Origin of the sequence: Arthrobacter sp. NPDC092385 (genome assembly GCF_044755105.1) — a bacterium.
Classification (GTDB): domain Bacteria; phylum Actinomycetota; class Actinomycetes; order Actinomycetales; family Micrococcaceae; genus Arthrobacter_D.
In genome coordinates this window covers 1-112016 of record NZ_JBIVQL010000005.1, presented here as the reverse complement: position 1 = coordinate 112016, position 112016 = coordinate 1, and the positions used below count along the sequence as shown (strand labels likewise).

Below are 112016 nucleotides of genomic sequence, written 5' to 3'. Positions count from 1 at the left end.
AGGCCGTGGCGAGGCTGATGATGATCAGGGAGACGAACGCGTGGACGCGCAGTTTGATGATCAGGAACAGCAGGGCGAGGATGGCCGCTGCGGCGATCAGGAGGAGCGGACCGGCGGTGAGGCTCTGGGTCCATCCTTCGATTGTCATGTTTTCTCCGTTGAAAGGGGGGGGGGGTGGGGGGACTAGTTGCCGTGCAGGTCGAGCTGGTCGATGACGAGATCCGTGACCTGGTCGGGCGTGCCGGTGTTCTCGATCCTGACGCCCTGCTCGTCGGGCTCCAGCGGTTCGAGGGTGCTGATCTGGGACGGCAGGAGCGATTCCGGCATGAAGTGCCCGCTGCGGGTCTTCATGCGATCGAGGATGAGATCGGTATCGCCGAGCAGGTGGACGAACCGCACCCGACCCTCGGCCTGGGTGAGGAGGTCGCGGTACGAGCGCTTGAGGGCCGAACAGGTGACGACCGTGCTGCGGCCGGCCTGCGCCTGGGCCGTCATCCAGTCCCTCATGGACTCCAGCCACGGCCAGCGGTCCTGGTCCGTGAGCGGCGTCCCGGCGGTCATCTTGGCGATGTTGGCCGCAGGGTGGAAGTCGTCGGCCTCCGCGAACACCCAGCCGAGCCGCTCGGTGAGCCGCGTGGCGATGGTGGTCTTGCCGGATCCGGAGATACCCATGACGACCACATGGCGGGGCTGTGCATCCATGCTGACTCCCTTGTCGGTGCTGTGCGGCAGGTCACGATGATCCTGATGTCGAGTAAAGGTAACACCTTTGAGATAGCAAAGGTAGTACCTTTGCGGACCGGACGGATCGATCTATGGTTGGGTGACCGGCTCGACGGCCGGAAGCGCACCGAGGAGGACGATGGCGTCGCATCTGGTTCCGGCGGGAACACCCACCGAATCTGCAACCGTGTTCCACACGCGGATCATCGACGCGCTGGGCCAGGACATCGCGGACGGGGTACTGCCGGCCGGTACCCGCCTGACGATCGAGGGACTGCAGCAGCAGTTCGGCGTCTCGCGCACGGTCGTCCGCGACTGCATGCGCGTGCTGGAGGCCATGAACCTGATCGTCCCCAAGCGCCGGATCGGGCTCGTGGTGCAGGGGCCGGAGAGGTGGAACGTCTACGACGCGCGCGTGATCCGGTGGCGACTCAACGGGCCGGGACGAGCGGACCAGTTCCGTTCCCTGACACACCTGCGCCGCGCCGTCGAGCCCGTGGCCGCCGCGCTCGCGGCCCGTCACGCCTCGCCCGCCCAGCGGCTGCGGCTCCTGGAACTCGGGCAGGATCTGCGGCGCCTGGGTGAGGACGGCGCGCTCGAGCAGTTCCTGGGGGTGGACATCGAGTTCCACACGCTCATCCTCGAAGCCAGCGGCAACGAGATGTTCCTCGCCCTGCGCGGGGTGATCGCGGAGGTGCTGTCAGGCCGGACCTACCAGGGCCTCATGCCGCACAATCCGAAGGAACATGCGCTCCGTACGCACGAGCAGGTGGCCTCCGCGATCAGCGAGGGCGACCCCGTCACGGCCGAATCCTGCATGGGATCGCTCCTTGCCGAGGTCAGCAGCGCCATCGACTAGCGGTTCACCGCCACGCGGGCGTCACAGGTCGAAGTGCGTCTCGGGCTCGGCCTGGCCGATCGATGTCACGATGGAGGCGGCGATCTCCCGCACCTTCTGGTTGCGGCTGCTGGAGACGGACTTCAGGATGGTGAAGGCCTCCGTCTGGCTGCAGCGGTTCTGCGCCATGATGATGCCGATCGCGATGTCGATCGCGGTGCGGGACTGCATCGCGGTCTTGAGGTTGCCGATCGATTCGCTGTGCTGGGCCAGCCGGACGGCGAGCATCAGGGCCCTGGAGGTCTGGGCCACGAAGGTCTCGGCGGTGGCGATGTCCTCGGCGCCGAAGGCACCCGGCTGCGTCGAATAGACGTTGAGCGCGGCACGCGCACCGGCCTCGAGGGTGAAGGGGACCGCCAGGATGGAGCGGACACCGTGCTCGGCGGCGTTGGCGACGTAGCCGCTCCAGCGTTCGTCGGTCGTCGTGTCCGCGACGTGCACCGTACGCTGCTCCTCGCACGCGGTGAGGCACGGCCCCTCGGTGAAGAGGTACTGCAGTTCGTCGAGTTTCTTCGCGGCTTCGTTGCTGCTGGCGACCGTACCGGCGCGCCTGCTCCGCAGGAGGGTGATGCCGCAGAGGGTCTCCCCGGACTGCGGGAACAGTCGGAAGGCTGAGAAGCGGGCGAATTCCGTGAGGAACTCCTCGACTCCGTCGGTGTCGAGGAGGAGGTCCTGGAGGTAGTCGGTGGTGGAGTGCCCCGCAACCTGGTCGGCCATGTGTGCTGGTCCTGTTTCGTTCAGCCGCCGAGCCACGCGTGCATCACGCCGTTCGGGCGTCCGGACCGTGGTCCGTAACCGATGCACGAACCCAGGGAGTTCATGATCGGCCGTCTGCTAGACCGTTAGTCAGCCTACAGACTACAAGAGGCGATCCCGCAGGGCGTGCTCGACCGGTTCCCACCGGGAACCGGTCGAGCCGGGTACTGCTGGTCAGACCGTTGCGTGCTCGGTGCCGGCGGGGGTGACGACCTCGGCGGTCGGCTCCATGTTCTCGGCGTCCACCATCCAGGCGTACTGCTCGAGCTTGGCGATGAATCCGTGCAGCAGGTCGGCGGTGGTGGGGTCTTCCTCGTCGATCTGGTCGTGCACGTCGCGCATGGTCGTCACGGCGGCATTCAGCATCCGGACCACGAGGCCCACGGTGTCCTTGGTCGAGACCAGGCCTGCCGGGAACGGATCGATCTTGGTGCCCTCGGCGACGGCAACGCTGCGGCCGTCGGGAACGGCGTGCAGGGCACGCATGCGCTCTGCCATCTCGTCCGCGAACAGGCGGGCGTCGTCGATGATCTCGTCCAGCTGCAGGTGGAGGTCGCGGAAGTTCTTGCCGACCACGTTCCAGTGGGCCTGCTTGCCCTGCAGGTGCAGCTCGATGAGGTCGACCAGGACGGCCTGCATGTTGTCGGTGAGGGTGGGTGAAGCCTTCATGAGTCCTCCAGTGCTAGAGAAATGTGCTCCTTCCGGCAGGGCGCCGAGGCGCCGAATCCCGCCGGTGGACTCCTTTCACCCTAGACCTGCCCGTTGGCCAAATCCAGCCGATCTGCATACGCTAAGGGAACTTACGGTTTTGCCGTACCGACCCCCGAAAGGGGCTATGGGCGGCGCCGGAGTCTCTACGAAGGAGGAACCCTTTTGGCTTCAGTGCAGGAATCTATCGACGTAGCAGTACCGGTCAGCACGGCCTACAACCAGTGGACCCAATTCGAGAGCTTTCCCCAGTTCATGGGCGGCGTCGAGTCGATCACGCAGACCTCCGACACCCGCACCCACTGGGTGACGAGCATCGGTGGCGTCAGGCGGGAGTTCGATGCCGAGATCACCGAACAGCACCCCGACGAGAGGGTGGCCTGGAAGAGCACCGACGGCGAATCCCACGCCGGCGTGGTGACCTTCCACCGCCTCGACGAGAGCACCACGCGGCTCATGGTGCAGATCGACTGGCACCCGGAGACGTTCACCGAGAAGATCGGCGCCGTCGTGAACGCGGACGCCGCCCAGGTGAAGGGCGACCTCAAGAGGTTCAAGGAGTTCATCGAGAAGAGCGGAGGGGAGACCGGCGCCTGGCGCGGCAACGTCGATGCCCCGCCGACCGGCGGCACGTCCGACGCCGCCCCGGCCAACAGCACACTGCCCGATGCATCGACGAACGACCCCGATTCGGGTGGCCCCCGCATCAGCTGACGCGCGGCCCACAGGACGAGGCGGACCCCTTCAGGGTCCGCCTCGTCCTCTTTGGCCGGTGTCCTAGGGGATGTCGCCCACGGCGATCGTTCCGATCGCGTCGGTGGCCTGCCGGGAGAGCTCCGGCGAGATGGGTGAGCTCTTCGCGGCTTCGGCGGCTTCGGCCTGTCCTTCCGCGCTGACCGCGTAGGTGCCGAAGGCGCGCACGACGGCGGCCGTCGCCTCGTTCTCGTAGCGCGCGCAGTACACGTGGTAGGACACCAGGACCAGCGGGTAGACGCCGGGTTCGGTGGTGGTCCGATCGAGATCCAGGGCGATGTCGTAGTCCTCGCGGCCCGGGACGCGGGTCGCGAGGTCGACGGCGGCAGCGGCCGCCTCGGAACTCACCGGCACGTAGGCCTCGCCGACCTTGAGGGCCACGCGCCCGAGCGGATCACCGACGGCGGAGTCGTCGGCGTACGTCACCGCGCCCACGGTGCCGGCCACCGTGCTGACCACGCCCGCATTGCCCTTGGCGTTCTCGTTCTCGAGCTCCGACGGCCAGGTCCCGTCGGGCTCCTCCGCCCAGATGTCGGGGACCACGGCGTGGAGGTAGTCCGTGAAGTTCTCGGTGGTGCCGGAGTCGTCGGACCTGCTCACTGCCGAGATCGGCAGTGCGGGGAGGTCGACGTCGTTCTGCGCCGCGATGGCTGGATCGTTCCACGTGGTGATCTCACCGCGGAAGATGCGCGCCACGGTGGCGGCGTCGAGGTCCAGCCGGGAGATGCCGGGCAGGTTGAAGGCGACGCTGATCGGCGAGACGTAGGCAGGGATGTTGAAGGCGCCGCCCGGCCCGCAGGCCTCGGTGGATTCGGCGAGCTCCTCGTCGCTGAGATACGCGTCCGATCCGGCGAATCCCACGGCTCCCGCGAGCAGGGCGCCGCGGCCCGCTCCCGAGCCGTCGGGGGAATACTGCACCTGTGCGCGCGGGTACAGGGTTGCGAACCCCGAGCGCCAGGCGTCCATGGCCGGTCCCTGCGCGGATGACCCGGAGGCGGTCACGGCACCCTGCAGGCTCGTGTCCCCGCGCTGCGCCGCGGCTTCCTGCTCAGCGCCGAGGGGGTAGTCGGAGCCGCAGGCGGTCAGGCCGAGGGCGACGGCGAGGGACAGTGACAGGGTGGCTCGGGTTCTCACCGGAGCAACGTTACAGGTGGCTAAATGGTGAACCCAAGGTGGACAGCGGGTGGACCGGCGGGTGCGGCTACGGCCTACCCCCGGCGGAGGCGGTAGCCGTCGCCCCTGTGCACGAGGCGGCGGCCACCGCCGTCGTGCAGCTGGATCCACACCACGGAGGAGTCGTCGGTCCTCATGTCGAGGACACCGCGGAGCTGTGCACCGGCCACGTGCTGGAGGGTGACGTGCTCGCCGCGCTTGAAGCCCGACCAGTCCTGCGTCTGGGAATCGGTGGTCGGGGTGAGGGGAGTATCCATGGCGGGCCTTTCGGGAGGTTCCGGGCTTCCCACGCTAGCCACGGCTCCTGAACGCCGCATGAACGCCCGCTGAAGGTTGTCGCGTCCCTGCGGGGTCAGAGGGTGCGCCAGTCCCCGCTGGTGAGGTGGGAGCCTGCCTGCGGTCCCATGAGGAGCATGCCGCCGTCGACCACGAACGAGGCGCCGTTGACGTAGCTGGAGGCACCGGAGGCGAGGAAGGCGACGACGTCGGCGATCTCCTCCGGGGCGCCCGGCCGGCCCAGCGGGATTCCGGGCCTGTCCATGGTGTGCGGATCCTGCTCCTCGGAGTCGTTCATCGGGGTGTTGATCTCGCCGGGCAGGACGGCATTCGCGGTGATGCCGCGGTCTGCGAGTTCGAGGGCGATGGTCCGGATGAGGCCCCCGAGACCGTGCTTGGAGGCGTCGTAGGCGGCCGATCCCACGCGCGGCTGCTCCTGGTGGACGCTGGTGACGGCGATGATGCGCCCGCCCCTGCCGCCGTCGATCATGTGGCGGGCCGCGCGCTGCAGGCAGACGAAGGCGCCGTCGAGGTTGGCGCCCATGGTGCCGCGCCAGGTGTCCCAGTCCGTCTCCATGAACATGGTGCCGCCATTGACGCCCGCGTTGTTGACGAAGACATCGAGCCCGCCGAGCTCCTTCGCGAGCTGGTCGACGACGTCGCCGCACGCCGGCGCGTCCGTGGTGTCGAGCTGTGCGACGGCGGCGCGCACGCCCTTCTCCCGCACGAGGCGCGCGGTCTCCTCCGCGCCCTCCTGGTCGGAGTGCCAGGTGACGCCGACATCGCAGCCCGCTGCCGCGAGGGCGATGGCTGTGGCCCGGCCGATGCCGGAGTCGGAGCCGGTGACGATTGCCTTGCTCGGTGTGAAGTCCATGGCTCCATCCTTCGCACCCGGCCCGGCGGCCCGCAAGGAAAATCTGGGCGGAGACGAGCGGAGGCGTGCCTCGACGGCAGGACCCCCGGGCGGAAGCCCGGGGGTCCTGGAGGTGGCGAAGAGGGGCTACGCCTCGACGGCCCCCTGGCGTCCGGCGTCGGGGGCCTCGACAGTCGCCGACTGGACCGCAGCGGAGGATTCTCCGCTGACGATCTCGATCTTGCGGGGCTTGGCGCGCTCACTGACGGGGATCATCACGTTGAGGACCCCGTTCTCGTAGCGGGCCGAGATCCCCTCCGTGTCGATGCCCTGGCCCAGGTTGAGCTGGCGCAGGAACGAGCCGCTCTCACGTTCGCGGGTCAGCCACTTGACGCCCTCGGCGCCGCGGAGCGTGCGCTCGGCACGGATGGTGAGGAGCTGGCCGTCGACGTCGATGTCGACCGAGCCGGGATCGATGCCCGGGAGGTCCGCGGAGAGGATGTAGTGGTCCTTCTCGCGGTAGAGGTCCATCGGCATGAGACGGAGACCGGGACGGCTCTCCAGCAGGGCGCCGGCAACGCGGTCCAGCTCGCGGAACGGATCGAATTTCATGGCCATGGGAAACAACTCCTTCGCATGTGCCACCGGGTGGTGGTTCTTCTCCTGAGTTGAGCGCCCTCCGCTCAACTACGAAAAATGTTAGCACTCGGACCCTTCGAGTGCTAAGGGGAAGATGTTCGCCCTGAACGAACGCACAGAAGCAGAAGGCCCGTACCGACGAATCGGTACGGGCCTTCTGCTGTGCTGTCTCCAGCCGATCCTCGTGCCTGCGCGGGGCCTCGATCCCCGGGCCTTCCGCGTGTGAAGCGGATGCTCTACCAGACTGAGCTACACAGGCAATTGGTTCTCCCATAGCTTAGGCCATCCGGGCGCCGCGCCAAATTCAGGCGCCGCACGTCGCGCCGCCGTGCGCTGGTCATCGGTCCGTGGCCTCAGTAGCCTGAAGGAAAGCATGCTGATCATCCGCTCATGCCCGCACGGCAACGACGAAGGGACCGCACCATGGACAACCAGGACCTCCTGCAGCGCATCCAGGCACTCGTACAGGAGGAGCACGACCTCCGCGACCAGCCCCAGGACTCCGGAGCCGGCGCGGAGCACCAGGATCACGCGGCCCGGCTGAAGCGCGTCGAGGAGGATCTCGACCAGTGCTGGGACCTGCTCCGCCAGCGCCGTGCGAAGGCCGATGCCGGTGAGGATCCCGCCGATGCCGATGCCCGTCCCATCGGCCAGGTGGAGGGGTACCGCCAGTAATGGCGCTGCCCGTGGTGCTGTTCGACGTCAACGGCACCCTGTCGGACCTGGATCCCCTGTCCCAGCACTTCGAGGAGATCGGCGCGCCTCCGCAGCTGGCCGCGCTCTGGTTCGCCTCGGTGCTCCGGGATGGTTTCGCGCTCGCCGCCGTCGGGCAGAACCCTGCCTTCCGGGAGGTCGCCGAGGGTGCGTTGCGGGCGGTCCTCGCGGGCCAGATCCTCAACCGGGACCTCGACGACGCGGTCGCCCACATCATGTCGGCGCTGCAGGGGCTCGCCGTGCACCCGGATGTCGGAGAGGGCATCCGTGCCCTGGCTTCCGCGGGCTTCGGTGTCGCCGTGCTGACCAACGGCGCGACGGCGACGGCCGAGGCACTGCTGGAACGGGCCGGTGTCCGGGACCAGGTCCTCGCCGTCCTGTCGGTCGAGGACGCGCCGCGCTGGAAGCCCGCGCCCGAGTCCTACGCCTACGCCCTCGGTGCCCTGCACAGGGAGGCGGGCGACGTCGTGCTCGTCGCCGTCCACCCCTGGGACATCGACGGAGCTGCGCGGGCAGGGCTCCGGACAGCCTGGCTGAACCGGGACGGCTCGCCCTATCCTCCCGCGATGACGGCCCCCGATTCCGAGGTGCCCTCGATCACCGACCTGCCCCGCGCCCTCGGAGGGTGAGGACCGTCGGCCATCCATCGTCCGGGCGAGCGTCGCCGAACTCCCGTCAGCGGCTGCAACGCCTGCGCGCCCCGTCATGGCCGGCAAGGTGGCCGTAGTCGCCGTCGTGGGCAACGAGGACGGCGCCCACAAGGCGGTCGCGGGTGCCGTCCGCAACGCAGAGCACCTCGCGAAGCTGCTGCGCCGGGAGAACCTCCCCCTGGAGTAGCCGGCGGTAGCACGCAAGCCACTCTCCGTGCTGCTGATCCGGTACGGGAAGGGGCGGGATGGCGCCGGGGAGGCTAGGCTGGAAGCTCTGGTGAGCCGGGAAGTCTGGTCGGCGCTCCCATGAGCGCGCCCGACCGAAGGAATTCCATGACTCCCGATCCCACTCCCGCATCCTCGTCGCCGGCTCCACCCGGCAGCCATGTCTTCACCCGCAGCAGCTACCCCGAGCACCTGCGCATCACGAGCATCCTGCGCAAGGAGACCGTCGGCGGGGCGCTTCTCCTGGTCGCCACCGTCCTGGCCCTCATCCTGGCCAACTCCCCGGCGGCGGACGCCTACTTCGCGGTGAGGGACTTCCGGTTCGGCTACGAGCCCTGGCACCTCGAACTGAGTGTCGGTGCGTGGGCGGCGGACGGGCTGCTCGCCATCTTCTTCTTCCTCGCGGGTCTCGAACTGAAGCGTGAGTTCGTCGCGGGGGACCTCCGGAAGTTCGATCGCGCCATCGTGCCGATCGCCGCTGCGCTCGGCGGGGTCATCGTGCCGGCGCTGGTCTACGTGGCCATCACCCTCGGCGCGGGACCCGAGGCGCTGCGCGGCTGGGCCATCCCGACCGCGACGGACATCGCCTTCGCCGTGGCCGTCCTCGCCGTCGTCGGATCCCACCTGCCGAGTGCGCTGCGCATCTTCCTGCTGACGCTCGCCGTCGTCGACGACCTCCTGGCCATCAGCATCATCGCGTTCTTCTACTCGGAGGACATCGAGGTATCGCCCCTGCTGTTCGCGATCATCCCGCTGGCGCTCTACGCGTTCCTGGCGCAGCGGTTCCCCGCCTTCTTCCAGCGCCGCGCCTGGGCGCCCTGGGTCATCCTCCTCCCCCTCGGGTTCGTGGTGTGGGCGTTCGTGCACGAGTCCGGGGTCCATGCCACGGTCGCCGGGGTGCTGCTCGGCTTCGCGATCCCCGTGCTGCCCAAGGGCACGAAGCCCGCTGCGGGCGACGTCGGGATCACGCCGATCGGCGTCGAGGACGACCACGGGCCCACGCAGGCGCACGATGTCACTCCCGACGGGCTGGCCGACACCCTCGAACACGCCATCCGGCCGCTGTCGGCGGGATTCGCGGTGCCGGTCTTCGCCTTCTTCTCCGCAGGTGTCGCCATCGGCGGATTCGAAGGACTCGTCAGGGCGGTGACGGATCCGATCGCGATCGGCATCATGGTGGCCCTCGTTCTCGGCAAGCCCCTCGGGATCCTGCTGGCCACCCTCGCCGTCACGAAGACCACGAGGGCGAGCCTCGACCCGGACCTGGCCTGGATCGACATCCTCGGCGTGGCGATCCTCGCGGGGGTCGGCTTCACCGTGAGCCTGCTCATCAGCGAACTCGGCTTCGGGCAGGGAACGCCCGAGGACGATCACGCCAAGGTGGCCATTCTCAGCGGTTCCCTCATCGCGGCGCTCGCCGCCGCCGTCGTGCTCCGCCTCCGCAACAAGCGGTACCGGGAGATCGAGGAGCTGGAGCGCATCGACGCCGACCACGACGGCGTCCCGGACGCCTTCGAGCAGCGCTAGGGCCCCGGGCGGAGGGGCGTCAGCGCCTGCGCATGAGCCAGGACAGCGTCAGCGCCCCGGCGCTGCGCCGGAAACCGCTCCGCCCCGAGATGACCTCGAGTGCCGCCCAGACCGCCAGGCACACCGAGCTCGCGAGGCGCAGGCGCTCGCGGTTCCTGTGCTCGAGCGCCATGAAGGAGGCGGCCCCGAGCAGTGCCCACCCCAGGATCGGGGCGTTCGGCTTCTGCGCGACGGTCTGGCGGCCGAGGCTGTCGGTGAAGAATCCCATCATGCGCCCTTCTGCTTGGAGGTGGCGGCTGCCTTCTTGGTGCCCGCCTTCTTCTCCCGGTTCTTCTCCACGCTGCGGCGCAGTGCCTCCATGAGGTCCAGCACGTTGTCGCCGTCGTCCTCGTCCTTGTCCGCGCCGAAGGTCGCCTCGGTGTCGATGGTGTCGCCCTGCTCGATCTTCGCGTCGATCAGGGTGCGCAGCTGGACCTGGTAGTCGTCGGTGAAGTTCTCCGGATCGAAGTCGGTGGAGAAGGATTCGACGAGTGCCGCGGACATCTGCTTCTCCTTCGCGGAGATGCGCACCTTCTCCTCGAGGGAGGGAAACGACGCCTCCCGCACCTCGTCGTCCCACAGCAGCGTCTGGAGCATCAGGACGTCGCCGCGGACGCGCAGTGCGGCGAGGCGGCTCTTCTGGCGGAGGGAGAACTGCACGATCGCCGTGCGGTCCGTCTCCTCGAGGGTGCGCCGCAGCAGCACGTAGGCCTTGGTCGAGGTGCTGTCGGGCTCGAGGAAGTAGGCGCGGTCGAACATGATCGGGTCGATCTGGTCACTCGGTACGAACTCGACCACCTCGATCTCGCGGCTCCGCTCGACCGGCAGGGATGAGAGGTCCTCGTCCGTCAGGACCACCGTGTGCTCGCCGTCGTCGTACGCCTTGTCGATGTGCTTGAAATCCACGACCTCGTCGCAGATCTCGCAGCGCCGCTGGTAGCGGATGCGGCCGCCGTCCCTGTCGTGCACCTGGTGCAGGGAGATGTCGTGGTCCTCCGTGGCGCTGTAGACCTTGACCGGCACGTTGACCAGGCCGAACGCGACCGCACCCTTCCAGATGGCTCTCATGGGTCAAGTGAACACCAAGCAGGCTTACCGGGCCAGAGGATGCCCGCCGCCCACCCCTAGACTTGGGGGGTGACTTCCGAGACCGTAGAGCCCATCGTCAGCAAGACCACCAGCGACGACGGCGGCACCGTACTGCGCCTGGAGTTCCAGTTCGCATTCCCCCCGACCGTCCTGTGGAAGCACCTGACCGAGGCCGACAAGCTGAAGTACTGGTTCCCGTGCGAGATGGAGTTCGAGCCGCGCAAGGACGAGGAGATCCTCTTCCGCTATGTCGACCAGAAGCCTCTGCGCGGCACGGTGCTGGAGGCCGAGCGGCCCTCGGTGCTCGCCTACACCTGGGAGACGGACAGCCTGCGCTGGGAGCTGGCACGGACGGGCGACAACGGCACGCAGCTCGTACTCCTCCTGACTCCGGGCAGTCCGCGGCACTCCGCGACCATGGCCGCCGGCTGGCACCTGACGATCGCCGGGCTCGACGACTTCCTCAACAAGCGCAACCTCGGGCAGGATCCGGCGCTGTGGGACGTCTACGTGACGCGTTACCGGGAGCAGTTCGCCGACCAGGCCTAACCCCTGACGCCTCCGGCCGGGGGTGCTCCGCCGGAATCGGTACTGGACCGCCGCGGGCATCCGGTCAAGACTGGGGGAATGGCTCCCCCACCCTCGGCACGGCAGCAGACCGTCACGGTGGAGGGGCGTACGCTCCGGTTGTCCAACCTGGACAAGGTGCTGTATCCGGCGACGGGAACCACCAAGGGGGACGTGCTCGCGTACTACGCGGCGGTGGCCCCCCACCTCATCCGGCATGCGAGCCACCGCCCCGTCACGCGGAAGCGCTGGGTCCACGGCGTGGGCACCCCCCAGGAGCCGGGCCAGGTGTTCTTCCAGAAGAGCATCGACGACAACGCTCCTGCCTGGGTGCCGCGCAACGCCATCCAGCACAAGGACCACGTCAACGTCTACCCGATGGTCGACGACCTCGCCACGCTCACCTGGCTGGGGCAGATCGCCGCACTGGAGATCCATGTACCCCAGTGGCGTTTCGCCGCGGACGGCGCCAGGGGTGACCCGGACCGCCTGGTGCTGGACCTCGATCCCGGCAACGGAGCGGGACTCGCGGAATGCGCCGAGGTGGCACGGCTCGCCCGGCCCATCCTGCAGGACATGGGGCTCGAGCCGTTCCCCGTCACCAGCGGATCGAAGGGGATCCACCTGTACTGCGCCCTGGACGGCAGGCAGACCTCGGAGCAGGTGTCCGCCGTCACGCACGAACTGGCGCGGGCCCTCGAGGCCGACCACCCGGACCTCGCCGTCAGCGACATGAAGAAGGCGCTGCGCCCCGGCAAGGTGCTCGTCGACTGGAGCCAGAACAACGCCAACAAGACGACGGTGAGCCCCTATTCGCTCCGCGGCCGCTTCGAGCCGACCGTCGCCGCGCCGCGCTCCTGGGAGGAACTCGAGGAGGAGGGGCTCGGTCACCTCGACTACCGGGAGGTCCTGCAGCGGATCGATACCGTGGGGGACATCCTCGCTCCCGTGACGAGGCCCGTACCGGCCGGAGCGGATGGCGGAAGCGCCCCGTCGGACCGGTTGTCCACCTACCGGGCGATGCGCGATGCGTCGAAGACGCCCGAGCCGGTCCCCGAATCGGTGGGACCGCCGGGAGGCAACAGCTTCGTGATCCAGGAGCATCACGCCCGCCGCCTCCACTACGACTTCCGGCTGGAGCGTGAGGGCGTGCTCGTCTCGTGGGCCATCCCCAAGGGCCCGCCCCTGACGCCCAGCAAGAACCACCTCGCGGTGCAGACCGAGGACCACCCCCTCGACTACGGCTCGTTCGAAGGAAGTATTCCAAAGGGGGAATACGGCGCCGGGGAGGTTTCCATCTGGGACGCCGGGACCTATGAGCTGGAGAAGTGGCGGGACGGCAAGGAGGTCATCTGCACGCTTCACGGGAAGCCGGACGGAGGCCTCGCCCGGGGTGGCACCGCCGTCCGGCGTTACGCCCTGATCAACACCGGCGGCGGAGCGAACGGCAGGAGCAACTGGCTGATCCACCTCATGAAGGACCAGCCCGCCGGGGCGCGGCAGGAGACGGGCGGGGATCGTGGAGACACGGACGCTGCAGCGAGTCCGGCCGCCGCGAGTCCGGCCGCCGCGCGTCCGGCCGCCGCGCGTCCGGCCGGCGCGCGTCCGGCGCGGCAGGACGACGCAGCGGAAGCGCCCGCCCCATCGCCCCAGGCAGGAGCGGGCGCCCTCCGTCCCATGCTCGCCACCCTCGGATCCGAGCAGGGTATCCCTGATCCCGAGGCCTGGGCGTACGAGATGAAGTGGGACGGCGTGCGCTGCATCGCGACGGTCCGGGACGGCGAGGTCTCGCTCGCCAGCCGCAACGGGATCGACGCCACACCCACCTACCCCGAGCTCGCGGACCTCGGCGAGTTCCTCAGTGCCGACAGCGCCGTGCTCGACGGCGAGATCGTGGCGCTCAACGCGCGGGGCAGGCCCGACTTCAGCCTCCTGCAGACACGCATGAAGCTGACGCACCGCGCCGAGATCGAGGCTGCCCGCCGGAAGACCCCTGTCCGGTTCATGCTGTTCGACCTGCTGGAACTCGACGGCAACGACTTGACCGGGCTCGAGTACTGCCAGCGGCGGGAGCTGCTCGAGAAGGCGGTCGACGAGGCGGAGGACGGGCACATCCAGGTGCCCCCGGCCCTGGACGCGACCCTCGAGGAAGCCGTGGAGGCCAGCAGGCAGTTGGGCCTCGAGGGCATCATGGCCAAGCGCCTCGCAAGCGATTACCAGCCCGGCGCGCGGTCGTCGTCGTGGGTGAAGATCAAGCACCTGCGGACGCAGGAGGTCGTGGTGGTGGGTTGGCGGCCCGGCAAGGGCACCCGCGCCTCGAAGGTCGGCTCCCTGCTCGTGGCCGTTCCGGACGGCGTCGACCTGCGCTACGTGGGGCGGGTCGGTTCCGGGCTCACGGAGCGTGACCTCGCGGAGGTGGGCGCGCGCCTCAAGAAGCTGGCCAGGAAGACCGCACCGCTCGGCGACGTGCCCGGCCCGGATGCGTCCGACGCCCACTGGGTCCGGCCCTCGCTCGTGGGCGAGGTCCAGTACAGCGAGCACACGGGCACCGGCCGCCTGCGGCACCCCGTGTGGCGTGGGTGGCGGCCGGACAAGACACCGTCCGACGTCGTCGTCGAACTCTGATATCCCGGTTCCGTCCCGTTGCATCACCAAGGAGGCATATATGACCAGTCTTGATATCCCGGCGTTGGACGCGTGGTGGCGGGCTGCCAACTACATCTCGGTAGGCCAGATCTACCTGCGGGACAACGCGCTGCTGACGCGTCCGCTGGCGGGCGCGGACGTGAAGGCGCGGCTGCTCGGCCACTGGGGGACGACCCCGGGACTGAACTTCGTCTACACGCACCTCAACCGGGTCATCTCCGAGCGCCGCCAGGAGATGCTGTTCGTGACCGGGCCCGGACACGGCGGGCCGGCCAACGTGGCGAACGCCTGGCTCGAGGGCACCTACTCGGAGGTCTACAGCCATATCGGCAAGGACGGCGCCGGTCTCAACGCCCTGTTCAAGCAGTTCAGCTACCCCGGTGGCGTCCCGTCCCATGCGGCGCCCGAATCGCCCGGCTCCATCCATGAGGGTGGAGAACTCGGCTACACCCTCGCGCACGCCTACGGTGCCGTCTTCGACAACCCGACGCTCATCGCCGCGGCCGTGGTCGGCGACGGCGAGGCGGAGACCGGGCCGCTGGCCACGAGCTGGCATTCGACCAGCTTCGTGGACCCGGCGGTCGACGGTGCCGTGCTGCCGATCCTGCACCTCAACGGCTACAAGATCGCCAACCCCACGGTGCTGGCGCGGATGCCGGAGGAGCAGCTCCGCCAGCTGATGTACGGCTACGGGTACGATCCGCACTTCGTCACGGTGTCGGATCCCTCGGCCACGGAGGAAGCGCACCGGGACTTTGCCGCCGTCCTCGACGCCTGCATCGATGACATCCACGCCATCCAGGAGCAGGCGCGGACGTCCCCCACGGGTGCGGATGCCGCCGCTCCCAGGTGGCCCATGATCGTGCTGCGCTCACCCAAGGGCTGGACCGGCCCCGCCGTGGTGGACGGCAAGCAGGTGGAGGGGACCTGGCGGGCCCACCAGGTGCCGCTGTCGGAGATCCACACCGATGAGGCGCACCTGCACCAGCTCGAGGAGTGGATGCGCTCCTACGACCCGGTGTCCCTGTTCACGGAGAACGGGGAACTGAGGCCCGAGATCGCGGACCTCGCGCCCGACGGCGACCTGCGCATGAGTGCGACCCCCTACGCCAACGGCGGCCGGATCCTCCGGGACCTCGTGCTGCCCCCGTACGCGGATCACGCCGTGGAGGTCTCGCACCCGGGGTCGGAGAAGGTGAGCCCCATGATCACGGTGGGCGGCTACCTGCGGGACATCATCGAGCGCAATCCGCACAACTTCCGCTTGTTCGGGCCGGACGAGACGGCGTCGAACCGGCTGTCCGCGGTGTTCGAGGTGACGGACAAGGTCTGGGAGCCGCGCATCGAGGACGTCGATGAGCACCTCGCGCGCTCCGGGCGCGTCATGGAGGTCCTCAGCGAGCATCTCTGCCAGGGCTGGCTCGAGGGGTACCTGCTGACCGGCCGGCACGGCGTCTTCAATTGCTACGAGGCCTTCGTGCACATCGTCGACTCGATGTTCAACCAGTTCGCGAAGTGGCTCAAGGTGCACCGCGAGCTGTCCTGGCGCCGGCCCATCGCCTCGTTCAACTACATGCTCTCCAGCCACGTCTGGCAGCAGGACCACAACGGGTTCTCGCATCAGGACCCGGGGTTCATCGACCACGTGGTCAACAAGAAGGCGGACATCATCCGGGTCTACCTGCCACCGGACGCCAACACGATGCTCGCGGTCACCGAGCACTGCATGCAGACCCGCGACACCGTCAATGTGATCGTCACGGGCAAGCAACCGACCCCCACCTGGCTGGGACCCGAAGAAGCGCACCTGCACGTCAAGCGCGGGATCGGGATCTTCGACTTCGCGGGATCGGAGGAACCGGGCGTGGAGCCCGACGTCGTCCTCGGGTGCGCGGGCGACGTGCCGACCCTCGAGACCGTGGCGGCAGCGGGGCTGCTGAAGGCCGGCATCCCCGGGCTCAAGGTCCGCGTGGTGAACGTCGTGGACCTGATGCGCCTGCAGGACGAGACCGAGCACCCGCACGGACTGTCCGCGCGTGAGTTCGACACCCTGTTCACGACGTCGAAGCCGGTGGTCTTCGCCTATCACGGCTACCCATGGCTGATCCATCGGCTGACCTACCGGCGGAACAACCACGGGAACCTGCATGTTAGGGGTTACAAGGAGGAAGGCACGACGACGACGCCGTTCGACATGGCGATGCTGAACCAGATCGACCGGTTCCAGCTCGCCATCGACGTGATCGACCGCGTGCCGACCCTCGGAGCGACCCAGGCCCGGTTCCGGCAGGACCTGCAGGACCAGCGGCAGCGCGCCTGGCAGTACACGCGCGATGCCGGGAAGGACCTCGAGACCATCACCGGGTGGACGCTCGACGAATCTTCGCCGGACGACGCGAAGTAAAACCCGTCGTCCACGACCAGAAGGAGAACGCCGTATGACAGAGTTCCGCATTTCCTCGACCCGGACCATCGACGCACCCGCGGGTGCGATCTTCGACATCCTGTCCAATCCCGCCCACCACGCCGCGCTCGACGGCTCGGGCATGGTGCAGTCGGACAGCAAGTCCGACCGCATCACGGCGGTCGGACAGACGTTCACCATGAACCAGAACTGGGACAAGATGGGCGGTGATTACCAGACGGACAACCATGTGGTGGGCTACGACCCGAACAAGCTGCTCGCCTGGAAGACGGCTCCTGCCGGGGAGGTCCCGCCGGGATGGGAGTGGGTGTGGGAACTGCAGCCCTCGGGCCCGGACTCCACCGAGGTCTCCGTCACCTACGACTGGTCCGCCGTGACGGACAAGGAGCTGCTGAAGACGATCAGCTTCCCCGCCGTACCGCGGGAAGCCCTCGACTCGACGCTGGCGAACCTCGCGGCGCAGGTGTCCGAGTCCTGATCCATCGGATCTCCCGGCAGTAGTCGCGGCGGCGGCCGGCTCCCTGAGGGGCCGGCCGTCGCCGTATCCCGGCGCCGGTGCCGGCTACGAGGACGAACTGCGGCGGGCCCGGGAGAGGAACGGGGCGGACGAGTCCGTGCTGCTCGTGGCACCGGCCCGCCTGCCCCCGCCGCCCCGGGGATCAGGCGCCCGGGTGCTGCGCCCGGTAGATCTCCATCTGCCGGTACCGGCGCTGCAGGCTGTCCCGCCGCGGGGTGCTGTCCGCATCCCGTGGCTCGGCGGTGAGGTCGATGTGGCGCTCGCCGTAGTGCCAGAGCAGCATGTCGTCGAGGAGCCGGTCCGGGCCGGGGGAGTAGCGGTGGTCCAGCGCCTTGCGGACGGTGGTGATGGTGTCGGCCTGCAGCAGGGACACGAACTCGAGGGTCGTCTTCAGTCCGTGGGCGGCGAGGAGCTCGGCGGCCCAGCCCCAGTTGTCGTCCGCTTTCCGGTCCACGTGCGGCAGCAGGGTCTGCCACACGTCCCGGATGCGGTTGGGCGTCAGGGGCGCGCTGCCCTCGCCGTCCTCGTCCCAGAACCCCGTGACGGTCTCGTACCGCTCGTGCAGTTCGGCGAACGCGGATTCCACGGTCTCGAGCATGGCCGCGGTCCCGGTGAACTGGCGGTCGAAGTAGGGGCTCCAGGCTTTCGGGTTGGACGCCTTGAACCGGATGTCGTGCTCGATCTCGGACCACGCGTGGGCCAGGACCGTCCGCACCTGCACCTCGAACAGGTAGCTGCCGGCGGCCCTGGTGTCCGGGTCCACGGCCTGCTGGAACGCTCGGACGACGTCGTTGTGGATGGTCCGCATGATCAGGTGCCGGCTGGAGTAGCCGTACGTGCCCGACTCGATGGACCCGATGTCCTTCTCGCGGTCGCCGCGGCAGTCGAACTCGCTGCGCTGGCGCTTGAGCAGGTTCGCGGCGAGGTCCACCTCGTGCGGGAGCGTGGTGATGATGCGGACGCCCACCAGGTCCGTCAGGTTGCGCATGGGATCGGGGAACACGAGCACGGGCGGCGCGCCGGCTTCGGGCGAGGGCAGCGTGCGTGAGGCCTTGTCGCGGAAGGATTCGACGGTCTTGGTGCGCGCCGTGACGAACAGCGGTTTCAGGTCGGTCCCGTCGAAGATCGCCTCGATGCTGTCCCGCATGGCTGCGGTGACCCGGTCGAGGGCAGGCCGGACGCGCTCGTACTCCCGCGTATGCGCCTCGACGGCAGGCCTCAACCGCTCGTCGAGATCATCCCACGCGCCCATGTTCCGTGCCTTTCCCTGAAGAGTCTTCATCGTAGCCAACCCGGGTGACCGTTACGCTTCCCCTGTGAATCGTATGGACCCCGTGGGTCGGCGCTCCGTCCTGGGGCTGCTGGCCGCTGCCGGCGCCGCCCTCCTCGCGGCCTGTGGCATCAGGACAGGGCCCTCGGCGCAAAAGGTGACGCCGCAGCGCTACCGCTACGGCGGCGATCCCAGCCAGTTCGCCGACCTCTACCTCCCGTCCGGCGACTCGGCCGCGCGAGGCGCCGTCGTCATCATCCACGGCGGCTACTGGCGGTCCACCTACGGCGCGGAGCTCGGGGAGCCCCTTGCGCAGGATCTCGCCGCCCGGGGCTGGGCATGCTGGAACCTCGAGTACCGGAGGGCGGGCGACGGCGGCGGCTGGCCCGCCACGTTCGACGACGTCGCCGCCGGGATCGACCACCTGGGCGCAGCCGCACAGGAGCACGGCCTCGACCTCCGTTCGACGACGGCGCTGGGCCACTCGGCCGGGGGGCACCTCGCGGTATGGGCCGCGGGCCGGGCGAAGCTGCCGCCCGGTACGCCCGGCGCCGGGATACCGGCGGTGCCGCTCACCGCCGTCGTGAGCCAGGCCGGGGTGCTGAACCTCCGCGAGGCCCGCGAGCTGGGGTTGAGCGACGGTGCCGTGGAGAACCTGCTGGGCGTCCCGGAGGCGGAGGACCCCGAACGCTACCGGCTCGCGGACCCGATGTCCTCGATCCCGCTCGAGGTCCCCGTCCATGCCGTGCACGGGACAACGGACACCACGGTGCCCCTGAGCCAGTCGGAGAGCTATGTGGAGGCTGCGACCGCAGCGGGGGCCACGGCCGAACTGGTCCTGGTGCCCGGTGACCACTTCGCCGTCATCACCCCGGGTTCCGAAGCGTGGGAAGCGGTCGTCGCACTGCTCGACCGCGCAGCAAACCCCGGCCGGCCCGCAGCGGGCCGACCGGGGTCCGAGGGGGCTAGTTGAGCGGCAGGGTGCCCTCGGGCAGGGCGCCGTCGGCGAGCAGTTCGCGCGCGGAGTTCGCCAGCGCGGTCAGCGCGACGCGCTGGGTCCACGGTCCGTAGGAGATGCGTGCGACGCCGAGCTCCTGCAGGCGCGAGGGCGCGAGGCTGCCGGGCACGTTGATGACGCTGAGGCGCCGGGGGCCGAAGGCCTCCACCAGGGTGGTCACCGCGTTCTCGTCGAGCAGGCCGGGGACGAACACGTTCGTGGCACCGAGAGCCAGGTACGCCCTGCCCCGCTCGACGGCGTCGGCCAGGACGTCCGCGGGGTCGCGGTCGCCGGCCTTCACGAAGGCGTCGGTGCGGGCATTGAGCACGAAGTCGATGCCCTCGGACTGCCCTGCCTTCAGGACCGACTCCATCTGCGCCACGGCATCGGCCAGGGGCCGCATCTGGTCCTCGATGTTCGCTCCGACGATGCCGACGCCGATGGCCCTGCGGACCGTGTCCCCGGGGTCGCCGTAGCCGGACTCGAGGTCCGCGGAGACCGGGAGGTCCGTCGAGGCCGCGATGCGTGCCACGGCCGCGATCATCTCCGCCACGGGGATGTTCTCGCCGTCCTCGTAGCCGAGCGACGCCGCGATGGAGTGGCTCGCGGTGGCGAGGGCCTTCGTCCCGGGGATGTCCGCGATGGTCTTTGCGGTGATGACGTCCCAGACGTTGACGACCTGCAGGATCTCGGGGGCGGCATGGAGGCCGGCGAGGACGCCCGCCTTCGTGGCGAGGTCGCCGTGCGCCGTGCTGGTGGTTGCTTCGGTCATGGGGCTGCCTTCTGCGTGGTGGAGGCGATCCAGGCGGCTGCGCCGTCTATCTCGGTGGGGTGGATCCCGTGGCCGCCCTCGCGGACGTTCCGGTCTACTTCGGCGCCGCGGCTCTCGAGGATTGAACCGACGCGGACCACGCTGTCGGTCGGGGCCATGGCGTCGGTCGTCCCGTTGAACAGGGCGACCGCCGTGCCGGAGAGATCCGCCTCGATGGTCCGCCCTTCCAGCGGATACATGCCGGAGAATGCGACGACGTTCGCCACGGCGGCCGGGTGGAGCAGCGCGGTGGCGAGCGCGATGTTCGCCCCGTTGGAGAAGCCGACGGCCACGAGCGGGCGGTCGGCGATGCCGTAGTGGGTGCGTGCCCAGTCGATGAAGGCGGCGAGCTCACCGGCGCGGCGGACGACGTCGTCGACGTCGAACCTGCCCTCGCCGAAGCGGCGGAACCATCGGTTCATGCCGTGCTCCCGGACCGGACCGCGCGGAGCGAGGTACCCGGCGCCGGGTGCGAGGCGCTCCGCGAGCGGCAGGAGGTCGTGTTCGGTGCCGCCCGTACCGTGCAGGAGCAGCAGCACGGGGGTGCCTGTTTCGCCTGCACCGAACAGGTGCGGCCAGTCGTGCGTGGTGGTCATGGGCGTCCGTCCTTGACGAAGGCCTGGATGGCGGGGTTGTTCTCGCCGGGCAGGTCGATCCTGGCGACCGCGTGCGAGATGGCCTCGCGGTTCGGCTCGAGCCATGGCGGCAGCTTCAGGGAGCGCCCGAGTTCCAGCAGTGGTTCGTCGATGTCGAAGCCCGGGGTGTCCGTCGCGATCTCCAGGAGCGTTCCGCCGGGCTCGCGGAAGTAGATGGAGGTGAAGTACTGGCGGTCGAGGATCGCCGTCACGCCGTACCCGCGTTCGGCCAGTTCCTGGCGCCATGCCTCCTGCGTCTGCTGGTCGGGGACGCGGAACGCGATGTGGTGCACCGTCCCACCGGCCACGAGGCCGCGCTCGCCGCGGGGGTCCGTGACGACGTCGACGACAGTGCCGGGCTCGCCGTCGTGCGTGCTCAGGCGGTAGCGGCCGTCCTTCTCCGCGAGGATGCTCATGCCGAGGTCGCGTGTCAGGGTCTCGAGGGTGCGCGTGGGGTCCTGGACCGTCAGGACGGAGGAGTGCTGGCCGCGCACGGCGTACTCGGCGGGGACGGAGGCGGAGTCCCACGGGTTGCGGGGGTCGGAGACGGACGAGGCCACGAGGTCGATCTGCAGCCCGTCCGGGTCCCGGAGCGAGAGGCGCTCCTCCTCGGACGAGGCACGGGAGACGGCGGACTCGACGCCGATGGCCTTGAAGTGCTCCTGCCACCAGCCGAGGGTTCCCTGCGGCACGGAGAACGCGGTGGTGGTCGACTGCCCGCTGCCCACGCGCCCGCTGCGGATGCCCTGCCAGGGGAAGAAGGTCAGCAGGGAGCCCGGACGGCCTGACTCGTCGCCGTAGTAGAGGTGGTAGGTGCCCGGGTCGTCGAAGTTCACGGTCTTCTTGACGAGGCGCAGCCCCAGTCCCTTGATGTAGAAGTCGATGTTCTTCTGCGGGTCACCCGCGATCGCGGTGACGTGGTGGAGACCTTCGGTTCGTGCGGTCACGCTGTCCTCCTCGGTAGGAACGGCCCAGATACGCCGGTATGTCCATGCAAACGCATGCACCTTTCCCTTTGTTCCCCGGGCTGTCCGCTGTCACGTCGGCCTGTTCGGCAGCCTGCTGAGCGTCGTAACTGTTCAGCCTCCTGTGTCATCCTGTGAGCATGGCAGCGAAAGAGCGGGTCTCGGGATGGATCCGCCGCACCGGTATCGAGGTCATCGGGTGGACCCTCGTGGTGCTAGGGGTCGCTGCCCTCGTGCTTCCCGGGCCCGGGCTCCTGATGGTCGCGGCCGGCCTCGCGGTCCTGTCGCAGCAGTACCACTGGGCGCGCCGCTACCTCAAGCCGCTGAAGGCCAACGCCTACCACGCGGCCGCGCTCGGGGTGAAGACCATCCCCCGCATCATTGCGAGCTGCGCCAGCGCGCTCTTCATCATGAGCCTCGGTGTCGTGTGGATCCTGCAGCCGGGAGTTCCCGACTGGTGGTTCCTCGAGGACGAGTGGTGGCTTTTCGGGGGTGTCGGAACGGGCGTGAGCCTCATCGGATCATCGGTCATCGCGCTGGTGCTCATCGTGTACAGCGTGCGGCGGTTCCGCGGGAAGCCGATTCCCCCCAGGTGGCACCGGGTTCGGGCGGACGCCGGGTAGGAGCGCGCCGGGTAGGAGCGCGCCGCCAGGACGGCCCTCCCGGCGGATCAGCCCGGTACTGCGGCGAAGGACGGCGCCCTGTCGGTGGCCCGCGAGCAGGAGATGAGCACTCCGACGGCGGCGAGGACGGCCACCATCGAGGATCCTCCGTAGGAGATGAAGGGCAGGGGCACGCCGACGACCGGCATCAGGCCGGTGACGACGGCGATGTTGAGGATGGCCTGCCCGATGATCCAGACGAGGATGCCGCCGCAGACGTAGGTGACGAAGAGGTCGTTCGCGAGCCTGGAGATCCGGAAGATCGAATATGCCAGGACGGCGAACAGCACGATGACGATCAGGGCGCCGACGAGTCCGAGCTCCTCCCCGAGGATCGCGAACACGAAGTCGTTGTGGGCTTCGGGGATCCAGTTGACCTTCTGCCGGCTCTGGCCCACGCCGACGCCGAAGACGCCACCACCGGCCAGCCCGTACAGTGCCTGGGCGCTCTGGTACCCGAGGCCCTCCGCCGTTCCCTCCGCCGCCGGATCGAGCCAGGCGGAGATGCGCAGCATGCGGTTCGGGCTGGACAGGACGGCGAGTGCGCCGAGGGCGGCGAGGGCGGCGATGCCGATGACGAAGAGCTTCGGGCTGGCTCCGGCGAAGAAGAGCAGTGAGGCGGCGATGAGCGCGAGGACCATGGCCGTGCCGAGGTCCTTGCCCGCGATGACGAGTCCGAAGGCGATCATCGCTCCCGGTACCACCGGGACGGCGAGGTGCTTCCAGTTGCCGAGCAGCCTCGCCTTCCGCGTGAGGACGGCGGCGCTCCAGAGGATGATGCTGAGCTTGAGGAATTCGGACGGCTGGGCGGTCAGCGGGCCGATGCCGATCCAGTTCCTGTTGCCCTGCACCTCCACGCCCAGGGGCGTGAACACCAGCAGGGAGAACGCGAAGGAGCCGAGCAGGACGGGCCAGGACATCCTGCGGTACGCGGTCAACGGGACGAAGGCGCAGGCCACGAGAGCCACGCTGCCGATCCCCATCCACATGAGCTGCTTGTAGAAGGTGTCGAACGGTGACTTGCCGACGGCGACGAGCTCCACGGAGGACGCCGACAGCACCATCATGAGACCGATGGCGACCAGCGCGAAGGTCGTGGTGACCAGCAGGTTGCGGGCATTCCGATTGGAAGAGGCACGCCGCGCGGTGAGCGTCAGCCACGGGCGGACCCGCCGGGCGACCGGCTCCGGGCCGGCAGGAATCGGGCGTGCGGCAGTAGGGGTGGGTGTCATCTGTGTCCTGGGGCGTGGCCTGCGGGGCATGCAGGCCCGGGTGGAGGGGAACGTCCTCCAGTCTGTCAACCGCGGCGCCCATACCGGTGGAGGCACAACGGTGATTCCCCTGGCGCTCGCGGCGGCCGGGGGAGGAGCCCGGGCCGGCGCCAGGTGGGGGCTGGTACGTTGAAGGAGTGCTCACTGTTATCGGGGAAACCCTCATCGACGAAGTCGTCAGCGACACCGCCTCCATGCGTTTCCACGTGGGGGGCAGTCCCATGAACGTGGCCGTGGGACTGGCGCGCCTCGGCCATCCCGCCCAGTTCGTCGGACGGTACGGGGACGACGCCTACGGGCGCATGGTCCAGGAACACCTGCGCGACAACTCCGTACCCTTCCCCGTGGAGCCCGATGGCGCACCCACCAGTGTGGCCACCGCGCGCCTGGACCCCGCGGGCGGGGCGTCCTACGATTTCCGGCTGGTGTGGGAACTTCCCGGACTGGCGGCGCGGAAGGACGCGCTCCTCGACGGGACCACCCTGCTCCACACCGGTTCGATCGCCACGATGCTCGCTCCGGGGGCCGGCGACGTCCTGGCCCTCGTGACGGCGGCGCACCCCCTCGTCACGGTCACGTACGATCCCAACTGCAGGCCCACCATCATCCGGGATGCCGCGTTCGCGCGGGGCCAGGCGGAGAAGTTCGTGGCCCTGGCCGACGTCGTGAAGGCGTCCGACGAGGACCTCGAGTGGCTGTACCCGGACCGTACGCCCGAGGACTCCGCGCGGGCCTGGCTCGAGGCCGGCGCCGCCGTCGTCGTCGTGACGCGCGGGTCGAAGGGTCCCTGGGCCGTGTGCCGGGCGGGCGAGGTATCCGTGCCGGCGCCGTCCACCAGCGTCGTCGACACGGTGGGCGCCGGTGACTCCTTCATGGCCGCCCTGCTGGGAGCCCTCGTGGACCTCGAACTCGACGGCGCCCATCGACGCGACGAGCTGCGCCGAATACACCTCGGACAGCTGACCGGCATGCTGCAGTACGCGGCCCGTGCAGCAGCCATCACCGTCTCCCGAGCGGGCGCGAACCCGCCCACCCGGGACGAGATGGCACGGCCCGCCTGAGCGCCACCCCGCACGACGACGACCACCAGAGGAGCACAGCGATGACCCGCGACCCCTACGCAGACCTTCCACAGGTACCGGAGTTCGAACTCACGAGCGACAGCATCACCCACCACGAGCCGCTCGACGCGGCCCAGGCCTCCGGGATGATGGGCGCCGGCGGCAGGGACGAGTCACCTCAGCTCAGTTGGAGCGGCTTCCCGGAGGGCACGAAGAGCTTCGCGGTCACCGTCTACGATCCCGACGCGCCGACCGCGAGCGGATTCTGGCACTGGGCCGTGGCCGACCTGCCCGTCACCACCACGTCCCTGCCCGCCGGTGCCGGCACCGAGGGTTCCGGGCTGCTCCCCGAGGGGGCCGTCCAGCTGCGGAACGACGGCGGATTCGCCGGCTTCGTCGGTGCCGCACCGCCGGACGGGCATGGCCCCCACCACTACCACGTGGTGGTCCACGCCGTGGATGTCGAATCGCTCGGCGTGCCGGCCGAGGCGACGCCGGCATACCTCGGTTTCAACCTGTTCTCCCACACTCTCGGCCGAGCACGGCTGATCGGCACGTTCGAGCAGTAGGCGGCGAGCACGGCACGCGTGCACGCCGGTAGGGTGGAGACCCAGGACCTGAAGGAGTCAGCGATGCGCCTCGTGGCGAGCGACATGGACGGGACCGTCGTGGGTCACGACGGCAAGATGAGCGAACGCACCATCCGGGCGTTCCGGGCGTGCGTCGAGTCCGGGGTCGACGTCGTCTTCGTCACGGGCCGCCCGCCGCGCTGGCTGCATCCGCTCCGCGACCAGCTCGGCCACACGGGCACGGTCATCTGTTCGAACGGTGCCCTGACGTACGACCTCGAGGCGGAGCGGGTCCTCGACGCGCACCTCCTGGCGCCGGAGGACGTCTACGCTGCCCGTGACATCATCCGCGGGCTCTTCCCGGCCGCGACCTTCGCGGCGGAGACGGTCTCGGGCTTCAAGGTCGAATCCGGTTTCGCCGACACGGCGACCTCCGAACTGCTCGGCAGCCTCACGGCGCAGCCGTTCGAGCAGTCCCTGCCGGGCGAGGACATCGTCAAGTTCCTGGCACGGGAGAAGGACATCTCACCCGACCGGTTCCTCGCGGCCGTGAGGCCCGCCGTCGCGCACCTCGTCTCCACCACCCATTCCGCCCCGACGGTCGCCCTCCTCGAGATGGCCGTGCCGGCTATCGACAAGTCGGTCACTCTCTCGAGGTACGCGGCGGCGCGCGGGATCAGCGCGGCGGACGTCGTCGCCTTCGGCGACATGCCCAACGACGTCCAGATGCTCGGCTGGGCGGGCCATGGCTACGCGATGGCTTCCGGCCATCCCGATGCGCTCGCTGCCGCTAACCTCGTGGCTCCGCCGTTCGAGGAGGACGGCGTGGCGCAGGTGCTGGAGGAACGGCTTGCGGCCCTTCGCGAGGCCTGACCCGGGACGCTACCCCTACCTGGACCACCGTGCCGGGCTCCACGACGGCGTGCTTCCGCTCGCGCTGTCCCATCGGGGGTTCGCGCCCGGCGGCGGTGAGAACACCATGGCCGCCTTCGAGCGGGCGGTCGACCTCGGCTTCGCGTTCCTCGAGATCGATGTCCGTGCGTCCAGCGACGGTGTGGTGATGGTCTTCCACGACGAGGACCTCGGCCGCGTCACGGACGCTTCAGGCCCGGTCGCCTCCCGCACCGCGCAGGAGCTGGGCGCTCTGTCGATCGGTGGATCGGGCGGCATCCCGACGCTCGAAGCCGTCCTCGGGCGCTGGCCCGCCCTGCGCCTGAACATCGACGTCAAGAGCGAGGACTGCGTGCGCCCTTTCGCGGACCTCGTCAACCGGCTCGCAGCCCACGACAGGGTGCTCGTCGCCTCGTTCTCCGACCGCCGGCGGCGTGCCGTGCTGCGCCTGCTGGACCGTCCCACGGCATCCTCGGCCGGCATGGCGGTCAATGCGGCCCTCAAGCTCTGCGCGCCGCTCGGCCTGGCCGGGCCGCTCGCGCGCATCGCGGGCGTCCAGGCGCTGCAGGTGCCCGAGACCTACCGTGGCGTGCGCGTGGTGACGGGCCGGTTCCTGCGCTCCTGCCATGCCGCCGGCCTCCAGGTGCACGTCTGGACCATCAACGAGCGCCGGGACATGGACCGGCTGCTGGACCTCGGCGTCGACGGCCTCGTGTCGGACGCGGCGGACGTCCTCGCCGACTGCATGCGCAACCGGTCCGCCTGGCCGCAGGGCCGTCCGGGCCGCCGGTAGGCACGGCCGTCCGGGCCGTTTGGGCCGCTCGTAGGCTCGGCCGTCCGGACCGACGCCGGACATGCAGGAGCCCGGTCGCGGCCACTCCCGCAACCGGGCTCCCTCGGTATCGGTGCATCACCGCAGGTATCGCGCCCACCGGTGATCCACCGAGTCTGGATGCGGCGCCCGTGCTCCGGGCGCCGCGTCGGCTATTTCCGGCCCTTGCCGGGCTTGGGCTCGACGGTCAGTTCCACGGGTTCCGTGGTCACCGAGCCGTGGGGATTGGAGAACGTCGCGCGGAACAGGCGCCCGTCATTCGCCGCCTGTGCCTTCGTGACCTCGGCAACCGAGGTGTAGGTGCTGTCGTCACCGCGCTCCGCCCGCTGGGGAACGTCCGCCGTCTGCCAGGTGTCGCCGCCGTCGTCCGAACTCTCCCACACGGCGACGGGCTCCGGCGTGCCGGTGGCGCTCGCCGTGAAGAACGCCTTGTGGCCGTCGCGGACCGTGGCCGGTGCGGGTGCGGGTGCGGGTGCGGTGGCGAGTTCCGGCAGTGCGACGCGCTGGTCCACGGTGGGCCAGCCGTCCTCCCAGCCCATCTTCTGCAGGCCGAGGGTCGGGGCGTACGCGTTGGAGCGGTCGTAGTAGTGGAAGGCGAGGTAGTCGCCGGACACGGACTGGCCGCCCACGCCGTTCATCGCGCCGTGGGATTCGAGGAGGATCGATCCGCCGCCGCCGAACATGTTCCGGCCCTCCTTGTCCAGGTAGGGGCCGGTGATGGACTCCGAGCGGCCCACGGCGATCTTGTACGTGGAATCCGCGCCGCGGCAGCAGAAGTCGAACGAGGTGAACAGGTAGTAGTAGCCGTCGCGGTGCATGATGTAGGGCGCCTCGATGGGGTTGCCCGGGATGAAGCGGTCGGCGATGTTGACGGTCCGTGCCTGCCAGTCCTCCACGGGCTTGCCGCTCGGCCACTCGAGCGGCACGAGGAAGATGCCGTACCAGAAGGACCCGATGGACATGTAGGGATTGCCCTCCGCGTCCTCGACGATCCCGGCATCGATCGCGTTGAAGGTCTTGCCCGGATTGCTCGGGTCCAGACCGGTGACCGGTGATTCGACGACGACGCCCTGGTCCACCCACTCGTAGTCGGGATCATCGGGGTCCAGCGTCGTATTGGTCGCCAGCGCCGTGAGGGAGTTGTTGCCGCCGAACTGGGATGCCGAGTAGTAGAGGTAGTAGGTCCCCTCGTTCTCGTAGATCTCCGGTGCCCAGAGGTTCTCGGGGAGCGTCCCGCCGGCGAAGTGCTCGTCGATCCATGCGGGGATCTCGTCCCACACCGTTCCGGTGTACTCCCACGTGGTGCCCTCGTCGTGCGACGACCAGATCTGGGGGGTGCCGCCGTTCTCGCGGGCGAGGAGCCCCGTCGAGTAGACGTACCAGGTGCCGTCCTCGCCGATGATCAGGGCCGGATCGTGGATGGGGCTCGTCTCGCCGACCACCGATTTGCCTCCGACGAGGTCGTCGAGGCTTCCGGCCGCGGACTGCCGGGCCAGCGGCACGGGCGACGCCGGTACCTTCGGCTCCGCTGTAGCGGGCACCATCGCGGAGGTGAGGGCGAGGGCCAAGACGGCGAGGACGCCCGCTGAGCGCGACCAGGGCTTGCTACGTGACGTCATTATCACGTGGTCCTTTCGGAGGAAGAGGAACGGGCAGCCGCTGTGCGGCCCGTTTACATCGTTGTCTACATCGTTGTAGAACATTTGCACGGGTTGGTGGGGGCCGTCAAGGAGGAGTTCCGCGGAACCCTAGGGAGTTCGGCCGGAACCCAGCACGGGGTCGGTCAGCGTCCGCAGGTAGTGCAGGGCGGCGGGCGCGTAGGCGCGCATCGAATCGTCATCGGCGTAGACCAGCAGGCGGAGCCACGAGCCGTAGCGGTGCACCCCCGCCAGGCGCAGGGCGGGTTCGACGGCGGTCCGGAGCTCCGCGAGCGGCGCGTAGCCCGTCCATCGCTCCAGATAGGCGTCCACCACCGCCGCGATGCGGGGATCGTCCGCCGTCGTGCGCCACTGTTCGCGCATCCGGGTGATGGGGACGAGCAGTGTGCTGAAGGGGTGCGCCCAGTAGGAGTCCGCGAAATCGAAGAACCGCAGCGGATCGGCGCTCGTGCCGGGCAGGAAGCAGTTCCGGGCGTGCAGGTCGTTGTGGTCCAGCGAGAGCGGCACCGCCACGCCGCGGAGCACCTCCACGGCTTCGTGGATGGCCGGAAGGCGCCCGACGACGTCGTCCGCCTCCTCGGCGGACAGGTGCAACGGGTGCTCGGGCGGCAACCCGGTGTGGAGCAGCAACTGGTTCTCGACGAAGTTCGCAGCCACCTCCGGATTCATGAGAACCAGCCCGGCCTGGAAGAGACGCTCGCCGTGCGGCGCCACGATCTGCTGCAGGTCGGCGAAATCGCCCGTGATGCGGGCCCAGACGGAGGCGTCGCCGGAGCCCAGGCTGTCCAGCGTGGCACCATGATCGGCCGAGAGCATCCAGCCGCGGGACGGTTCGATGGCCAGGGGTGCCGCCACGTGGTCGGGCGCGAGCTCGCCCAGCAGGGACAAGATGGAGGCCTCGGCGAACTGCCCGAGGTTGTTCTCCTTGAACCACAGCGTGCCGTGGTCGGTGGGGACGGTCAGCTGCGTGGACCACAAGCGGATGCGCGGCTGCTCGGATGGTCCCGTCCGCGTGACCCCGAAGCCCTCCAGCACCAGGTCGATCCACTGCTCCGCCTGCCGGCGCCACTCCGGCGTGGCCCAGACCTCGCGGGTGGTGTTCATCGGGCGCCGGGGACGGGGGAGCAGCACATGGGCCTCATTGTGCCATCCGGGTCGTGCCATCCGGGCTGTCCCATCGGGGCCGGGTGCGTCAGCCGAGCTTGGAGGGCCTGCTGCCGTGGTCGGTGGACTCGAGGTCGCCAGGTCCCGCGACGTGCTCGCTCCCGCGGGCGCGGGCGATCGCCGTCATGCCGTGGAAGATGACGAGCGCCGCGGCCGTGCCGAGCGCGATACCGGCGAACGTGAGGTCACCGATCTGCCACGTGAAGTCCGCGATGCCGATCACCAGGGCCACGCCGGCGGTGGAGAGGTTGATGGGGTTCGAGAAGTCCACCTGGTTCTGCACCCAGATCCGCACGCCCAGGATGCCGATCATGCCGTAGAGGACCACACCCGCGCCGCCCAGCACTCCCGGCGGAACGGTCGCGATGAGCGCGCCGAACTTCGGGAAGAGGCTCAGCAGGATCGCGACGATCCCGGCCACCCAGTAGGCGGCCGTCGAGTAGACACGCGAAGCGGCCATCACCCCGATGTTCTCGGCATAGGTGGTGGTTCCCGATCCTCCGCCGGCACCGGCGATCATGGTGGCCAGCCCGTCGGCCATGAGCGCGCGGCCGGTCAGCGGGTCGAGGTCCCGATCGGTCATGGCAGCCACCGACTTCACGTGGCCGATGTTCTCGGCGACGAGCACGAGGACAACCGGGACGAACAATCCGACGACCGAGAGGTGGAACTCCGGTGCCGCGAAGTCCGGGAGGCCGACCCAGGCCGCGTTCCTGATCGCGGCGAAGTCCACCTCACCGCGGAGCATCGCGACGACGTAGCCGGCGAGTACCCCGACGAGGATCGAGAGCCGCCCGAGGATGCCCTTGAACAGCACCGTCACCAGCAGGATCGCGATCACGGTCACGAGTGCGGTGAGCGGTGCCTGCTCGAAGCTCGCCTTGGCGGTCGGGGCGAGGTTGAGGCCGATGAGGGCGACGATGGCGCCCGTGACGATGGGAGGCATCGCCACCTGGATCCAGCGGGCGCCGACGGTGTGGACGATGAACCCGATGAGCGCCAGCGCAGCCCCGGCCATGACGATGCCGCCGAGGGCTCCGGCCGCTCCGTGCTGCGACTGGGCGGCGGCGATCGGCGCGATGAAGGCGAAGCTCGACCCGAGGTAGCTCGGCACCTTCCCCGCGGTGATCACGAGGAACAGGATGGTCCCGATGCCGGAGAACAGCAGCGTGGTCGACGGCGGGAACCCGGTGATCAGCGGGACGAGGAAGGTGGCGCCGAACATCGCCACCACGTGCTGGGCGCCGATCCCGATGGTCCTGGGCCAGCTGAGGCGTTCCTCGGGTGCGACGAAACCGCCCGGGGTCACGTTCCTGCTGTCCCCATGGAGGGTCCAGCCGATACCTCGTGCGCTCATGGGGATGCCTTTCAGAAGGGTCGCGGGTTCCGGGAAAGCCTACCGGGAGAGGGTTGCCGGGATGTTACGTTGCTTGTTCCCGAGGAGGAGGACACACGATGGTATTCACGGTTCAGGGACGCACCGTGCTGGTCACGGGCGCCGGCAGGGGCATGGGCAGGCTGTACGCCGAACGGGCGGCGCGAGAGGGTGCCGCCGCCGTCGTGCTCTGGGACGTGGACGGCGCCGCCCTCGAGGACGTCGTCGCCGGCCTCGCCTCGGGCACGGCCTCCGTGCACGCCTATGTGGTGGACGTGGCGTCCGTGGAGTCGATCCAGGCGGCCGCCGGCGCGGTCCTCGACGACGTCGGTGTGCCCGACGTCCTGGTGAACAACGCCGGGATAGTGCGCGGCAAGTACTTCTGGGAGCACGACCACCTCGCGGACATCGACCTCACCCTCCGCATCAACGCGGGCGGCCCGATGCACGTCACGCGCGCCTTCCTCCCGGCGATGATGGAGCGCGGCACGCCGGCCCGGATCCTCAACGTGGCGTCCGCGTCCGGAACACTGGCCGTCCCGCGGATGAGCGTGTACGCGGCGTCGAAGTGGGCCGTGATCGGGTGGAGCGATTCCCTCCGGCTGGAACTGGCCTCCATGGGCCACCCCATTGCCGTCACCACGCTCATCCCCAGCTACATCAGGACCGGCATGTTCGAGGGCGCCCGTGGCCCGCTCATGACACCGCTGATGGAGCCGGAGTACGTGGTGGACAAGGCCTGGCGCGGAACGCTCGCCGGCAAGGCACGCGTGCAGCTGCCCTGGACCGTGCAGCTCGCGGGAACGCTCCGTAACCTCCTGCCGCAACCGGCATGGGACGTCATGGCCGGGCGCGTGTTCAGGGTCTACGGCTCGATGGAGCACTTCACGGGCCGCCCCGGGAATGCCCCGACCGGGAAGGGCGACCGATGAGCACCGACGCGAGGACCGGGCCGCTGGATGCAGCAGCAGTGCTGGCCGATCGGCGCCGCTCCTTCGACGCCGGGGAGACCCGCCCCGCCGCCTGGCGCCGGCAGCAGCTCCGTGCACTCCTGCGGCTGCTCACCGAACGGGAGGAGGAGCTGACGCGTGCGCTCGAGGAGGACCTCGGGAAGAGCCGCACGGAGGCGTTCCTCTCCGAGGTGGCCGTCGTCCAGGCCGAAGCGGACTACGCACTCAGGCACCTCGACCGCTGGATGGCCCGGCAGAAGGTCGCCGTGCCCGGCGGCCTGTTGCCGGCCCGGGCGTGGATCCAGGCCCGGCCCCTCGGCGTCGTCCTGATCATCGGGCCCTGGAACTACCCGCTGCAGCTGGTCCTCGCCCCACTCGTCGGGGCGCTCGCGGCGGGCAATGCCGCGGTGCTCAAGCCCAGCGAACTCGCCGCCGCGACCTCCCGGGCGCTCGCACGCCTCGTGCCGGAGTACCTGGACCGGGAGGCCGTCGCCGTCGTCGAAGGGGGCGTCGAGGCCAGCACCGACCTGCTCGCCCAGCCGTTCGACCACGTGTTCTACACGGGCGGCGAGCGCGTGGGCAGGATCGTCCTGAAGGCCGCGGCCGAGCACCTGACCCCCGTGACGCTGGAGCTGGGCGGCAAGTCACCCGCCGTCGTCGTGGGCGGGGACGTGCGCGCGGCGGCCCGGCGGATCGCGTACGGCAAGTTCATGAACGCGGCCCAGACCTGCGTGGCACCGGACTACGTCCTGACGACGCCGGCCGCCGCGCCCGTGCTGGCCGCAGCGATCGCGGATGCCGTGCGGGACTTCTACGGCACCGATCCGAGGACGTCCGGCGACTACGGTCGGATCATCAACGAGCACCACTTCGACCGGCTCGTGAACCTCATGGCCGGCGGCACGGTGGTCTCCGGCGGCCGGCACGAGCGTGCGGAGCGGTACATCGAGCCGACCGTCCTGCGGGGCGTGGACCCCGCGTCGGCGCTCATGCAGGAGGAGATCTTCGGTCCGCTCCTGCCGATCCTCGAGGTGGAGGACCTGGACGGGGCGATCCGCTTCATCGGCAGGCGCCCCCACCCGCTGGCGGCCTACCTGTTCAGCGACCGCGAGGAGCACCTCCGCGAGTTCACCGAGCGCGTGCAGGCCGGCGGGATCGCCCACAACGCCTGCGTCATCCAGCTGGCGGTGCCGGGACTGCCGTTCGGCGGAGTGGGCGCGAGCGGCACCGGCAGCTACCACGGGCGGCAGTCCTTCGAGATCTTCAGCCATGTGCAGCCGGTGTTCTCCAAGCCCACGCGGGTGGACACGCTGCGCCTCGCGTATCCACCCTTCGGCCCCGTCAAGAGGAGGCTGCTGCGCAGGCTCCTCTAGGATCGCCGGTCAGCTGATGACGCCGTCGACCAGCGCCTTCGCCTCGGCCTGCACCTGCCTCAGGTGCTCCTCGCCCTTGAAGGACTCGGCGTAGATCTTGTAGACGTCCTCGGTGCCCGAGGGCCGTGCCGCGAACCAGGCGTTCTGGGTGGTGACCTTCAGTCCGCCGATCGGGGCACCGTTGCCCGGCGCCTCCGTCAGCCGCGCGGTGATCTCCTCGCCGGCGAGGGTCGTGGCGGTGACGTCCGACGGTGCGAGCTTCCCCAGGGCCGCCTTCTGCTCACGCGTGGCCGCGGCATCGATGCGTGCGTACACCGGTGCTCCGAAGCGGTCGGTCAGCCCGGTGTAGTGCTGGGACGGCGTCTTCCCGGTCACCGCGGTGATCTCCGAGGCCAGGAGCGCCAGCAGGATGCCGTCCTTGTCGGTGCTCCAGGGCGTGCCGTCATGGCGCAGGAAGGACGCGCCCGCGGATTCCTCGCCGCCGAAGGCCAGATCGCCGGTCAGCAGTCCGGGGACGAACCACTTGAAGCCCACGGGGACCTCCTGCAGCACGCGGCCGAGGTCGAGGGCGACGCGGTCGATGATCGACGACGACACGAGGGTCTTGCCGATCACGGCGTCCGCACGCCAGTTGGGGCGGTTCGCGTAGAGGTACTGGATGGCGACGGCCAGGTAGTGGTTCGGGTTCATCAGCCCGGCGTCGGGCGTGACGATCCCGTGGCGGTCGGCGTCGGCGTCGTTACCCGTGGCGATGTCGAACTCGGTGGCCCTCCCGATCAGCGAGGCCATGGCGGACGGCGAGGAGCAGTCCATGCGGATCTTCTCGTCCCAGTCGAGGGTCATGAACGCCCACTGGGGATCGACCGTCGGGTTGACCACCGTCAGGTTGAGGTTGTGCCGCTCACCGATGGCACCCCAGTAGTCCACCGATGCGCCACCCATCGGGTCCGCGCCGATGTGGACGTTCGCGGAACGGATCGCATCCAGGTTCAGGACCGAGGGCAGGTCGTCGATGTACTGCTGCAGGAAGTCGTAGCTCCCGATGCCCTCGGCGGTGCGGGCCTGCGAGATCGGCATGCGCCGGACGTCCCGGAGCCCTCCCTCGAGCAGCTCGTTGGCGCGGTCCGCGATCCAGGTGGTGGCATCCGAATCGGCGGGTCCGCCGTGCGGGGGGTTGTACTTGAAGCCGCCGTCGCCCGGGGGGTTGTGGGACGGCGTGATGACGATGCCGTCCGCCTGCTCGATCTTGGCTGCGTTGTAGGTGAGGATGGCGTGCGAGACGGCGGGGGTGGGGGTGTAGGCTCCGCGGGCGTCGACGAGGACCCTCACACCGTTGGCCGCGAGGACCTCGAGGGCCGTGTTCTGCGCCGGCTCGGAGAGGGCGTGCGTGTCCTTGCCCATGAAGAGCGGCCCCGTGATGCCCTGCCCTGCCCGGTACTCGACGATCGCCTGGGTGATCGCCGCGATGTGTCCCTCGTTGAAGGAGGACTTCAGCGAGGAGCCGCGGTGCCCCGAGGTCCCGAAGGCCACGCGCTGCGCGGGATCTCCGAGGTCCGGTGTGAGCTCGAAATAAGCGTCGAGGAGCTTGGTCACGTCGATGAGGTCGCTGGGAAGGGCTACGGTGCCCGCTCGGTTTGCCATGGCCCCAGCATGTCAAAGAATGCGTGCTTTTACACCAGCCACCCCAGCAGCCCTCCGGAAGCGGCGGTTGCCGGGACCCTGATCATCAGTAAGCTGAGTATCAGCACCCAACCAGGGGGCACACGCATCACGGAAGGCAGCACCATGAGCGAGAAGTCCAACGACACCCCGACCGGCGATCCCGAGGAGCAGGGCGCGGAGGAGGCCGGCAAGCTCGAGGAGCAGACAGCGGGCGGCTATGGCGGCCCCGGCACCGAGGATGAGATCGCCCCCGATTTCGAGGTGGACAACAACGGCGGGTCCGGTACCTGACACCCGCCGCCGCGGCCCCGAACGCGGCCGGACCCACCGCTAGGGTGGACGGGTGACCACGCCAGCGCTCCAGCGCCCGCTCAAGATCGTCCTCGCACCCGATTCCCTCAAGGGCAGCCTTCCCGCCGGGGAGGCTGCCCTTGCGATGTCGGCGGGTGTCCTCGCCGCCGCCGCGCGCCTCGGCCATCCCGCACCCGACGTCGTCCTGGCCCCACTGGCCGACGGTGGCGAGGGAACCCTCGACGCCCTGCTCGCGGCCTGGGGGGCCGAGCCGCGGACCACGCGGTGCCACGACGCCGTCGGCCGGGCGCGGACAGCGCGCTACGGCATCTCCGCCGTCCGTCCCGTGGCGCCCCGGGACGGCGTGGAACAGGACCCCGTGCGCGGAGTCCTCGAGGCGGCGGAGGCCAACGGCCTGCCACTCGTCGCCGACCTCCCCCTCGACGCGCTCACGGCGACCAGCTACGGCGTCGGCGAGATCGCGGCGCGGCTCCTGGAGGACGGCGCGGAGGAGATCCTGCTGTGCATCGGCGGCTCCGCGACGACGGACGGCGGCGCGGGGCTCCTGTCCGCTCTCGGCGCACGCTTCCTCGACGCCGACGGGGACATCCTGCCACCGGGGGGCGGCGCGCTCGCGGCCCTCGCGTCCATCGACACGGTGAACCTCCACCCGCGGGCCCGCCGGGTGCGCTGGCGCATCGCGGTCGACGTCGACAATCCGCTGTGCGGGCCGCGCGGCGCCGCGGCGGTCTTCGGGCCGCAGAAGGGAGCGACGCCGGACGACGTCGCCGTCCTCGACGCAAACCTCGCGCACCTCGCCGGCGTCGTCTCCGCGCAGACCGGCGTCGACATGACGGACGTGGCCGGTGCCGGTGCAGCCGGCGGGCTGCCCGCGGTGCTCGTCCCGTTCCTCGGCGCGGAGATCGTGCCCGGCTCCGCCCTGGTGGCGGATGCCGTCGGGCTGGCCGGTGCGCTGGCCGACGCCGACCTCGTCCTGACCGGGGAGGGATCCTTCGACTCGCAGTCCCTCGGCGGCAAGGTGGTGCAGGCCGTCGTCGAGAACGCTCCGCCGGGATGCGCCGTGGTGGCCATCGCGGGGCGCGTGCAGCTCACGGCGGCCCAGGTGCAGGGCGCCGGGCTGGCGGCAGCGTTCTCCATCGCGACCGGTCCCATGGAGCTCGACGAGCTGATCCGGCGGGCCGCGGAGCTGATGGAGGACGCCGCCGCGCAGGTCTACGGCCTGTTCGGTGCGGTTCCGCGGGGCTAGACCTTGATCTCGCGCTTGAGGATCTTGCCCGTGGGGCCCTTGGGCAGGGCCTCCACCAGCACCACGCGGCGCGGATACTTGTAGGCGGCGATCCGGTCCTTCGCGAAGGCGACGATCTCGGCGGCGAGGGCCTCGCCCGCGGCGTCATCGGCCGGGGCGTGCTCCGACCTGACGCCGATGACCGCCACGATCTCCTCGCCGTGCAGCTCGTCCGGCACGCCGATCACCGCCGCCTCCGCCACGGCCGGGTGCTCGTACAGCACTTCCTCCACTTCGCGCGGGTACACGTTGTAGCCGCCGCGCAGGATCACGTCCTTCTTGCGGTCCACGATGAACAGCAGGCCGTCCTCGTCCACGCGGGCCAGGTCGCCCGTGCGGAACCAGCCGTCGGGGATGGCGGCGGCCGTGGCGTCGGGGTTCTCCCAGTAGCCCTTCATGACGCAGTGGCCGCGGACGGCCAGTTCTCCGATCTCGCCCTGCGGTACCTCGGCGCCCTCCGGGTCGAGCATGCGCACCTCGACGCCGTCCACGGGGGTGCCGATGGAACCGGGCTTCCGCAGCCGGCCCACCCGGTTGAAGCTCACGATCGGCGAGGTCTCCGACAGTCCGTAGCCCTCCAGGAGATCCGCCTCGAAGACCTGCTCGAACTCGTGCAGCACCTCGACGGGCAGGGCCGATCCGCCGGACACGGCGACGCGCACGGAGGAGAGGTCCGTGCCGGCGACGCTCGGGTGGCGCAGCATGGCGACGTACATCGTGGGGACGCCCTCGAAGATGGTGACGTGGTCCCGTGCGATGATCTCGAGCGCCTTGCCCGGCTCGAAGCGCGGCAGCAGCGTCACCGTGGCGCCGGTGAGGACGGCGGCGTTGAGGGCGCAGGTCTGCCCGAAGATGTGGAAGAACGGCAGCCCGCCGAAGAGCACGTCGCCTTCGGAGGTGCCCATGAGGTCGCGGGAGATCTCGGTGTTGCGGAACAGGTTGGTGTGGGAGAGCGTGGCGCCCTTGGGCCGGCCGGTGGTGCCCGAGGTGTAGAGCACGACGGCGGTGTCCTCGCCGTCGAGGTCGACGACGCCCGGCGTCGGCTCGGCGGAGGCCACACGCTGCAGGAAGGCCTCGCTGTCCACCGGAAGGACGACGACGTCGTTCCCGGTCTCGGCGCCTGATGCCTCGGCTCCTGAGCGGGCCTCGCCGAGAATGCCTTCCCAGGCGAAGACGAGCCGCGCGCCCGAGTTGGTCAGGTGGTAGGCGACCTCCCGGCCCTTGAGGAGCGGATTGAGCGGGACGACGACGGCACCGGCGCGCAGGACCGCGTAGTAGATGAATGCCATCTGGGGGATATTCGGCATCATCAGGGCCACGCGGTCACCCCGCTGGACTCCCTGCTCGATGAGGAGGGTGGCGACCTTCTGGCTGAGTACCTCGAGCGCCCCGAAGGTGACCTCGACGTCGTCGAGCTTGATGGCCACGGCCGAGGGGCTCCTCGTTGCGGTGGCCACGAGGTTGTTGGCGAGGTTCGACACGCGATCTCCTTTGATCCTTCGACACGGTGCTGCAACGCCGGCACGGAAGTTACCGGTGGGTAGAAGTCTGTGCGATGGGCGCCGCGCACGCAACAGGGCCGCCCGCGGGTGGGGCGGCCCTGTCGGCGACGGCGGAGGTTCCTAGCGCACGCCGCTCATGGCCTTGCGGATGGCCGGGGCGCCGGCGATGAGGGCGCCTCCGAGGATGATCGCGGTGACCCCGCTGAAGGCGAAGTACGGGACCTCGGCCTCCTCAGAGTAGAAGCCGGCCAGGAGGCCCGACACCGTGGTGCCGAGCGAGATGGACAGGAAGAACAGGGCCAGCATCTGCGTGCGGAAGGCCTCCGGCGCCAGCTTGGTGGTCACGGACAGGCCGATGGGCGAGATGAAGAGCTCTGCCCAGGTGAACAGCAGCAGGATCGCCGCCAGCCCGATCAGGGGGGTGCTGTTGGGCCCGCCTCCGGCGAAGGGGATGAACGCGAGGAATGCGAGGCCCATGATGATCAGGCCGACGGCGAACTTCAGGGGCGAGGACGGCTGGCGGCTGCCGAGCCGGGTCCAGAGGGCCGCGAAGATCCCGGCGAAGATGATGATGAAGACGGGGTTGATGGACTGCACCATGCCCGGGGGCATCTCCCAGCCGAAGAGGTCGCGGTCCAGGCGGCTCTCGGAGTACAGCGCCACCACGGTGAACTGCTGCTGGAACAGGGACCAGAAGGCCGCGCTCGCCAGGAAGAGGGGCATGAAGGAGTAGACCCGGCGCCGTTCCACGCGGGAGACCCTGCTGCTCGAGAGGATGACGGAGAAGTAGGCGATGGTCGCTGCGATCGCGGTGTACGCCATGACGTCGGCGAGGTTGCCTGCAGTGAGCAGGCCCGTGGCCAGGACCACGCCGAGCAGCACGACGACGACGGCGGCGATGATGATCCAGCGCGGGTACGCGGCGCGGGGGAGGGGATTCTCGACCCGGTGCGCGGCGGAGGGCAGGTTCCTGCGGGCCACCGCGTACTGGATGAGTCCTGCGGCCATGCCGACGGCGGCCAGCCCGAAGCCGACGTGGAACCCGTAGGCGTCCCAGGCGAGGTTGGTGAGCAGGGGGCCCACGAGGGCGCCGATGTTGATGCCCATGTAGAAGATCGAGAACCCGGCGTCGCGGCGGTCGTCGCCCTGCGCGTAGAGCGTGCCCACGAGCGAGGAGGCGTTGGCCTTCAGCCCGCCCGAGCCGACGCCCACGAGGACGAGGCCGACCGTGAGGCCCACCACGCCCGGCAGCAGGGCGAGGGCGATGTGCCCGCACATGATGATGATCGCGGAGGAGAACAGCACCCGCTCGGATCCGAGCACGCGGTCCGCGAGCCAGGCCCCGAGGATCGTGGAGAGGTAGACGCCTCCGCCGTACGCACCCACGAGCCCCGCCGCGGTACCCGGGGCGAAGCCGAGGCCGCCCTCGGCGAGGGAGTACGTCATGTAGTAGAGGAGCAGTGCCTGCATGCCGTAGAACGAGAACCGTTCCCACAGTTCGACGCTGAAGAGGTTCGCCAGCATGCGGGGGTGGCCGAGGAACGTCTTCGCGCCGGTGCCGGCGGTCCGCTGGGTTGTACTCACTCACTCCATGGTGCCACCGGGCGCAGGAGATGGAAATTCGGAGCCGTCCTGCCGGAGGGCCTCGATCTGTGCAGTCACCGCGAGCAGCTGCGCTTCCTCGCCGGGCCGTCCGATGAGCTGGACGCTCATCGACAGCCCGTCCGGGAGGCGCAGCGTGGGGACGGTCACGGCGGGCAGCCCGCAGACGTTCACCATCGAGGTGTAGGGCGAGTACTGGCACTGCCGGAGGTAGTCGGTGTCCCCGTCGGCGTCCGTGTACCAGCCGATCGGGCGGGGCGTCATGGCTACTGCGGGCGTCAGGACCATGTCGTAGTGCGAGTACTGCTCGATCGTGTCCTGCTCGAACTGCCGGAGCACGTCGACGGCGCCCGCGAGCTGTGCAGCCGTGCGTCCCAGGGCACGACGGCGCAGGACCCGGGTGATCTCCGTCAGGCGGTCCTCACGCTCGTCCGGGATCGGCGCGGTCGCCAGGCCGGCGGTCCAGACGAGCTGGAAGGCGTCGTGGTAGCGGCTGTCGTACCGGAGGTCCGCATCGACGACGTCGTGCCCTGCCCGCTGCAGGACCCGGATCCCGGCGGAGAACGCGTCGCTCGCGGCGCTGTCCAGCCCGATGTCCATCGCCCCGGAGAAGGGCGAGGCCGTGCTGACGCCGATGCGGAAGCGTCCCTCGGCACGCAGGGCCGCGTCGGTGAAGGAGCCGGGATAGCGGGAGGCCGCACTCGTGGGCCGGTAGTTCGGTTCCCGCACCAGGGCGTCGAGCAGCAACCCGGCGTCGACCGCGGAGTGGGCGAGCGGGCCGGCGACCACGAACTGGCCGAGGTCGGCCTGGCCCGATCCCGACGGGACGCGCCCGCGGTTCGGCTTGAGGCCCACCAGGCCTGTGGCGGCGGCAGGGATGCGGATGGAGCCGCCGCCGTCGGTCCCAGGCGCGAACGGGATCAGCCGGGCCGCCACGGCGGCCGCGCTGCCGCCCGAGGAGCCGGCCGGGCTGAGCCGGCGGTCGAGCGGGTTCCGTGCGGGCGGGGCGATGCGGTTCTCGCTGTAGCAGCTCAGTCCGAATTCGGGCACCTGGGTCTTGCCGAGGCTGATGGCACCGGCACGCCGCAGGACGGCGGCGAGCGGGGCGTCCTGCTGCGCGACGGCGTGGTCCAGGGCTGCCGTGCCCAGCGTGGTCCTCACCCCGACGACGTCGGTGAGGTCCTTGTGGGCGAGGGGTACCCCGTGCAGCGGGCCGAGGGCCGCCCCGGAGGCGCGCAGGCGGTCGGCGTGGTCGGCGGCGCGGCGGGCGTCCTCGTGCGTGACGGTGACGAACGAGCCGAGGTCCGGGTTCAGGGCATCGATCCGCCGGAGGAAGTGCTCCGTCACCTCGCGGGCACTCACGGCCCCGCGGGCCAGCGCATCCCGGAGGGTGAGGGCGGAGAGTTCGTGCAGTTCGCTCATGGGGGCTCCAGTCGGGGGCGGGCCGACACGGGACCCGCCGCGCCGTGGGCCCTGCGGGAAACGACAAGCACAACTATGCCGCAGTACGGTCCCGGATGGGTCCGTAGCAATGGCGATGCCCCGCCGGCGCGTGAAAAGGTAGGCACATGAGCGAACTCCAGAACGTACCGGTGACAGCCGTGCCCGCCGACGCACGCATCCTCGATGTCCGCGAGGACTACGAGTGGGAGGCCGGCCACGTCGACGGCGCCCTGCACATCCCGCTCGACCAGTTGCCGGCCCGGCTCGGCGAGCTGGACCCGGACGAGGACCTGCACGTGATCTGCCGCAGCGGCGGCCGGTCGCAGCGCGCGGCCGAGTGGCTCGAGGGCAACGGCTACACCGCCATCAACGTGAGCGGCGGCATGGGCGCCTGGCTCGAGGCCGGCAAGCCGATGGTGGCAGAGACGGGCAGCGAGCCCACCGTCCTGTGACGCGCCCGGACAACACCTCCTACGCCTACCTGGGCCCGGAGGGTACCTTCACCGAGGCCGCCCTCCTCCAGGTGCCGGGCGCCGACACCGCCCGCCGCGTCCCGGCGTCGACCGTGGCATCGGCACTCGACGCCGTCCGGTCCGGGTCCGTGGACGCCGCGATGGTGCCCATCGAGAACTCGGTCGAGGGCGGCGTGAGTGCGACCCTCGACGCCATCGCCGTCGGCGAGCCGCTGCGGATCCTGCGCGAGGAACTCGTGTCGATCACGTTCGTGCTCGCCGCCCGGCCGGGCGCCTCGCTCGGGGAGGTCCGCCGCATCGCCACCCACGGCCACGCCTGGGCGCAGTGCCGCACGTGGGTGGATGCGAATGTACGGGAGGCGGAATACTTCCCGGCGTCGTCGACCGCGGCTGCAGCCTACGGGCTCGCCGGCGGCGACGACGGCTACGACGCCGCAATCTGCTCGCCGCTCGTCGCGGAACGCCTCGGGCTGGCCGTCCTCGCCTCGGATATCGGCGACGTCGCCGATGCGGTGACCCGCTTCATCCTCGTCGGCCGCCCGCACGCCCTGCCGCCGCGCACCGGGGCGGACAAGACCACGCTCGTGATCCCCCTGCCGGAGGACCACCCGGGCGCCCTCATGCAGATCCTCGACCAGTTCGCGGCCCGGGGCGTGAACCTCAGCCGCATCGAATCCAGGCCGACCGGCCAGTTCCTCGGCGACTACTTCTTCAGCGTGGACGCCGACGGCCACGTCGAGGACGCCCGCGTCGCCGATGCCCTCAAGGGGCTCCACCGCATCAGCCCGGGCCTGAGGTTCCTCGGGTCCTATGCGCGCGCGGACCGCCGCCTGCCCGCCGTCGAGCGCCACACCACCGACGACGCCTTCGGTGCGGCCGATGCGTGGCTCGGCGGGATCCTCGGGGGCCGCTGAGGGACCCTGCACGGGAAGGAGTAAAGCACAGTAGGCTTACTATCGCAGGTCCTCCTCCCACCAGAAGGCTGGTTCTCTCGATGGCTCGATTGCGCCGCAGCAACACGCGCAGGCCCGGTATCACCCGTCGTCGCCACGGCAAGGGCTTCAGCTATCGTGCGCCGAACGGGGAACTGCTGCAGGACCGCGACGAGATCGAGCGCATCCGGGACCTCGTGATCCCGCCGGCGTGGAAGGACGTGTGGATCGCGCCGTACCCCAACGGGCACGTCCAGGCGATCGGCACGGACGACGCCGGCCGGCGCCAGTACATGTACCACCCGGCGTGGCGTGAGCAGAAGGACCGTGAGAAGTTCGACCGCGCCCTCGATTTCGGTGCGAAGCTCCCCAGCGCGCGTCGGGTCATCACGCAGCACCTGCGCAGCGACGGCATGACGAGGGAACGTGCCTTCGCGGCGGCGCTCCGGATCGTCGACGCCGGTGCCCTGAGGATCGGCTCCACGCAGTACGCGGAGGCGAACGGCTCGTTCGGCGTCACGACGCTGCTCGTGGAGCACTGCACGGTCGAGGGCGACGTGGTCACCTTCGACTTCCCGGGCAAGAGCGGCCAGCACTGGGACACCCGCCTGGAGGACGAGGACCTCGCCCGCGCGCTGCGCCCCATGATGGAACGCGAGGACCCGGACACGGTGCTCGCGTACCAGACGGACGACGGCAAATGGCACCACGTCGACGGTTCGCAACTCAACGAGTTCCTGCGCCAGGTCACGGGGGGCCCCTTCACCGCGAAGGACTTCAGGACGTGGCAGGCCACCGTCGTCGCGGCGATGGCCCTCGCCAAGGAGGACCTGAAGGCGACGAGCCGCACCGCGCGGCAGAAGGCCGTCAGCGCCACGATGAAGGCGGTCGCCGACCACCTCGGCAACACGCCGTCCGTGGCCCGGAGCTCCTACGTGGACCCGAGGCTCGTGGACCGGTTCATGAGCGGAGAGGTCATCCCGATCACCACCTACTCGGCCTCGGAGAAGGCCGTGCAGGAGCTCCTGCGGGACTGACTCCCCGCATTTCCAACCATCCCGTTCGTCAGTACGCTGGCAACGGGCGCCCAACGAGGAGCGCATCCTTCGACGAAAGGCAGCATCATGACCGAGAACGCTCATGGAGGACACATCGTGAACCCCAACGAGGGTGACGGCTCGACGTCGGATCCGAACTGGCAGGGCGACGCCGGCGACCAGGGCAACGATCTCCGCTTCGCCGAGGAGCAGGCCCTCATCAACCAGCAGGCCGATCGCGCCGACCGGGACACCTCGGACGCGGTGGACGCCGCCGAGCAGGAGGGCCACTACACCAGCAGCGAGCCCGCCGGCGGGTCCGGTGGCTACACCTCCGCCCAGAAGCCGGAGGAGGAGGGCGAGTACACCGACAAGGACAAGCCGCTCATCGACGAGCCCGAGGGCCAGGGAGAATACACGGACCGCGACCGCTAGGACCCCTGTCCTGCTAGGAGCCGCGCAGGATCCGCTGCCAGCGCTGCTGCCACGTCCTGCGCCACTCCGGCAGGGGTAGCACCGAGGTGGACCCTGATGGTCCGGGAGCCGGAGCCGGCACCCGGACCATCAGTGCATCCGGGTCCACGCGGGCCGTCATCGAGGTGATGGACCCGGAGGCATCGCCGTCGAGCTGGGTCGCGATCGGGTCGGCCGACCACACGGTGACCTCCTTCGCGCGGTAGTAGCTGATCACCGGGATGCCCCCGCGGTGCCGCAGGAGGATCTTCGCCGCCATCCACGTCCAGCCCAGGAGGCTGCGCGGACTGAGCACCACCACGTCGAGGTAGCCGTCGTCGAGCACGGCGTCCGGCACGAAGTCGACGCCCGCGGGCAGTTTCCCGCAGTTGGCAACGAGCAGGCTGCGGACCTTGCGGCTCTGCGGCGGCTGGCCGTCGAGGCTGATGGAGATCCGGCGCCGCCGGCCGGGCAGGTGGCGGACGCCTGCCTCGCTGTAGGCCAGCCAGCCGAACTTGTCCTTGAGGTCCTGCTTCGCGTCGGCCACCACGCTTGCGTCGAAGCCCACGCCGCCCATGACCAGGAACGGGTGCTCGGACGTCACGTCGGTGCGGTCGTTCCGAAGGCTGATCCGTGCCATGTCGATCCGCCGCTCGTGTCCGTGGAGGGCGAGGCGGAGGCACCCGGCGATGTCGTGGTACGGCAGGCCGAGGTTCCGCACCAGCAGGTTCCCGGTCCCGAGCGGCAGCAGCCCGAGTGCGGCCGGCCGGTGCGCGAGCGCCTGCGCCACGGCCCGCACCGTCCCGTCGCCGCCGGCTGCGACGACGACGTCGGCACCCGCTTCCAGGGCCCGCTCCGCCTGGCCCGTCCCGGGATCCTCGATGGTGGTCTCGAGGATGAGTGGAGGCTCCCAGCCTGCGTCCGAACACGCCTGCTCGACGAGGGCGCGGGCCGTCCCGGCCTGCAGCTTGGAGGGGTTGAGCACCAGGGCCACGCGCTGGGGGCCTTCGGCCACCGGCTCCGGCGCGTGGACCGATGCGGTGGGCGTGCGGGTCTGCTGCAGCCGCCGGACGGACCAGTAGGTTTGGACGGACGCGACAGCGGCTGACGCCGCGGCGGTTCCGGCGAGCAGTTTGCGGCGCATGGTCATCCACAATAGCGGCCCGGCCCCCGCGGCCTGCCGCCCCTGCGGGTTTGGGTAGTCTTGACGGTGTGATCGACGTCAACGACCTCCGCCTGAATCCCGAGCAGTTCCGAGCATCGCAGCGCGCCCGAAGGGCGGACGAGTCGCTCATCGACGCCGTCCTCGCAGCGGACACGAAGCGCAGGGAGTCCGTCACGTCGTACGAGACGCTCCGCGCCGAGCAGAACGCCTTCGGCAAGAGGGTGGCGCAGGCCAAGGGCGAGGAGAAGCAGGCACTCCTGGCCGAGGTCAAGGAACTCGCGGCCTCCGTCAAGGCCGCCGCGGCCGGTGCCGAGGAGGCCAAGGCCGAGCAGGAGGCACTCCTGCGCAAGCTGCCGAACCTCGTGCAGGAGGGTGTGCCCGAGGGCGGCGAGGACGACTACGTGGTGCTCAGGAAGGTCGGCACCCCGCGGGACTTCGCAGCCGAGGGCTTCGAGCCCCGCGACCACCTGGAGATCGGCGAGCTGATCGGCGCGATCGACATGGAGCGCGGGGCCAAGGTCTCCGGGTCACGCTTCTACTTCCTCAAGGGCGTCGGTGCGCGCCTCGAGCTCGCACTGCTGCAGATGGCCCTCGACCAGGCGATCACGGCCGGTTTCACGCCGATGATCACCCCGACCCTCGTACGGCCCGAGACCATGCAGGGCACGGGCTTCGACATAGCGCACGACGCCGAGATCTACCGGCTCGAAGAGGACAACCTGTACCTCGTGGGCACCTCGGAGGTGGCCCTCGCCGGGTACCACTCCGACGAGATCATCGACCTCGGTGCCGGTCCCGTGCGCTACGCGGGCTGGTCCTCCTGCTACCGCCGGGAGGCCGGCTCGCACGGCAAGGACACCCGCGGCATCATCCGGGTCCACCAGTTCAACAAGGTGGAGATGTTCACGTACACCACGGTCGAGGATGCCGCCGCGGAGCACGAGCGCCTCCTGGCGTGGGAGGAGGAGATGCTCGCGAAGGTCGAGCTGCCCTACCGCGTTATCGACACGGCCGCCGGCGACCTCGGGATGTCCGCGGCCCGGAAGTTCGACTGCGAGGCATGGGTGCCCACCCAGGGCGACTACCGCGAACTCACCTCGACGTCGAACTGCACCACGTTCCAGGCCCGGCGCCTCAACATCCGCGAGCGCCAGGAGGGTGAGGGCGCCAAGGGAACGCGGGCCGTCGCGACCCTGAACGGCACGCTCGCGACCACGCGCTGGATCGTGGCGATCCTCGAGCACCACCAGAACCCGGACGGCTCGGTCACCGTACCGGCTGCGCTGCGGCCGTACCTCAACGGTCTGGAAGTCTTTCCGGTACTGTCGCCACGCTAGCCGGGCGTCACCGCCGTCTGGTTCACTGAAGTATGAGCACTTTGATCAATGCCGGCATCGATGACCGGCAGGAGAACCGTAAACGCCACCTCATAGCCCTCGACGTCGACGGCACCCTCGTGGACCATGAGGGGTCGATGACGGAGGAGGTGCGCGACGCCGCGCAGGCCGTCATCGAAGCCGGGCACGACGTCATCATCGCCACGGGCAGGTCCCTCGGGGCCACGCTCCCCGTGATCCGGCTCCTCGGGATCACGCGCGGCTACGCCGTGTGCTCCAACGGCGGGGTCACCCTGCGGATCGACACGGCACTTCCGGACGGCTTCGAGGTCCTCGACCGCGTCACGTTCGATCCGAAGCCCGCGCTGTCGGCCCTGCGGGAGAAGCTGCCCTCCGCCAAGTACGCCCTCGAGGACGACCGCGGCCGGTTCCTCTCCACGGAGAGCTTCCAGGATGCGAGCTTCGGTTCCGAGGCCGAGAGCGTCGATTTCGAGGAGATGCTCGAGAGCCGTGCCGTGCGCGTCGTCGTCTTCAGCACCGACAGTTCGGCCGACGAGTTCGGCGCCGCCGTCGGTTCCATCGGCCTGCACGGGGTGACCTACTCCGTGGGCTGGACCGCCTGGCTCGACATCGCGGCCTCCGGAGTCACGAAGGCGAGCGCGCTGGAGGTCCTCCGGCAGCGGCTCGGAACGGACCGGAGCCTCACGGTGGCCGTGGGCGATGGCCGGAACGACATCGAGATGCTCCAGTGGGCGGCGCGCGGCGTGGCCATGGGACAGGCGCCCGACGAGGTCCGTTCCGCCGCCTCCGAGGTCACGGGCACCGTCTTCGACGACGGCGCCGCGAAGGTCCTGCGCTCCCTGGTCTGACCGCTCAGGGGGCTGACCGCTCAGGGGGCTGACCGCTCAGGGGGCGGCGCGACGCGTGAAGACCAGATGGAGCACCCCGGAGGGTGAAGGGGTCGCTTCGATGTCGAAGCGCTCTTCCAGTCCCTCCAGCCCGTCCCAGAGCCGTTCACCCCTGCCCAGGACGATCGGCACGAGGACCACGTGCAGGTGGTCGATCAGGTCGGCCTCGAGGAACTGCCGGACCGTGCTGACGCCGCCACCGATCCGGACGTCGAGGTCGCCGGCCAGGGCACGCGCCTGCCGGAGCGCGGAGGCGGGGTCGGCGTCGACGAAGTGGAAGGTGGTTCCGCCCTCCAGCTCGAGTGCCGGCCGCGGGTGGTGCGTCAGGACGACGACGGGGGTGTGGAAGACAGGGTCGTCCCCCCACCATCCCTTCCATTCCCCGTCCTCCCAGGGGCCGCGCTGCGGGCCGAACTTGTTGCGGCCCATGATCTCCGCGCCGATCCCGGCCCCCCATCTGCTTGCAAGCGCGTCATCGACGCCGAAGGACGCCTCGGACGTGCCCGGGATGCCCATCTCGCGGAAGGTGCGCGTGTCGACGGCCCAGTCCATGAGCCGTGAGCCGGCATGGCCGAACGGGGCGTCGAGCCGTTGCCCTTCGCCCGCGCCGAAGCCGTCGAGGGAGACCGAGAAGTTGTGCACGCGGACGAGGGACATGTCATCTCCTGGGGTGCTTGCCGTTCGCACCACGGTAGGGTGTTCGACCCGGCGACTCAAGACCCTCGGGGGACCGCGCCGCTCCGTCACGGAACCACTGGCAGGCGATCGGGCGTCAGTACGCCAGGCTCGCCTCGGGGAGCGACGCCGGCCCGTAGGTGAGGTCGAGCAGCCGGGCTGCGGCCGGCCGCGTGGCCCACTCCTCCAGCCAGTGCGAGCGGACGACGGCGCGGCTCACGGCCTGCGTGGTGATGCCCAGTTCCTGGGCGACGTACTTCTGCTGCCCCCGGGCGCCCGGGGTCATGAGGTCCAGGACGGTCCACTCCGCCTCGGTGCGCGTGTAGACGATCTGCCCGAGCAGCCGGAGGACCGCCTCGGCCTCCGCCGCGATCTCGCCGTCGGGCCCCTCGACCGCGAGCGGGATGCGCTCGCCGGTCTTCCGGGCCCGGTTGACCGCGCGGCGCGCGTAGACCAGCCCGTAGCCCTCCGCCTCGACGAGCCGCTCGGGGACCGGGGGAGTGAGGCCGCCGACCCCGATGCCCACGTGCCAGCGCCGGTGGCGGATGGCCCGTAGCGCGGCATCCACCGCCGTCGACGCCGAATCGACCACGCCCTGCACCTCGTCCCCGACCGAGCGCTGGAACGGGACCACCGTCGGCAGGGGGCGCAGGTCCTTGAGCAGGTCGCCCACGAGGTCGCCGACCTCGCGTGAGTCGCGCTGGTTGATCGTCAGGACGTAGTGCATGGCATCAGTATGGACGCCGGCGTGCGAAAATCAACTCATCCGGGTTGGTTCCGACCCTCCGGGTCCCCAGGTCGGGTGGCCGCGAGGTGCTGCCGCCCCCGGAGACACAGGAGCTCCCGCCATCGATGCCCGGAGGAGCCGATGGCGGGAGCTGCCGGAAGGATCGGGGCTAGCGGCCCTCGGGGGTCTCGGTGGCGTTCTTCGCCTCGACGTCGACGGAGCGGCCCTGCGGCTCGTCCTCCTCGCTGGCATCGCCGATCTCCTTGAAGCGCTTGAGCGAGGCCTCGATCTCTGCCTCCGCCTCCTCGCGGCCTGCCCAGTCCGCAGCCTCGACCCACTTGCCCGGCTCGAGGTCCTTGTACTTCGTGAAGAAGTGCTTGATCTCGTCGAGCAGGAAGTCCGAGACGTCGGACAGCTCCTGGATGTGGTCGAAGCGAGGATCCACGGGGACGCAGAGGACCTTGGCGTCTCCGCCGCCGTCGTCGGTCATGTTGAAGACGCCGATCGGCCGCGACTCGACCAGGACCCCGGGGATGAGGTCGAAGTCCTGCAGGAGGACCAGCGCGTCCAGCGGGTCGCCGTCCTCGCCGAGGGTGTTCTCGAAGTAGCCGTAGTGCGTGGGGTACTGCATGGCCGTGAACAGGACGCGGTCGAGGCGCAGCCGGTGGGTGTCGTGGTCGATCTCGTACTTGACGCGCGAGCCCTTCGGGATCTCGATGGTGACGTCGAGCTTCATGGCAACTCCTGATGGTAGGTCGATGGTGCGAGGGCGACCGGCGGCCACGCCCTCCCGAGGAGGGCCACCCTGCCGGTCTACTGTTTAATCGTCAGCCCTAACATATCGGTCGGCCGGCGGTACCAGAGCATTTCCCCGCGGTTTCCGGGTTGCTCGGCGAGACCTTGCGAAAGGACACCATGAAGCGCCCGCTCCGCCTGCTGGCCGGTCTCCTCCTGGTCCTGGTCATGGCGGCGATCGCAGTGCCCCTGGCGGCCCGCCTCACTCCGGCAGTGCTGGCGGTGGTCGATCCCGCACCGCCGGTGGAGCCTCCCGTCACGCCCGGGCCCCAGGTCCCGCCGACCTCCGTGGCACTACCCGACGTCGTCACCCCGCTCTCCCCGTCGGCCGCCGTGCCGGAGCCTGCGCTCCTGGGCCCGGCGCTCGATGCGGCCCTGCAGATCCCCGGCCCGGGCAGTTTCGCGGGCACGGTCGTCGACTCCGTGGACGGCAGTGTGCTGTACGGGAGGGACCCCGCCCGCCTCCAACCGCCGGCATCCAACATCAAGCTGTTCACTGCCGTCGCCGCCCTGACGTTCGGGCAGCCCGGGAGGACCCTGGAGACGACGGTGCTCGCCCCGGAGGGCATGCCCGGGGCCCTGTACCTGCGGGGCGGGGGAGACGTGCTCCTCGGCTCGGGCCCGTCCGATCCCGGGGCCGTCGTGGGGCGCGCCGGGCTGGGGACACTCGCCGCCGACACCGCCGCGGCCCTTCCGGAGGGCTCCGGGCCCTACACCGTCTACCTCGACGACACCCTGTTCGCAGGTGCCACCCTGAACCCCACCTGGGCCCCGGGTGACATCGACGCCGGGGAGATCGCCCCCCTGCACGCGCTCGCCGTCAACTCGGCCTGGCTCGAGGAGGGCCGGACCGCAGGCCCCCGTTCGGCGGACGCCGCCCTCGACGCCGCCCGGACCTTCACCGACGCCCTCATCGCTGCGGCCGCGGACCGCGGCATCACCGTCCGCCCGGAGGTGGAGCGCCAGGCCGCGCCCGAGGCGGCGGAGACCCTCGCGGCCGTCGAATCAGCGCCCCTGGAGGACCAGGTGCGCCGCATGCTGGAGATCTCGGACAACTACCTGGCCGAGGCCCTGGCGCGGCTCGCCGCGCTGGACAGTGGGCGCCCGGCGTCCTTCGGCGGAGCCACGGAGGCCCTCGCCGCCGCGGCCGCACGGCTGGGTGTGCCCGAGGAGGGGCTCGTCATCGGGGACGCGGCCGGGCTGTCCACCCGCAGCGCCGTCTCGCCCGCCCAGCTCGCCGTGCTGGTCCGGGGGACCACCACCTCGGAGGAGCAGGGGCTCGCCGCCGTCGCGCGGTCGCTGCCCATCGCCGGACTGACCGGTACGCTCGCCACGCGTTTCAACGCCGACGACGGGCCGGCCGTGGCCGGAGCGGGAACGGTACGCGCGAAGACCGGGACCCTCAACGCGGTCACGGGGCTGACGGGGCACGTCGTCACGGCGGACGGCCGCCTGCTCGTGTTCTCCTTCCTCGCGGCGGGACTCGACGGGAACACGGTCGAGGCGCGCGCGGCAGCCGATCGTGCAGCCGCCGTCCTCGCGGGGTGCGGTTGCCGCTGACCCGTTCGCCGTCAGACGAACAGCCCGCTCCGTCCGATCCCCTGGGCGCGGCCCCCAGCGGGGTGTGATCGAATAGGCGCATGTCCAGGAACGAGTCCGCCGAACCCCGCCCGCAGCTGGTCAACTGGGATCTCGCGGCCTCGACCGCGGCGTCCCTGGCGCCGGCCGGGCCCTCCATGAAGCCGGCCGAGATCGCCCGCGCCGTGCAGAACATGCGCGAACTCGCGGACGCGTCGGTGAACCACGTCCACGCCATCTCGCGGCTGGACGCGGCGCGGGACCTCCGCGATTCCGAACTGCTGATCGTGGACCGCGCGTCGTGGTCCAGGGCCAATTCACAGAGTTTCCGCATCCTGATGGAACCCGCGCTCGACCAGCTCGCGGAGTCGCGGCCCGAGGCCCTGAAATCCGCGTCCCTGGCGCTCGGCGGGACGGTGACGGGCGCGCAGCTCGGTGCCATCCTCGCCTTCCTCTCGAGCAAGGTGCTGGGGCAGTACGATCCGTTCGTGCCCTCGCGCAACGGCCACGGCGGGCGCCTCATGCTGGTGGCACCGAACATCATCTCGGTGGAGCGGGAGCTGAACGTCGATCCGTCCGACTTCCGGCTGTGGGTATGCCTGCACGAGCAGACGCACCGCGTGCAGTTCGCGGCCGCACCCTGGCTGAAGGACCACATGACCAGCCATATCGGGCAGCTGACCTCAGGGCTGATGGACAAGGCGGACTCCCTGTCCGAGCGTCTCGGTGAGGCCGTGAAGAACATCACCACGGCCAGGGCCCGCGCCCGCGGGGAGGCCACCGCCCCGGACGACGCCCCGCCGCAGAACGGCGGCGTGCTGTCCATCCTGCAGGACCCGGACGACAAGGCCCGGCTGTCCCACCTCACCGCGGTGATGAGCCTGCTCGAAGGCCACGCGAACGTCGTGATGGACGGCGTGGACGGCAGCATCGTCCCGTCGGTCAAGACGATCCGCCGCCGCTTCAACGCGCGTGGCAAGTCCCGCGGGCCGCTGGAGAAGGTCATCCGGCAGCTGATGGGACTGGACGCCAAGATGCGCCAGTACAGCGACGGCGCCAGATTCGTCCGCCGGGTGGTCAGCCAGACCGGCATGGACGGCTTCAACGCCGTGTGGGACGCGGCATCGCACCTGCCCACTGAGCGGGAGATCCATGCCCCCGACGAGTGGATCGACAGGATGAGCCTGCGCCGTCATGGCTAGGCGCCCTCGCCTGCTCCCCGCCGTCGGTACGGCGCGGAACCTGCTCGCAGCGAGCCTCGAGGGGATCCTGGCCGATCCGGTGCGCACCGCCGGCGGCCCACCCTCCGACGCCGCCGTTCTCCCGCTCGTCCTGGTCGCCTGCAGCGGCGGTCCCGACTCGCTCGCGCTCGCGGCCGTGGCCGCCCATCTCGCCGCCACCGGCCGCTGCAGGGTCGGCGCCGTCGTCGTCGACCACCAGCTCCAGCCGGGCAGCGGCGCGACGTCGTACCGCGCGGCGGCTGCGGTCCGGGGGCTCGGACTCGATCCCGTCGAGGTACGCGCGGTCAGCGTGGACCGCGACGGCATGGGCCCGGAGGCGGCGGCCAGGAGCGCCCGCTACGCCGCGCTCGACGAGGCCGCGGCGCGCCTCGGGGCCGCCGCGGTGCTGCTCGGGCACACGCTCGACGACCAGGCCGAACAGGTGCTCCTCGGCCTGGCCCGCGGTTCCGGCACCCGGTCCCTCGCCGGCATGCCCGCCCGTCGGGGCCTGTACCTCCGGCCGTTCCTCGACCTGCGGCGTGCCGATACCGAGGCGATCTGCGGCTTCTACGGCCTGGACCCGTGGCACGACCCCACCAACCTCGACCCGGCCTACGCCCGTTCGAGGGTCCGCGGCGAGGTGCTGCCGTTCCTCGAGGACCGGCTGGGCCCGGGGATCGCCCAGGCCCTCGCCCGCACCGCCCGCATCCTGGGGCAGGACGCGGACCACCTCGAACGGCTGAGCGCCGAAGCGTACGCCTTCCTGCGGATTCCGGGCGAGGACGGTTCGGTGCTCCTGCCGGAGGACGGCCTGCGGGCACTGCCCGCGGCACTCCGGCAACGGGTCCTCGCCCTCGCGGCCCTCGAGCTGGGAGCGTTCCAGCCGAGCTTCGAGCGCCTCCGCGCCGCCGAATCGCTGCTCGGCAGGACCGGCTCCGCAGGGCCGGTGCAGCTGGGCGGGAAGGTGAGCGTCCACCGGCAGGTACGGGGACGGGCGGTTCTCCGCGGGGAACCAAGCTATGGCAATCTTGTCCTTAGCAACAATGGCAGCAACCATGGCCCCGGCGTGAAGCAGCCGCGCCGTCCAACCCAGGAGTAATCGGTGGATTCCAACGACGTCCAGTCAGATCTCAAGCACGTCCTCTACACCAAGGAAGAGATCCAGCAGCGGATCGACGAACTGGCGCAGCAGATCGATGCCGACTACGAGGGCCGGGAGATCCTCCTCGTGGGTGTCCTCAAGGGTGCGGTGATGGTCATGGCGGACCTCGCCCGCGCACTCCACTCCCACATCACGATGGACTGGATGGCCGTCTCCTCCTACGGCTCGGGAACGCAGTCCTCCGGCGTCGTCCGGATCCTCAAGGACCTCGAGACGGACCTCATGGGCAAGCACGTGCTGATCGCCGAGGACATCATCGATTCCGGGCTGACGCTGTCCTGGCTCAAGGCGAACCTGCTGTCCCGCGGCCCCGCGTCGGTCGAGATCTGCACGCTCCTGCGCAAACCTGCCGCCGCGAAGGTGGATATCGACGTCAAGTACGTCGGCTACGACATCCCGAACGAATTCGTCGTCGGCTACGGCCTCGACTTCGCGGAGAAGTACCGCAACCTCGATTTCATCGGTACTCTGGCGCCCCACGTCTACGAATAGGACGTCCCCCGCCGCATGCGGCACTACGCCACGAGGGAACTATCGGCGTGATCCGCGCGTGGTGAATCGGAGACGGTGTATATGTTGAGGTGCTCACAGGGCACCCGTACAGCAGTGCGCCCGCACATTTTTACTTGCATCAGCAGGAGGGACAGGGCTTGCTGCCCTGAGACGAATGAAATTCAAGAACATCTTCAAGGGGCCCATCTTCTGGATCGTCCTGGCGGTCGTGGCGCTCCTGCTGGTCCTCCCGAGCCTGTTCGGCACCGGCAGCTCCCGCGTCGACACCAACGTCGGCCTGCAGCTCCTCGAAGATGACCAGGTGTCGCAGGCCAAGATCTACGACGGCGAGCAGCGCGTGGACCTCACGCTGCGCGAGGACTACGACGACAAGGGCAAGAGCGTCCAGTTCTTCTACAGCACCGCTCGTGCCGAGGGCGTGGTCGACGCCATCAACGCCTCGGACACGGACGGGTTCACCGACCAGCCGGCCGAGAGCAACTGGCTGCTCAGCCTCGCGGGCCTGATCTTCCCCATCCTGATCCTCGGCGTCATCTTCTGGTTCCTCCTCAGCCGCATGCAGGGCGGCGGCTCGAAGGTCATGCAGTTCGGCAAGTCCAAGGCCAAGCTGATCTCGAAGGACATGCCGCAGGTCACGTTCAACGACGTCGCCGGCGCGGACGAGGCGGTCGAGGAACTGCTCGAGATCAAGGAGTTCCTGCAGGAGCCGGCCAAGTTCCAGGCCCTCGGCGCGAAGATCCCCAAGGGCGTCCTGCTGTACGGCCCTCCCGGTACCGGCAAGACCCTCCTCGCCCGCGCGGTCGCCGGAGAGGCGGGAGTGCCCTTCTACTCGATCTCCGGTTCCGACTTCGTCGAGATGTTCGTGGGCGTCGGCGCCTCCCGTGTCAGGGACCTCTTCGAGCAGGCCAAGAACAACTCGCCGGCCATCATCTTCGTGGACGAGATCGACGCCGTCGGGCGCCACCGCGGAGCCGGCGTCGGCGGCGGCAATGACGAACGCGAGCAGACCCTCAACCAGCTCCTGGTCGAGATGGACGGCTTCGACGCCACCACCAACGTGATCCTCATCGCCGCGACCAACCGTCCCGACGTCCTGGATCCCGCGCTCCTGCGCCCCGGCCGGTTCGATCGCCAGATCGGCGTCGAGGCCCCGGACATGAAGGGCCGCGAGCACATCCTCACGGTGCACTCCAAGGGCAAGCCGATGGCGCCCGGCGTCGACCTCCGGGGCGTGGCCAAGAAGACCCCGGGATTCACCGGTGCGGATCTCGCCAACGTCCTGAACGAGGCCGCACTCCTCACGGCCCGTTCGAACGCGCAGCTCATCGACGACCGCGCCCTGGACGAGGCGATCGACCGCGTCATCGCCGGTCCGCAGAAGCGCAGCCGCGTGATGAAGGAACTCGAGCGCAAGATCACGGCGTACCACGAGGGCGGACACGCCCTGGTGGCTGCGGCGCTGCGGAACACGGACCCGGTGACCAAGGTGACCATCCTGCCGCGCGGACGTGCCCTGGGATACACCATGGTCATGCCGACCGACGACAAGTACTCCGTGACCCGCAACGAATTGCTCGACCAGCTCGCCTACGCGATGGGCGGCCGGGTCGCCGAGGAGATCGTGTTCCACGATCCGTCGACCGGTGCCTCGAACGACATCGAGAAGGCCACCGGGACCGCACGCAAGATGGTCACGCAGTACGGGATGAGCGAGCGCATCGGCGCCGTGAAGCTCGGACAGGGCGCCGGCGAGCCGTTCCTCGGCCGCGACATGGGCAGCGACCGCGACTACTCCGACCAGATCGCCCTCGTCGTCGACGAGGAAGTACGCCGCCTGATCGACAACGCGCACGACGAGGCGTACCAGATCCTCACCGAGAACCGCGACGTCCTCGACCGCCTCGCCCTCGAACTCCTCGAGCGCGAGACCCTCAACCAGGCCGAGATCGCCGAAGTGTTCCACAACGTGCGCAAGCGCGATCTGCGTGAGGTGTGGCTGTCCAAGCAGACCCGCCCCGTGCACTCGCTGCCGCCGGTGACGTCCCGCAAGGAACGCGCGGAGGCACTCGAGGGCGGCCGGCCGGCACCCGAGACCGTCGCTCCGCAGGACCAGATCGCCGACGCCGACATCCCCGGCGGGTTCGACGTCCAGGGCTCCGATCTCCCGTCCCCCGAATCCGGCGACCGCCCCGGGGAGAGCCGGGACAGCTAGTCCGCAGCGATACGCCGCCGGCCATGGGGCCGGAGGCGAGCAGTGCCCTACGAGGGGGAGATGACACATGACGGATTTCGACGACGAAGTGGTGGACGCCGCGCTGGTGGCGACAGGATCGCCGGTGGACCAGCCGCGTATCCAGCGCGCGGTCCGGGAGATCCTGGCGGCCATCGGGGAGGATCCCGACCGCGACGGCCTGCTCGACACCCCGAAGCGCGTGGCCAAGGCGTACGCGGAGATGTTTGCCGGGCTCCACCAGGACGCCGAGGACGTCCTCTCGACCTCCTTCGACCTGAACCACCAGGAGCTGGTGCTGGTGAAGGACATCCCGTTCTACTCGACCTGCGAGCACCACCTGGTGCCGTTCCACGGCACGGCGCACATCGGCTACATCCCCTCGAGCGATGGACGGGTGACCGGCCTCAGCAAACTGGCCCGGCTCGTGGAGGTCTATGCGCGACGCCCCCAGGTCCAGGAGCGGCTGACCACCCAGATCGTCGATGCGATGATGGAACACCTCAAGCCCAAGGGCGCTATCGTCGTCATCGAGTGCGAACACATGTGCATGTCGATGCGCGGGGTGCGGAAGCCCGGCGCGAAGACCGTCACGTCCGCCGTGCGCGGCCAGATCCGCGAGACGGCGACGCGCGCCGAGGCCATGAGCCTCATACTCGGAAAGTAGGACCTACCCCATGGACTCTCTCGCCGCAGCGCCCGGAACCGGACCGGCGACCTCGCCGTTGCCCGTCATCCGGCCCGTCCGCGCAGCCAGGACGGTCCGGGACCTGCCCGCGGACCGCGCCGTCGTCATGGGAATCCTCAACGTCACACCTGATTCCTTCAGCGACGGCGGCAAGTACGCCTCCACGGACGACGCGATCAGCCACGGTCTGCGGATGCACTACGGCGGTGCAGACGTCATCGACGTCGGTGGCGAGTCCACGCGCCCGAACGCCCGCCAGGTGCCGGTCGAGGAGGAACTCGGGCGCGTGCTCCCCGTGGTCCGGGCACTCGTGAAGGCGGGAGCCCTCGTGAGCATCGACACCATGCACGCCGAGACGGCGCGGCAGGCGCTCGACGCCGGAGCGGCGATCGTCAACGACATCTCGGGGAGCGAGTACGATCCCGCGATGCCGGCGCTGATCGCCGAGCGCGGAGTCCCGTACGTCCTGACGCACCGCAGGGGCACCGCGGCGACCATGGACGGCCTGGCCGACTACGGCGACGTGGTCGCCGAGGTGACGGCGGAACTCGTCGAACTGCGGGACCGCTTCGTCGCCGCCGGAGTCGCCGCCGAGCAGATCATCCTCGATCCGGGGCTGGGTTTCGCGAAGACCGACGCGCACAACTGGACGATCCTGAGGAACCTCGACGCCTTTATCGGGCTGGGGCACCGCGTGCTCGTCGGCGCGTCCCGCAAGCGGTTCCTGGGGACGCTGCTCACCTCGGCCGGGAAGGCCGCCGCGCCCGTCGAGCGCGACTCCGCATCGCTCGCCGTCGCGACCCTGGCTGCTGCCGCCGGCGTCTGGTCCGTCCGGGTCCACGATCCTGCCGCGACCCTCGACGCCGTCAAGGTGGCTGCTGCCGCCGGTTCCCGACCGTGACCGGCACGCCGACCCCCGGCCGCCCGGGCTCGCCCTCGGGGGTCCTCGACGCCGTGGTCCTGAAGGGCATCACCGCGAAGGGATACCACGGCGTCTTCGACCACGAGCGCCGGGACGGGCAGCCCTTCGTCGTGGACCTGGTGCTCCACCTCGACCTGCAGCCGGCCGGCACCAGCGACGACCTGGCACGGACGGCGCACTACGGTGAACTCGCCGAACTGGTCCACGGCATCATCGGAGGCGACCCCTTCGACCTCATCGAAGCCCTCGCGGAGACCCTTGCGGCGGCGGTCCTCGAAGCCTTCCCGGTCCAGGCGGTCGACGTCACCGTGCACAAGCCGAAGGCGCCCATCGAGGTGCCGTTCGGCGACGTCGCCGTGACCCTCCGGCGGAGCCGGCCGTGAGCAGCACCGTGCGGTCGGTGCTCGCCCTCGGCAGCAACCTCGGGGCCAGCAACGACACGCTCGTACTGGCTGTCGCTGACCTCGTGGAGCCCGGGAACGTCCGGCTGCACGCGGTCTCCCCCGTGGTGCGGACCAAGCCCGTGGGGGGTCCGGACCAGCCCGACTACCTCAACATGGTGATCGAGGTGGAGACGGACCTCGGCCCGTACGAACTCCTCGCGCACTGCCAGGCGGTGGAGGACAGGCACCACCGCAAGCGCACGGTCCGCTGGGGTCCCAGGACCCTCGACGTCGACATCATCACGTACGGCTCCTGGACGTCGCACGATCCGGCCCTGACCATCCCGCACCCCCGCGCGGCCTCGCGCGCCTTCGTCCTGCAGCCCTGGGCCTGGATGGATTCGGGTGCGCAGCTCGACGGCCGGCCCGTGATCGAACTGGCTGCGGAAGCCGGGGACCTTGCGGGCCTGGTGCCCTTCGAGGGAGTCTAGGACGCTGTGAGTACCCTTCGGTTCAGCTGGCTGGCCCTGGTGGGAGTGATGGCCGGACTCGCCGGCTGGCTGGCCAACTGGCTCGCGACCCGGAACGGCTTCGGAACGCCGACCCTGCCCCTGACATCGCTCGTCACGACCGCGGCGATCATCGGCATCACCCTCGTGTTCGGCCGCCGCGTACTCCGGTGGCGCAACGGCAAGCGCGACCGTCCGCTCGATCCGATCCTCGCGACCCGCACCCTCGTCCTCGCGCAGGCCTGCGCGTATGCGGGCGCCCTGAGCCTCGGCTGGCACGCCGGTATTTTCGTCGACCAGCTGACGCTCCTCTCGGTCCGCTCCACCACGGCACTCCTGTGGGGATCCGTGGCGCTCATGGTGGGCGGGATCGTGATGATCATGGTGGGATTGGTCGTGGAGAACTTCTGCAGGCTTCCGCCCGACGACGACGGCACGGGAGCCCCGGGCCACAGCGAGGGGGAATATGCGTAGGGAACCGATCGACCCGTCCGGGCTCGAGTGGTCGAGGGTGTCGCCGAAGTACCTGCGCGTCAGGCTCCTCGGCTGGCTCATCGGCGCGCTGGTCTGGCTGGTTCTCGCGAGCATCCCCCTGGTGCTGCGCCTGACCGGCGTCTGGGCGGCCTTCCCACCCTCCTGGATCGCGTGGGGACTGCCCGCCGTCGTGCTCGTCATCGCCGCCTGGCGCGGCCTGCTGCTCCCCCGCCAGGTGGCGGCCATCGGCTACGCCGAGCGCGACGACGATCTCCTCATCCGCCAGGGCGTGTTCTTCCAGCGCACCATGGTGGTGCCCTACGGCCGCATGCAGTACGTCGACGTGGCCGTCGGGCCCATCGAGCGCGCCTTCGGGATCTGCACCCTCAAGCTCCACACCGCGTCCCCCGCCACGAACGCCTTCCTCCCCGGACTGCCGACCGAGGAGGGCACGAGGCTGCGCGAGCACCTGTCCGCGCGGGGAGAAGCCAGGCTGGCCGGGCTGTGACCGTGCCGGGATCATCCGACGATGCGCCGGCCCCGGTCGCGAGCGGCCCGGGGGATGGTGTTCCGGGCACCGACACATGGCAGCGCGTCCATTTCATCTCCCCGCTCGTGCGCGGCTGGATAGCCCTCGTCGCCATCCTCTACTTCGTGGGCAGGGACTGGTTCGAGGGCCTCTTCGACGCCGGGACGCGGAAAGGGAGCCCTCTCCCCGAGGGACTCGGGCTCCTGGTCGCGGGCGGGATCGTGCTCGGCGTCGTGGTGGTCATCGCGGCGGCCTTCTTCGTCTCCTGGTACTTCACGCGTTACCAGGTGACGGCCGACCACGTGCGGGTCCACTCCGGCGTCGTCTTCCGGCAGCAGCGGCAGGCGAGGCTGGACAGGGTCCAGGCCATCGACATCGTCCAGCCGTTCCTCGCCCGGATCTTCGGGCTCGCGGAGCTCAAGTTCGAGGTGGCCGACGCGGGGGAGTCCGCCGTCCGGCTCGCATTCCTGAAACTCGACGACGCCCGGAAGCTGCGCGCCACGATCCTCGCCCGTGCCGCAGGCCTGGAGACCGACCCGCAACATCCCGAGCAGATCGTCGAAGCGCCCGAGCGTGAAGTGGTGGCGATCCCGCCGCGCCGCGTCATCGGTGCTGCGGTCCTGTCCGGCTCGACCCTCTCCCTCGTGGTGGCGGCCGCCGTCGTCACCACCCTCGGCGTCGTCTTCGAGACACCGATCGTCGCGACGTCGTTCATCCCGATCCTCATCGGCGTGGTCGGCGCCTACTGGTCGGCGCTCAACACGGGCTACAACTTCCGTGCCGCCACCTCGCCCGACGGCATCCGCATGCGGTACGGCCTGCTCGACACGCGGTCGCAGACCGTGCCACCGGGGCGCGTGCAGGCACTGGGCATCACGCAGTCGCCGCTGTGGCGCCTCAAGGGCTGGTACCGCGTCACCGTGAACGTGGCGGGCTACGGCGCCGCCGCCTCGAGCGAGGGGCAGGCCCGCGCGACGCTCCTGCCGGTCGGTACGCGCGACGAGGTGCTGCAGATCCTGGCCCTCGTGCTCCCGGATCCGGGGACGCCGCGCCCCGTCGAGGTCTTCTCCGCCGGCATGGCGGGGCGCGACGGCGGCGAGGGCTTCACCACCACGCCGCGCCGCGCCCGGCTGCTCGCGCCGTTCGCCTGGCGCCGGAACGGTTTCGCGGTCACGCGGACGGCACTGCTCATCCGCTCCGGCGTGCTGTGGCGGCGGCTCGTGGTCGTGCCGCACGAGCGGACCCAGTCGCTCTCCATCCACCAGGGGCCGATCGACCGCCGCTTCCAGGTGTCCGACCTGCAGTTCCAGACGACGCCGGGCCCGGTCACCCCCCGCGTGCTCCAGGTCGATTCCGCGACCGCCTGGGAGCTCTTCCACGGGCAGGCGGTGCGCGCTGCGGAGGCGCGGCGCCGCAGCGGCCCGGAGCAGTGGATGAGGCCCATCCCGCGCACGGACCCACCCTCGGCACCGGACGCGGGCGCCGCCGACGTCCCCGAACCGGTGCCGGACTCGCAGCCCGACGCGCAGGACGGGACCACCGTGCCGGCCCCGCCCGGTGCGTCGGTCGAGCCCGGTGCGTCCGCCCGGCAGCCCGACGGTACGTCGGACCAGCCCGACGGTACGTCGGTCGAGCCCGGTGCGTCGGTCGAGCCCGGACCGGAGGTGGGCGAGGGCGCCCGCGAGGTCATGCCCGATCTTCCGCGTTACGTCCCGGCGGCCACCGGGGCTCCCGATGTGCAGGAGGCCGTCGATGGCCGGCGCTGACGCATCCCGCCGCCCGGGACGGCTCGGTGTCGGGATCGTGGGAGCCGGCAGGGTCGGCTCGGTCCTGGGAGCCGCGCTGAGATCCGCGGGCCACGCCGTCGTCGGTGTCTCCGCCGTGTCCGAGGCGAGCCGTGAACGCGCCGAGAGCCTCCTGCCCGGAGTGCCGGTGCTCGAGGTCCCGGACATCGTCGAGCGGGCCGAACTGGTGTTGCTCGCCGTGCCCGACGACGCCCTGCCGGAGCTGGTCGAGGGGCTGGCACGGCTGGACGCCTGGCAGGCGGGGCAGCTCGTGGTGCACACGTCGGGGCGGTACGGCACCTCCGTGCTGGCGCCTGCCCGGGCGGCTGGCGCCATCCCCCTGGCGATCCACCCCGCCATGACGTTCACCGGGATGAGCCTCGACCTCGGCCGCCTGCCGGACAGCATGTTCGGCATCACGGCGGCCTCGGCCGTGCTCCCGATCGCCCAGGCGCTCGTGGTGGAGATGGGAGCGGAGCCCGTGGTCATCGAGGAGGAGTCGCGGGCGCTGTACCACGCGGCCCTCGCGCATGCCTCGAACCACCTCGTCACGATCGCAGCCCAGTCCGCGCAGCTCCTTGCCGACCTCGGCGTCCAGCACCCCGATCGCATGCTCGGGCCGCTCATGAAGGCATCCCTCGAGAACGCCCTGTCCTCCGGTGAGGGGGCCCTGACGGGACCGGTCGCCCGCGGGGACGCCGGAACGGTTCGTGCCCACCGCGCGGCCCTCGAAGCGCACGACGCCCCCGATACCCGCCAGGCCTACCTCGGCATGGCGCGTGCCACGGCCCTTCGCGCACTCGAGCGGGGGCTGCTCTCGCCCGGCCAGGGCGAGGCCATCCTCGCTGCGCTCGCCGACCTCCCCGGCGCGGGCGGGCCGGTCCCGCCGCATGGGGCCTCCGGCCCGCCCTCCTGACTCCTCCGACAACTGGTGGCCCCGCGCCGCCGGCGTGCCCGTTCCACTCCCCGAAGGACCCCATCGTGACCCCGACCCCGACCCCGACCCCGACCCCGACCCCCACCCCGACCCCCACCGGGCCACGCGTCCCGGCCGCTCCGCTCCTCGTCACCACACCCGCCGAGCTCCGTGCGGCCACCACGGCCCTGCTGGACAGGGCCCGCTCCCGCAGGGCCGGAGGCGCCGGGCAGCCCTCGCTCGGCCTCGTGCCCACCATGGGGGGCCTCCACGCCGGACACGCGGAGCTGGCCCGCGTCGCGCGGAACGGCAACGACGTCGTCGTCGTGTCCATCTTCGTGAACCCCCTGCAGTTCGGCGACCAGGGGGATCTCGACCGCTACCCGCGGACGCTCGACGAGGATCTCCGGCTCCTGGGCGGGTGCGGCGTCGACGTCGTGTTCGCCCCGTCGGTGGAGGACATGTACCCGGGCGGGGAGCCGCTGGTCCGCGTGGGTGCCGGACGGATGGGCGAGGTGCTCGAGGGTGCGTCCCGGCCCGGGCACTTCGACGGCATGCTCACGGTCGTCGCCAAGCTCCTGAACCTCGGACTGCCGGGCACCGCAGCGCACTACCGCGCGTACTTCGGCGAGAAGGACGCGCAGCAGCTGGCGCTCATCCGCCGGATGGTGCTCGATCTCAATGTTCCGGTCCGCATCGAGGGCGTGCCGATCGTGCGCGACGCCGACGGCCTCGCCCTCTCGAGCCGCAACCGCTTCCTCGGCGCGGACGAGCGCCGCGCGGCGCTGGTCCTGTCGCGGGTGCTGCGCACGCTGCGCGAGCGGGCCCTCGACGGACGGCCGCTCGACCTGGCCGCGGCCCGTGCCGAGATCGCCGGCGAGGACGGCGTGGAGCTCGACTACCTCGAGGTGGTGGACCCGTCCTCGTTCACTCCGCCCGCCCCGGCCCACGAGGGCCGTACCGGTGCCGATCCCGTGCTCGCCGTGGTCGCGGCACGCGTGGGCACCGTGCGGCTCATCGATAACACCTTCCTGCCGGGTGTGGCCTGACGCACACCGCCCGCCCCTGACGCGGCGCGTCCGGCGTGGAGCCGTAAACTTGTCTTCCGTGACCCACGACGACACCCTCCCCGCGGACGACCTCAACGAGCAGATGCGCTTCCGGCTGCAGAAGCGATCGGCACTGCTCGACGCCGGGATGGAGCCCTACCCGGTCAAGCCGGAGCGGACCCACTCGCTCGCCGAGGTGCGGGAGCAGTTCGCCGGCCTCGAGGCGGGGGAGTCGAGCGGACAGCAGGTCGCCGTCGTCGGACGCGTCGTGTTCATCCGCAACTCCGGGAAGCTGTGCTTCGCCACTCTGCAGGAGGGCGACGGCACCAGGCTCCAGGTCATGCTCAGCCTCGCCGAGATCGGCGCCGACAGCCTCGCCGAGTGGAAGTCGCTCGTGGACCTCGGCGACCACGTGCAGGTGCACGGCGAGGCCATCAGCTCCCGCCGCGGCGAGCTGTCGGTGATGGCCGATTCCTGGGCCATGGCGTCCAAGGCGCTGCGCCCGCTTCCCACCCTGCACGCGGGCGTGAACGAGGAGACCCGCGTCCGCCAGCGCTATGTCGACCTGATGGTGCGCGAGGAAGCCCGCCAAATGGTCAGGACGCGCGCCGCCATCACCCGCACCATCCGCGAGACCCTCAACCGGCACGACTACATCGAGGTGGAAACGCCCATCCTCCAGCTCGTCCACGGCGGAGCGACGGCCCGGCCCTTCGAGACGCACCTCAATGCGTTCGACCAGAAGATGACGCTCCGAATCGCCCTCGAGCTCTACCTGAAGCGTGCCGTCGTCGGCGGGATCGACCGCGTCTACGAGATCGGCCGCATCTTCCGCAACGAGGGCGTGGATTCGACCCACAGCCCCGAGTTCACCATGCTCGAGTGCTACGAGGCCTACGCCGACCAGTTCGTGATGGCCGACCGCATGAAGGAGATGATCCTCGCCTGCGCCGACCTGCTGGGGTCGCGCACCATCGAGACCGCGAAGGGCACCATCGACCTCGACGGCGACTGGGAGTGGCTCGGCGTCTACCCCGGGTTGTCCACCGCGGTGGGCCAGGAGGTGACGCCGGAGACCGGCCTCGAGGAACTGCGGTCCATCGCCGAACGGCACGAGGTCCCCCTGAACCCGGCCTGGGGTGCGGAGAAGGTGGTGCTCGAGCTGTTCTCGGAGATCGTCGAGCCCACGCTCCTCCAGCCGACCTTCGTCTACGACTACCCGCCCTCGGCCCAGCCTCTCGCCCGCCCGCACCGCGAGGATCCGCGGCTCATCGAGGCGTGGGACCTCATCATCGGCGGCATGGAGCGCGGTACGGCCTTCTCCGAACTCATCGATCCCGTCATCCAGCGCGAGCGGCTGACGGAGCAGTCACGCCAGGCCGCCGCCGGTGACGACGAAGCCATGCAGCTCGACGAGGACTTCCTGCGGGCGCTGGAATACGGTGCACCCCCGATGGGAGGGATCGGTCTCGGGATCGACCGCCTGGTGATGCTTTTCACGAACGTCGGAATTCGGGAGTCGATCCTCTTCCCCATTCTCAAGCCCGAGGCAGGGCAGTAGCCGTGGAATATGTGGCCGTACTCCTACCGTCAGCCTGCTTGGCAGTTCTTTTCTACTTTGTGATCAAGGCCATATTCAACGTCGACCGCTCCGAGCGGGAGGCCATGGCCCGCGCGGAGGAATTGCAGGACGCCGAGGAAGCCCGTAAGCGCGAATTCCCGGGCGAAAAGAATGGCAGTCAGGAAATCGATCCCGGTTAGAAATGCTTGTTCTTTGACCTTGATTCAATAGTGGCCCATACTCATTCGAGGGGACGTCGATATCGAGGAACTAATAGGAGAGCATTGTGGCGCAGAAGGTAAAGATCATTCTCATCGATGACATCGACGGCGGTGACGCCGACGAAACCGTCCGTTTCGGGCTCGATGGCGTCCAGTACGAGATCGACCTCTCCGAGACGCACGCCTCGGAATTGCGCTCGGCCCTCGCCGAGTACGTGGGGGCCGCCCGTCGCAGCAACTCCTCGAAGCAGCAGCGCTCGGCCGCACCGGCCCCGTCGCGCAACCAGGAGGCGGCCCAGATCCGCGAGTGGGCCAAGGAGAACGGCTACAACGTCTCCTCCCGCGGCCGCGTCAACAGCGAGATCGTCGAGGCATACCGCGCCGCGCAGCGCTGACCACCCCTACTCGACGCCGGAGCGGAAGCCCTCCGGCGTTATCTCGCCTGTGGCGAACACGGACCCAAAGCACACCCCGTGCCCGTAGCATCGAATTACGCGTTAGCTAGGAGTGTGTGTCTCATGTTTGAGAGATTTACAGATCGTGCCCGTCGAGTTGTTGTGCTGGCCCAGGAAGAGGCCCGCATGCTCAACCACAATTACATCGGCACCGAGCACATCCTGCTTGGCCTGATCCACGAGGGCGAGGGTGTTGCCGCCAAGGCCCTGGAGTCACTCAGCATCTCGCTGGGTGCTGTGAGGGAACAGGTTCAGGAGATCATCGGGCAGGGCCAGCAGGCTCCGTCCGGTCATATCCCGTTCACACCCCGGGCCAAGAAGGTACTGGAGCTCTCCCTGCGGGAAGCCCTCCAGCTCGGCCACAACTACATCGGTACCGAGCACATCCTGCTCGGTCTCATCCGCGAGGGTGAGGGCGTCGCCGCGCAGGTACTCGTGAAGCTCGGCGCCGACCTCAACCGTGTCCGCCAGCAGGTCATCCAGCTGCTGTCCGGATACCAGGGCAAGGAGCCGGCGGCTGCCGGCGGCCCGCAGCAGGAGGGGACTCCTGCCGGCTCGGTGGTGCTGGACCAGTTCGGCCGCAACCTGACGCAGGCCGCGCGCGAGTCCAAGCTCGATCCCGTCATCGGGCGCGAGCAGGAGATGGAACGCGTCATGCAGGTCCTCTCCCGCCGGACCAAGAACAACCCCGTCCTGATCGGTGAGCCCGGTGTCGGCAAGACCGCCGTCGTCGAGGGCCTCGCCCAGGCGATCGTGCGTGGCGACGTCCCGGAGACCATCAAGGACAAGCAGCTGTACACGCTCGACCTCGGCTCCCTCGTGGCCGGTTCGCGTTACCGCGGTGACTTCGAGGAGCGACTGAAGAAGGTCCTCAAGGAGATCCGCACCCGCGGCGACATCATCCTGTTCATCGATGAGATCCACACCCTCGTCGGCGCAGGTGCCGCGGAGGGTGCCATCGACGCCGCATCGATCCTGAAGCCCATGCTCGCGCGTGGTGAACTCCAGACCATCGGTGCGACCACCCTTGACGAGTACCGCAAGCACATCGAGAAGGATGCGGCCCTCGAGCGCCGTTTCCAGCCGATCCAGGTCGCCGAGCCCTCCGTGGCGCACGCGATCGAGATCCTCAAGGGCCTGCGGGACCGTTACGAGGCGCACCACCGCGTCTCGATCACCGACGGCGCGCTCGCCTCGGCCGCCACGCTCTCCGAGCGCTACATCTCGGACCGCTTCCTCCCCGACAAGGCGATCGACCTCATCGACGAGGCGGGAGCGCGACTGCGCATCCGCCGGATGACGGCCCCGCCGGAACTCAAGGAGATCGACGAGCGCATCGCGGACGTCAAGCGCGAGAAGGAGTCGGCCATCGACTCCCAGGACTTCGAGGGTGCTGCCTCGCTCCGCGACAAGGAGCAGAAGCTCCACGACGAGCGCTCCGACAAGGAGCGCAGGTGGAAGTCCGGCGGGCTGGACGACATCGCCGAGGTGGATGAGGAACTCATCGCCGAGGTGCTCGCCAACTCCACCGGTATCCCCGTGTTCAAGCTGACCGAGGCCGAGTCCTCGCGGCTGCTCAACATGGAGGCGGAGCTGCACAAGCGCGTCATCGGGCAGAACGAGGCGATCAAGTCCATCTCGCAGGCCATCCGCCGTACGCGTGCCGGCCTCAAGGACCCGAAACGTCCCGGCGGTTCCTTCATCTTCGCCGGCCCCACGGGTGTCGGCAAGACGGAGCTCGCCAAGGCACTCGCGGAGTTCCTGTTCGGTGAAGAGGACGCCCTCATCACGCTCGACATGTCCGAGTACTCGGAGAAGCACACCGTCTCACGGCTCTTCGGTGCCCCTCCGGGGTACGTGGGCTACGAGGAGGGCGGCCAGCTCACCGAGAAGGTCCGCCGCAAGCCGTTCTCCGTGGTGCTGTTCGACGAGGTGGAGAAGGCACACGCCGATCTCTTCAACTCGCTCCTGCAGATCCTCGAGGACGGCCGCCTGACGGACAGCCAGGGCCGCATGGTGGACTTCAAGAACACGGTGATCATCATGACCACCAACCTCGGTACCCGCGATATCTCGAAGGGTGTCATGACGGGCTTCCAGTCCGGTTCCGACACCACCACGAGCTACAACCGGATGAAGGCCAAGGTGCAGGAGGAGCTCAAGCAGCACTTCCGCCCCGAGTTCCTCAACCGCGTGGACGACACCGTGGTGTTCCCGCAGCTCACCCAGGACGAGATCGTCCAGATCGTGGACCTGTTCCTCGAGCGCCTGAGCCGCCGGATGGCGGACAAGGGCATGACGATCGAGCTCACTCCCGCGGCCAAGGTGCTCCTGGCTACCCGCGGCTACGATCCCGCGATGGGTGCGCGGCCCCTGCGCCGCACCATCCAGCGCGAGATCGAGGACCAGCTCTCGGAGAAGATCCTCTTCGGCGACATCAAGTCGGGCGAGCGGATCGACATCGACGTTGAGGGTGAGGGCGCGGAAGCCTACTTCACCTTCGTCGGGCACGGCGCCCCCAAGGAGATCGAGGATTCGCCGGCTGCGCTCGAGGCGACCGTCTTGGAGTAGTACCTGCGGATGCGATATCCGGAACCCGCCCTGGTCACCAGGGCGGGTTCCGCTGTTTAACAGCGATCGTGCGGTGTGTTCGGGCGGTGTGATCGTGCTCGGCGTGGATTGAGTGCCCGCAGCAACGAGATTCTCCCCTGAGTGAACTCCTGTGAGCCCGGCCACAGGCGGTGATAGAGATGATCCATGACCACTCCCTTCTCGTCGCTCGACGACTTCGTCGCACTGCCCCGCCTGAGCGGGCTCGCCCTCAATCGCCAGGGCACGCGCCTCGTCACGTCCGTCGCTACTCCGAACCCCAAGAAGACGGCGTACCAGACAGCCCTCTGGGAGCTGGACCCCACGGGAGGAGGGCCTGCGCGCCGGCTGACGCGCAGCTCCGCCGGTGAGTCCGGAGCCGCCTTCCTGTCGAGCGGCGACCTCCTCTTCACGTCAGCGCGTCCCGACCCGGACGACGCCGAGGGCGAGAAGCGTGCGGCGCTGTGGCGGCTCCCGGCGACCGGCGGGGAGGCTTCGCTGCTGCTGACGCGCGAGGGCGCCGTGGCCGGGGTGTCGACGGCGGCTGCGGCGGACGTCGTCGTCGTGACGGGGAACGCGCTCGCCGGCTCCGCGAACGAGGAGGACGACGCCGAGCGCCGCAAGGCGCGCAAGGAGGCCGGCGTCGCCGCCGTCCTGCACTCGGGCTATCCCGTCCGCTACTGGGACGCGGACCTCGGTCCGGACGAGCCGCGGTATTTCGGGCTGCAGGACCTCGGGGACGACGCCGGGCCATCGCTGGACGACCTGATCCCATCGGCGGAGGGAGGCCTCCGGGATGCCCATCCCGTGCTGGCTCCCGACGGATCAGTGCTCTTCTCCTCCCTGACCGTCCCCGAGGAGCGCGGTTCCCAGCGCTCCCTGCTCGTCCGCGTGGACGTGGCGACGAAGGAACTCACCGTCCTGCTCGACGACCGGGAGAACGACTACTCGCCCGGACCCGTCAGCCCCGACGGCCGCTATCTCGTGGTGGTCCGGGATCGGCGCACCACAGCCGAACTCGCGCCGCACACCAGCCTGCTGCTGCTTCCCCTGGACGGCGGCGAGCCGGTGCCCCTGGCTGCCGAGTGGGACCGCTGGCCCGCCCCCGCCGCCTGGCTGCCCGACAGCTCCGCCCTCGTGGTCACCGCCGATGACGACGGCGCCGCCCCGGTCTTCGTGATCGACGTCGCGACGGGTTCGGTGCGACGCGTGACACAGGACGCGGCGGCGTATTCCGACGTCCAGGTGTCCCCGGACGGCACGACGGCCTATGCGCTCCGCAGCTCGTACCTCTTCCCTGCGGAGGTCGTCCGTATCGACCTCGCCTCCGGTGAGGCCGAGCGCCTGCCCAACCCGGCGGAGCGCCCCGAGCTGCCCGGTACGCTCGAGCGCATCGAATCCGTCGGCGAGGACGGGCAGCCCGTGAAGTCGTGGCTCGTGCTTCCCGGGGGTGCCTCCGCCGAGGCCCCCGTCCCCGCCCTGCTGTGGATCCACGGCGGCCCCATCGGATCCTGGAACGCCTGGACCTGGCGCTGGTCCCCCTGGGTCCTGGCCGCTCGCGGGTACGCTGTCCTGCTGCCCGACCCCGCGCTGTCCACGGGCTACGGCCAGCACATGGTGGATCGTGGGTGGGGCCGGTGGGGCGAGGCCCCCTACACGGACCTCATGGCCGCGACGGACAGCCTCGTGGCCCGCGACGACATCGACGGGGACCGCGTGGCCGCGATGGGAGGCAGCTTCGGCGGCTACATGGCGAACTGGATCGCCGGCCACACGGACCGCTTCACCGCGATCGTGACGCATGCGAGCCTGTGGGCGCTGGACCAGTTAGGCCCCACGACCGATGCCGCCTTCTACTGGGAGCGGGAGATGACGCCCGAAGCCCGGGAGGAGAACTCCCCGCACCACCACGTGGAGAAGATCAGCACGCCGATGCTCGTCATCCACGGGGACAAGGACTACCGGGTCCCGATCGGGGAGGGCCTGCGGCTCTGGTACGAGCTGCTGTCGAAGTCGCAGCTGCCGGCGGACGCGGACGGCCGGACACCACACCGGTTCCTCTACTTCCCCGACGAGAACCACTGGATCCTCAAGCCCCAGCACGCCCGGATCTGGTACGGCGTGGTCGAGGCGTTCCTTGCCTCGCACGTCCTGGGCGAGGAGCGCGAACTGCCCCCCGAGCTCGGCCTGTAGGTTCCGCGTGGTGGCAGCAGGGCCGGCCGGGGCCCATCGGCCGGCCCTGCTGCAGGGCGGGGCTCAGTAGAGTGGGGTGAATGACCGCGTCCTTCACCATCCGCCCCGCCCGCACCGCGGACGTCCCCGCCATCAAGGCGCTCGTCGAGCCGCTCGCCGAGGAGCGCATCCTGATGGCGAAGGAGACCGTCGCCTACTACGAGGGACTGCCCGAATTCCGCATCGCGGAGTCCGACGACGGTGAGGTGCTCGGGTGCGGGGCGCTGCACATCATGTGGGAGGACCTCGCCGAGGTGCGCACCCTGGCGACGTCGGCCGCCGCCCGCGGGCGGGGCGTGGGACACGCCCTCGTCGAGGAACTCCTGCAGGAGGCCCGCGGCTTCGGGGTGAGCCGGGTGTTCTGCCTGACCTTCGAGGTGGAGTTCTTCCGGCGCCACGGCTTCGAGGTCATGGCCGACCAGTCCGCCGTCGACCCCCAGATCTACTCCGAGCTCCTGCGGTCGCATGACGAGGGCGTCGCCGAGTTCCTCGACCTCGCTCGCGTCAAGCCCAACACCCTCGGCAACACCCGCATGATCCGGCAGCTGTAAGGGCGGTCGGCTGGCGTTCTGCCGACCGACGAGGATAAGGTAAGAGTGCTTAGCATTTCCTCGGGGATGCTGGCAGGCCACCGGAACCGGCGGCTGTACACCGAACTGAAGGAGGTCCGAATCATGGGACTGGATGACAAGATCGGGAACAAGGGCGAAGGCCTGGGCGGCAAGGTCAAGGAAGGCCTCGGCAAGGCCACCGGGAACGAGAACCTGGAGGCCGAGGGCCACAAGGACCAGGCGACGTCGAGCCTCAAGGATGCCGGCGAGAACGTCAAGGACGCCTTCAAGCGCGACTGATACGGCACAGGCCGACCCGCGCAGCGGGCGGCATGGCCACCTGAGGGAGGGCGCCCGGTTTCGGGCCCCTCCCTCAGGCGTTCGGCCCCCGGGACGGTCCACGGCTCAGGGCGGGCTATAGGCAGGGGCAGGAACGGGCGGTAACGTTTCCAGTGGCCGGGGCGGTCCACTGAAGACGGGCTGCAGGCTGTCAGAATGTCCGTCCCAGGCAAGGAGCAGCCGCCGTGAAGAAGCTCATCAATGACCCCAGGGCCGTGGTCGACGAATCCGTCGAAGGATTCGGCATCGCCCACGCAGACCTCGTGACCGTCCATCCGGACCCCCTCTTCATCACCCGCAGGGACGCCCCCGTCCAGGGCAAGGTGGGAATCGTCTCCGGGGGCGGAAGCGGCCACGAACCGCTCCACGCGGGCTTCGTGGGGCGGGGGATGCTCGACGCCGCGGTGCCGGGCGCCGTCTTCACCTCGCCGACACCGGACCAGATCATCCCCGCCACCATCGCCGTCGACGGCGGCGCGGGCGTCCTGCACATCATCAAGAACTACACCGGCGACGTCCTCAACTTCGAGACGGCGGGGGAGATGGCCGAGGCCGAGGGTGTCACCGTGCGCTCGGTGCTCGTGGACGACGACGTCGCCGTCGAGGACTCGCTGTACACCGCAGGGCGCCGCGGCGTCGGCGGGACGGTCTTCGTGGAGCGCATCGCCGGCGCCGCGGCCGAACGCGGCGACGACCTGGACGGCGTCGCGAACGTGGCGCAGCGCGTCGTGGACGGTGTCCGCTCGATGGGCGTAGCCCTCGCCGCCTGCACCGTCCCCCACGCCGGGGTCCCCAGCTTCGACCTCGCGGAGGACGAGATCGAGATCGGCATCGGCATCCACGGCGAGCCGGGCCGGCACCGGATCGCCATGGAGGACGCCGACGGCATCACGCAACGCCTCCTCGACCCCATCGTCGCGGACCTCAGGCTCACCTCCGGCGACCGCACGCTCGTCATGGTCAACGGCATGGGCGGAACGCCCGCCAGCGAGCTGTACATCGTGTTCCGGAAGGTCGCCCAGCTGCTCGAAGGCCTCGGCGTGAGGATCGAGCGGTCACTCGTGGGCAACTACATCACGGCCCTCGAGATGCAGGGGGCGTCGCTGACCATCCTGCGGGTCGACGACGAGATGCTCGACCTCTGGGACTCACCCGTCCACACTGCGGCCCTGCGCTGGGGGGTCTGAGGATGGCGAGCACCCTCGATACGCAGTGGGCCCTCCGGTGGATCCATGAGACGGCCCGCGTCGTCGCCGAGAACCGCGCCCTCCTGATCGACCTCGACCGCGCCATCGGCGACGCGGACCACGGCGAGAACCTCGACCGCGGCTTCAGCGCCGTCGTCGCGAAACTCGATGCGGGCGACGTGCCCGTCACGCCCGCGGCGGTCCTCAAGCAGGTCGCGATGACCCTGATGTCCACCGTCGGTGGAGCCGCGGGCCCGCTGTACGGCACGGCCTTCCTGCGCGCCGCGACCTCCCTCGGGGACGCCGGAGAGATCGACCCGCTGGCGGCCGCCGGCATGATCAGGGCCGCACGCGACGGCATCGTCGCACGTGGCAAGGCCGAGGTCGGGGACAAGACCATGGTCGATGCCTGGACACCCGCCACCGAGTCGGCCGAGACCGCCGCGCAGGCCGGGGCCACCGCCCCGGAAGTGCTCGCAGCAGCGGCCAATGCCGCCCATGCCGGAGCAGTGGGGACAGAGCCCCTGATCGCCCGCAAGGGCAGGGCGAGCTACCTCGGTGAGCGCAGCGCAGGCCACCAGGACCCTGGAGCGGTGTCGTCGGCCCTGATCCTGCAGGCGGCGGCGGAGACCGCCGGAGGAGTCGTCGCATGAGCGTCGGCCTGGTCATCGTCTCCCACAGCGCGAAGATCGCGGAAGGCGTCGTGGAGCTCGCAGCGCAGATGGCGCCCGACGTCGTGCTCGTCGCGGCCGGGGGAACCGGCGACGGCGCCGGCCCCGCCCGCATCGGCACGAGTTTCGACCTCGTGCAGGCCGGGATCGAGCGCGCCTCCGGCGGCGACGGCGTCGTGGTCCTCACCGACCTCGGCTCCGCCGTCATGACCGCGGAGATGGTTCTCGAGTTCCTCGATCCCGAGGCCCGGGAGTCCGTGCGGCTCGCTCAGGCGGCACTCGTGGAGGGAGCTGTTGCCGCGGCCGTCCAGGCCCAGGGCGGTTCCTCCCTCGACGAGGTGGTCCGCGCGGCCGAAGGCGCCGTCGTCTCCATCCGGCCCGAGGACCTGGAACCCTTCGTCTCCCACGCCGCAGCCGCACCCGGGCACGGTGATGCCGCTCCGGCATCCTCCTCGCAGGGCGCGCCCACCGTGAGTGGCTCCTGGACCCTGCCGAACCAGATGGGCCTGCATGCCCGCCCCGCTGCCGCGCTGGCGACGGGGCTCACGGAGCTGGACGTCGAGGTGACGGTCAACGGCGTCGACGGCAAATCGGTGATGCTCCTGATGAGTCTCGGACTGGGACAGGGGAAGACCGTCACCGTCGAAGCCAGCGGCCCGGATGCGCAGGCGGCGGTGGACTTCGTCGGGCAGGCGGTCGAATCGGGGTTCGGCGAGCCTTCCTGACCCGCTGCCGACCGCACGCGACTGCTAACCGGGCAGCCGGATCCCTCTTTCGGTCTCCTCCGCGAGCCCGTCCGCGAGCAGGCCGGCGAGGGCTCGTTCGAGTTGCTCGCCCGGTGCGCGCAGTCCGTGCAGGGTGCCGAGCGCAGCCGGTCGCCCGGCCGGTGCCGAGAGGGCCGTCGCCGGTCCGTCCATCCTCAGGTCCACGGGCGCCTCCATGAGCAGGGCCCGCGGCACCGGGTGATCGGCGTCCCGCAGGACGGCCACGATCGCGCCGCGCACCTGCCGGTCCGTCCCGGCCCAGGACTGGCCCTTCGGCACGTACTCGGGAGCCGGACGCCCCGCTGCCACCCAGGCGCATGCGTCCCGGACGGGGCAGGCATCGCACAGCGGCGCCCGGGCTGTGCAGATGACAGCACCCAGTTCCATCACCGCGGCATTCCAGCGGACGGACAGTGCATCGTCGGCAGGCAGGAGCGCGACGGCCCGCCTCATCTCGGCGGCCGTCAGCGCCGGAGCGGGCAGCGCGCTGCCTCCGAAGAGCCGTGCGTGGACCCGGCGGATATTGGTGTCGACGACGGTCTCCCGCCTGCCGAAGGCGAACGCCGCGACCGCAGCGGCCGTATAGGTGCCGACACCGGGCAGGGACAGGAGTTCGTCGTGCGTCGCCGGGACGGCGCCACCGTGGTCCGCGACGATGGCCGTCGCCGCGGCGTGGAGGCGCAGCGCGCGGCGCGGATACCCGAGGCGACCCCAGTGCCGGACGGCGGCGCCCGACGGTTCAGCGGCGAGCTGGGCGGGGGAGGGCCAGCGCTCGAGCCACTCACGCCAGACCGGCAGGACCCGCACCACGGGAGTCTGCTGCAGCATCACCTCGCTCACGAGGATGCCCCACGGCGAGCATGAAGGCTCCCTCCACGGCAGGTCACGCGCCGCCTCCCCGAACCAGTGCACCACGCGCTCGTGGAGGCTCTCCGGGGCCGGGGTGGCTCGGCCGGCAGCGCCGGCAGGGCGCGCGGGAGCGCCGGTGCTTCCGTTGCCGGGGTTCATGGGGTGCTCCTGGATCATAATCGTGAATACTCTATCCACCGGCGTGGTGGCAGGCGGAATGCACCGGCGCCTCCCTAGCATTGATGGATGGCATCGACGGGTGGTCACGGCACGCACAGGCAGGCAGGCGGCAGGCGGGGCCCCGGTCCCGCGGTATACCGTCGGCGCCGGTTGATGGTGACCATCCTGGCCCTCCTCGTCATCGCCGTGCTCGTGGCCGGAGGGATGGCCCTCGCAGGGATGCTCGGCCGAGACGCGGACGGTGGGGCCGTGGGCTCGTCCACGTCCCCAGCATCTGCGGGACCGGCCACAGGGGATCCTGCTCCGACACCCAGCCCTGCTCCGACGAGTACGGCATCACGCGCGACGCCGTCCGCCACGGCGTCGCCCAGCGCGACCCCGTCCGCCACGGCGTCGTCCACGGCGACGGCCCGACCCTCGTCCGACACCTGCGATTCCGCCGCAGTCACGGTCGCTGCGGAGACGGACAAGCAGAGCTACGGGCCCGCCGAGAACCCCGTCCTGTCCCTCGTGGTGCGCAACGGCGGAAGCGCGCCGTGCACCGTGAACGTCGGCACGTCCCAGATGGAGTTCGTCCTGACCAGTGCCGACGAACGCGTCTTCTCCTCGACGGACTGCCAGCAGGCGTCCCAGGACCTCGAGCGGACCATCGAGCCCGGCGGTGAGGAACGGGCGACCTTCGAATGGTCACGGGACCGCTCGGTGCCGGGATGCACCCTGGTGGACGAGGTGCCCGGCGCCGGCAGCTACACGCTCACCACGCGGCTCGGTGCCCGGAGCAGCACACCCGTGGAGTTCGAACTCCAATAGCTCGTTGCGAGGTGGCGGGCCCCCGCGGTCGCGCGCACCGGCGGGTGCTGCCGCCCGGCGCCCGGGCGGGCGGCCGCTGCTACATGAAGCGGTCGAGGAGACTCGTCTCTGCGATCCGCGAGAGGCCCTCGCGGACGGTCCGTGCGCGCTGCTCGCCGATGCCGTCCACGGCCATGAGGTCCTCGATGTTCGCGGCCATGAGGTTCTGCAGTCCGTCGAAATGGTCCACGAGGCGGTTCGCCACGGCCGGCGGTACGGCCTTGATGCCGGAGAGCAGCCGGTAGCCCTTCGGCTGGATGACGGCCTCGAGCGAGTCGATCGAGGGGTTGAAGCCCAGCACGCTCGCGATGGTGCCGAGGTCGATCAGGTCCGTCGAGCTGAAGCCCTGCAGGGTGGCGACCCGTTCCTCGACCGGCGCCGTGCTGGAGCCGAGGTCCATGTAGTCGCGCAGCACCATCTCGCTGCCCGGTCCGAGGCCCGTGGTCAGTTCCTCCACCTGCAGGGAGAGGAGGCGGCCGTCGACGCCGAGTTCGAGCACGTACTGCGAGATCTCCTCCGAGATCCGTCGCACCATCTCCTGGCGCTGCAGGGTGACGGCGACATCGCGCACGGTGACCATCGCCTCGATCTCGAGTGCGGAGAGTGAGTTCGTGACCTGGTCGAGCCGCGCACGGTAGCGCTCGAGGGTGGCCAGTGCCTGGTTGGCACGGGCGAGGACCGGCTCGGAGCCCTCGAGGACATGGCGGATGCCGTCGATATAGAGGGCGATGATCTGCATGGACTGGCTGACGCTGATCACGGGGAGGCCGGTCTGCTTGGCCACGCGCTCCGCCGTGCGGTGGCGCGTACCGGATTCCTGCGTCTCGATGGTGTGGTCGGGCACGAGCTGGACGGCTGCGCGGAGGATCCGGCTCGCATCCTTGTCACAGACGATGGCGCCGTCCATCTTCGCCAGTTCGCGCAGGCGCGTCGGGGAGAACTCGATGCCGATGTCGAAGCCGCCGGAGCAGATCGAGTCCACGGTGCGATCGAAGCCGAGGACGATCAGCGCTCCGGTCCGTCCCCTCAGGATTCGCTCAAGACCGTCACGCAGGTGGGTTCCAGGGGCTACTCTGGCGAGGGTGGCTTTGAGCGAGTCCTCCGGACTACGAACCATGGGCCTATCCTTTCACCGCCCGCGCTGTCGAAGGCCCGGCGCAGTCGGGCTGCCGCCGTCGAACCATCGACGGCGGGCAGTGGCTACGGGTGTACCCGCGCAGCCGAACTAATACTACTGGCGCGCGCGAATTCCTCCATACCGGGCGCTGTAACAGATCCGTGACACCCTGCCCGCACGGACCGCCCCGAGACCGGTGCGGCACCGGCGGGTCCGCTCCTCCCGCCGGCGGCTGCGGCCTAGAAGAGGAGTGCCAGCGCTTCCGCGAGGGTCGACACTTCGCGGACCGAGAAGCCCTTCGGGACGGGGCCCGTGCCGCCGGGCGACGCGGGGACGATCGCATGGGTGAAGCCGAGCCGCTCCGCCTCCTGGATGCGGCGGCCGATACCGGGGACAGGGCGCACCTCCCCCGCGAGGCCCACCTCCCCGAAGGCGATGAGCCGGGCCGGCAGGGGGTGGTCCGTCTTCGCGGACGCGATGGCCAGGGCGACGGCGAGGTCCGTGGCCGGTTCGGTCAGCCGGACGCCGCCCACCGTGGCCACGTAGCTGTCGTCCTTGTGCAGGCTGACGGATGCGCGGCTCTGCAGCACGGCCAGCAGCATGGCGACGCGCGAGCTGTCGAGGCCACTCGTGGCGCGCCGGGGCTGCGCGTTGGGGGATTCGGCGAGCAGCGCCTGCACCTCGGCGAGGAGGGGACGGCGCCCCTCGAGGGTCACCGTGATGCACGTGCCGGACACCGGGTCCTTGGTCCGCGACACGAAGAGTCCGCTGGGGTCGGCGAGTCCCTCGATCCCGCCGTCCGTCAGGTCGAAGCAGCCGACCTCGTCCGTGGGGCCGTAGCGGTTCTTCACGGCCCGCAGGAGTCGCAGGCGCGAGTGGCGCTCGCCCTCGAACTGGCAGACGACGTCGACGAGGTGCTCGAGGAGCCTCGGGCCGGCGATCGAACCGTCCTTGGTGACGTGGCCGACGAGCAGGGTGGTCATCCCCCTCGCCTTCGCGGCCCCGATGATCGACGCTGCGACCTCGCGTACCTGCGTGACCCCGCCGGCGCTGCCGTCCACCGCGGCGCTGCTGAGGGTCTGCACGGAGTCGACGATCAGCAGGGCCGGGTCGATCTTCTCCACCTGGCCGAGGGCCTGGCCGAGGTCCGTCTCCGCGCTGAGGTACAGCGAGTCGGCGACGGCGTCGATCCGGTCCGCCCGGAGCTTCACCTGTGCCGCGGACTCCTCACCCGTGACATAGAGGACGTCCTTGCCCAGCCGGGCGACGCGCGCGGCGACGTCGAGCAGGAGCGTGGACTTGCCGACGCCGGGCTCCCCGGCGAGCAGGATGACGGCGCCCGGCACCAGCCCTCCGCCGAGCACGCGGTCGAGTTCGTCGATCTTCGTCGGCTGGAACCCGGACAGCGTGGCGTCGACCTCGGCGATCCTTCGCGCGGGCGTGGTCACCGCCGTCGCGGCCGTCGTGCGCGCGACGACCTGCCCCGTCTCCTCGACGCTTCCCCAGGCCTGGCACTCGCCGCAGCGGCCCACCCACTTCGCCGTCGTCCACCCGCATTCCGCGCAGCGGTAACCGGGGGTGTTGCCGCGGCTCGCGCGGGCGGCAGGGGAGGTCTTGGTGGCCATGGTTTCAGGCTACCGGCGGCCACCGACAGACACGGCCAGGCGTTCCCGCGGTGTGCAGGGTGCGTGCCTGCGGTCAGAGCCGGGGGAGGTAGTCGGCGGCGTCCTCGTGCGAGAGGCCGGTGGCCTCGAGCAGGTCCACGACGAGCGGGCGCAGGAGCAGGACGAGCCCTTCCCCCTCGAGGCGGCTGATCCTGAGGGTCGCGGGATGGAGGTCGGTCGCCACCGCCGCGAGGTCGTTGCGGGCCTCGCGGAGGTTGAGGCGGCGCTCCGCGGAGTCACTTGCCGACAGGGCTCGGCTGAGCACGTCGACGGCGTCGGCCGTGTCCTCGAGCGACTGGCCGAGGCTCTCGATCGCCTCGTCGGTCAGCGCCGCATGGTTGATGGCGGACGCCAGGCGACGCGAGAACACGCGGCTGTTGCGGATGGCGAGGTCGATCGAGTCGATGGCGCTCCGCAGGGACCCGAGCTCGTCGCGGTGGCGCCGGTAGGCCGGGGAGATGCGGGCGACCTCCTGGGCGGCCTTCATGCTGCCCGTCAGGCCGTCGAGCATGGACTGGGAGTTCCGTGCCCGGACGAGCGCGTGCCAGGCCAGGGTGGAATCGCTCTGCCGGAGGGCGGAGGCACTGTCCCGAAGAACGCCGGAGAGCTCCTCCAGGAGTCCCCGCACGTTCGTCTTCGGCTCGCGGCGCGGATCCCGCGGCAGCAGCATGGTGATCACGAGTGCGAACAGGCCGCCCACGATGGCGTCGACGCTGCGCGTGAACGGTCCGCCCTCCGGCGCCGGGAGCAGCACCACGAGCAGCGACTGCAGCCCGAGCTGCGTGGTGAAGATGGTCCCGCTGTCCAGGAACCGGGCCAGCAGGATCGAGATGAACAGCACGACGGCGGCCTGCCAGAGCCCGGTGCCGAAGAACGTGAGGAGGAGATCACCGACCGAGATCCCGAGGGTGCAGCCGATCGCCACCTCGAGGACGCGCCGGAGCCGCGGATCCCGCGAGAAGCCCAGCGAGATCATCGACGACGTCGCGGCGAACAGCGGGCCGTTGTGGCCGAGCACTTCCTCCGCGAAGGCGTAGGCACCTACGGCGCAGACCGTCATCTGGAGGGCGGTGACCACAGAGTTGGAGCTGCGCTTCAGGCCGATCCGCGAGCGCTTGCGCAGGAACGCGAGGGTGGCGGAGATTCCCTGGCGCGGCGGCATGCATCCAGTCTAGGAGGTGCGCAGGAAGGAGACTTCCGTCTCATCGGCCCGAGCGAACCGGCCGCACCGGGCAATGGACCTGCGCTGTTCACCTTCCGTTCATATGGCTTGGCCAGTCTCTTTACCTGCACTGCCTAGCTTCGAGGATGTACAAGAACGCGTACATCTCTACCGAGTGCCACTCGTGCACCGATGAATACATCCCTGGAAGGGGCAAAATCTAGTGAAGGCTCTTCGCTTTGGCCGCGCTGCGGCAGTTATCTCCGTAGCCGCGCTGGCGCTGACCGCATGTGGTTCCGACAACGCCACCGGCGAGCCCGCCGCAGAGGGACCCGCGTCCTCGGCCGCGGCCTCCGCGGTGACGGGAACCCTGACCGGTATCGGCGCCTCCTCGCAGAACTCTGCGATGGAAGCCTGGAAGACCGGATTCGAGTCCCTCAACCAGGACGCGATGATTCAGTACTCCCCGGACGGATCGGGTGCCGGGCGCAAGGCCTTCCTGAGCGGCGGTGCGCAGTTCGCCGGCTCGGACGCCCACCTCAAGGACGAAGAGATGACCCAGGCCGTCGAGGTCTGCGGACCGGACGGGGCCCTGAACATCCCGGCCTACATCTCGCCCATCGCGATCGCGTTCAATCTCGGCGACGTCACGGAGCTGAACCTCGACGCCCCGACCATCGCGAAGATCTTCAAGAAGGAGATCACCACCTGGAGCGATCCCGCGATCGCCGCCCAGAACGAGGGCGTCGAGCTCCCCGACACCCCGATCACCGTCGTGCACCGCTCCGACGAGTCCGGGACCACCGAGAACTTCGTCGACTACCTCGCCGCTGCGGCTCCCGCGGACTGGACCTACGAGGTCGCGGGCGCCTGGCCTGCCGAGCTGCAGTCCGAGAACGCCAAGGGCACCTCGGGTGTCGTCCAGACCGTCACCTCGACCGACGGCGCCATCACCTACGCCGACGCCTCGGCCGTGGGAGACCTCGGCAAGGCCAAGGTCAAGGTCGGCGAGGAGTACACCGAGATCAGCTCCGACGCCGCAGCCAAGGCCGTCGAGGTCGCCACCCCGGTCGAGGGCCGCCCCGACCTGGACATGTCCCTCGAGCTCGAGCGTGACACCACCGAGTCCGGCGCCTACCCCGTCGTCCTGGTCAGCTACCACGTGTACTGCACCACCTACGACAGCCAGGAGACCGTCGACCTCGTGAAGGCGTTCGGCTCCTACGTGGTCAGCGAGGACGGCCAGGCGGAAGCCGAGGCATCCGCCGGCAATGCTCCGCTGTCCGAGTCGCTCCGCGAGAAGGCCCAGACGGCCATCGACTCCATCAAGGTCGCCTCCTAGCGACGGCCCTCCGGTCCCGTCTGGTCTAATGGAGACCGGACGGGACCGTCCGCCGTTTACGGCTGGAATCCGCAGTGACCTTCCCTTCTCGGCCCGGCACCCGGGCCGGCACTGCACCTGAAATCGACCGCCTGGAAGGCAAAGACGTGTCAACCAACTCGCTGAAAGCGTCGACAGATCGAGGCCGCGCAGGCGACAAGATCTTCTCCGGAATCTCCCTCACCGCGGGTGTCCTGATCCTGGCAGTGCTCTTCAGCGTCGCAGTGTTCCTGCTCGTGCAGGCTGCGCCCACCTTCACCGCCGATCCCACCGAGGTCACCGGCGGCAACGGGTTCACCGCCTACATCCTGCCGATCGTCATCGGCACCGTCGTCGCCGCCGCGATCGCCCTGCTGATCGCGACGCCGGTCGGCATCGCCGTCGCCCTCTTCATCTCGCACTACGCTCCCCGCCGGTTCGCACGGGCCTTCGGCTACGTGATCGACCTGCTCGCGGCCATCCCGTCCGTCATCTACGGCGCGTGGGGCTACATCGTCCTCGCCCCCCAGCTCGCGAAGGCCTACACCTGGCTCGCCGAGAACCTGGGCTGGATCCCGATCTTCGCCGGACCCGCCAGCCAGACCGGCAAGACGATGCTCACCGCGGGTATCGTCCTCGCCGTCATGGTCATCCCCATCATCACCTCGCTCAGCAGGGAGATCTTCCTGCAGACCCCCAATCTCCACGAGGAGGCGGCGCTCGCCATGGGCGCCACCCGGTGGGAGATGGTCCGCATGGCGGTGCTGCCCTTCGCCCGCCCCGGGATCATCAGCGCGACCATGCTCGGCCTCGGGCGCGCACTGGGCGAGACCATGGCCGTGGCCCTCGTCCTGTCGCCGGGTGCGCTCGTCGCAAGCCTCGTGAAGTCGGGCAACCAGACCATCGCAGCCGAGATCGCCCTGAACTTCCCGGAGGCCTTCGGCCTGCGGCTCAACGAACTGATCGCCGCGGGCCTCGTGCTCTTCGTCATCACGCTGATCGTCAACATGATCGCCCGCTTCATCATCACCCGGCACAAAGAATTCTCGGGAGCTAACTAATGGCAGCGAACCAGACGCTCCAGCGTCGCCAGTCCCAGCTCACGCGCGGGCACCTCCCCTCGTACGCCGTGTGGGTCGTCCTCGCGGCCTCCGTCATCCTCGGAGCGGCGCTCGCGTCCCTGATCGGCTTCAGCGTCGTCGGGTGGGCGATCATCTCCGCGATCGTCTTCGTCCTCGCCGCGACACTCGTCACCGCCGTCGCCGAAGGGGAGAGGAAGGCCAAGGACCGGCTCGTCACGTTCCTCGTGTACGGCGCCTTCCTGATCGCCCTGCTCCCGCTGGTCTCGGTCATCTGGACCGTGCTGGAGCGCGGCGTGCCGGGCCTCAGCTACAACTTCCTCTTCACCTCGATGAACGGCGTGACCGGCGCCGTGGACAACCAGGCCATCGAGAACGGCACCCCCGTCCTGGGCGGGGCGTACCACGCAGTGCTCGGCACGCTCCAGATCACGCTCTGGGCCACGCTGATCTCGGTGCCGATAGGCCTGCTCACCGCGATCTACCTGGTCGAGTACGGCTCGGGCAAGACCCTCACCAAGGCCATCACGTTCTTCGTGGACGTCATGACGGGCATCCCCTCGATCGTTGCCGGCCTCTTCGCCGCGGCCCTGTTCTCGCTCCTGTTCGGACCGGGAACCCGCACGGGATTCGTGGCCGCCGTCGCCCTCTCCGTCCTCATGATCCCCGTGGTGGTGCGTTCCACCGAGGAGATGCTGAAGATCGTGCCGAACGAGCTCCGCGAGGCGTCCTACGCACTGGGCGTGCGTAAATGGCGCACCATCACCAACGTGGTCATCCCGACGGCGATCTCCGGTATCGCCTCTGGCGTAACCCTCTCGATCGCCCGCGTCATCGGCGAGACCGCGCCTATTCTGGTGACGGCAGGGTTCGCGAGCTCCATCAACTGGAACGTCTTCAGTGGCTGGATGAGCACGCTGCCCACCTTCATCTACTACCAGATCCTCACCCCGACGTCCCCGACGTCGCCGGATCCGAGTACCCAGCGCGCCTGGGCCGCAGCGCTCCTGCTGATCCTCATGGTGATGCTGCTGAACCTGGTGGCCCGCTTCGTCGCCCGCATCTTCGCCCCCAAGACCAGCCGCTGACCACGCGCGGTAACTACCGATAAGGAAGCAATGTCCAAGCGAATCGACGTCAAGGACCTGAACGTCTACTACAGCAAGTTCCTTGCCGTGGAGGACGTCAACATCAACATCGAAGCCCGCTCGGTGACGGCGTTCATCGGTCCCTCGGGCTGCGGCAAGTCGACGTTCCTCCGCACCCTCAACCGCATGCACGAGGTCATTCCCGGCGCGCGCGTCGAGGGAGAGGTGCTGCTCGACGGCGACAACCTGTACGACACCGCCGTGGACCCCGTGACCGTGCGCGGCCAGATCGGCATGGTCTTCCAGCGGCCCAACCCGTTCCCGACGATGTCCATCCGCGACAACGTGCTGGCCGGCGTGAAACTCAACAACAAGCGCATGAGCAAGTCCGACGCCGATGCGCTCGTCGAGAAGTCCCTGCAGGGCGCCAACCTCTGGAACGAGGTGAAGGACCGCCTGGGACGCCCGGGATCGGGTCTCTCCGGCGGGCAGCAGCAGCGCCTGTGCATCGCCCGCGCCATCGCCGTATCGCCGCAGGTGATCCTGATGGACGAGCCGTGCTCCGCCCTGGACCCCATCTCCACGCTGGCCATCGAGGACCTCATCAACGAGCTCAAGGCCGAGTACACCGTGGTGATCGTGACGCACAACATGCAGCAGGCGGCGCGCGTCTCGGACAAGACGGCGTTCTTCAACATCGCGGGTACGGGCAAGCCGGGCAAGCTCATCGAATACGGCGACACCACGACCATCTTCAACAAGCCCGCCGTGAAGGCGACAGAGGACTACGTCTCGGGTCGCTTCGGATAGATCCGGTACTGATGACCTGATGACGACGGCGGCTCCCGAGGGGGCCGCCGTCGTCGTTCCAGCTGGAGGACGCGTGCACCGGTGCCGTGCGCCGGCTCCGGCGGGATGGAGCCGCAATGCGTGAAGTGGCGGCTACAGGAGCGGGCTCAGCGCCAGGAAGAACACCGCACCCATGAGCGCCGTCACCGGCGCCGTCCCGAGCCAGATCGCGACGATCCGCGCCACGCGCGGCCGCTGGACGGAGGCGAAGCGCTGGTTGGCGCCGGCCCCGACGATCGCGGACGTCATGGTGTGGGTGCTCGAGAGCGGGAAGTGCAGTGATATGGCGCCGATGAACAGCATCGCCGAGCTCACGCCCTGGGCCGTCATGCCACGCAGCGGATCGATGTGCACCAGCCTGTTGCCGAGCGTGTGCGTGATGCGCCACCCGCCGAAGAGCGAACCGGCCGTCAGCAGCACGGCGGCGAAGAGCTGGACCCACAGGGGCATGTCGGAGCCGGTCGCGTAGCCCGAGCCGACCAGGGCGAGCAGCATGACCGCCATGGTGCGCTGGCCGTCCTGGAGCCCGTGCCCGAGGGCGAATGCGCCCGCGAGGACCGACTGCGCCATGCGGTTCCCGCGGTTGACCTTCGCCGGCGAGCCGTGGCGCAGCAGCCAGGTGGCGGGGAAGACGGCGGCGTACGCCAGGAGGTAGGCCACGACCGGTGAGAGCACGAGGGGCAGCACGATCTGCAGCAGCACGGTCTCCCCGGCGCCGCTCATGGCCGGGCCGTTGGTCAGTTGCGAGGCTCCGCCGGCTCCGATGATGCCGCCGAGCAGCGCGTGGGTGGACGACGACGGCTTGCCGCGGTACCAGGTGACGAGGCCCCAGATGCACGCCGACAGCAGGGCTGCCGTGAGGATCCCGAGGCCCGTCGAGCCGGGAGGCAGGCCGATCCCGGCGTCCGTGAAGAACAATGCCAGCGAGGTGCTGAGCAGTGCCCCGACGAGGTTGAAGAGCGCCGCGAGCAGGACGGCGACGGTCGGGGTCAGCGCCCGCGTCCGCACCGCGGTGGCGACCGAGTTCGAGACGTCGTGGAAGCCGTTGAGGAAGGCGAAGCCGCCGGCGGCGACGATCACCACACCGAGGAGGAGGGGCTCCACCTACGATTCCTTGACGAGGATGCTGCCCACCTGGGTGGCGACCCGCCGGATGTCCTTGGTGACGTCGACCAGCTGGTTCGCCACGTCGCGGTGCCGCGCGTACACGAGGGGCTTGTGGTCGTTGAGGAGCTCGGCGCACCAGCTGCGGTGCGTCCGCTCGGCCCGCCGGGCCAGGCGGAGGATCTCGATCCAGTACTCCTCGAGGTCCTCCATGGAGTTGAGCCTCTGCATGGCGACGGCGGTGAGCTCGGCCTGCCGGTTGATCACCTCGAGCTGGTCGGCGGCCCGCTGGCTCAGCTTGCTCAGCTTGTACAGCGCGATGAGCTCCCCGGCGCCGTCGAGCTTCTCGATGGCCTCGTTGAGCAGGCGCGACAGCACGTAGAGGTCCTCGCGCGGGAGCGGGTTGATGAAGGACGTGCGCATGGAGGTCAGGAGCGCGAAGTGCAGATCGGTCGACGCCGATTCGTGCTGGTGCAGTTCCTCGGAGAGGCGGTCGTACTCCTGCGTGGATGCGCCGAGGATCGCGGACATCGTCCCGACGCCGAGCACGAGCTGCCGTGCCATGCGGGAGAGCAGTTCCAGCCCAGCGTTCTCCTGAGGAAAGAGGCGTAGTTTCACGGAGTCTTCCTCGGAGGATATGGAGGTGTCAGCGCTCCGGCGGGAGCCGCGCTGTGTTCAGGAGGGCAAAGTAGTGGCGTCGAACCGGGAGCGCCTCTCGGCGGAAGGCCGCTCGGAGCGGCTGAGTGTTGAAGCCCGGGGGTTCCACGGTCCGACGCCGATTTAAGTCTTGCCCTTCCCGGAGCCGCTGTCAACATCGGCGCCGGCGGGCTGGTCAGTCGAGTTCTCCGCGCCGCCAGGACGCCGCGGCGTGCTCCAGGTCTTCGGCGGTCTTGATCAGCTGGTGCGAATTGCGCGTCAGCTTCGAGGCATGGGGGCCGTTGGCGAGTTCGGCGTCGTCGGCGTGATTGGCCTGTCCGAGCGCGACGACGCGGCAGAACGCGGCGAACCGTTCGAGGGCGACGTCGAAGTCCCCCTCGAAGGCGCCGGACAGGATGGTGTCGGCCATCGTGGTCATCTCGGTGGCTCCCGGCGGCTCGGCCACCCCGGCCACGACCTTCGACACCTGGGCAACCTCCTTCCCGGAGGCGAAGTAGGCGGCGATGCGATCCGGGTTCTGCTGGGTCGCTGCCCTGAGCGCGTACAGGCGCCAGAGGGCTCCGGGCAGCGAGCGCGCGGGGCTCTCGGCCCACATCTCCGCGATCGCCTCGAGGCCTTGCTGGTCGGCGAGTTCGACGAGGCGGCGGGTCACGTCCGGGTCCTCCGCGTCACGCCCGTGGTGCACCAGGGCATGCGCTGCCATGTGGGCGGCCTCGGACACGCGTGAGGGATCGACCCCGCCCGCGAAGACCTCGAAGTCCGCAGGAGCGAAGGGCTTCGGCTTGTGGGGCCGCGGGCTGTTGTTCGTGTAGTCGCCGTCCATGGAACGAGGATACTCCTGCGGAATTCAGGCCCGAAGGCGCGGCCCGGGGCCAGTCCTCGGAGCGGGAGTGATTGCGATAAAGTAAGCGGGTCATCGCTCCATGGCAACGGATCCACGGGTTCGCTGCGGGTGCGGTGTGGCGGGCCCTTAGCTCAGTTGGCTAGAGCAACGGACTTTTAATCCGTGGGTCGAGGGTTCGAGCCCCTCAGGGCCCACCAGGCGAAGAAGGACCCCGGGATGTCCCGGGGTCCTTTTTCGTCCGGAGGCCTAGGCGGAGACCTCGTGGACGACGAAGGCCGTGAGGAAGCCGAGGGCGGCGATGAGCCCGGTCAGCATGTGCTGCTTCTCGAAGGCCTCGGGGATCATGGTGTCCGCCACCATCGCGAGGATCGCGCCGGCGGCGATCGCCGTGATGATCGCGACCGTGACGCCGGAGGCCCCTGCCAGCAGGGAGTACCCCGCGAGGGCCGCGAGGCCCGAGACGAGCGCGATCCCGCCCCACAGACCGAACACGTAGCGCGAGCTGCGCCCCGCGTTCTTCATGCCCGCGGTGCTCGAGAGCCCTTCGGGGACGTTCGAGATGCAGATCGCGACGAGGACGGCCGGGTTGACCGCCCCGCCCGCCACGAGTCCGAGACCGAGGACCACCGATTCCGGGATGCCGTCGAGCAGTGCTCCGAGCGCGATCGCGTTGCCGCTGCCGGCGTCGTCGGACTCCGACGGCTGCTGGGCGCCGGACCGCTTGCGGTGCTGTGCGCCCTGGCGTGCGAGGACCGCGTTCGCGCCGACGTACGTGACGGCCCCGACGAGGAAACCGAGCGCCGTCGGGGCGAGCCCTCCGCTCTCCTGTGCCTCGGCGACGAGTTCGAAGGCGAGTGCCGAGATGAGGACCCCTGCGCCGAAGGCCATCACGAAGGATACGGTGCGGGGCGGCACCTTCCATCGCCAGGCGATGGCGGAGCCGAGGAGCAGGGCACCTCCGGCGATCGCCCCCCAACCGAATGCCTGCAGCCACAGCGGCACGGACAACTCCTTCCCGGTGCCTGAGGGCACGACGACGAAAAAAACCTGGCCCAGCCTGTCACAGGACTCCTGCCGGCGGCAGGGCGTGCTCAGGGCGAAGTGGGGATTGACGGGCAGCCGCCGCTCGTCTGGACTTGTACGAGGAACTACTCGACGGCTGGAACAGGGCGCCGGAGGCGCACCACGGCCGAGCAGGGAGGGAATCCATGGACGCTGTCGGCACCGCGGGAAGCCTGGTCGCCTGTCTCGTCATGATGGGCGCCGCCGCGCTGGCGGGCTGGCGTATCGACGAGGCGTCCCGCCGCAGGGGAGGTGCGGACGACTACTTCTGGATCGCGTTCGGGGGAGCCGCCGTCATCGCGGGAGCGGGGTCCGTCGCAGCGTTGCCCGGTGGGCCGGGCATCGTCCTGGCGCTGGTGGTGGGCCTGGTCTCCTCGGCCGCAGCCGTCGGCTGGGCCTGGTGGCGCCATGGCCGGCGGAGCCGGGCGGTCGCGGAGTCCTTGCGAGAGGCGGTGTGGGCGGACCTGCGCCGGCGGCACGACGAGGTCATCCGGCGGTGGGCGGACTACGAACTCGATCCCTGGAAGGCGATCCGCTACCCGGCCATGCACGACTCCGGGCAGCCCGAGGGCCGAGCCGTCGTCCGTGCCCTGCGCGCGGCGGCCGAAAGCGGCACGGGCGCCCACTCCTCCGGGGAGGAACCGGCTGATCCGGTGCGGTATGCCGAAGCCGTGGCCGGTCTCGAACAGGCATTCGAGAGAGCCGAGCAGCGTGTCGGAGCCTGCCGGGAGGGGTCGGGGGCTCGGCACCGGGGGGTTCCTGTCGACCTTCAATCGTTACCTCCGAGCCGGTTGCAGGGCACCTTGCGCGGCTAGGGTTAAGTTACCGAAGCGAACCACTGTGGTCGCCGGCCGTCTCCTGGACGGGACGGCACGCGAACCGGGAGAGGGGGAACCATGCGCGTCCTGGCGCAATGCTCGGCCGCAGTGCTGGCCGTCTCCCTTCTTCTCGCCCCTGCGCCGGCCGCGCTCGCCCGTCCCGCGGAGGAGAGCCGGACCGTGCTTCCGGATGGCGGGCAGGGCCAGCAGGGTGTCCGGTTCGCCACCTTCAACGCAAGCCTCAATCGCCAGGCCCCCGGCGACCTCGTGCGGGACCTCGGCACGCCGAACGACGCCCAGGCGCGTGCGATCGCCGAGGTGGTGCAGATCAACCGGCCCGACGTCGTCCTCCTCAACGAGTTCGACTACGTGCCCGGCAACAGGGCCGCCGACCTGTTCAACCGGAACTACCTCCAGGTCGGCCAGAACCGGCAGGACCCGGTGGACTACCCGTACGTCTACACCGCTCCGTCCAATACGGGAGTTCCGAGCGGTTTCGACCTCGACAACGACGGCGGGACCGGCGGCGCGGGCGACGCCCTCGGCTTCGGCACGTTCGAGGGCCAGTACGGCATGGTCATCTACTCCCGGTACCCCATCCAGACGGAGTCCGTGCGCACCTTCCAGGACTTCCTGTGGAAGGACATGCCCGGGGCGCTGCTGCCCGACAACCCGGCCACGGATACGCCGGGGGACTGGTACTCATCGGCCGAACTCGCCGTGCTGCCCCTGTCCAGCAAGTCCCACTGGGACATCCCGGTCGTGGTCGGCGGCAGGACGGTCCACGTGCTCGCAAGCCATCCCACGCCTCCTGTGTTCGACGGCGAGGAGGACCGCAACGGCAAGCGCAACAGCGACGAGATCCGGTTCTGGTCCGACTACGTGACCGGCGGAGCGGGCGCGGCCTACATCTACGACGACCGCAGGGTGGCAGGAGGCCTTCCGCGCGGGGAGCGCTTCGTCATCATGGGGGACCAGAACAGCGACCCGCTCGACGGCGACTCGCTGCCGGGGTCCATCGACCAGCTGCTCCGGAACAGACTGATCCAGGATCCGTTGCCGTCCTCGAACGGCGCCACCGAGGCGTCCGCGCTGCAGGGCGGCGCGAATGCCGACCACCGCGGAGACCCGCAGTTCGACACGGCGGACTTCGAGGACCGCAGTGCCGGCAACATCCGCGCCGACTACGTGCTCCCGTCACGCAGCCTGCGTGTCTCCGGCTCCGGCGTCTTCTGGCCCCGGGTGGGCACGCCCGGTTCGGAGCTGACCGGCATCTTCCCCTTCCCCACGAGCGACCACCGCCTGGTCTACGTGGACGTCACCGTGAACGGCGCCCGGCAGCGCTAGGCCCGGTCCGGGCTGGATGGGCTCGGAAGATCCTTGTCGGCGCACGACGGCCGGGTGTACGGTCAAGGGCATGAGGACGATCCTTTTTCAGTAGTCGAGCGGGCTCCGGCCACGCTCTACGCCACTTGTCGATGACACCACTCCAAGGGCGCCCACTGATTCTGTCCGGTCCTCCGGCACCCGCAGCTCGACCCGCGCACGGTGCCGCTCTGTCCGAGCCGTCCCGTGGGCGCACGCACCAGGAAGGAACACCATGACCAGCACGCCCCAGAACAAGCAGTCCCAGGCGGATCAGCAGGAGACCCCGAGCACCGAGGGGACGGTGAAGGGTCCCGCTCCCCGGAAGCTGCAGGACGATCCGCGCGCACAGCTCGCCCTCGCGAGGAAGAACCAGGCGGCCAAGCCGACGACGGCGACAGGTGCCGGCCACGCGAAGGCAGCCCATGAGAGCAGCAAGCAGGGGAAGAAGGAGAAGAAGGTGCGCTGGTAGGCACCGGCTGGGCCTCTGCTGCGGCCCGACCAGCCGCTTAAATGGAGCTGGCTCCGAGTTCTGCGTATGGGGGAATCGCAGAAATCGGAGCCAGCGATCTAAGTATACTTCGACACCAGACCGAAAAGTCCAATCGAAAGGTGATGATGGCCGTCACAGCCAAAGCCTTCCAGTTGTGGCGCTCCCAGATCGCTCCGCAGGAGACGGTGTCCGATGCCTGCCGCTCAGCCGGCATCAAGCGTTCGACCCTCGCCCAGCAGCTCGTGCGGGGCAAGGTGTCGGTCTCCACCGTCGTCGCCATAGCCCGCGGGTACGGCGTCCCACCGGTGGATGCGCTTGCCGTCTTCGACGGTTACGAGGACCTTCCCGCCGGAACGAGGCGGCCGACGGACGCTGAACTCGTCAGCCAGGTCTCCCACATCGACATCCTTCGCCTCCTCGTGGCGCGCAGTGAGGACAGGGAGATCATCGGAGCCGACCTGCAGCAGGACCTCGCCCCCTTCCCCCACCGGAACTCCGTCCGAGCCTGGATCGAGGCCATCGATCCGGGTGACCTCCGCCAGCAACTCGCCACGAGCACGGGAGTTGCCCGGCAGAACCTCTCGGCCCAGCTCACGGCAGGGCGGCTCGCTCCCGAGATCGCCGTGCAGGCAGCCCGTATCGCGGGGGTCTCCCTGACCAGCGGGCTCGTGGTGACCGGGCTGCTCACCCCGGAGGAGGGCGGGTGGCCCGAGGACGGGCGCGCCCGCGCGCTCTGCGCCCTGAGCGACCTCGATCTCGTCTTCCTGGCCCGTGACCGGCTCGACGTCCTCGGCAAGCAGATCCGGCGGGCGGAGCTCGACGACGGCAAGGACCGCCTGATGTGGGAGAACCTCGGATGACGGTCGCGGCCATCCAGTGGATCGCGCTCGTCCTGTGTGCGCTCGGAGCTGCGGTGCGAGTACCCGGTGCGCGGAGGGGGCAGGGGCGGACGGTCTTCCTGGCCCTCGTGCTGCTCACCGTTGCGGTCGGACTCTCGCTGGCACCGATCTACGAGGCCGCGGACGCCCTCCTGGGCGGAGCGAACATCGCGAACCTGCTTCTTCGGTTGACGCTCTACGCCGTCTTCGTGCTGCTCGGGATCCGGATGGCCGCAGCCTTCCGATCGCCCCTGGCACGCCGCCTGATCGTGGGGCCCTTCGGTCTGGCGATCCTCGGCCTGACCGTCGCCGCGACCCTCTACTTCTTCATCGCCAGTGAACTGGGGGGCAGTTCGACGGGCCTGGCCGATTTCGAGGACCAGGACACGGTGCAGCAGTACGCAGCCGTAGGCCGTATCTACCCCGGGTACGTAGCGGCGTGCCTGGTGATTCCGGCGGTGGCCGCGATGGTGGACCGGCACGCGCGTGTCATCCACCGGGTGGCGTGCGCGTTCCTGGCGCTCGGATTCTCGCTCGTGGTGGTGTTCGTGCTGCTGAGGCTGACACCCCTGGAGCTGATGGTCTGGGACATCCTCCTGCCGTTCTCGGCGATCGTGCTGACGGTCCTGGGACTGTGCCTCATCTGGCTGAGCCACACCCTCGGCAGGAGGCGGAACAGCAAGTCCAACAAACTCGCCTAGCCGGACTGGTCCATCGAGTCCGGGCTACTGTGTCCGCTGTGCAGAAAAGTAACGCAATCGTGTCCTTTCCATATTCACGGTTTCATGTTGGTGTGCAAAAATAATGATTATGTAACTGCCGCTGTCCGTGGGGGGTCAGCGGATCGTTACCCGGCAGGTAGGTGTGTCCATTAGAACGGGTGGACCCACCTACCTGTTCTCAAGCGCAGGGGACGCCGAAAAGGGCACCACCCGCCACGTATGGACGGCGGATGGTGCCCTTTGTGGTGGTGCAGCCTACTCGGCGTCGTGGTCCGTCTCGATGATCCGGGCCAGGCCCTCCAGTGCGTCCGCCGCACCCTCGCCTTCTGCTCGCAGCACGATGACGTCGCCGTGCGATGCTCCGAGGCTCATGAGCGAGAGGATGCTCGAGGCGTCCATCGCCTCCTCCGCCGGCTCGCCGTCCATGGCGATGGTGACCTCGAGGGGCAGCTCACCTGCAGCCTCCGCGAAGATGGAGGCAGGGCGGGCGTGGAGTCCCACGCGACTCGCCACGGTTGCCTTGCGTTCTGCCATGATGTGCTCCTTTTATAGGTGGATTCCCAGTACAGCCAACCGGACTGGGGGTCAGGCTGCAACCGGCTCTGCGCCGGCGGCGTCCTTCTTGCTGGTGGCGTAGCGCTTGAGCGCTATGACGGCAAGGGCCGAGATGACCGTTCCCACGAGGATCGCGGTCACGAACATCAGGATGTTGCCGATGGCGAAGAAGACGAAGATGCCGCCGTGGGGTGCCTGCGACGTCACTCCGCTGCCCATGACGATGGCACCCGTGACGGCGGATCCCAGCAGGGAGGCGGGGATGACGCGCAGGGGGTCGGCTGCGGCGAAGGGGATCGCCCCTTCCGAGATGAACGCCGCTCCCAGCAGCCAGGCTGCCTTGCCGTTCTCCCGCTCCGCCACGGTGAAGCGGCGGCGGTCGAGGGTCGTGGCGAGCGCCATGGCCAGCGGAGGAACCATGCCGGCGGCCATGACCGCGGCCATGATCTGCCACGGCGCCTGGTTGTCGATGGCGCCGGCGCTCAGGCCGGCGACGGCGAAGGAGTAGGCGACCTTGTTGACGGGGCCGCCGAGGTCCACGGCCATCATGAGGCCGAGGATGAGGCCGAGGCCGACGGCGGCGGTGCCGGTGAGGCCCGAAAGCCAGTTGTTGAGCCCGGTGGTGATCGCCGCGATGGGCCCGCCGAGCACGAGGAACATGAGGCCCGAGGCCACGATGGATGCCACGAGCGGGATGATCACGACCGGCATGAGGCTGCGGAGCCACCGGGGTACCGAGAGGCGCCCGATCATCATGGCGACGTAGCCTGCGAGCAGCCCGCCGACGATGCCGCCGAGGAATCCGGCTCCCATGAAGCCCGCGACGGCGCCGGCGACGAAGCCGGGAGCGATGCCGGGGCGGTCGGCCAGGGCGTATGCGATGTAGCCGGCGAGGGCGGGGACCAGGAATCCGAGGGACAGCTGGCCGATCTTGAAGGCCACTGCACCGAGGTACTCACCCAGGCCACCGTCCGGCAGGTTGGCAAGGCTGTTCTCGAGCACCACCGCATCGGCCGTCTCGGTGATGAGGTACCCGCCGAGCAGGAAGCCGAGCGCGATCAGCAGGCCGCCGCCGGCGACGAAGGGGATCATGTAGCTGACACCGGTGAGCAGGGCGCGCTTGAGGGTGCTGCCGATGCCGTCCCGGCCGCCGTCGTCGTCGGCCTGCTCGCCGCCGGCCGTCCCGGCGACCCTGCGGGCGTTCGGGTTCTGCGCGGCGGCGACCGCTTCCTCGACCATCTCGCCCGGCTCGTCGATGCCGCGCTTGACGGGTGCGCTGATCACGGGCAGGCCGGCGAAGCGCTGCTTGTCGCGGACGTCGACGTCCACGGCGAAGATGACGGCGTCGGCTGCCGCGATGACAGCCGGATCCAGGGGAGTGGCGCCCGACGAGCCCTGCGTCTCCACCTGGAGGTCGATCCCGCGCTCCCTGGCGGCGGCGACGAGGGAGTCGGCGGCCATGTAGGTGTGGGCGATCCCGGTGGGGCAGGCCGTGACGGCGACGATGCGCCGTACCCTGGTGTCCGTCGCCCGGCCGGAGTCCACGGCGGGTCCGGTGGTGTCGGTCCCCGCAGGGGAGGTGCCGAGCGTGGCGGCGGCCTCACTCGCACGCGTGTTGGTCGCGGACTGCCCGGAGGCACCGGCGGCGTGGGCTCCTGCTCCGGCCTCCGCGGGAGCGGCACCGATGCCGAGGGCGCCGTTGACGAGCGCGACGACGTCGGCGGGTGTCTGCGCGGCGCGCAGCGAGGCGGTGAAGTCCTTCTTGATCAGGGACCGGGCCAGCTTGGACAGCAGCTTGAGGTGCTCCTGGTCGGCGCCGTCGGGCGCCGCGATGAAGAAGACGAGGTCAGCGGGGCCGTCCTTGGCCCCGAAGTCCACCGCCGGTGAGAGGCGCGCCATGGCGAGTGTCGCCTGGGAGACCGCCGTCGAGCGGCAGTGCGGGATGGCGATACCGCCCGGAACGCCGGTCGAGGTCTTCTCCTCCCGGGCGAGGGCGTCGGCGTACAGGCCGTCGACTTCCGTCGATCGGCCCTGCGCGGCGACCTGCTCCGCGAGGTAGCGGATCACCGAGGACCGTTCGGTCCCCAGGTCCTTGTCCAGAGCGACGAGCTCCGGAGTGATGAGATCGGACATCAGAAATCCTCCTGTGCAGGGGGCCCGTCAGCGGACCCGGTAGCGCTTGGTTCGATCACGGGAAGGGTGACCATGAGGGGTGTGACCACGACGGCGGCCGGCGTCGTCTGGTCGAGCGATGGAACGGTGGAACCAGGAAGGGCGGCAGCCGCCGATCCGTGGGCGACGGCCTGGCGCAGGCAGTTCTCCGGGAGTTCTCCTGCTGCATGCGCCAGGAGGTAGCCGGCCAATGCGGAATCGCCCGCGCCGACCGTGGAACGCGCCGTGACGGGCGGATGCACGGCATGCCATGCTCCCGTGTTCGTCACGAGCAGGGCGCCCTTGGAGCCAAGGGTCGCCAGCACCGCTCCGACCCCCGCGGTGATGAGCACCGCGCAGGCCTTGGCGGCCAATTCATGATCCTGCTCGAGGTCGTCACCCGTGCCGATGCCCGTGAGTTCGCTGAGCTCCTCGGCGTTGGGCTTGAGCAGGTCCGGCGCCGGGATGCCGGCAGCGGCTTCGATCAGCGGTTCGCCCGAGGAATCGATCGCGACGCGGGGCGCCGACAGGCCGTACGTCTCGCGGACGGCTGCCGTGACCCTCGTGTAGAAGGTCGGCGGCACGCCCGGGGGGAGGGATCCGGCCAGGACCAGCCAGTCCGCTCCATCGCTCTCGGCCACGACGACGGCGAGGAGGTCCTCGAGGAGTTCGGCGGAGAGTTCGGGGCCGGGCTCGTTGATCTTCGTCGTCGTGCCGTCGGGCTCGGTGATGGCTGTGTTGGTGCGGAGGGCCGCGCCGATCGGGAGGTTGCGGAACGGGACGGCGATGCCGCGCAGGTCCGCGAGGACGGCGTCGTCGTCATCACCGGGCAGGATGGCGAGCGTACGGGTGCCCGACATGGCCAGGGCCCGGCTGACATTGACACCCTTGCCGCCTGCCTCCTGCACCACGTGCACGGCACGCTGGACCGCGCCGCGGGCCAGGGGTGCGCTGAGCTCCACGGTGCGGTCGATACTGGGATTCGCCGTGAGGGTCAGGATCACGCGACGATCACCTCCACGTCGGCATCGGCGAGTGCGTCCGCGAGGGCGCCCCGGGGCGCGTGGTCGGTGATGAGTGCATCGATTTCCTCCAGGTGGGCGAAGCTGATGAGGGTCTCCTCGTCGAACTTGGACGAGTCCGCGAGGAGTACCACGCGGCGTGCGGAGCGGACGATCGCCGTCTTCACGGCAGCCTCGTCGACATCCGGGGTACTGAGGCCGAAGCCGGCGCCGATGCCGTTGGTGCCCACGAAGGCGACGTCGGCGCGCAGGCGCGTGAAGTGTGCCACCGTGCTGCTCCCCACGGCGGCGCTCGTCAGCGCCCGGACCCGGCCGCCCACGAGCTCGACGCTCAGGCCGGCGCCGGAGACGAGCGCTGCGATGGGAACGGAGTGGGTGACGACCGCCAGTCCCGGGCGTGCCTCGTCGACCAGCAGTTCGGCGAGTGCGCCGGTGGTGCTGCCGGCGTCCAGCACGACGGCGCCCGTCATGGGCGACAGGGAGAGTGCGGCCTGGGCGATGCGCTTCTTCTCGGGCGAGTGCTGGGAGGAGCGGCTGGTGAGGCTCGCTTCCTTCGTCGTGGCTCCGCTGCCGGCGATGGCGCCACCGTGGACACGGCGCAGGACGCCGTCGTTCTCGAGGAGGGCGAGGTCCCTGCGGACCGTCTCCCGGGTGATGCCGAAGCGGGAGGAGAGGCCGGCCACAGTGACGCGGCCGTCGGCGGAGACCAGGCTGCTGATCTGGCGGTAGCGCTCTTCCGCGAACATGAGGACCTCGTTGTCTTCGGCCGGAGTCGGGACCCCGGAATGTGGCTTTGTCTTTGTTTGAGTGACTCTATCTTCGAACGGCGCGGAGCGTCAAGGGTATTGCGGAGACTACAAAAACAAACACAGACGAAAAAAGGGCCGGAGCGTCAGCTCCGGCCCTTCGGTTGCGGTGGCTAGAGGCCCGTGTCCCGCGTCTCGTTCCGCGTGATGGTCTCCCCCGTGTTCGGGTCGACCACGGAGCGGGACTCCGACACGCGGTTCTGCCGGCGCGGTGCCGCCAGGACGAGGGCTGCGATCAGGCCGATCACGCCCACCACCATCAGGATGTACCCCACGAGGTTGATGTCGACGATGCTGATGACGTCGGCCTGGATGGCGAAAGCAAGTATTGCACCGAGTGCAATAAGGAAAATCGCAGAACCGATTCGCATTAGAAAGACTCCTTCGGGTTGGCTTGACTGACAGTTTCGAGAGAATTCCCCAGCGGTTTCACGTCCACTGCCGCGCTCTCCCAGGGCGGCCCGCCTGCCGCCATCCTACGACCACATCGCCGCGATTCCGCGGATGCTGGTCACAAAACCCCTGCGCCCCGGTCTCGGCAACAGGAGAGGAAAGGTGCCCCCAGGCACCTTGATAAGCAGGATTAGCGTAGTGCTAGGATTGCACCCTAAGCATGCTGATGAAGTACAGTTGCAGTTAGTTGCACTTCGATGCACCGGAATATTCGACAGCAGCTCGTCCTCGGACGGGTGGCTCATCACTCAAGGAGCACCACATGAGTTTCATCGGTTTTCTTATCCTCGGCCTCATCGCCGGCGCCCTCGCCAAGCTGATCCTGCCCGGTAAGCAGGGCGGCGGAATCATCATCACCATGCTGCTCGGCGTCGTCGGCGCCTTCCTGGGCGGCTTCATCGGAGGCAGCATCCTGGGTGTCGACCTCGGCAGCACCTTCTCGCTGATGTCCATCCTCTTCGCCGTCATCGGCGCGCTGATCGTGCTGGTCATCTACGGTGCCATCACCAAGCGTCGCGGCTCGCGCGTCTAGCCACAGGCACCACGTAGCTGCACCATGGGGGAGCGGCTGCGAGAAGGGCGTCACCGGAGAACGGTGGCGCCCTTCACCGTTAAACGCATCGTCCCGGAATGTCCGGCCTGCGCAACCAGCAGAACGCCCGCCCGCCCGGGACCGCCCCACCCTAGACTCGGGTGCAGCGACCACCGACCCATCTGTGGAGGACCATCATGTTCGGCCGTAACAAGGAGAATCCAGCCGTCAAGGCTGCCAACGGGACGCTGTTCGACAAGGACGGCAACCCCAAGCCCGGAATCCTGCGCGGGATCGAACGGGCGCTGGATGTCCAGCGGCCGCTGATCCTCGCCAACCTGAACCGGCTCCGCCGCCGCAACCCGGACGCCTCCCCGGCGGAACTGGCGCGGCTGCTCGAGCGGGACTACCTGCGGGCGACGACGGCGGCCGGAGCCGCTGTCGGTGCTACCGCCGCCGTCCCCGCCGTCGGCACCATCGCCTCCCTGGGGCTCTCCGCCGCCGCGACGGTCGGTTTCCTCGAGGCCACGGCGCTGTACGCCGAGTCCGTCGCCGAACTGCACGGGATCAACACGCAGGATCCCGTGAGGTCCCGGACGATGGTGATGGCGATCCTGATGGGCGAGGAGGGCACGGCGCTGATCCGGTCCATCCTCGGCGCTTCCGCCGGGCAGGGAGCCCCGCAGTACTGGGGCCAGCTGGTCAACAAGTCCGCGCCGACCTCGCTCGTGAAGACCGTCACCGGTTCCATCCAGCGCCGCTTCCTCAAGAAGTTCCTCGCCAAGCAGGGAGGTTTCATGCTGGGACGGGCCCTGCCGTTCGGTGCCGGCGCCATCATCGGCGGCACCGGCAACCACCTCATGGGCAAGGCGGTCATCCGGACCACGCGTGAAGCCTTCGGCCCGCTCCCGCAGACCATTCCGGGAGAACTGGCCGAGGTCCTGCAGCTTCCCGAGCAGGGAAGCGGCCGGAAGCGGGCCTAACCGAAGATCGCGTGCGCCACGGCGAAGATCACCAGGCCGGCCAGTGAGCCGACCACGGTGCCGTTGATACGGATGAACTGCAGGTCCTTGCCGACCTGCAGTTCGATCTTCCGCGACGTCTCCTCGGCATCCCACCGGCCGACCGTCTCGGAGATGACGCCGGCGATCTCGCTGCGGTAGGTGCGCACCGCGTAGGACGCGCCGTCGGCGATCCACCGGTTCACCTTGCCGGCCAGGTCGTCGTCGCTCGTCAGGCGTGAACCGAAGTCGCGCACGGCGGCCTTGAAGTTGGACGTCAGTTCGCTGTCCGGGTCATTGACCGCCTCGAGGAGGGCGTTCTTGATCGTGGCCCAGGTGCGGGCAGTGAGGTCGCGGACGCGCGGGTCGTCCAGCAACTGGCCCTTGATCTCCTCCGCCTTGGCGATGGTCTCGGGCTTGTGCTGGAGATCCTGGGCGAGGTCCCGCAGGTACTTGTCGATGGCGAGCCGGACGTCGTGCTGCGGATCGTCCTGCACCGCCCGGATGAACTTGGACAGCTCGGCATGCACGCGGTCGCCGACGACGCCGTCGACGAGGCGCGGAACCCAGGTGGGGGAACGCTGCGCCACGACCCGCGTGACCACGGCGTAGTTCGCGTCCACCCAGTCGCCGGCCCGGTCCACGAGCAGGTCCACCAGCCGGTGGTGGTGTCCCTCGGCGAAGATGCGCTCGGCGATGCTGCCGATGGGAGGCCCCCAGGGCGGATCGAGCAGGTGCTTGCGGACCATGGACTCGATGACGCCCTGCACGGCGTCGTCGTTCAGTACCGTGAACATGCCGCGGATCAGGGCGGCGCCCTCGGCGGCCACGCGGTCGGCGCTCTCCGGCTTCTCCAGCCAGGCGCCCGCCTTCTGGGCTATCCGCGCGGAGTCCAGCTTGGCGCGCACCACGTCCTCCGAGAGGAAGTTCTCCTCCACGAACTGGCCGAGTGACTCGCCGATCTGGTCCTTCTTGCGCGGGATGATCGCGGTATGCGGGATCTTCAGCCCCATGGGGTGCTTGAAGAGCGCGGTGACGGCGAACCAGTCCGCGAGTGCGCCGACCATCCCGCCCTCGGCCGCCGCCCGGACGTATTCGAGCCAGGGGTAGGTGTCCTGCAGGGCGAAGGCCACCACGAAGATGACGGCCATGACCGCCAGGAGGCCCGTGGCCAGCAGTTTCATGCGGCGGAGGGCGGCCGCACGCTCCGCATCGGTGCCGGTCATCTGAGCATTCACCCTCCCGAGTCTATCGAGCGCGCCTTCCCGTCCGTCGTCGGGTGCCGGCCGATGGTGCACCGGATACCGGTCACGTACCGTGTTAGGGACACCACCGACGACCGAAGGGATGGTCCGTGCCTCCTGTGATCTTCGCCCACCGTGGCAGCAGCGGCACCTTTGCCGAGCACACGCGGGCGGCCTACCTGCAGGCGCTGGCCGACGGCACCGACGGCGTGGAGTGCGACGTCCACCTGACCCGTGACGGACAGCTCGTGTGCATGCACGACACCACCCTGGACCGCACCACGAACGTCTCCGGGAAAGTGGCGGACCGGACGCTGGCGGAGCTGCGCGCGCTGGACGTGTTCTCCTGGAAGGGCGCGTCGATCCCGGCGGAATACGGCGAGCCGGCGGACCAGCTCCTGTCCCTCTCCGACCTCCTGGTGATCCTCCGCCGGGCAGGGCGGCCTCTCAGGCTCGCCATCGAGCTCAAGCACCCGAGCCCCTTCGGTCTGCGCCTGGAGGAGGCGCTCATCGCGTTCCTCATGGACGAGGGGTGGGATCCGGAATCGTCGATGCTCGGGACCATCGAGGTGAGCTTCATGAGCTTCAACCCGGACTCGATGCGGCATCTCGCCGAGTCCGCACCACACCACATGCTGTGCCAGCTGGTGTCCGACGTGAGCCCGAAGGAGGTCCGGGCTGCCCTGAGCTTCGGGGCGATCACCGAAGGGGCGCTGATCACCATCATGAAGAGGGCACTGAAGGAGGGGGAGCGGCTCGTCGACCACCAGGAGGTCGGCATGGCCGGGCCGGGCATGAGGTACATCCGCAGCCACCCGGAGCGCGTGCGACGGTGGATCCGGGACGGCGTGCGCGTACGGGCCTGGACGGTCAACTCCGTGAAGGACGCCCTGTTCCTCGCGGAGCTCGGGGTGCAGGAGATGACGTCGGACTATCCGGCGCGGATCCGGATGGCCTTCGAGGGCAACAGCAAGTAACCGTCCACCGGAGGCCGGTGTGGTTGAGTGGGGAAATGCAATCGCCGATCGAGGACTACGCGCTCGTTTCCGACCTCCATACCGGTGCGCTCATCTCCCGGGACGGCAGCGTCGACTGGCTCTGCTTCCCCCGGTTCGACTCGGATTCCGTCTTCGCCGCCATGCTCGGCACGCCGGAGCACGGCCGCTGGCTCGTCGCACCGCTGTCACCGGAGTCCGAGGTGGTGGAACGCAGCTACATCTCCTCGACCTTCGTCCTCCAGACGCATTGGCGGACTCCGGAGGGAGAGGTGCTGGTCACCGACTTCATGCCGCTCACGGACCGCCGGGCCAACGTGGTGCGGCGCATCCAGGGCCTGCGCGGCAGCGTCACCCTGCGGCAGGAGCTGGAGATCCGGTTCGGCTACGGCGATATCGTGCCGTGGGTCAGCCAGGGGACGGAGGACGGCGTCCCGGTGCTCCTGGCCATCGCGGGCCCCGACGCCCTGCTGCTGCGTGGACCCCGGCTGAAGGCGGCGGACCACCGCCATGAGGGCACGTTCGAGGTGGCCGCAGGCGACGTCGTCGACCTGGAACTCGTCTGGTACCCGTCGCACCGCGACAAACCACCGGCACTGGATATCGACGAGGCGCTCGACAGCGTGATCAGCTACTGGCGGGCCTGGGGTGCCAGCTGCCTGGACGACGGCGAGTACGCCGACGCCGTCCAGCGCTCGCTCCTCGTGCTGCGCGCACTCACGCACGAGGACACCGGGGGGATCGTCGCCGCTCCGACGACGTCCTTGCCCGAGCAGTTCGGTGGGGCCCGCAACTGGGACTACCGCTTCTGCTGGCTGCGTGACGCCGCACTGACCCTCGAGGCGATGATGACTCACGGGTTCGCCGAGGAGGCGCTGGAGTGGCGCAACTGGCTGTTGAGGGCCGTCGCCGGTGATCCCGAGGACCTGCAGATCATGTACGGGCTGGCCGGTGAGCGGCAGCTGCCCGAGCGGGAACTGGGCCACCTGCCGGGGTACGCGGACTCCGTGCCCGTCCGTGTGGGAAACGGTGCGGTGGACCAGTACCAGGCCGACGTCGTGGGCGAGGTCATGGTGGCGCTGGAGAAACTCCGGGGCCACGGCGTGACCGAGGACAACTTCTCCTGGCCCCTGCAGCGGGCGCTGCTGGGGTTCGCGGAGAAGCACCTGGACGACCGCGACCACGGGATCTGGGAGATGCGCGGCGACCTGCAGTACTTCACGCACTCCCGCGTCATGATGTGGGCGGCGTTCGACTGCGCGGTCCGGGCGGTCCGGGACCACGGGCTCAGCGGGCCGCAGCAGCATTGGACGGACATCCGGGACGGACTGCGCGAGGAGATCCTGCAGCGTGGCTTCAACCGCGAGCTGAACAGCTTCACCCAGGTCTACGGCGGTTCCGAGCTGGATGCCTCGCTGCTGCAGCTGCCGCAGGTGGGATTCCTGGACTACGACGACCCGAGGATGCTCGGCACGGTCGAGCGGATCGAGAAGGACCTGCTGGACGCGCAGGGACTGCTGCTCCGCTACCGCACCGACAGCTCGGACGACGGACTCGAGCCCGGCGAGCACCCGTTCCTGGCGTGCTCCTTCTGGCTCGTCGAACAGTACGCGCACGGGGGCCGGCTGGACGAGGCGAAGCGCCTCATGGACCAGCTGGTGGGCTACTCCAACGAACTCGGCCTGCTGTCCGAGGAGTACGACGCCGTCAACAACCGCATGGCGGGCAACTTCCCCCAGGCCTTCTCGCACCTGGCCCTGGTGCGTGCGGCGGACGCCCTGCAGATGGCCCGCGGCGAGGCCGATCCCCACGAGTCGATGGCCCGGGAGTGATCCCGGGCCATCGCGTGGGGTTCGCCGTCGTTCCCTCGGCCGGGGTGGCTAGACCGTGACGCCCTGCGGCTTCAGGACCACCTTGATGGCGCCGTCCGTCTTCTTCTGGAAGTTCCGGTAGGCGGCAGGGGCCTCGTCGATCGAGACCTCGTGGGTCATGAGGTCGGTGACGCCCAGCGGGTCGGAGGGCTCCTCGACGATCGGCAGGAGCTCGTCCGTCCAGCGCCGCACGTTGCACTGGCCCATGCGGAACTGGAGCTGCTTGTCGAACATGTTGAGCAGCGGCATGGGGGTGGCGGCGCCGCCGTAGACGCCGCTGAGGGAGATGGTGCCGCCCCGGCGGACCGCGTCGATCGCCGAGTGGAGGACGGTCACGCGGTCGCTGCCACCGGTCTCCATGACCTTCTGGGCGAGCTTGTCGGGCAGGATGCCGACGGCGTGCTGGGCGAAGGCGCCGACGGGCGAGCCGTGGGCTTCCATGCCGACGGCGTCGACGACGGCGTCCGGGCCGCGGCCGTTCGTCATGCTGCGCAGCTCCTCGGCGGTGTTCTTCGTGAAGTCGATGGTCTCGATACCGTGGCGCTTGGCCATGTCGCGGCGCTCCGCAACGGGTTCGACGGCGATGACACGGTGGCCGAGGTATTTGCCGATACGGGCCGCGAACTGGCCGACCGGCCCGAGGCCGTAGACCGCGAGGACGCCGTCCTTCGGCACATCGGCGTACTGCACGCCCTGCCACGCGGTGGGCAGGATGTCCGAGAGGTAGAGGTAGCGCTCGTCGGGCAGCTCCGAGCCGACCTTGACCGGGCCGTAGTCGGCGAAGGGCACGCGAAGGTACTCCGCCTGCCCGCCGGGCACCGAGCCGTAGAGCTCCGAGAAGCCGAACAGGGCCGCGCCGGATCCTGCCGCGTGGACCTGGGTCGTCTCGCACTGCGACTGCAGGCCGCGCTTGCACATGAAGCAGTACCCGCAGGAGATGTTGAACGGTACGACGACGCGGTCGCCGACCTTGAGCTTGGTGACACCCGCGCCGACCTCCTCGACGATCCCCATGGGCTCGTGGCCGAGGATGTCACCCTTGTGCATGTACGGGCCGAGGACCTCGTAGAGGTGGAGGTCCGAGCCGCAGATGGCGGTCGAGGTGATGCGGATGATCGCGTCCGTGGGTTCCTGGATCGTGGGATCGGGGACGTTCTCGACGCTGACGTTGCGCTTGCCCTGCCATGTCACTGCCTTCATGTGGTGCTCCTCCGGGTAGTAAGTAGGCTTTCCTTTTCCTACTATTCCCTCCTTTGACACGAATGGGAAGCCGGGCAGCACCTCGCCTAGCCTTGACGGGTGGTTCTTCTCCAATCTCCGGCGGTCCGAGTCGCCCTGTCCGTGGCCATCGCCACCGGGTTGTACGGCCTTTCCTTCGGCGCCCTGTCCGTCGCGGCCGGCCTCGACCTCCTGCAGACCATGGCGCTGAGCCTGCTGCTGTTCAGCGGTGGCTCCCAGTTCGCCTTCATCGGCGTCATCGCCGGTGGCGGCAGCGGGATCGCCGCGATGTCGGCAGCCGCCCTGCTCGGGATCCGCAACGGCGTGTACGGGATGCAGGTCAACGTGCTGCTGCGGCCGTCGCGCCGGCTGAAGCTGCCGGCGGCCCATCTCACCATCGACGAGTCGGTGGCCACGGCAACGGGCCAGACCGATCCGGACGAGCAGCGCCGCGGATTCTGGGCCGCGGGGATCGGCGTGTTCGTGCTGTGGAACCTCTTCACCCTCGTCGGCGCGCTCGCGGGGAATGCGATGGGTGACCCCGCCCGGTGGGGACTCGACGGTGCAGCGGTCGCGGCGTTCCTCGGGCTGCTCTGGCCCCGGATCCGTACTCGCGAGCCCGCGGCGATCGCCGTCGTGTGCGCCGTCGTCACGCTCATCGCCGTGCCGCTCGTGCCTCCCGGCGTGCCGATCCTGATCGCCGCGGTGGTGGCCGCGGGCCTGGGGCTCGCGGGGCTCGGCCCGGTGACGGAGGGGCTGGAGCCCGACGTCGAGCCCTACCCCGCCGCGTCAGGAACCGACCCGGCCGCCTCGGGAGCGCGCCCGGCGAAAGGTTCCGGGCCGCTGGAGGGGGGCGCATGAGTCTCTGGGGATGGATCCTGCTCGCGTGCGCAATCTCGATCGCCACGAAGTTCCTCGGGTTCCTCGTGCCGGCGAAGCTGCTCGACAATCCGAGGATGCTGCGGGTCGCGGGGTCCGTGACCATCGGTTTGCTCGCGGCGCTGACGGCTGTCAACACGTTCGCGTCCGGGCAGGTGCTCGTGGTCGACGCACGGGTGGCCGCCCTGGCTGCTGCCGCCGTCGCGCTCTGGTTGCGGGCGCCCTTCCTCGTGGTGGTCGTGGTCGGAGCGCTCGCGGCCGGGCTGGCACGGTTGCTGGGCGCCGCGTAGGGCCGGACAGTCCACCTGGCCGTTCCTGCCCGCTGGACGACGGGATCCGGTGGGAATGTTCGAACATTCCCACTGAGCGGGACGGTTCAGTGGAAGGGAGCGAGGCGGCGGCGCAGCCTAGGACCGGACGTTTTGCCCCAGCCCGGGCTAGGCCGCAGAACGCGGCATGAACATGATCACGGCGACGCCGACCAGGCAGACCGCGGAACCGATGAGGTCCCACCGGTCGGGACGGAATCCGTCGACGAGCACGCCCCACGCGAGCGATCCCGCCACGAAGACGCCCCCGTAGGCGGCCAGGATCCGCCCGAAGTTCGGGTCGGGCTGCAGCGTCGCGACGAAACCGTAGGCGCCGAGGGCCATGATCCCGAGCCCCGCCCACCACCACGGCCGCCCCTCACGGACGGCCTGCCAGATCAGCCAGGCGCCGCCGATCTCCGCCCCGGCCGCGAGGACGAACAGGAGGGCCATGCGCAGGATCGTCATGGCACCAGTCTGCCGCCCGGGTTCAGGAAGCGCCGACGACGGCGGCGGTCGCCTCCGCGATCGCGGCTTCCTCGTTCGTGGGCACCACGAGGACGGGGAAGGCGGACGACGCCGTGCTGATGACACGGGCCTCCTTGCTGCGCTCGCCGTTCCTGGCCTCATCGAGTTCGAGGCCGAGGGCTCCGAGCTTCGAGACGACGGCGCTGCGGAAGGCTGATGCGTTCTCGCCGATGCCGGCCGTGAAGACGAGTGCCTCCGCGCCGCCCACCGCGACGTGGTAACCGCCGATGTACTTCGCGAGCCGGTAGGAGGCCACCTCGATGGCGAGCTTCGCGCGGTCCTCGCCGGCCTCCGCGGCCTCGGTCACCGAGCGCATGTCGTTGGTGCCCGTCAGCCCCTTCAGCCCGCTGTTGCGGTTGAGGAGCGTGTCGAGGTCCTGCTCCGAGTACCCCTCGCGCAGGAGGAACAGCAGGATGGACGGGTCGATATCACCGGAGCGTGTTCCCATCACGAGTCCTTCGAGGGGAGTGAAGCCCATCGAGGTGTCGATGCTCTCGCCGTCGCGCACCGCCGTGGCGGAGGCGCCGTTGCCGAGGTGCGCGATCACGCCGGTGAACGTGTCCGCGCCGAGCAGCTCCGCGGCACCGCGCGCCACGTAGGCGTGCGAGGTCCCGTGGAAGCCGTAGCGGCGGATGCCGAACCTCCGGTACAGCTCGTCCGGCACCGCGTACCGCCAGGCGTGCTCGGGCAGGGTGCGGTGGAACGCCGTGTCGAAGACCGCCACCTGCGGCATCTTCGGCCACTTCTCGGTGATGGCCCTGATCCCGGTGACGGCGGCGGGGTTGTGCAGCGGTGCCAGCGGGTTGAGCCGCTCGATGGCACGCGTGATCTCGTTGTCGATCAGCACCGGTTCGCTGAAGCGCTCACCACCGTGCACCACGCGGTGCCCGACGGCGTCGATCCGGCGCCCGTCGAGGGCCGCGGCGACCTCGCCGTCCACGCGGTCGAGGGCCGCCGCGTGGTCCGGCACCTCGGCCTCACCGATGCGCTCCACCAGGCCCTCCGCGAGGACGTCGTCGCCCTCGCGCACCTGGTACTTGAGCGAGGATGAGCCGGAGTTGATGACGAGGATGATCATGGGGTCCTGTCCTGGGAGGGGCGGGGGTGGCTAGGAGGCGGCGTGCTGCTGGGCCTGGACCGCGGTGATGGCGACCGTGTTGACGATGTCCTCCACGGTGCAACCGCGCGAGAGGTCGTTGACCGGCTTCCGGAGGCCCTGGAGCACGGGCCCGACGGCGACGGCACCGGCTGATTGCTGCACGGCCTTGTAGGTGTTGTTGCCGGTGTTGAGGTCGGGGAAGATGAAGACCGTCGCCTGGCCCGCCACCGAGGATCCCGGGAGCTTGGAGGCGGCGACGGAGGCGTCCACCGCGGCGTCGTACTGGATGGGCCCCTCCACCGCGAGATCGGGCCGATGCTGCCGCACGAGTTCGGTGGCGCGCCGCACCTCGTCCACGGCTCCGCCGCTGCCGGATTCGCCCGTGGAGTAGGAGAGCATCGCCACGCGGGGCTCGACGCCGAACTGCGCGGCCGTCTCGGCCGAGGCCACTGCGATGTCCGCCAGCTGCTCCTCGTTGGGGTCCGGGTTCACGGCGCAGTCGCCGTACACGAGCACGCGGTCCTGCAGGAGCATGAGGAACACCGAGGAGACGATCTTCACGCCGTCCTTGGTCTTCACGAATTCGAGCGCCGGCCGGATGGTGTTCGCCGTGGTGTGGGCGGCACCGGATACCATGCCGTCGACCTTCCCGAGCTGGACCATCATCGTGCCGAAGTATGCCCCTTCGAGCATGCGCTCGCGGGCCTGGTCGAGGGAGACATTCTTGTGGGCGCGTACCCGTGCGTACTCCGCGGCGAATTCTTCACGCAACGCGCTTGTCGCCGGGTCGATCAGCGTGATGCCGGTGAGGTCGATGCCCTGGCCCGTCGCCAGTTCACGGACGCGTGCCTCCGGTCCGAGGATCGTCAGGTCGCAGACATCACGGCGGTGCAGGATCTCGGCGGCCTTGAGCACCCGGATGTCCTCGCCCTCGGGGAGCACGATATGCCGCCGCTCGGACCGCGCGCGCTGGATGAGCTCGTGCAGGAACCGCAGGGGAGTCATGCTGACGGGGCGGGGGAGCTCGAGCCGCTCCAGCAGTTCGTGCTCGTCCACCTGGCGCGACCAGGCGCCGAGCGCGGCGGCGGCCTTGCGCCGCAGTCCGCTGGCGATCTCGCCGCGCACCTCGCTGACCCGGCGGGCAACCGTATAGGTGTCGTCGTCGAGCGCGAACACCGGGAACGGTGCCTGCGCGAGGAGGGCGAGGATGTTGGGGTCCGGTGCGAGCCCGCCGGTGAGGATCATGCCCGAGGGAACCGGGAACTCGGGGGAGAACGACGACGCCAGCGTTGCCACGAGGACGTCCGCGCGGTCACCGGGCACGATCACGAGGGCGCCGTCGGTGAGCAGGTGCAGGAAGTTGCCGACGTTCATGGCGGCGACGCGCACGCTCGTGACGTCGCGCTCGAGATTGGAATTGCCGGCGATCTGACGGGCACCGAGTTCGGCGGAGACCTCGGAGACGGTGGGCTGGGAGATCTCCGAGAGTTCCGGGATCACGTAGACGGGACGGCCCGAACGGCCGGGCCGCACGTGCTCGCTGATGGCGGTGACGGCGTCGTCCGCAGCCCGGTTCACCATCATGGCGAGGAGGGACACCTTGGCTGCGTCGAGTTCGCGGCGGGCGACGTCGACGGCGTCGGCCGCTTCCTCGACGGACATGTCCTTCGCGCTGACGACGGCGAGCACCATGGCGCCGAGGTTGTTCGCGAGGCGGGCGTTGAGGTCGAACTCGACGGCGGCGTCGTTCCCGGAGAGGTCGGTGCCCTCGACGATGACGACGTCGCACTCCGCGGCGATCTCGCTGTAGATGGCGACGCAGCGGGCGTCGATCTCGGCGCGGTCGCCGGTGACGAGCAGGGCACGTGCCTCGGCGCGCGTGAGGCCGCCGCGGGCACGGCCCTCCGGGAGGTCGAACGCACGTTGCATGAGCCGCACCATGGGGTCGGCAGCGGGATCGCTGCCCTCGACGATGGGCCGGAAGAAGCCCACGCGGTCGGCGTGCCGGTGCAGCATGTCGGCCAGGCCCAGGGAGATCAGGGACTTGCCGGAGCCGTTGGTCATGGCGCTCACATATATTCCGCGGGTCATGGAGCCAGTCTTGCAGGGTCCCCAGGTGCCCGCCATAACGGGTGTCACGTCCTCGGGCAGTTCCCTCACGGTGCCGGGACGGCAGGAAAGTCCGGCCAGTGGCACCTTCCGGGGTGATTCCTGCCGTCCCGACGCATCACGGCCGCCGCCGTCAGCGCAGGGGTGCGCGCGTGTCCGTGTCCGGCCCCCAGTAGCCACCCGCCGCCACGAGCAGCCCGGCGACGACGAGCAGGGCCGCGATGGGGCCGTACTTGCCGAAGGCCTGCTGGAGCGGGGGCAGGTAGTAGGGGTAGAGCGCCGGGACCACGATCGACAGGCTGTACCCCAGGCCGTAGCCGCTGGACCTCACGCCGCCGGCGAACCTCTCGGACAGGTAGGCGCCCACCGGCCCGTACACCGAGACGGTGACCGCCTGCAGGGCGGCGCAGAGCACGACGACGGACACCGGGCTCTCCACCGCGAAGATCGCCAGGAAGCACACAGGTGCGGCCACGGCGGCCATCGCCCCGAAGCCGATGAAGAAGCGACGCCGTCCTACGAGGGTGGAGACCTGCCCGCAGAGCGCCATGGCGACCGCGGAGACGGTCGTGGCGCACAGCAGGGCGAGTGTGACGCCCCGGCCGTCGAAGGTTCCGGCCTTCGTCAGTTCGGAGGTGAGGGTCGGGATGGCCATGTAGGTCAGCAGCCACAACCCGGTCATCAGGGTGAAGGTCTGGAGGAAGACGTGCCGGTCGCGTCCTACCAGCACGTCCTTCAGCGGCGAGCGGGGCGCCGGGACCTGTGCTGCGGCGGGGGCGTCCGCGACCTGGCGCCGGTAGTACCGGAGCATGACGAGCGCGAGGATGCCGCCGACGACGAACGGCACGCGCCAGCCCCAGGCGGTGTAGGACGCAGGATCGAGGACGGTCAGCAGGACGAGGACGAGGGCGGCGATGCTCGCGTTGGCCACGGGTGACATCGCCATGATGAGCCCGCTCGCCAGGCCTCGCCGCCGGGGCGCCGACCACTCCATCGCCAGCGGGACGGCGGAGGTGTATTCGCCGCCCAGGAACACGCCGCCGAGGAACCTCAGGGCCAGGATCAGTGCCACGGTCCCGCCGCCGAGCACCTCGTGGCCCGGGACGGCCGCGATCAGCAGGGTCGTCGCGGCGATGCCTGCGAGGGCGACCTTCGTGGTGGCCGTGCGGCCCACGCGGTCGGCGACGGGTCCGAAGATCGCGGCTCCGAGGGGGCGCCCGATCAGGGTAGCCGTGAAGACCAGCCCTGCGGTGGCCGCGACGTTCTCCGCACCGAGGAGGGTACCCGCGGCCGGTGCGAGGGCGATCACCGGCAGGAAGATGTCGAACTGGTCCACGTAGTTCCCGAAGATCCCGCCGCGGACGGCATGGCGGGCCCTCGGGTCGGCGGCGATCCGCGGCTCGGCGGGGGATGGCAGGGGGGTACGGGGCATCGTATTCTCGCTTCCTTCGCCGGCATGATCCGGAGCAGGTTCGGCGGTCGAAGCTGCAGCAGCTTCCTCTCAGCCCTTGCCGGGGCTCCCGCGGGAATTGGTGGTTCCATCCTGCCATGCCGACGCCGCTCTTGACCCCGCGTCGTCCGGCGCGTAACGTACAACCACATGGTTGTACAACAGTTGAGCGAGGACGAGGTGGACCGCCTGTTCCAGGCGCTCGCCGACGCGACACGGAGGGACATCGTGGCGCGCGTCCTGGTCGCCGAGTATTCGGTATCCGGCCTGGCCGAGCAGTACGACATGAGTTTCGCCGCCGTGCAGAAACACGTGGCCGTCCTCGAGCGGGCCGCTCTGGTCACGAAGGAGAAGCGCGGACGGGAGCAGATCGTGCGCGGACAGGTCGACGGCGTGCACAAGGCCCGCCGCCTGCTCGACGAGTACGAGAGGATCTGGCGGCAGCGGGTCGACCGGATCACGGACATCCTCGCCGAGGATGCCGGGGACAAGGACTAGGAAGGCAGCATCATGACGGTCATCAGTACCGAGAAGGACGTCGAGGAACTCCACTTCAGGCTCGTCGCGGAGTTCGACGCCGGAGTGGAACGCGTGTGGCAGATCTGGGCGGATCCGCAGCAGCTCCAGCGGTGGTGGGGCCCGCCGACGTGGCCCGCGACGTTCGACGCCTACGAGTTCGAGGAGGGCGGGCACGCGGCCTACTTCATGACCGGGCCCGACGGCGAGAAGGCGCGGGGCTGGTGGCGCATCACCGCCGTCGAGCCTCCGCACCGGCTGACGTTCGTGGACGGATTCGCGGACGAGAACGGCGACCCGGTGCCCGATATGGGCGAGACGACGGCGACCGTGATCCTCGAGGACCTCGGCGGCCGTACCCGCATGACCATGACCACGGCCTTCGAGTCCGTCGAGCAGCTCAACCAGATGGTGGAGATGGGCATGGAGGAGGGCATCCGGGAGGCCCTCGGTCAGGTCGACGCGCTGCTCGCGGAGGACGCCTCCGTCTCAGCCTGCACTCGCCCGCGCCGTCGGGGCGACAGGAAGGACCGCCGAAAAAGGCCTTTGAACTGGTCCCCGGATGTTGGACTGGCTAAGTAAGTAGGTTAGGCCGCGAGGGTCTGAGCACGGTATCGCACCGGGCTCAGGCCCTTGAGCTTT

Annotated in this window: 110 protein-coding genes, 2 tRNA genes, 2 pseudogenes and 1 riboswitch (1 of these 115 running past the window's edge); of the genes and pseudogenes, 68 read left to right on the top strand and 46 right to left on the bottom strand. The window is 69.7% G+C overall.

The genetic code is table 11. The features are described 5' to 3' along the window. Both ACIQCY_RS08260 and ACIQCY_RS08255 read right to left on the bottom strand, forming a co-directional pair. On the bottom strand, positions 1-148 hold the 5' end (the start) of the coding sequence (locus tag ACIQCY_RS08260) for a GntP family permease (protein WP_400483419.1). The gene continues 1253 nt to the left of window position 1, outside the view; 148 of the gene's 1401 nt are visible here — the first part of the coding sequence; the start codon lies at positions 146-148; its stop codon lies off the left edge, out of view. Positions 149-183: 35 nt separating this feature from the next. Further along, the gene (locus ACIQCY_RS08255) at positions 184-702 is read right to left on the bottom strand and encodes a gluconokinase (protein ID WP_400483418.1); all 519 of its coding nucleotides are present in this window, start codon (positions 700-702) and stop codon (positions 184-186) included. Positions 703-862: 160 nt separating this feature from the next. On the opposite strand from ACIQCY_RS08255, the gene ACIQCY_RS08250 reads away from it, so the two are divergent. After that, the gene (locus ACIQCY_RS08250) at positions 863-1582 is read left to right on the top strand and encodes a FadR/GntR family transcriptional regulator (RefSeq protein WP_400483417.1); all 720 of its coding nucleotides are present in this window, start codon (positions 863-865) and stop codon (positions 1580-1582) included. 21 nt (positions 1583-1603) lie between these two features. Here the strand turns inward: ACIQCY_RS08250 and ACIQCY_RS08245 are convergent, their stop codons facing one another. Both ACIQCY_RS08245 and ACIQCY_RS08240 read right to left on the bottom strand, forming a co-directional pair. Continuing rightward, positions 1604-2338, bottom strand: coding sequence for a GAF and ANTAR domain-containing protein (locus tag ACIQCY_RS08245; RefSeq protein ID WP_400483416.1), 735 nt, complete (start codon positions 2336-2338; stop codon positions 1604-1606). A gap of 213 nt (positions 2339-2551) precedes the next feature. Continuing rightward, a complete protein-coding gene (locus ACIQCY_RS08240; protein WP_400483415.1) occupies positions 2552-3046 on the bottom strand; it encodes a Dps family protein in 495 nt (164 codons plus the stop codon). 213 nt (positions 3047-3259) lie between these two features. On the opposite strand from ACIQCY_RS08240, the gene ACIQCY_RS08235 reads away from it, so the two are divergent. Further along, positions 3260-3799 carry an SRPBCC family protein gene (locus ACIQCY_RS08235; protein WP_400483565.1) on the top strand — a complete coding sequence of 180 codons (540 nt, stop codon included), beginning with the start codon at positions 3260-3262 and terminating at the stop codon, positions 3797-3799. Between the two features lie 63 nt (positions 3800-3862). Here ACIQCY_RS08235 and pstS read toward each other — a convergent pair whose 3' ends face one another. The 5 genes from pstS to ACIQCY_RS08210 all read right to left on the bottom strand — a co-directional run bounded on the left by pstS (position 3863) and on the right by ACIQCY_RS08210 (position 7038). After that, a complete protein-coding gene (pstS, locus tag ACIQCY_RS08230) occupies positions 3863-4972 on the bottom strand; it encodes a phosphate ABC transporter substrate-binding protein PstS (protein ID WP_400483414.1) in 1110 nt (369 codons plus the stop codon). Positions 4973-5046: 74 nt separating this feature from the next. Continuing rightward, a complete protein-coding gene (locus ACIQCY_RS08225; protein WP_400483413.1) occupies positions 5047-5268 on the bottom strand; it encodes a hypothetical protein in 222 nt (73 codons plus the stop codon). A gap of 95 nt (positions 5269-5363) precedes the next feature. Next, complete coding sequence (locus ACIQCY_RS08220) at positions 5364-6161, bottom strand: SDR family oxidoreductase (RefSeq protein ID WP_400483412.1); 798 nt, start codon at positions 6159-6161, stop codon at positions 5364-5366. 126 nt (positions 6162-6287) lie between these two features. Continuing rightward, positions 6288-6758, bottom strand: a complete 471-nt coding sequence (locus tag ACIQCY_RS08215) for an Hsp20/alpha crystallin family protein (RefSeq protein WP_400483411.1) — start codon at positions 6756-6758, stop codon at positions 6288-6290. Positions 6759-6964: 206 nt separating this feature from the next. Next, a tRNA-Val gene (locus ACIQCY_RS08210) sits at positions 6965-7038 on the bottom strand. A 164-nt stretch (positions 7039-7202) separates the two neighbouring features. On the opposite strand from ACIQCY_RS08210, the gene ACIQCY_RS08205 reads away from it, so the two are divergent. From ACIQCY_RS08205 to nhaA, 3 genes are all read left to right on the top strand, one after another. Next, positions 7203-7454, top strand: coding sequence for a DUF2630 family protein (locus tag ACIQCY_RS08205; RefSeq protein WP_400483410.1), 252 nt, complete (start codon positions 7203-7205; stop codon positions 7452-7454). Continuing rightward, entirely contained in the window at positions 7454-8122 is a 669-nt protein-coding gene (locus ACIQCY_RS08200; protein ID WP_400483409.1) for a haloacid dehalogenase type II, read from the top strand. Before ACIQCY_RS08205 ends, ACIQCY_RS08200 begins: the two co-directional genes overlap by 1 nt. 354 nt (positions 8123-8476) lie before the next feature. Further along, positions 8477-9895: a Na+/H+ antiporter NhaA gene (gene nhaA / locus ACIQCY_RS08195; RefSeq protein WP_400483408.1), complete on the top strand. Its 1419-nt coding sequence runs from the start codon at positions 8477-8479 to the stop codon at positions 9893-9895. Between the two features lie 19 nt (positions 9896-9914). Here nhaA and ACIQCY_RS08190 read toward each other — a convergent pair whose 3' ends face one another. Both ACIQCY_RS08190 and ACIQCY_RS08185 read right to left on the bottom strand, forming a co-directional pair. Next, a complete protein-coding gene (locus ACIQCY_RS08190) occupies positions 9915-10166 on the bottom strand; it encodes a hypothetical protein (RefSeq protein ID WP_400483407.1) in 252 nt (83 codons plus the stop codon). Next, positions 10163-11002: a Ku protein gene (locus ACIQCY_RS08185; RefSeq protein WP_400483406.1), complete on the bottom strand. Its 840-nt coding sequence runs from the start codon at positions 11000-11002 to the stop codon at positions 10163-10165. Before ACIQCY_RS08185 ends, ACIQCY_RS08190 begins: the two co-directional genes overlap by 4 nt. Positions 11003-11071: 69 nt before the next feature. On the opposite strand from ACIQCY_RS08185, the gene ACIQCY_RS08180 reads away from it, so the two are divergent. The 4 genes from ACIQCY_RS08180 (at position 11072) to ACIQCY_RS08165 (ending at position 17139) form a co-directional block, all read left to right on the top strand. Beyond that, on the top strand, positions 11072-11572 hold the full coding sequence (locus ACIQCY_RS08180; protein ID WP_400483405.1) for an SRPBCC domain-containing protein: 501 nt from the start codon (positions 11072-11074) through the stop codon (positions 11570-11572). Between the two features lie 78 nt (positions 11573-11650). Next, complete coding sequence (locus ACIQCY_RS08175; RefSeq protein WP_400483404.1) at positions 11651-14215, top strand: ATP-dependent DNA ligase; 2565 nt, start codon at positions 11651-11653, stop codon at positions 14213-14215. Between the two features lie 40 nt (positions 14216-14255). After that, positions 14256-16640, top strand: a complete 2385-nt coding sequence (locus tag ACIQCY_RS08170) for a phosphoketolase (protein ID WP_400483403.1) — start codon at positions 14256-14258, stop codon at positions 16638-16640. 34 nt (positions 16641-16674) lie between these two features. Further along, positions 16675-17139 (top strand): SRPBCC family protein, encoded by a 465-nt coding sequence (locus ACIQCY_RS08165; protein ID WP_400483402.1) that lies wholly within the window; start codon positions 16675-16677, stop codon positions 17137-17139. A gap of 181 nt (positions 17140-17320) precedes the next feature. On the opposite strand, the gene ACIQCY_RS08160 is transcribed toward ACIQCY_RS08165, so the two are convergent. Then, positions 17321-18460 carry a GTP pyrophosphokinase family protein gene (locus tag ACIQCY_RS08160; protein ID WP_400483401.1) on the bottom strand — a complete coding sequence of 380 codons (1140 nt, stop codon included), beginning with the start codon at positions 18458-18460 and terminating at the stop codon, positions 17321-17323. Positions 18461-18503: 43 nt separating this feature from the next. Here ACIQCY_RS08160 and ACIQCY_RS08155 point away from each other — a divergent pair, with 43 nt between their 5' ends. Next, a complete protein-coding gene (locus tag ACIQCY_RS08155) occupies positions 18504-19421 on the top strand; it encodes an alpha/beta hydrolase (protein WP_400483564.1) in 918 nt (305 codons plus the stop codon). Here ACIQCY_RS08155 and ACIQCY_RS08150 read toward each other — a convergent pair. Genes ACIQCY_RS08150 through ACIQCY_RS08140 form a run of 3 tightly spaced genes read right to left on the bottom strand, consistent with a single transcriptional unit; the run spans position 19414 to position 21838 of the window. Next, complete coding sequence (locus ACIQCY_RS08150) at positions 19414-20217, bottom strand: isocitrate lyase/phosphoenolpyruvate mutase family protein (RefSeq protein WP_400483400.1); 804 nt, start codon at positions 20215-20217, stop codon at positions 19414-19416. The genes ACIQCY_RS08155 and ACIQCY_RS08150 overlap by 8 nt on opposite strands. Then, positions 20214-20852 carry an alpha/beta hydrolase gene (locus tag ACIQCY_RS08145; protein ID WP_400483399.1) on the bottom strand — a complete coding sequence of 213 codons (639 nt, stop codon included), beginning with the start codon at positions 20850-20852 and terminating at the stop codon, positions 20214-20216. Before ACIQCY_RS08145 ends, ACIQCY_RS08150 begins: the two co-directional genes overlap by 4 nt. Further along, complete coding sequence (locus ACIQCY_RS08140) at positions 20849-21838, bottom strand: ring-cleaving dioxygenase (protein WP_400483398.1); 990 nt, start codon at positions 21836-21838, stop codon at positions 20849-20851. Before ACIQCY_RS08140 ends, ACIQCY_RS08145 begins: the two co-directional genes overlap by 4 nt. A gap of 158 nt (positions 21839-21996) precedes the next feature. Between ACIQCY_RS08140 and ACIQCY_RS08135 the strand changes: the two genes are divergently transcribed. Further along, positions 21997-22479, top strand: coding sequence for a PGPGW domain-containing protein (locus tag ACIQCY_RS08135; protein WP_400483397.1), 483 nt, complete (start codon positions 21997-21999; stop codon positions 22477-22479). Between the two features lie 47 nt (positions 22480-22526). Here the strand turns inward: ACIQCY_RS08135 and ftsW are convergent, their stop codons facing one another. Then, the gene (ftsW, locus tag ACIQCY_RS08130; RefSeq protein ID WP_400483396.1) at positions 22527-23750 is read right to left on the bottom strand and encodes a putative lipid II flippase FtsW; all 1224 of its coding nucleotides are present in this window, start codon (positions 23748-23750) and stop codon (positions 22527-22529) included. 176 nt (positions 23751-23926) lie between these two features. On the opposite strand from ftsW, the gene ACIQCY_RS08125 reads away from it, so the two are divergent. The 4 genes from ACIQCY_RS08125 to ACIQCY_RS08110 all read left to right on the top strand — a co-directional run bounded on the left by ACIQCY_RS08125 (position 23927) and on the right by ACIQCY_RS08110 (position 27103). Beyond that, positions 23927-24850, top strand: a complete 924-nt coding sequence (locus tag ACIQCY_RS08125) for a carbohydrate kinase (protein ID WP_400483395.1) — start codon at positions 23927-23929, stop codon at positions 24848-24850. Between the two features lie 41 nt (positions 24851-24891). Then, positions 24892-25419, top strand: a complete 528-nt coding sequence (locus ACIQCY_RS08120) for a YbhB/YbcL family Raf kinase inhibitor-like protein (protein WP_400483394.1) — start codon at positions 24892-24894, stop codon at positions 25417-25419. A 63-nt stretch (positions 25420-25482) separates the two neighbouring features. Continuing rightward, the gene (locus ACIQCY_RS08115; RefSeq protein WP_400483393.1) at positions 25483-26292 is read left to right on the top strand and encodes an HAD family hydrolase; all 810 of its coding nucleotides are present in this window, start codon (positions 25483-25485) and stop codon (positions 26290-26292) included. Next, complete coding sequence (locus ACIQCY_RS08110; protein ID WP_400483392.1) at positions 26270-27103, top strand: glycerophosphodiester phosphodiesterase family protein; 834 nt, start codon at positions 26270-26272, stop codon at positions 27101-27103. Before ACIQCY_RS08115 ends, ACIQCY_RS08110 begins: the two co-directional genes overlap by 23 nt. Positions 27104-27294: 191 nt before the next feature. On the opposite strand, the gene ACIQCY_RS08105 is transcribed toward ACIQCY_RS08110, so the two are convergent. The 3 genes from ACIQCY_RS08105 to ACIQCY_RS08095 form a co-directional block, all read right to left on the bottom strand. Then, positions 27295-28761, bottom strand: coding sequence for a glycoside hydrolase family 43 protein (locus tag ACIQCY_RS08105; protein WP_400483391.1), 1467 nt, complete (start codon positions 28759-28761; stop codon positions 27295-27297). A gap of 129 nt (positions 28762-28890) precedes the next feature. Next, on the bottom strand, positions 28891-29964 hold the full coding sequence (locus ACIQCY_RS08100; protein ID WP_400483390.1) for a hypothetical protein: 1074 nt from the start codon (positions 29962-29964) through the stop codon (positions 28891-28893). Positions 29965-29992: 28 nt separating this feature from the next. After that, positions 29993-31321 (bottom strand): uracil-xanthine permease family protein, encoded by a 1329-nt coding sequence (locus ACIQCY_RS08095; RefSeq protein WP_400483389.1) that lies wholly within the window; start codon positions 31319-31321, stop codon positions 29993-29995. A gap of 98 nt (positions 31322-31419) precedes the next feature. Between ACIQCY_RS08095 and ACIQCY_RS08090 the strand changes: the two genes are divergently transcribed. Together ACIQCY_RS08090 and ACIQCY_RS08085 are read left to right on the top strand one after the other, a co-directional pair. After that, complete coding sequence (locus ACIQCY_RS08090) at positions 31420-32271, top strand: SDR family NAD(P)-dependent oxidoreductase (RefSeq protein WP_400483388.1); 852 nt, start codon at positions 31420-31422, stop codon at positions 32269-32271. Beyond that, positions 32268-33662 (top strand): aldehyde dehydrogenase family protein, encoded by a 1395-nt coding sequence (locus ACIQCY_RS08085; RefSeq protein ID WP_400483387.1) that lies wholly within the window; start codon positions 32268-32270, stop codon positions 33660-33662. The genes ACIQCY_RS08090 and ACIQCY_RS08085 overlap by 4 nt, the downstream gene beginning before the upstream one ends. 9 nt (positions 33663-33671) lie before the next feature. On the opposite strand, the gene pgm is transcribed toward ACIQCY_RS08085, so the two are convergent. After that, positions 33672-35303: a phosphoglucomutase (alpha-D-glucose-1,6-bisphosphate-dependent) gene (pgm, locus tag ACIQCY_RS08080; protein ID WP_400483386.1), complete on the bottom strand. Its 1632-nt coding sequence runs from the start codon at positions 35301-35303 to the stop codon at positions 33672-33674. Between the two features lie 144 nt (positions 35304-35447). Here pgm and ACIQCY_RS08075 point away from each other — a divergent pair, with 144 nt between their 5' ends. Further along, positions 35448-35615, top strand: coding sequence for a hypothetical protein (locus tag ACIQCY_RS08075; protein ID WP_400483385.1), 168 nt, complete (start codon positions 35448-35450; stop codon positions 35613-35615). A gap of 52 nt (positions 35616-35667) precedes the next feature. Continuing rightward, positions 35668-36882: a glycerate kinase gene (locus ACIQCY_RS08070; protein WP_400483384.1), complete on the top strand. Its 1215-nt coding sequence runs from the start codon at positions 35668-35670 to the stop codon at positions 36880-36882. Here ACIQCY_RS08070 and ACIQCY_RS08065 read toward each other — a convergent pair. The 3 genes from ACIQCY_RS08065 to ACIQCY_RS08055 form a co-directional block, all read right to left on the bottom strand. Beyond that, positions 36879-38402 carry a long-chain fatty acid--CoA ligase gene (locus ACIQCY_RS08065; protein WP_400483383.1) on the bottom strand — a complete coding sequence of 508 codons (1524 nt, stop codon included), beginning with the start codon at positions 38400-38402 and terminating at the stop codon, positions 36879-36881. The genes ACIQCY_RS08070 and ACIQCY_RS08065 overlap by 4 nt on opposite strands. Before the next feature lie 141 nt (positions 38403-38543). Continuing rightward, the gene (locus ACIQCY_RS08060) at positions 38544-40007 is read right to left on the bottom strand and encodes a peptide MFS transporter (RefSeq protein WP_400483382.1); all 1464 of its coding nucleotides are present in this window, start codon (positions 40005-40007) and stop codon (positions 38544-38546) included. Continuing rightward, on the bottom strand, positions 40008-41447 hold the full coding sequence (locus tag ACIQCY_RS08055; protein ID WP_400483381.1) for an amidase: 1440 nt from the start codon (positions 41445-41447) through the stop codon (positions 40008-40010). Positions 41448-41593: 146 nt separating this feature from the next. Between ACIQCY_RS08055 and ACIQCY_RS08050 the strand changes: the two genes are divergently transcribed. From ACIQCY_RS08050 to ACIQCY_RS08035, 4 genes are all read left to right on the top strand, one after another. Next, complete coding sequence (locus tag ACIQCY_RS08050; RefSeq protein ID WP_400483380.1) at positions 41594-41920, top strand: rhodanese-like domain-containing protein; 327 nt, start codon at positions 41594-41596, stop codon at positions 41918-41920. Then, positions 41917-42855 (top strand): prephenate dehydratase, encoded by a 939-nt coding sequence (gene pheA, locus ACIQCY_RS08045; RefSeq protein ID WP_400483379.1) that lies wholly within the window; start codon positions 41917-41919, stop codon positions 42853-42855. The genes ACIQCY_RS08050 and pheA overlap by 4 nt, the downstream gene beginning before the upstream one ends. Before the next feature lie 80 nt (positions 42856-42935). Beyond that, the gene (locus ACIQCY_RS08040; protein WP_400483378.1) at positions 42936-43910 is read left to right on the top strand and encodes a DNA topoisomerase IB; all 975 of its coding nucleotides are present in this window, start codon (positions 42936-42938) and stop codon (positions 43908-43910) included. 87 nt (positions 43911-43997) lie between these two features. Next, on the top strand, positions 43998-44345 hold the full coding sequence (locus tag ACIQCY_RS08035; protein WP_400483377.1) for a hypothetical protein: 348 nt from the start codon (positions 43998-44000) through the stop codon (positions 44343-44345). 13 nt (positions 44346-44358) lie between these two features. On the opposite strand, the gene ACIQCY_RS08030 is transcribed toward ACIQCY_RS08035, so the two are convergent. After that, on the bottom strand, positions 44359-45507 hold the full coding sequence (locus ACIQCY_RS08030) for a diacylglycerol/lipid kinase family protein (protein WP_400483376.1): 1149 nt from the start codon (positions 45505-45507) through the stop codon (positions 44359-44361). Positions 45508-45575: 68 nt separating this feature from the next. Here ACIQCY_RS08030 and serS point away from each other — a divergent pair, with 68 nt between their 5' ends. Then, positions 45576-46865: a serine--tRNA ligase gene (gene serS, locus ACIQCY_RS08025; RefSeq protein WP_400483375.1), complete on the top strand. Its 1290-nt coding sequence runs from the start codon at positions 45576-45578 to the stop codon at positions 46863-46865. Positions 46866-46897: 32 nt separating this feature from the next. Then, a complete protein-coding gene (locus ACIQCY_RS08020; RefSeq protein ID WP_400483374.1) occupies positions 46898-47734 on the top strand; it encodes an HAD family hydrolase in 837 nt (278 codons plus the stop codon). Positions 47735-47770: 36 nt separating this feature from the next. Here the strand turns inward: ACIQCY_RS08020 and ACIQCY_RS08015 are convergent, their stop codons facing one another. From ACIQCY_RS08015 to ACIQCY_RS08005, 3 genes and pseudogenes are all read right to left on the bottom strand, one after another. Beyond that, on the bottom strand, positions 47771-48430 hold the full coding sequence (locus ACIQCY_RS08015) for a dihydrofolate reductase family protein (RefSeq protein ID WP_400483373.1): 660 nt from the start codon (positions 48428-48430) through the stop codon (positions 47771-47773). A gap of 115 nt (positions 48431-48545) precedes the next feature. Next, complete coding sequence (locus tag ACIQCY_RS08010) at positions 48546-49175, bottom strand: hypothetical protein (protein WP_400483372.1); 630 nt, start codon at positions 49173-49175, stop codon at positions 48546-48548. Between the two features lie 265 nt (positions 49176-49440). Then, positions 49441-49911: pseudogene (locus ACIQCY_RS08005) on the bottom strand (inorganic diphosphatase); the annotation flags it as partial. Between the two features lie 179 nt (positions 49912-50090). On the opposite strand from ACIQCY_RS08005, the gene dacB reads away from it, so the two are divergent. From dacB to dhaM, 24 genes are all read left to right on the top strand, one after another. Next, entirely contained in the window at positions 50091-51530 is a 1440-nt protein-coding gene (gene dacB, locus ACIQCY_RS08000) for a D-alanyl-D-alanine carboxypeptidase/D-alanyl-D-alanine-endopeptidase (protein ID WP_400483371.1), read from the top strand. A gap of 80 nt (positions 51531-51610) precedes the next feature. Continuing rightward, positions 51611-52750, top strand: a complete 1140-nt coding sequence (locus ACIQCY_RS07995; RefSeq protein WP_400483370.1) for a zinc-dependent metalloprotease — start codon at positions 51611-51613, stop codon at positions 52748-52750. After that, positions 52743-53867, top strand: a complete 1125-nt coding sequence (gene tilS / locus ACIQCY_RS07990) for a tRNA lysidine(34) synthetase TilS (RefSeq protein ID WP_400483369.1) — start codon at positions 52743-52745, stop codon at positions 53865-53867. Before ACIQCY_RS07995 ends, tilS begins: the two co-directional genes overlap by 8 nt. A 3-nt stretch (positions 53868-53870) precedes the next feature. Beyond that, positions 53871-54422: a hypoxanthine phosphoribosyltransferase gene (hpt, locus tag ACIQCY_RS07985; RefSeq protein ID WP_400483368.1), complete on the top strand. Its 552-nt coding sequence runs from the start codon at positions 53871-53873 to the stop codon at positions 54420-54422. A gap of 175 nt (positions 54423-54597) precedes the next feature. Further along, on the top strand, positions 54598-56655 hold the full coding sequence (gene ftsH, locus ACIQCY_RS07980) for an ATP-dependent zinc metalloprotease FtsH (protein WP_400483367.1): 2058 nt from the start codon (positions 54598-54600) through the stop codon (positions 56653-56655). Positions 56656-56722: 67 nt separating this feature from the next. Continuing rightward, positions 56723-57340: a GTP cyclohydrolase I FolE gene (gene folE / locus ACIQCY_RS07975; protein ID WP_400483366.1), complete on the top strand. Its 618-nt coding sequence runs from the start codon at positions 56723-56725 to the stop codon at positions 57338-57340. Positions 57341-57350: 10 nt separating this feature from the next. Further along, positions 57351-58262, top strand: coding sequence for a dihydropteroate synthase (gene folP, locus ACIQCY_RS07970; RefSeq protein WP_400483365.1), 912 nt, complete (start codon positions 57351-57353; stop codon positions 58260-58262). Continuing rightward, entirely contained in the window at positions 58259-58666 is a 408-nt protein-coding gene (gene folB / locus ACIQCY_RS07965; protein WP_400483364.1) for a dihydroneopterin aldolase, read from the top strand. The genes folP and folB overlap by 4 nt, the downstream gene beginning before the upstream one ends. Continuing rightward, a complete protein-coding gene (folK, locus tag ACIQCY_RS07960; protein ID WP_400483363.1) occupies positions 58663-59157 on the top strand; it encodes a 2-amino-4-hydroxy-6-hydroxymethyldihydropteridine diphosphokinase in 495 nt (164 codons plus the stop codon). The genes folB and folK overlap by 4 nt, the downstream gene beginning before the upstream one ends. 6 nt (positions 59158-59163) lie before the next feature. Further along, complete coding sequence (locus ACIQCY_RS07955; protein ID WP_400483362.1) at positions 59164-59649, top strand: DUF3180 domain-containing protein; 486 nt, start codon at positions 59164-59166, stop codon at positions 59647-59649. Further along, positions 59642-60157, top strand: coding sequence for a PH domain-containing protein (locus ACIQCY_RS07950; protein WP_400483361.1), 516 nt, complete (start codon positions 59642-59644; stop codon positions 60155-60157). The genes ACIQCY_RS07955 and ACIQCY_RS07950 overlap by 8 nt, the downstream gene beginning before the upstream one ends. After that, the gene (locus ACIQCY_RS07945) at positions 60154-61944 is read left to right on the top strand and encodes a PH domain-containing protein (protein ID WP_400483360.1); all 1791 of its coding nucleotides are present in this window, start codon (positions 60154-60156) and stop codon (positions 61942-61944) included. Before ACIQCY_RS07950 ends, ACIQCY_RS07945 begins: the two co-directional genes overlap by 4 nt. After that, the gene (locus ACIQCY_RS07940) at positions 61931-62878 is read left to right on the top strand and encodes a Rossmann-like and DUF2520 domain-containing protein (protein WP_400483359.1); all 948 of its coding nucleotides are present in this window, start codon (positions 61931-61933) and stop codon (positions 62876-62878) included. The genes ACIQCY_RS07945 and ACIQCY_RS07940 overlap by 14 nt, the downstream gene beginning before the upstream one ends. 188 nt (positions 62879-63066) lie before the next feature. Next, positions 63067-63927: a pantoate--beta-alanine ligase gene (gene panC / locus ACIQCY_RS07935; RefSeq protein ID WP_400483563.1), complete on the top strand. Its 861-nt coding sequence runs from the start codon at positions 63067-63069 to the stop codon at positions 63925-63927. A gap of 58 nt (positions 63928-63985) precedes the next feature. After that, on the top strand, positions 63986-65488 hold the full coding sequence (lysS, locus tag ACIQCY_RS07930; RefSeq protein WP_400483358.1) for a lysine--tRNA ligase: 1503 nt from the start codon (positions 63986-63988) through the stop codon (positions 65486-65488). A gap of 38 nt (positions 65489-65526) precedes the next feature. Beyond that, positions 65527-65688, top strand: a complete 162-nt coding sequence (locus tag ACIQCY_RS07925; protein ID WP_400483357.1) for a hypothetical protein — start codon at positions 65527-65529, stop codon at positions 65686-65688. Positions 65689-65774: 86 nt separating this feature from the next. Then, positions 65775-66104 (top strand): Lsr2 family protein, encoded by a 330-nt coding sequence (locus tag ACIQCY_RS07920; protein ID WP_400483356.1) that lies wholly within the window; start codon positions 65775-65777, stop codon positions 66102-66104. A 123-nt stretch (positions 66105-66227) separates the two neighbouring features. Next, positions 66228-68735: an ATP-dependent Clp protease ATP-binding subunit gene (locus ACIQCY_RS07915; RefSeq protein ID WP_400483355.1), complete on the top strand. Its 2508-nt coding sequence runs from the start codon at positions 66228-66230 to the stop codon at positions 68733-68735. A gap of 186 nt (positions 68736-68921) precedes the next feature. Then, on the top strand, positions 68922-70946 hold the full coding sequence (locus tag ACIQCY_RS07910) for a prolyl oligopeptidase family serine peptidase (protein WP_400483354.1): 2025 nt from the start codon (positions 68922-68924) through the stop codon (positions 70944-70946). Between the two features lie 80 nt (positions 70947-71026). Then, positions 71027-71536 (top strand): amino-acid N-acetyltransferase, encoded by a 510-nt coding sequence (locus tag ACIQCY_RS07905; RefSeq protein WP_400483353.1) that lies wholly within the window; start codon positions 71027-71029, stop codon positions 71534-71536. Between the two features lie 123 nt (positions 71537-71659). After that, positions 71660-71836, top strand: a complete 177-nt coding sequence (locus ACIQCY_RS07900) for a CsbD family protein (protein WP_400483352.1) — start codon at positions 71660-71662, stop codon at positions 71834-71836. Positions 71837-72060: 224 nt separating this feature from the next. After that, complete coding sequence (gene dhaK, locus ACIQCY_RS07895) at positions 72061-73062, top strand: dihydroxyacetone kinase subunit DhaK (RefSeq protein ID WP_400483351.1); 1002 nt, start codon at positions 72061-72063, stop codon at positions 73060-73062. Between the two features lie 2 nt (positions 73063-73064). Beyond that, positions 73065-73715 (top strand): dihydroxyacetone kinase subunit DhaL, encoded by a 651-nt coding sequence (gene dhaL, locus ACIQCY_RS07890; protein ID WP_400483350.1) that lies wholly within the window; start codon positions 73065-73067, stop codon positions 73713-73715. Continuing rightward, entirely contained in the window at positions 73712-74458 is a 747-nt protein-coding gene (gene dhaM / locus ACIQCY_RS07885) for a dihydroxyacetone kinase phosphoryl donor subunit DhaM (RefSeq protein WP_400483349.1), read from the top strand. The genes dhaL and dhaM overlap by 4 nt, the downstream gene beginning before the upstream one ends. A 24-nt stretch (positions 74459-74482) precedes the next feature. On the opposite strand, the gene ACIQCY_RS07880 is transcribed toward dhaM, so the two are convergent. Then, positions 74483-75505 carry an A/G-specific adenine glycosylase gene (locus ACIQCY_RS07880; protein ID WP_400483348.1) on the bottom strand — a complete coding sequence of 341 codons (1023 nt, stop codon included), beginning with the start codon at positions 75503-75505 and terminating at the stop codon, positions 74483-74485. Positions 75506-75592: 87 nt separating this feature from the next. Here ACIQCY_RS07880 and ACIQCY_RS07875 point away from each other — a divergent pair, with 87 nt between their 5' ends. Then, on the top strand, positions 75593-76336 hold the full coding sequence (locus ACIQCY_RS07875) for a hypothetical protein (protein WP_400483347.1): 744 nt from the start codon (positions 75593-75595) through the stop codon (positions 76334-76336). Between the two features lie 79 nt (positions 76337-76415). Here the strand turns inward: ACIQCY_RS07875 and disA are convergent, their stop codons facing one another. The 3 genes from disA to ACIQCY_RS07860 form a co-directional block, all read right to left on the bottom strand. Continuing rightward, positions 76416-77492, bottom strand: coding sequence for a DNA integrity scanning diadenylate cyclase DisA (disA, locus tag ACIQCY_RS07870; RefSeq protein WP_400483346.1), 1077 nt, complete (start codon positions 77490-77492; stop codon positions 76416-76418). 239 nt (positions 77493-77731) lie between these two features. Further along, on the bottom strand, positions 77732-79117 hold the full coding sequence (gene radA, locus ACIQCY_RS07865) for a DNA repair protein RadA (RefSeq protein WP_400483345.1): 1386 nt from the start codon (positions 79115-79117) through the stop codon (positions 77732-77734). A gap of 73 nt (positions 79118-79190) precedes the next feature. Then, positions 79191-80318, bottom strand: a complete 1128-nt coding sequence (locus ACIQCY_RS07860) for an aromatic acid exporter family protein (RefSeq protein WP_400483344.1) — start codon at positions 80316-80318, stop codon at positions 79191-79193. Between the two features lie 223 nt (positions 80319-80541). Here ACIQCY_RS07860 and ACIQCY_RS07855 point away from each other — a divergent pair, with 223 nt between their 5' ends. The 4 genes from ACIQCY_RS07855 (at position 80542) to pstB (ending at position 84655) form a co-directional block, all read left to right on the top strand. After that, positions 80542-81660 carry a phosphate ABC transporter substrate-binding protein PstS gene (locus ACIQCY_RS07855; protein ID WP_400483343.1) on the top strand — a complete coding sequence of 373 codons (1119 nt, stop codon included), beginning with the start codon at positions 80542-80544 and terminating at the stop codon, positions 81658-81660. 146 nt (positions 81661-81806) lie between these two features. Continuing rightward, positions 81807-82739: a phosphate ABC transporter permease subunit PstC gene (gene pstC, locus ACIQCY_RS07850; protein WP_400483342.1), complete on the top strand. Its 933-nt coding sequence runs from the start codon at positions 81807-81809 to the stop codon at positions 82737-82739. Then, entirely contained in the window at positions 82739-83845 is a 1107-nt protein-coding gene (gene pstA, locus ACIQCY_RS07845) for a phosphate ABC transporter permease PstA (protein ID WP_400483341.1), read from the top strand. Before pstC ends, pstA begins: the two co-directional genes overlap by 1 nt. Before the next feature lie 30 nt (positions 83846-83875). Further along, positions 83876-84655 carry a phosphate ABC transporter ATP-binding protein PstB gene (pstB, locus tag ACIQCY_RS07840; protein ID WP_400483340.1) on the top strand — a complete coding sequence of 260 codons (780 nt, stop codon included), beginning with the start codon at positions 83876-83878 and terminating at the stop codon, positions 84653-84655. A 132-nt stretch (positions 84656-84787) separates the two neighbouring features. Here pstB and ACIQCY_RS07835 read toward each other — a convergent pair whose 3' ends face one another. The 3 genes from ACIQCY_RS07835 to ACIQCY_RS07825 all read right to left on the bottom strand — a co-directional run bounded on the left by ACIQCY_RS07835 (position 84788) and on the right by ACIQCY_RS07825 (position 87278). Further along, positions 84788-85798: an anion permease gene (locus ACIQCY_RS07835; protein ID WP_400483339.1), complete on the bottom strand. Its 1011-nt coding sequence runs from the start codon at positions 85796-85798 to the stop codon at positions 84788-84790. Beyond that, positions 85799-86416 (bottom strand): DUF47 domain-containing protein, encoded by a 618-nt coding sequence (locus tag ACIQCY_RS07830; protein ID WP_400483338.1) that lies wholly within the window; start codon positions 86414-86416, stop codon positions 85799-85801. A 214-nt stretch (positions 86417-86630) separates the two neighbouring features. Then, positions 86631-87278 (bottom strand): hypothetical protein, encoded by a 648-nt coding sequence (locus tag ACIQCY_RS07825; RefSeq protein ID WP_400483337.1) that lies wholly within the window; start codon positions 87276-87278, stop codon positions 86631-86633. A 141-nt stretch (positions 87279-87419) separates the two neighbouring features. Between ACIQCY_RS07825 and ACIQCY_RS07820 the strand changes: the two genes are divergently transcribed. Continuing rightward, a tRNA-Lys gene (locus ACIQCY_RS07820) sits at positions 87420-87496 on the top strand. A 49-nt stretch (positions 87497-87545) separates the two neighbouring features. Here the strand turns inward: ACIQCY_RS07820 and ACIQCY_RS07815 are convergent. Continuing rightward, complete coding sequence (locus ACIQCY_RS07815) at positions 87546-88301, bottom strand: ZIP family metal transporter (protein ID WP_400483336.1); 756 nt, start codon at positions 88299-88301, stop codon at positions 87546-87548. A 206-nt stretch (positions 88302-88507) separates the two neighbouring features. Between ACIQCY_RS07815 and ACIQCY_RS07810 the strand changes: the two genes are divergently transcribed. The 5 genes from ACIQCY_RS07810 to ACIQCY_RS07790 all read left to right on the top strand — a co-directional run bounded on the left by ACIQCY_RS07810 (position 88508) and on the right by ACIQCY_RS07790 (position 92616). Continuing rightward, on the top strand, positions 88508-89176 hold the full coding sequence (locus ACIQCY_RS07810) for a hypothetical protein (RefSeq protein WP_400483335.1): 669 nt from the start codon (positions 88508-88510) through the stop codon (positions 89174-89176). A gap of 81 nt (positions 89177-89257) precedes the next feature. Beyond that, the gene (locus ACIQCY_RS07805) at positions 89258-90526 is read left to right on the top strand and encodes an endonuclease/exonuclease/phosphatase family protein (protein ID WP_400483334.1); all 1269 of its coding nucleotides are present in this window, start codon (positions 89258-89260) and stop codon (positions 90524-90526) included. 253 nt (positions 90527-90779) lie between these two features. Continuing rightward, positions 90780-91016, top strand: a complete 237-nt coding sequence (locus ACIQCY_RS07800) for a hypothetical protein (protein WP_400483333.1) — start codon at positions 90780-90782, stop codon at positions 91014-91016. Between the two features lie 146 nt (positions 91017-91162). Beyond that, positions 91163-91897 carry a hypothetical protein gene (locus ACIQCY_RS07795; protein ID WP_400483332.1) on the top strand — a complete coding sequence of 245 codons (735 nt, stop codon included), beginning with the start codon at positions 91163-91165 and terminating at the stop codon, positions 91895-91897. Further along, on the top strand, positions 91894-92616 hold the full coding sequence (locus tag ACIQCY_RS07790) for a hypothetical protein (RefSeq protein WP_400483331.1): 723 nt from the start codon (positions 91894-91896) through the stop codon (positions 92614-92616). Before ACIQCY_RS07795 ends, ACIQCY_RS07790 begins: the two co-directional genes overlap by 4 nt. Positions 92617-92892: 276 nt before the next feature. Here ACIQCY_RS07790 and ACIQCY_RS07785 read toward each other — a convergent pair whose 3' ends face one another. The 5 genes from ACIQCY_RS07785 to ACIQCY_RS07765 all read right to left on the bottom strand — a co-directional run bounded on the left by ACIQCY_RS07785 (position 92893) and on the right by ACIQCY_RS07765 (position 97542). Next, the gene (locus tag ACIQCY_RS07785) at positions 92893-93171 is read right to left on the bottom strand and encodes an HPr family phosphocarrier protein (protein WP_400483330.1); all 279 of its coding nucleotides are present in this window, start codon (positions 93169-93171) and stop codon (positions 92893-92895) included. A 51-nt stretch (positions 93172-93222) separates the two neighbouring features. Next, positions 93223-95325 (bottom strand): fructose-specific PTS transporter subunit EIIC, encoded by a 2103-nt coding sequence (locus ACIQCY_RS07780; RefSeq protein ID WP_400483329.1) that lies wholly within the window; start codon positions 95323-95325, stop codon positions 93223-93225. After that, positions 95325-96347 carry a 1-phosphofructokinase family hexose kinase gene (locus ACIQCY_RS07775; protein WP_400483328.1) on the bottom strand — a complete coding sequence of 341 codons (1023 nt, stop codon included), beginning with the start codon at positions 96345-96347 and terminating at the stop codon, positions 95325-95327. The genes ACIQCY_RS07780 and ACIQCY_RS07775 overlap by 1 nt, the downstream gene beginning before the upstream one ends. Next, the gene (locus tag ACIQCY_RS07770) at positions 96344-97111 is read right to left on the bottom strand and encodes a DeoR/GlpR family DNA-binding transcription regulator (RefSeq protein WP_400483327.1); all 768 of its coding nucleotides are present in this window, start codon (positions 97109-97111) and stop codon (positions 96344-96346) included. Before ACIQCY_RS07770 ends, ACIQCY_RS07775 begins: the two co-directional genes overlap by 4 nt. 173 nt (positions 97112-97284) lie before the next feature. After that, on the bottom strand, positions 97285-97542 hold the full coding sequence (locus ACIQCY_RS07765) for a DUF6458 family protein (protein ID WP_400483326.1): 258 nt from the start codon (positions 97540-97542) through the stop codon (positions 97285-97287). Between the two features lie 344 nt (positions 97543-97886). On the opposite strand from ACIQCY_RS07765, the gene ACIQCY_RS07760 reads away from it, so the two are divergent. Both ACIQCY_RS07760 and ACIQCY_RS07755 read left to right on the top strand, forming a co-directional pair. Beyond that, positions 97887-98156, top strand: coding sequence for a GlsB/YeaQ/YmgE family stress response membrane protein (locus ACIQCY_RS07760; protein ID WP_400483325.1), 270 nt, complete (start codon positions 97887-97889; stop codon positions 98154-98156). Between the two features lie 161 nt (positions 98157-98317). Continuing rightward, positions 98318-99139 carry a hypothetical protein gene (locus ACIQCY_RS07755; protein WP_400483324.1) on the top strand — a complete coding sequence of 274 codons (822 nt, stop codon included), beginning with the start codon at positions 98318-98320 and terminating at the stop codon, positions 99137-99139. On the opposite strand, the gene ACIQCY_RS07750 is transcribed toward ACIQCY_RS07755, so the two are convergent. After that, positions 99136-100383, bottom strand: coding sequence for a DUF445 domain-containing protein (locus tag ACIQCY_RS07750; RefSeq protein ID WP_400483562.1), 1248 nt, complete (start codon positions 100381-100383; stop codon positions 99136-99138). The genes ACIQCY_RS07755 and ACIQCY_RS07750 overlap by 4 nt on opposite strands. A 128-nt stretch (positions 100384-100511) precedes the next feature. Between ACIQCY_RS07750 and ACIQCY_RS07745 the strand changes: the two genes are divergently transcribed. Both ACIQCY_RS07745 and ACIQCY_RS07740 read left to right on the top strand, forming a co-directional pair. Next, positions 100512-101378 carry a glycerophosphodiester phosphodiesterase gene (locus ACIQCY_RS07745; RefSeq protein ID WP_400483323.1) on the top strand — a complete coding sequence of 289 codons (867 nt, stop codon included), beginning with the start codon at positions 100512-100514 and terminating at the stop codon, positions 101376-101378. A 17-nt stretch (positions 101379-101395) separates the two neighbouring features. Beyond that, a complete protein-coding gene (locus tag ACIQCY_RS07740) occupies positions 101396-103228 on the top strand; it encodes a glycoside hydrolase family 15 protein (RefSeq protein ID WP_400483322.1) in 1833 nt (610 codons plus the stop codon). Between the two features lie 48 nt (positions 103229-103276). Here ACIQCY_RS07740 and ACIQCY_RS07735 read toward each other — a convergent pair whose 3' ends face one another. Then, positions 103277-104467: a zinc-dependent alcohol dehydrogenase gene (locus ACIQCY_RS07735; RefSeq protein ID WP_400483321.1), complete on the bottom strand. Its 1191-nt coding sequence runs from the start codon at positions 104465-104467 to the stop codon at positions 103277-103279. 99 nt (positions 104468-104566) lie between these two features. Between ACIQCY_RS07735 and ACIQCY_RS07730 the strand changes: the two genes are divergently transcribed. Continuing rightward, entirely contained in the window at positions 104567-105346 is a 780-nt protein-coding gene (locus tag ACIQCY_RS07730; RefSeq protein WP_400483320.1) for an AzlC family ABC transporter permease, read from the top strand. Continuing rightward, positions 105343-105654 carry an AzlD domain-containing protein gene (locus tag ACIQCY_RS07725; protein WP_400483319.1) on the top strand — a complete coding sequence of 104 codons (312 nt, stop codon included), beginning with the start codon at positions 105343-105345 and terminating at the stop codon, positions 105652-105654. Before ACIQCY_RS07730 ends, ACIQCY_RS07725 begins: the two co-directional genes overlap by 4 nt. A 147-nt stretch (positions 105655-105801) precedes the next feature. Here ACIQCY_RS07725 and ACIQCY_RS07720 read toward each other — a convergent pair whose 3' ends face one another. The 4 genes from ACIQCY_RS07720 to ACIQCY_RS07705 form a co-directional block, all read right to left on the bottom strand. After that, the gene (locus ACIQCY_RS07720; protein ID WP_400483318.1) at positions 105802-106140 is read right to left on the bottom strand and encodes a YnfA family protein; all 339 of its coding nucleotides are present in this window, start codon (positions 106138-106140) and stop codon (positions 105802-105804) included. Between the two features lie 22 nt (positions 106141-106162). Beyond that, positions 106163-107278: an acetate/propionate family kinase gene (locus tag ACIQCY_RS07715; protein ID WP_400483317.1), complete on the bottom strand. Its 1116-nt coding sequence runs from the start codon at positions 107276-107278 to the stop codon at positions 106163-106165. A 30-nt stretch (positions 107279-107308) separates the two neighbouring features. After that, the gene (pta, locus tag ACIQCY_RS07710) at positions 107309-109390 is read right to left on the bottom strand and encodes a phosphate acetyltransferase (RefSeq protein WP_400483316.1); all 2082 of its coding nucleotides are present in this window, start codon (positions 109388-109390) and stop codon (positions 107309-107311) included. Positions 109391-109541: 151 nt separating this feature from the next. Further along, on the bottom strand, positions 109542-110840 hold the full coding sequence (locus ACIQCY_RS07705) for an MFS transporter (RefSeq protein WP_400483315.1): 1299 nt from the start codon (positions 110838-110840) through the stop codon (positions 109542-109544). Beyond that, positions 110835-110942, bottom strand: a riboswitch (TPP riboswitch). It overlaps the preceding gene by 6 nt. A gap of 66 nt (positions 110943-111008) precedes the next feature. On the opposite strand from ACIQCY_RS07705, the gene ACIQCY_RS07700 reads away from it, so the two are divergent. Both ACIQCY_RS07700 and ACIQCY_RS07695 read left to right on the top strand, forming a co-directional pair. Then, complete coding sequence (locus ACIQCY_RS07700) at positions 111009-111356, top strand: ArsR/SmtB family transcription factor (RefSeq protein WP_400483314.1); 348 nt, start codon at positions 111009-111011, stop codon at positions 111354-111356. Positions 111357-111368: 12 nt separating this feature from the next. Beyond that, a pseudogene (locus ACIQCY_RS07695) lies at positions 111369-111860 on the top strand (SRPBCC domain-containing protein); the annotation flags it as partial. Positions 111861-112016: the final 156 nt, after the last annotated feature.

Coding starts and splice junctions, on each gene's coding strand:
- ACIQCY_RS08255 (WP_400483418.1), bottom strand. CDS start 702: ATGGATGCACAGCCCCGCCATGTGGTCGTCATGGGTATCTCCGGATCC.
- ACIQCY_RS08250 (WP_400483417.1), top strand. CDS start 863: ATGGCGTCGCATCTGGTTCCGGCGGGAACACCCACCGAATCTGCAACC.
- ACIQCY_RS08245 (WP_400483416.1), bottom strand. CDS start 2,338: ATGGCCGACCAGGTTGCGGGGCACTCCACCACCGACTACCTCCAGGAC.
- ACIQCY_RS08240 (WP_400483415.1), bottom strand. CDS start 3,046: ATGAAGGCTTCACCCACCCTCACCGACAACATGCAGGCCGTCCTGGTC.
- ACIQCY_RS08225 (WP_400483413.1), bottom strand. CDS start 5,268: ATGGATACTCCCCTCACCCCGACCACCGATTCCCAGACGCAGGACTGG.
- ACIQCY_RS08220 (WP_400483412.1), bottom strand. CDS start 6,161: ATGGACTTCACACCGAGCAAGGCAATCGTCACCGGCTCCGACTCCGGC.
- ACIQCY_RS08215 (WP_400483411.1), bottom strand. CDS start 6,758: ATGGCCATGAAATTCGATCCGTTCCGCGAGCTGGACCGCGTTGCCGGC.
- ACIQCY_RS08205 (WP_400483410.1), top strand. CDS start 7,203: ATGGACAACCAGGACCTCCTGCAGCGCATCCAGGCACTCGTACAGGAG.
- ACIQCY_RS08200 (WP_400483409.1), top strand. CDS start 7,454: ATGGCGCTGCCCGTGGTGCTGTTCGACGTCAACGGCACCCTGTCGGAC.
- nhaA (WP_400483408.1), top strand. CDS start 8,477: ATGACTCCCGATCCCACTCCCGCATCCTCGTCGCCGGCTCCACCCGGC.
- ACIQCY_RS08190 (WP_400483407.1), bottom strand. CDS start 10,166: ATGATGGGATTCTTCACCGACAGCCTCGGCCGCCAGACCGTCGCGCAG.
- ACIQCY_RS08185 (WP_400483406.1), bottom strand. CDS start 11,002: ATGAGAGCCATCTGGAAGGGTGCGGTCGCGTTCGGCCTGGTCAACGTG.
- ACIQCY_RS08175 (WP_400483404.1), top strand. CDS start 11,651: ATGGCTCCCCCACCCTCGGCACGGCAGCAGACCGTCACGGTGGAGGGG.
- ACIQCY_RS08170 (WP_400483403.1), top strand. CDS start 14,256: ATGACCAGTCTTGATATCCCGGCGTTGGACGCGTGGTGGCGGGCTGCC.
- ACIQCY_RS08165 (WP_400483402.1), top strand. CDS start 16,675: ATGACAGAGTTCCGCATTTCCTCGACCCGGACCATCGACGCACCCGCG.
- ACIQCY_RS08160 (WP_400483401.1), bottom strand. CDS start 18,460: ATGAAGACTCTTCAGGGAAAGGCACGGAACATGGGCGCGTGGGATGAT.
- ACIQCY_RS08155 (WP_400483564.1), top strand. CDS start 18,504: ATGGACCCCGTGGGTCGGCGCTCCGTCCTGGGGCTGCTGGCCGCTGCC.
- ACIQCY_RS08150 (WP_400483400.1), bottom strand. CDS start 20,217: ATGACCGAAGCAACCACCAGCACGGCGCACGGCGACCTCGCCACGAAG.
- ACIQCY_RS08145 (WP_400483399.1), bottom strand. CDS start 20,852: ATGACCACCACGCACGACTGGCCGCACCTGTTCGGTGCAGGCGAAACA.
- ACIQCY_RS08135 (WP_400483397.1), top strand. CDS start 21,997: ATGGCAGCGAAAGAGCGGGTCTCGGGATGGATCCGCCGCACCGGTATC.
- ftsW (WP_400483396.1), bottom strand. CDS start 23,750: ATGACACCCACCCCTACTGCCGCACGCCCGATTCCTGCCGGCCCGGAG.
- ACIQCY_RS08120 (WP_400483394.1), top strand. CDS start 24,892: ATGACCCGCGACCCCTACGCAGACCTTCCACAGGTACCGGAGTTCGAA.
- ACIQCY_RS08115 (WP_400483393.1), top strand. CDS start 25,483: ATGCGCCTCGTGGCGAGCGACATGGACGGGACCGTCGTGGGTCACGAC.
- ACIQCY_RS08105 (WP_400483391.1), bottom strand. CDS start 28,761: ATGACGTCACGTAGCAAGCCCTGGTCGCGCTCAGCGGGCGTCCTCGCC.
- ACIQCY_RS08100 (WP_400483390.1), bottom strand. CDS start 29,964: ATGGCACGACCCGGATGGCACAATGAGGCCCATGTGCTGCTCCCCCGT.
- ACIQCY_RS08095 (WP_400483389.1), bottom strand. CDS start 31,321: ATGAGCGCACGAGGTATCGGCTGGACCCTCCATGGGGACAGCAGGAAC.
- ACIQCY_RS08090 (WP_400483388.1), top strand. CDS start 31,420: ATGGTATTCACGGTTCAGGGACGCACCGTGCTGGTCACGGGCGCCGGC.
- ACIQCY_RS08085 (WP_400483387.1), top strand. CDS start 32,268: ATGAGCACCGACGCGAGGACCGGGCCGCTGGATGCAGCAGCAGTGCTG.
- pgm (WP_400483386.1), bottom strand. CDS start 35,303: ATGGCAAACCGAGCGGGCACCGTAGCCCTTCCCAGCGACCTCATCGAC.
- ACIQCY_RS08075 (WP_400483385.1), top strand. CDS start 35,448: ATGAGCGAGAAGTCCAACGACACCCCGACCGGCGATCCCGAGGAGCAG.
- ACIQCY_RS08055 (WP_400483381.1), bottom strand. CDS start 41,447: ATGAGCGAACTGCACGAACTCTCCGCCCTCACCCTCCGGGATGCGCTG.
- ACIQCY_RS08050 (WP_400483380.1), top strand. CDS start 41,594: ATGAGCGAACTCCAGAACGTACCGGTGACAGCCGTGCCCGCCGACGCA.
- ACIQCY_RS08040 (WP_400483378.1), top strand. CDS start 42,936: ATGGCTCGATTGCGCCGCAGCAACACGCGCAGGCCCGGTATCACCCGT.
- ACIQCY_RS08035 (WP_400483377.1), top strand. CDS start 43,998: ATGACCGAGAACGCTCATGGAGGACACATCGTGAACCCCAACGAGGGT.
- ACIQCY_RS08030 (WP_400483376.1), bottom strand. CDS start 45,507: ATGCGCCGCAAACTGCTCGCCGGAACCGCCGCGGCGTCAGCCGCTGTC.
- ACIQCY_RS08020 (WP_400483374.1), top strand. CDS start 46,898: ATGAGCACTTTGATCAATGCCGGCATCGATGACCGGCAGGAGAACCGT.
- ACIQCY_RS08015 (WP_400483373.1), bottom strand. CDS start 48,430: ATGTCCCTCGTCCGCGTGCACAACTTCTCGGTCTCCCTCGACGGCTTC.
- ACIQCY_RS08010 (WP_400483372.1), bottom strand. CDS start 49,175: ATGCACTACGTCCTGACGATCAACCAGCGCGACTCACGCGAGGTCGGC.
- dacB (WP_400483371.1), top strand. CDS start 50,091: ATGAAGCGCCCGCTCCGCCTGCTGGCCGGTCTCCTCCTGGTCCTGGTC.
- ACIQCY_RS07995 (WP_400483370.1), top strand. CDS start 51,611: ATGTCCAGGAACGAGTCCGCCGAACCCCGCCCGCAGCTGGTCAACTGG.
- tilS (WP_400483369.1), top strand. CDS start 52,743: ATGGCTAGGCGCCCTCGCCTGCTCCCCGCCGTCGGTACGGCGCGGAAC.
- ftsH (WP_400483367.1), top strand. CDS start 54,598: ATGAAATTCAAGAACATCTTCAAGGGGCCCATCTTCTGGATCGTCCTG.
- folE (WP_400483366.1), top strand. CDS start 56,723: ATGACGGATTTCGACGACGAAGTGGTGGACGCCGCGCTGGTGGCGACA.
- folP (WP_400483365.1), top strand. CDS start 57,351: ATGGACTCTCTCGCCGCAGCGCCCGGAACCGGACCGGCGACCTCGCCG.
- ACIQCY_RS07950 (WP_400483361.1), top strand. CDS start 59,642: ATGCGTAGGGAACCGATCGACCCGTCCGGGCTCGAGTGGTCGAGGGTG.
- ACIQCY_RS07940 (WP_400483359.1), top strand. CDS start 61,931: ATGGCCGGCGCTGACGCATCCCGCCGCCCGGGACGGCTCGGTGTCGGG.
- ACIQCY_RS07915 (WP_400483355.1), top strand. CDS start 66,228: ATGTTTGAGAGATTTACAGATCGTGCCCGTCGAGTTGTTGTGCTGGCC.
- ACIQCY_RS07910 (WP_400483354.1), top strand. CDS start 68,922: ATGACCACTCCCTTCTCGTCGCTCGACGACTTCGTCGCACTGCCCCGC.
- ACIQCY_RS07905 (WP_400483353.1), top strand. CDS start 71,027: ATGACCGCGTCCTTCACCATCCGCCCCGCCCGCACCGCGGACGTCCCC.
- ACIQCY_RS07900 (WP_400483352.1), top strand. CDS start 71,660: ATGGGACTGGATGACAAGATCGGGAACAAGGGCGAAGGCCTGGGCGGC.
- dhaL (WP_400483350.1), top strand. CDS start 73,065: ATGGCGAGCACCCTCGATACGCAGTGGGCCCTCCGGTGGATCCATGAG.
- dhaM (WP_400483349.1), top strand. CDS start 73,712: ATGAGCGTCGGCCTGGTCATCGTCTCCCACAGCGCGAAGATCGCGGAA.
- ACIQCY_RS07880 (WP_400483348.1), bottom strand. CDS start 75,505: ATGAACCCCGGCAACGGAAGCACCGGCGCTCCCGCGCGCCCTGCCGGC.
- ACIQCY_RS07875 (WP_400483347.1), top strand. CDS start 75,593: ATGGCATCGACGGGTGGTCACGGCACGCACAGGCAGGCAGGCGGCAGG.
- disA (WP_400483346.1), bottom strand. CDS start 77,492: ATGGTTCGTAGTCCGGAGGACTCGCTCAAAGCCACCCTCGCCAGAGTA.
- radA (WP_400483345.1), bottom strand. CDS start 79,117: ATGGCCACCAAGACCTCCCCTGCCGCCCGCGCGAGCCGCGGCAACACC.
- ACIQCY_RS07860 (WP_400483344.1), bottom strand. CDS start 80,318: ATGCCGCCGCGCCAGGGAATCTCCGCCACCCTCGCGTTCCTGCGCAAG.
- pstA (WP_400483341.1), top strand. CDS start 82,739: ATGGCAGCGAACCAGACGCTCCAGCGTCGCCAGTCCCAGCTCACGCGC.
- pstB (WP_400483340.1), top strand. CDS start 83,876: ATGTCCAAGCGAATCGACGTCAAGGACCTGAACGTCTACTACAGCAAG.
- ACIQCY_RS07825 (WP_400483337.1), bottom strand. CDS start 87,278: ATGGACGGCGACTACACGAACAACAGCCCGCGGCCCCACAAGCCGAAG.
- ACIQCY_RS07810 (WP_400483335.1), top strand. CDS start 88,508: ATGGACGCTGTCGGCACCGCGGGAAGCCTGGTCGCCTGTCTCGTCATG.
- ACIQCY_RS07805 (WP_400483334.1), top strand. CDS start 89,258: ATGCGCGTCCTGGCGCAATGCTCGGCCGCAGTGCTGGCCGTCTCCCTT.
- ACIQCY_RS07800 (WP_400483333.1), top strand. CDS start 90,780: ATGACCAGCACGCCCCAGAACAAGCAGTCCCAGGCGGATCAGCAGGAG.
- ACIQCY_RS07795 (WP_400483332.1), top strand. CDS start 91,163: ATGGCCGTCACAGCCAAAGCCTTCCAGTTGTGGCGCTCCCAGATCGCT.
- ACIQCY_RS07790 (WP_400483331.1), top strand. CDS start 91,894: ATGACGGTCGCGGCCATCCAGTGGATCGCGCTCGTCCTGTGTGCGCTC.
- ACIQCY_RS07785 (WP_400483330.1), bottom strand. CDS start 93,171: ATGGCAGAACGCAAGGCAACCGTGGCGAGTCGCGTGGGACTCCACGCC.
- ACIQCY_RS07780 (WP_400483329.1), bottom strand. CDS start 95,325: ATGTCCGATCTCATCACTCCGGAGCTCGTCGCTCTGGACAAGGACCTG.
- ACIQCY_RS07770 (WP_400483327.1), bottom strand. CDS start 97,111: ATGTTCGCGGAAGAGCGCTACCGCCAGATCAGCAGCCTGGTCTCCGCC.
- ACIQCY_RS07765 (WP_400483326.1), bottom strand. CDS start 97,542: ATGCGAATCGGTTCTGCGATTTTCCTTATTGCACTCGGTGCAATACTT.
- ACIQCY_RS07760 (WP_400483325.1), top strand. CDS start 97,887: ATGAGTTTCATCGGTTTTCTTATCCTCGGCCTCATCGCCGGCGCCCTC.
- ACIQCY_RS07750 (WP_400483562.1), bottom strand. CDS start 100,383: ATGACCGGCACCGATGCGGAGCGTGCGGCCGCCCTCCGCCGCATGAAA.
- ACIQCY_RS07735 (WP_400483321.1), bottom strand. CDS start 104,467: ATGAAGGCAGTGACATGGCAGGGCAAGCGCAACGTCAGCGTCGAGAAC.
- ACIQCY_RS07725 (WP_400483319.1), top strand. CDS start 105,343: ATGAGTCTCTGGGGATGGATCCTGCTCGCGTGCGCAATCTCGATCGCC.
- ACIQCY_RS07720 (WP_400483318.1), bottom strand. CDS start 106,140: ATGACGATCCTGCGCATGGCCCTCCTGTTCGTCCTCGCGGCCGGGGCG.
- ACIQCY_RS07715 (WP_400483317.1), bottom strand. CDS start 107,278: ATGATCATCCTCGTCATCAACTCCGGCTCATCCTCGCTCAAGTACCAG.
- pta (WP_400483316.1), bottom strand. CDS start 109,390: ATGACCCGCGGAATATATGTGAGCGCCATGACCAACGGCTCCGGCAAG.
- ACIQCY_RS07705 (WP_400483315.1), bottom strand. CDS start 110,840: ATGCCCCGTACCCCCCTGCCATCCCCCGCCGAGCCGCGGATCGCCGCC.
- ACIQCY_RS07700 (WP_400483314.1), top strand. CDS start 111,009: ATGGTTGTACAACAGTTGAGCGAGGACGAGGTGGACCGCCTGTTCCAG.